This window comes from Burkholderia sp. SJZ089 (genome assembly GCF_007828315.1).
Classification (GTDB): domain Bacteria; phylum Pseudomonadota; class Gammaproteobacteria; order Burkholderiales; family Burkholderiaceae; genus Burkholderia; species Burkholderia gladioli.
On record NZ_VIUM01000004.1, the window covers coordinates 1 to 115,343 of the forward strand.

Annotated in this window: 90 protein-coding genes (1 of these 90 running past the window's edge); 53 read left to right on the forward strand and 37 right to left on the reverse strand. The window is 69.1% G+C overall.

Translation table 11 applies throughout. The features are described from left to right. Positions 1–95: 95 nt before the first annotated feature. The 6 genes from FB600_RS08390 to FB600_RS08415 all read right to left on the reverse strand — a co-directional run bounded on the left by FB600_RS08390 (position 96) and on the right by FB600_RS08415 (position 9,433). Positions 96–356, reverse strand: coding sequence for a PAAR domain-containing protein (locus FB600_RS08390; protein ID WP_025101980.1), 261 nt, complete (start codon positions 354–356; stop codon positions 96–98). Then, complete coding sequence (locus FB600_RS08395) at positions 353–1,441, reverse strand: DUF6708 domain-containing protein (RefSeq protein WP_098182725.1); 1,089 nt, start codon at positions 1,439–1,441, stop codon at positions 353–355. Before FB600_RS08395 ends, FB600_RS08390 begins: the two co-directional genes overlap by 4 nt. Before the next feature lie 2 nt (positions 1,442–1,443). Continuing rightward, positions 1,444–4,044, reverse strand: coding sequence for a T6SS effector BTH_I2691 family protein (locus tag FB600_RS08400; protein WP_261383355.1), 2,601 nt, complete (start codon positions 4,042–4,044; stop codon positions 1,444–1,446). A gap of 8 nt (positions 4,045–4,052) precedes the next feature. After that, entirely contained in the window at positions 4,053–4,796 is a 744-nt protein-coding gene (locus tag FB600_RS08405; RefSeq protein ID WP_160294831.1) for a DUF4123 domain-containing protein, read from the reverse strand. A 13-nt stretch (positions 4,797–4,809) separates the two neighbouring features. Then, a complete protein-coding gene (locus FB600_RS08410; RefSeq protein ID WP_145756533.1) occupies positions 4,810–7,266 on the reverse strand; it encodes a type VI secretion system Vgr family protein in 2,457 nt (818 codons plus the stop codon). Positions 7,267–7,561: 295 nt separating this feature from the next. Next, positions 7,562–9,433, reverse strand: coding sequence for a peptidoglycan D,D-transpeptidase FtsI family protein (locus FB600_RS08415; RefSeq protein ID WP_096750754.1), 1,872 nt, complete (start codon positions 9,431–9,433; stop codon positions 7,562–7,564). 161 nt (positions 9,434–9,594) lie between these two features. Between FB600_RS08415 and FB600_RS08420 the strand changes: the two genes are divergently transcribed. Further along, the gene (locus FB600_RS08420; protein WP_013689837.1) at positions 9,595–10,164 is read left to right on the forward strand and encodes a cysteine hydrolase family protein; all 570 of its coding nucleotides are present in this window, start codon (positions 9,595–9,597) and stop codon (positions 10,162–10,164) included. 46 nt (positions 10,165–10,210) lie between these two features. On the opposite strand, the gene FB600_RS08425 is transcribed toward FB600_RS08420, so the two are convergent. Then, entirely contained in the window at positions 10,211–11,503 is a 1,293-nt protein-coding gene (locus FB600_RS08425; RefSeq protein ID WP_096750755.1) for an aspartate carbamoyltransferase, read from the reverse strand. A gap of 250 nt (positions 11,504–11,753) precedes the next feature. Between FB600_RS08425 and FB600_RS08430 the strand changes: the two genes are divergently transcribed. Next, a complete protein-coding gene (locus FB600_RS08430; RefSeq protein ID WP_013689839.1) occupies positions 11,754–11,888 on the forward strand; it encodes an entericidin A/B family lipoprotein in 135 nt (44 codons plus the stop codon). A gap of 95 nt (positions 11,889–11,983) precedes the next feature. Here the strand turns inward: FB600_RS08430 and FB600_RS08435 are convergent, their stop codons facing one another. Together FB600_RS08435 and FB600_RS08440 are read right to left on the reverse strand one after the other, a co-directional pair. After that, positions 11,984–12,403 (reverse strand): cupin domain-containing protein, encoded by a 420-nt coding sequence (locus FB600_RS08435; protein WP_098182730.1) that lies wholly within the window; start codon positions 12,401–12,403, stop codon positions 11,984–11,986. Between the two features lie 93 nt (positions 12,404–12,496). Continuing rightward, positions 12,497–13,498, reverse strand: coding sequence for a LysR family transcriptional regulator (locus FB600_RS08440; RefSeq protein WP_096750757.1), 1,002 nt, complete (start codon positions 13,496–13,498; stop codon positions 12,497–12,499). A gap of 144 nt (positions 13,499–13,642) precedes the next feature. On the opposite strand from FB600_RS08440, the gene FB600_RS08445 reads away from it, so the two are divergent. After that, the gene (locus FB600_RS08445; protein ID WP_098151890.1) at positions 13,643–15,928 is read left to right on the forward strand and encodes an NADP-dependent malic enzyme; all 2,286 of its coding nucleotides are present in this window, start codon (positions 13,643–13,645) and stop codon (positions 15,926–15,928) included. A gap of 97 nt (positions 15,929–16,025) precedes the next feature. Here the strand turns inward: FB600_RS08445 and FB600_RS08450 are convergent, their stop codons facing one another. The 6 genes from FB600_RS08450 to FB600_RS08475 form a co-directional block, all read right to left on the reverse strand. After that, positions 16,026–17,366 carry a carotenoid oxygenase family protein gene (locus tag FB600_RS08450; RefSeq protein ID WP_145756534.1) on the reverse strand — a complete coding sequence of 447 codons (1,341 nt, stop codon included), beginning with the start codon at positions 17,364–17,366 and terminating at the stop codon, positions 16,026–16,028. Between the two features lie 226 nt (positions 17,367–17,592). Continuing rightward, positions 17,593–18,654: an alkene reductase gene (locus FB600_RS08455; protein WP_096750760.1), complete on the reverse strand. Its 1,062-nt coding sequence runs from the start codon at positions 18,652–18,654 to the stop codon at positions 17,593–17,595. Positions 18,655–18,725: 71 nt separating this feature from the next. Beyond that, complete coding sequence (locus FB600_RS08460) at positions 18,726–19,034, reverse strand: ArsR/SmtB family transcription factor (RefSeq protein ID WP_017919460.1); 309 nt, start codon at positions 19,032–19,034, stop codon at positions 18,726–18,728. Between the two features lie 208 nt (positions 19,035–19,242). Then, positions 19,243–22,506, reverse strand: coding sequence for an efflux RND transporter permease subunit (locus FB600_RS08465; RefSeq protein ID WP_145756535.1), 3,264 nt, complete (start codon positions 22,504–22,506; stop codon positions 19,243–19,245). A gap of 40 nt (positions 22,507–22,546) precedes the next feature. Then, positions 22,547–24,007, reverse strand: coding sequence for an efflux RND transporter periplasmic adaptor subunit (locus FB600_RS08470; RefSeq protein ID WP_145756536.1), 1,461 nt, complete (start codon positions 24,005–24,007; stop codon positions 22,547–22,549). 11 nt (positions 24,008–24,018) lie between these two features. After that, the gene (locus FB600_RS08475) at positions 24,019–25,290 is read right to left on the reverse strand and encodes a TolC family protein (protein ID WP_186135950.1); all 1,272 of its coding nucleotides are present in this window, start codon (positions 25,288–25,290) and stop codon (positions 24,019–24,021) included. Between the two features lie 220 nt (positions 25,291–25,510). Here FB600_RS08475 and irlR point away from each other — a divergent pair, with 220 nt between their 5' ends. Beyond that, positions 25,511–26,194, forward strand: coding sequence for a heavy metal response regulator transcription factor IrlR (irlR, locus tag FB600_RS08480; RefSeq protein WP_036035042.1), 684 nt, complete (start codon positions 25,511–25,513; stop codon positions 26,192–26,194). Further along, complete coding sequence (locus tag FB600_RS08485) at positions 26,191–27,615, forward strand: heavy metal sensor histidine kinase (protein WP_098151894.1); 1,425 nt, start codon at positions 26,191–26,193, stop codon at positions 27,613–27,615. The genes irlR and FB600_RS08485 overlap by 4 nt, the downstream gene beginning before the upstream one ends. A gap of 39 nt (positions 27,616–27,654) precedes the next feature. On the opposite strand, the gene FB600_RS08490 is transcribed toward FB600_RS08485, so the two are convergent. Further along, positions 27,655–27,927, reverse strand: a complete 273-nt coding sequence (locus tag FB600_RS08490; protein ID WP_025100856.1) for a DUF4148 domain-containing protein — start codon at positions 27,925–27,927, stop codon at positions 27,655–27,657. Between the two features lie 240 nt (positions 27,928–28,167). On the opposite strand from FB600_RS08490, the gene FB600_RS08495 reads away from it, so the two are divergent. From FB600_RS08495 to FB600_RS08520, 6 genes are all read left to right on the forward strand, one after another. Next, a complete protein-coding gene (locus FB600_RS08495; protein ID WP_096750765.1) occupies positions 28,168–28,389 on the forward strand; it encodes a hypothetical protein in 222 nt (73 codons plus the stop codon). A gap of 17 nt (positions 28,390–28,406) precedes the next feature. Beyond that, positions 28,407–28,781: a DUF4148 domain-containing protein gene (locus tag FB600_RS08500; RefSeq protein ID WP_145756538.1), complete on the forward strand. Its 375-nt coding sequence runs from the start codon at positions 28,407–28,409 to the stop codon at positions 28,779–28,781. 63 nt (positions 28,782–28,844) lie between these two features. After that, positions 28,845–29,108, forward strand: coding sequence for a hypothetical protein (locus FB600_RS08505; protein WP_145756539.1), 264 nt, complete (start codon positions 28,845–28,847; stop codon positions 29,106–29,108). 752 nt (positions 29,109–29,860) lie between these two features. Beyond that, positions 29,861–53,188, forward strand: coding sequence for a non-ribosomal peptide synthase/polyketide synthase (locus FB600_RS08510; protein WP_145756540.1), 23,328 nt, complete (start codon positions 29,861–29,863; stop codon positions 53,186–53,188). Positions 53,189–53,289: 101 nt separating this feature from the next. Then, the gene (locus FB600_RS08515; protein ID WP_013689847.1) at positions 53,290–53,565 is read left to right on the forward strand and encodes a DUF308 domain-containing protein; all 276 of its coding nucleotides are present in this window, start codon (positions 53,290–53,292) and stop codon (positions 53,563–53,565) included. Positions 53,566–53,618: 53 nt separating this feature from the next. Then, complete coding sequence (locus FB600_RS08520) at positions 53,619–53,960, forward strand: cupin domain-containing protein (RefSeq protein ID WP_013689848.1); 342 nt, start codon at positions 53,619–53,621, stop codon at positions 53,958–53,960. A 32-nt stretch (positions 53,961–53,992) separates the two neighbouring features. Here the strand turns inward: FB600_RS08520 and FB600_RS08525 are convergent, their stop codons facing one another. Then, positions 53,993–55,483 (reverse strand): HD domain-containing phosphohydrolase, encoded by a 1,491-nt coding sequence (locus tag FB600_RS08525; protein WP_145756541.1) that lies wholly within the window; start codon positions 55,481–55,483, stop codon positions 53,993–53,995. Between the two features lie 219 nt (positions 55,484–55,702). Between FB600_RS08525 and FB600_RS08530 the strand changes: the two genes are divergently transcribed. Further along, positions 55,703–56,281: a DUF308 domain-containing protein gene (locus FB600_RS08530; protein ID WP_096750770.1), complete on the forward strand. Its 579-nt coding sequence runs from the start codon at positions 55,703–55,705 to the stop codon at positions 56,279–56,281. Between the two features lie 129 nt (positions 56,282–56,410). Here FB600_RS08530 and FB600_RS08535 read toward each other — a convergent pair whose 3' ends face one another. Next, on the reverse strand, positions 56,411–56,932 hold the full coding sequence (locus FB600_RS08535; protein ID WP_098151898.1) for a nuclear transport factor 2 family protein: 522 nt from the start codon (positions 56,930–56,932) through the stop codon (positions 56,411–56,413). Positions 56,933–57,132: 200 nt separating this feature from the next. Beyond that, positions 57,133–60,309 (reverse strand): glycosyl hydrolase family 18 protein, encoded by a 3,177-nt coding sequence (locus FB600_RS38055; RefSeq protein WP_145756542.1) that lies wholly within the window; start codon positions 60,307–60,309, stop codon positions 57,133–57,135. A gap of 233 nt (positions 60,310–60,542) precedes the next feature. Between FB600_RS38055 and gspG the strand changes: the two genes are divergently transcribed. The 14 genes from gspG to FB600_RS08610 all read left to right on the forward strand — a co-directional run bounded on the left by gspG (position 60,543) and on the right by FB600_RS08610 (position 73,285). Beyond that, a complete protein-coding gene (gene gspG, locus FB600_RS08545) occupies positions 60,543–60,974 on the forward strand; it encodes a type II secretion system major pseudopilin GspG (RefSeq protein ID WP_036057366.1) in 432 nt (143 codons plus the stop codon). After that, positions 60,964–61,488 carry a transglycosylase SLT domain-containing protein gene (locus FB600_RS08550; protein WP_241163443.1) on the forward strand — a complete coding sequence of 175 codons (525 nt, stop codon included), beginning with the start codon at positions 60,964–60,966 and terminating at the stop codon, positions 61,486–61,488. The genes gspG and FB600_RS08550 overlap by 11 nt, the downstream gene beginning before the upstream one ends. A gap of 2 nt (positions 61,489–61,490) precedes the next feature. Continuing rightward, on the forward strand, positions 61,491–62,681 hold the full coding sequence (locus tag FB600_RS08555; protein WP_046517869.1) for a type II secretion system F family protein: 1,191 nt from the start codon (positions 61,491–61,493) through the stop codon (positions 62,679–62,681). A 34-nt stretch (positions 62,682–62,715) separates the two neighbouring features. Beyond that, on the forward strand, positions 62,716–64,362 hold the full coding sequence (locus tag FB600_RS08560; protein WP_145756543.1) for a GspE/PulE family protein: 1,647 nt from the start codon (positions 62,716–62,718) through the stop codon (positions 64,360–64,362). A 37-nt stretch (positions 64,363–64,399) separates the two neighbouring features. After that, on the forward strand, positions 64,400–65,095 hold the full coding sequence (locus tag FB600_RS08565) for a hypothetical protein (RefSeq protein ID WP_145756544.1): 696 nt from the start codon (positions 64,400–64,402) through the stop codon (positions 65,093–65,095). After that, positions 65,092–65,622 (forward strand): hypothetical protein, encoded by a 531-nt coding sequence (locus FB600_RS08570; RefSeq protein WP_096750776.1) that lies wholly within the window; start codon positions 65,092–65,094, stop codon positions 65,620–65,622. The genes FB600_RS08565 and FB600_RS08570 overlap by 4 nt, the downstream gene beginning before the upstream one ends. After that, positions 65,619–66,167 carry a hypothetical protein gene (locus FB600_RS08575; RefSeq protein ID WP_145756545.1) on the forward strand — a complete coding sequence of 183 codons (549 nt, stop codon included), beginning with the start codon at positions 65,619–65,621 and terminating at the stop codon, positions 66,165–66,167. The genes FB600_RS08570 and FB600_RS08575 overlap by 4 nt, the downstream gene beginning before the upstream one ends. Positions 66,168–66,226: 59 nt before the next feature. Next, positions 66,227–66,646: a hypothetical protein gene (locus FB600_RS08580; protein WP_098151905.1), complete on the forward strand. Its 420-nt coding sequence runs from the start codon at positions 66,227–66,229 to the stop codon at positions 66,644–66,646. An 18-nt stretch (positions 66,647–66,664) separates the two neighbouring features. Next, positions 66,665–68,758 (forward strand): secretin N-terminal domain-containing protein, encoded by a 2,094-nt coding sequence (locus tag FB600_RS08585; RefSeq protein WP_145756546.1) that lies wholly within the window; start codon positions 66,665–66,667, stop codon positions 68,756–68,758. Next, entirely contained in the window at positions 68,755–69,255 is a 501-nt protein-coding gene (locus tag FB600_RS08590) for a type II secretion system protein (protein WP_236669410.1), read from the forward strand. The genes FB600_RS08585 and FB600_RS08590 overlap by 4 nt, the downstream gene beginning before the upstream one ends. After that, positions 69,230–69,625: a type II secretion system protein gene (locus FB600_RS08595; protein WP_025100103.1), complete on the forward strand. Its 396-nt coding sequence runs from the start codon at positions 69,230–69,232 to the stop codon at positions 69,623–69,625. The genes FB600_RS08590 and FB600_RS08595 overlap by 26 nt, the downstream gene beginning before the upstream one ends. Next, the gene (locus tag FB600_RS08600; protein ID WP_025100104.1) at positions 69,612–70,133 is read left to right on the forward strand and encodes a hypothetical protein; all 522 of its coding nucleotides are present in this window, start codon (positions 69,612–69,614) and stop codon (positions 70,131–70,133) included. The genes FB600_RS08595 and FB600_RS08600 overlap by 14 nt, the downstream gene beginning before the upstream one ends. Then, entirely contained in the window at positions 70,130–70,813 is a 684-nt protein-coding gene (locus FB600_RS08605) for a response regulator transcription factor (RefSeq protein ID WP_145756547.1), read from the forward strand. The genes FB600_RS08600 and FB600_RS08605 overlap by 4 nt, the downstream gene beginning before the upstream one ends. A 144-nt stretch (positions 70,814–70,957) precedes the next feature. Continuing rightward, complete coding sequence (locus FB600_RS08610) at positions 70,958–73,285, forward strand: ATP-binding protein (RefSeq protein ID WP_098182747.1); 2,328 nt, start codon at positions 70,958–70,960, stop codon at positions 73,283–73,285. A 51-nt stretch (positions 73,286–73,336) separates the two neighbouring features. Here the strand turns inward: FB600_RS08610 and FB600_RS08615 are convergent, their stop codons facing one another. Next, a complete protein-coding gene (locus FB600_RS08615) occupies positions 73,337–73,936 on the reverse strand; it encodes a hypothetical protein (protein WP_227742755.1) in 600 nt (199 codons plus the stop codon). Between the two features lie 366 nt (positions 73,937–74,302). On the opposite strand from FB600_RS08615, the gene FB600_RS08620 reads away from it, so the two are divergent. Both FB600_RS08620 and FB600_RS08625 read left to right on the forward strand, forming a co-directional pair. Continuing rightward, positions 74,303–75,313 carry an SDR family oxidoreductase gene (locus FB600_RS08620; RefSeq protein ID WP_145756548.1) on the forward strand — a complete coding sequence of 337 codons (1,011 nt, stop codon included), beginning with the start codon at positions 74,303–74,305 and terminating at the stop codon, positions 75,311–75,313. A gap of 70 nt (positions 75,314–75,383) precedes the next feature. Continuing rightward, positions 75,384–76,313, forward strand: coding sequence for a LysR family transcriptional regulator (locus FB600_RS08625; protein WP_145756549.1), 930 nt, complete (start codon positions 75,384–75,386; stop codon positions 76,311–76,313). Positions 76,314–76,367: 54 nt separating this feature from the next. Here the strand turns inward: FB600_RS08625 and FB600_RS08630 are convergent, their stop codons facing one another. The 3 genes from FB600_RS08630 to FB600_RS08640 all read right to left on the reverse strand — a co-directional run bounded on the left by FB600_RS08630 (position 76,368) and on the right by FB600_RS08640 (position 81,526). Continuing rightward, a complete protein-coding gene (locus tag FB600_RS08630) occupies positions 76,368–78,728 on the reverse strand; it encodes a tetratricopeptide repeat protein (protein ID WP_105821166.1) in 2,361 nt (786 codons plus the stop codon). Positions 78,729–79,241: 513 nt separating this feature from the next. Beyond that, positions 79,242–80,675 carry an MFS transporter gene (locus FB600_RS08635; protein WP_145756550.1) on the reverse strand — a complete coding sequence of 478 codons (1,434 nt, stop codon included), beginning with the start codon at positions 80,673–80,675 and terminating at the stop codon, positions 79,242–79,244. A gap of 473 nt (positions 80,676–81,148) precedes the next feature. Continuing rightward, entirely contained in the window at positions 81,149–81,526 is a 378-nt protein-coding gene (locus tag FB600_RS08640; protein WP_036056710.1) for a YXWGXW repeat-containing protein, read from the reverse strand. A gap of 586 nt (positions 81,527–82,112) precedes the next feature. Between FB600_RS08640 and FB600_RS08645 the strand changes: the two genes are divergently transcribed. Then, positions 82,113–83,198, forward strand: coding sequence for a porin (locus FB600_RS08645; RefSeq protein ID WP_013689872.1), 1,086 nt, complete (start codon positions 82,113–82,115; stop codon positions 83,196–83,198). A gap of 135 nt (positions 83,199–83,333) precedes the next feature. On the opposite strand, the gene FB600_RS08650 is transcribed toward FB600_RS08645, so the two are convergent. Continuing rightward, positions 83,334–83,732, reverse strand: coding sequence for a GreA/GreB family elongation factor (locus FB600_RS08650; protein WP_013689873.1), 399 nt, complete (start codon positions 83,730–83,732; stop codon positions 83,334–83,336). A gap of 515 nt (positions 83,733–84,247) precedes the next feature. Between FB600_RS08650 and FB600_RS08655 the strand changes: the two genes are divergently transcribed. Continuing rightward, positions 84,248–84,574 (forward strand): DUF4148 domain-containing protein, encoded by a 327-nt coding sequence (locus tag FB600_RS08655; protein ID WP_013689874.1) that lies wholly within the window; start codon positions 84,248–84,250, stop codon positions 84,572–84,574. Between the two features lie 213 nt (positions 84,575–84,787). Here FB600_RS08655 and FB600_RS08660 read toward each other — a convergent pair whose 3' ends face one another. Together FB600_RS08660 and FB600_RS37495 are read right to left on the reverse strand one after the other, a co-directional pair. Further along, complete coding sequence (locus FB600_RS08660) at positions 84,788–85,249, reverse strand: CBS domain-containing protein (RefSeq protein WP_013689875.1); 462 nt, start codon at positions 85,247–85,249, stop codon at positions 84,788–84,790. Continuing rightward, positions 85,246–85,410: a hypothetical protein gene (locus tag FB600_RS37495; RefSeq protein ID WP_162184483.1), complete on the reverse strand. Its 165-nt coding sequence runs from the start codon at positions 85,408–85,410 to the stop codon at positions 85,246–85,248. Before FB600_RS37495 ends, FB600_RS08660 begins: the two co-directional genes overlap by 4 nt. Here FB600_RS37495 and ribA point away from each other — a divergent pair. Next, on the forward strand, positions 85,409–86,059 hold the full coding sequence (gene ribA / locus FB600_RS08665; protein WP_013689876.1) for a GTP cyclohydrolase II: 651 nt from the start codon (positions 85,409–85,411) through the stop codon (positions 86,057–86,059). The two genes, FB600_RS37495 and ribA, sit on opposite strands and share 2 nt — an antisense overlap. Positions 86,060–86,408: 349 nt before the next feature. Here ribA and FB600_RS08670 read toward each other — a convergent pair whose 3' ends face one another. Both FB600_RS08670 and FB600_RS37130 read right to left on the reverse strand, forming a co-directional pair. Continuing rightward, on the reverse strand, positions 86,409–86,984 hold the full coding sequence (locus tag FB600_RS08670; RefSeq protein ID WP_096752824.1) for a helix-turn-helix domain-containing protein: 576 nt from the start codon (positions 86,982–86,984) through the stop codon (positions 86,409–86,411). 42 nt (positions 86,985–87,026) lie between these two features. Then, positions 87,027–87,230: a hypothetical protein gene (locus FB600_RS37130; RefSeq protein ID WP_164467676.1), complete on the reverse strand. Its 204-nt coding sequence runs from the start codon at positions 87,228–87,230 to the stop codon at positions 87,027–87,029. A gap of 394 nt (positions 87,231–87,624) precedes the next feature. Between FB600_RS37130 and FB600_RS08675 the strand changes: the two genes are divergently transcribed. Further along, entirely contained in the window at positions 87,625–89,067 is a 1,443-nt protein-coding gene (locus FB600_RS08675) for a PLP-dependent aminotransferase family protein (protein WP_186182675.1), read from the forward strand. Positions 89,068–89,088: 21 nt separating this feature from the next. Here FB600_RS08675 and FB600_RS08680 read toward each other — a convergent pair whose 3' ends face one another. After that, positions 89,089–89,973 (reverse strand): LysR family transcriptional regulator, encoded by an 885-nt coding sequence (locus tag FB600_RS08680; protein WP_145756552.1) that lies wholly within the window; start codon positions 89,971–89,973, stop codon positions 89,089–89,091. A gap of 133 nt (positions 89,974–90,106) precedes the next feature. Between FB600_RS08680 and argC the strand changes: the two genes are divergently transcribed. Further along, positions 90,107–91,036 (forward strand): N-acetyl-gamma-glutamyl-phosphate reductase, encoded by a 930-nt coding sequence (gene argC, locus FB600_RS08685; protein ID WP_145756553.1) that lies wholly within the window; start codon positions 90,107–90,109, stop codon positions 91,034–91,036. A gap of 80 nt (positions 91,037–91,116) precedes the next feature. On the opposite strand, the gene FB600_RS08690 is transcribed toward argC, so the two are convergent. After that, the gene (locus FB600_RS08690; RefSeq protein ID WP_098151931.1) at positions 91,117–91,731 is read right to left on the reverse strand and encodes an acyl-homoserine-lactone synthase; all 615 of its coding nucleotides are present in this window, start codon (positions 91,729–91,731) and stop codon (positions 91,117–91,119) included. A 235-nt stretch (positions 91,732–91,966) separates the two neighbouring features. After that, positions 91,967–92,419, reverse strand: coding sequence for a DUF4902 domain-containing protein (locus FB600_RS08695; protein ID WP_096750794.1), 453 nt, complete (start codon positions 92,417–92,419; stop codon positions 91,967–91,969). A 75-nt stretch (positions 92,420–92,494) separates the two neighbouring features. Here FB600_RS08695 and FB600_RS08700 point away from each other — a divergent pair, with 75 nt between their 5' ends. Continuing rightward, entirely contained in the window at positions 92,495–93,214 is a 720-nt protein-coding gene (locus FB600_RS08700) for an autoinducer binding domain-containing protein (protein ID WP_098153181.1), read from the forward strand. A gap of 131 nt (positions 93,215–93,345) precedes the next feature. On the opposite strand, the gene FB600_RS08705 is transcribed toward FB600_RS08700, so the two are convergent. Continuing rightward, positions 93,346–94,059: an MgtC/SapB family protein gene (locus tag FB600_RS08705; RefSeq protein ID WP_098151933.1), complete on the reverse strand. Its 714-nt coding sequence runs from the start codon at positions 94,057–94,059 to the stop codon at positions 93,346–93,348. A 419-nt stretch (positions 94,060–94,478) separates the two neighbouring features. Here FB600_RS08705 and FB600_RS08710 point away from each other — a divergent pair, with 419 nt between their 5' ends. Further along, entirely contained in the window at positions 94,479–94,940 is a 462-nt protein-coding gene (locus tag FB600_RS08710; protein WP_036056707.1) for a cupin domain-containing protein, read from the forward strand. Positions 94,941–95,033: 93 nt separating this feature from the next. Here FB600_RS08710 and FB600_RS08715 read toward each other — a convergent pair whose 3' ends face one another. Beyond that, complete coding sequence (locus FB600_RS08715) at positions 95,034–95,573, reverse strand: RNA polymerase sigma factor (protein ID WP_098182753.1); 540 nt, start codon at positions 95,571–95,573, stop codon at positions 95,034–95,036. Between the two features lie 591 nt (positions 95,574–96,164). Between FB600_RS08715 and FB600_RS08720 the strand changes: the two genes are divergently transcribed. Continuing rightward, entirely contained in the window at positions 96,165–96,617 is a 453-nt protein-coding gene (locus FB600_RS08720; protein WP_017919090.1) for a cupin domain-containing protein, read from the forward strand. A 71-nt stretch (positions 96,618–96,688) separates the two neighbouring features. On the opposite strand, the gene FB600_RS08725 is transcribed toward FB600_RS08720, so the two are convergent. Then, the gene (locus FB600_RS08725; protein ID WP_145756554.1) at positions 96,689–97,432 is read right to left on the reverse strand and encodes a thioesterase II family protein; all 744 of its coding nucleotides are present in this window, start codon (positions 97,430–97,432) and stop codon (positions 96,689–96,691) included. 104 nt (positions 97,433–97,536) lie between these two features. On the opposite strand from FB600_RS08725, the gene FB600_RS08730 reads away from it, so the two are divergent. The 4 genes from FB600_RS08730 (at position 97,537) to FB600_RS08745 (ending at position 102,307) form a co-directional block, all read left to right on the forward strand. Beyond that, positions 97,537–98,475, forward strand: a complete 939-nt coding sequence (locus tag FB600_RS08730; RefSeq protein WP_017919092.1) for a LysR family transcriptional regulator — start codon at positions 97,537–97,539, stop codon at positions 98,473–98,475. Between the two features lie 157 nt (positions 98,476–98,632). Further along, positions 98,633–99,826, forward strand: coding sequence for a CaiB/BaiF CoA transferase family protein (locus tag FB600_RS08735; RefSeq protein WP_105821164.1), 1,194 nt, complete (start codon positions 98,633–98,635; stop codon positions 99,824–99,826). Positions 99,827–99,894: 68 nt separating this feature from the next. After that, positions 99,895–100,830: a hydroxymethylglutaryl-CoA lyase gene (locus FB600_RS08740; protein ID WP_145756741.1), complete on the forward strand. Its 936-nt coding sequence runs from the start codon at positions 99,895–99,897 to the stop codon at positions 100,828–100,830. Positions 100,831–100,969: 139 nt separating this feature from the next. Then, a complete protein-coding gene (locus FB600_RS08745; protein ID WP_098151942.1) occupies positions 100,970–102,307 on the forward strand; it encodes an MFS transporter in 1,338 nt (445 codons plus the stop codon). Positions 102,308–102,378: 71 nt separating this feature from the next. Here the strand turns inward: FB600_RS08745 and FB600_RS08750 are convergent, their stop codons facing one another. Together FB600_RS08750 and FB600_RS08755 are read right to left on the reverse strand one after the other, a co-directional pair. After that, the gene (locus FB600_RS08750; RefSeq protein WP_145756555.1) at positions 102,379–103,545 is read right to left on the reverse strand and encodes a metallophosphoesterase; all 1,167 of its coding nucleotides are present in this window, start codon (positions 103,543–103,545) and stop codon (positions 102,379–102,381) included. 339 nt (positions 103,546–103,884) lie between these two features. Then, positions 103,885–104,469: a malonic semialdehyde reductase gene (locus FB600_RS08755; protein ID WP_025097959.1), complete on the reverse strand. Its 585-nt coding sequence runs from the start codon at positions 104,467–104,469 to the stop codon at positions 103,885–103,887. Positions 104,470–104,586: 117 nt separating this feature from the next. Between FB600_RS08755 and FB600_RS08760 the strand changes: the two genes are divergently transcribed. The 3 genes from FB600_RS08760 (at position 104,587) to FB600_RS08770 (ending at position 107,048) form a co-directional block, all read left to right on the forward strand. Then, entirely contained in the window at positions 104,587–105,192 is a 606-nt protein-coding gene (locus FB600_RS08760) for an alpha-ketoglutarate-dependent dioxygenase AlkB family protein (protein ID WP_098182754.1), read from the forward strand. A 223-nt stretch (positions 105,193–105,415) separates the two neighbouring features. Beyond that, positions 105,416–106,027, forward strand: coding sequence for a thioredoxin fold domain-containing protein (locus FB600_RS08765; protein WP_127840920.1), 612 nt, complete (start codon positions 105,416–105,418; stop codon positions 106,025–106,027). A gap of 118 nt (positions 106,028–106,145) precedes the next feature. Beyond that, positions 106,146–107,048 (forward strand): IclR family transcriptional regulator, encoded by a 903-nt coding sequence (locus FB600_RS08770; protein WP_013689900.1) that lies wholly within the window; start codon positions 106,146–106,148, stop codon positions 107,046–107,048. Positions 107,049–107,177: 129 nt separating this feature from the next. Here the strand turns inward: FB600_RS08770 and FB600_RS08775 are convergent, their stop codons facing one another. Next, complete coding sequence (locus tag FB600_RS08775) at positions 107,178–108,257, reverse strand: porin (protein WP_017921239.1); 1,080 nt, start codon at positions 108,255–108,257, stop codon at positions 107,178–107,180. A gap of 109 nt (positions 108,258–108,366) precedes the next feature. On the opposite strand from FB600_RS08775, the gene FB600_RS37500 reads away from it, so the two are divergent. The 10 genes from FB600_RS37500 to FB600_RS08825 all read left to right on the forward strand — a co-directional run. Continuing rightward, positions 108,367–108,657, forward strand: coding sequence for a hypothetical protein (locus FB600_RS37500; protein ID WP_145756556.1), 291 nt, complete (start codon positions 108,367–108,369; stop codon positions 108,655–108,657). Between the two features lie 14 nt (positions 108,658–108,671). Continuing rightward, positions 108,672–108,989: a non-heme iron oxygenase ferredoxin subunit gene (locus tag FB600_RS08785; RefSeq protein WP_013689902.1), complete on the forward strand. Its 318-nt coding sequence runs from the start codon at positions 108,672–108,674 to the stop codon at positions 108,987–108,989. Between the two features lie 2 nt (positions 108,990–108,991). Beyond that, positions 108,992–109,303 carry a recombinase-like helix-turn-helix domain-containing protein gene (locus tag FB600_RS08790; RefSeq protein WP_013689903.1) on the forward strand — a complete coding sequence of 104 codons (312 nt, stop codon included), beginning with the start codon at positions 108,992–108,994 and terminating at the stop codon, positions 109,301–109,303. Between the two features lie 41 nt (positions 109,304–109,344). Further along, positions 109,345–110,454: an aromatic ring-hydroxylating oxygenase subunit alpha gene (locus FB600_RS08795; RefSeq protein ID WP_145756557.1), complete on the forward strand. Its 1,110-nt coding sequence runs from the start codon at positions 109,345–109,347 to the stop codon at positions 110,452–110,454. After that, complete coding sequence (locus FB600_RS08800) at positions 110,447–111,217, forward strand: SDR family oxidoreductase (RefSeq protein ID WP_036038834.1); 771 nt, start codon at positions 110,447–110,449, stop codon at positions 111,215–111,217. Before FB600_RS08795 ends, FB600_RS08800 begins: the two co-directional genes overlap by 8 nt. 98 nt (positions 111,218–111,315) lie before the next feature. Beyond that, positions 111,316–111,843 carry a cupin domain-containing protein gene (locus FB600_RS08805; protein ID WP_036038832.1) on the forward strand — a complete coding sequence of 176 codons (528 nt, stop codon included), beginning with the start codon at positions 111,316–111,318 and terminating at the stop codon, positions 111,841–111,843. A 26-nt stretch (positions 111,844–111,869) separates the two neighbouring features. Next, positions 111,870–112,835 (forward strand): alpha/beta fold hydrolase, encoded by a 966-nt coding sequence (locus tag FB600_RS08810; protein ID WP_145756742.1) that lies wholly within the window; start codon positions 111,870–111,872, stop codon positions 112,833–112,835. Further along, positions 112,832–113,713, forward strand: a complete 882-nt coding sequence (locus FB600_RS08815) for an IclR family transcriptional regulator (protein ID WP_013689908.1) — start codon at positions 112,832–112,834, stop codon at positions 113,711–113,713. The genes FB600_RS08810 and FB600_RS08815 overlap by 4 nt, the downstream gene beginning before the upstream one ends. Beyond that, positions 113,710–114,507 carry an SDR family oxidoreductase gene (locus FB600_RS08820; protein ID WP_096750801.1) on the forward strand — a complete coding sequence of 266 codons (798 nt, stop codon included), beginning with the start codon at positions 113,710–113,712 and terminating at the stop codon, positions 114,505–114,507. The genes FB600_RS08815 and FB600_RS08820 overlap by 4 nt, the downstream gene beginning before the upstream one ends. Beyond that, positions 114,500–115,343: the 5' portion of a thiamine pyrophosphate-binding protein gene (locus FB600_RS08825; RefSeq protein WP_036056697.1), read on the forward strand. The gene runs 830 nt beyond the window's last position; only the first 844 of its 1,674 coding nucleotides appear in the window; the start codon lies at positions 114,500–114,502; its stop codon lies off the right edge, out of view. Before FB600_RS08820 ends, FB600_RS08825 begins: the two co-directional genes overlap by 8 nt.

Sequence of the window (115,343 nt, forward strand, 5' to 3'; positions counted from 1 at the left end):
TTCGGCTCGATGAAACGCATCGCGAAGCCGTTGAGCGAATTCATGCCATCTGCGGGAAACGTCCGAGTCCAGTCGATGGGTATTTCAACGGCCTGCTAGGCGAGCGAGGAGATCAGGCGGGCACCGCATTCGGTCGGGTCGTTGTCGAACGCGACGGCGACGCCGTGATGCCGACGAGTGCTGTTTTCCGGCAGGATCCGGAACTGGCCGTGGCAGATCGGGCATTCGGTGAGATCGTTCGCCAGCGCGACGGGAAGGCCCAAGACGCGCAGGTCCCTGCTGGCGGTGATGACTTGGCCGCCGTGGGTGGTTCGGTCGTGCAGACGGATGACGCCTCGTCCGTTTTCGTCTTTCATGGTCGACCTCGTGCGGTTCGGCGGGCTGCGGCGGCGGGGTTTTCGAGCCAGGCCGCGGCGTTTTTTTGCTCGTCCATTTCGCCCTTCCAGTCCTTGACGGGGGCTTGGGGGTTGTCGGGGTATTCGCCGCGTTGTTGGGCGAGGATGGTGTCGCCCCAGCCGACGGGGGTGCCGGGGCGCGGTTCGGCATAAGGGTCGTCGGGGGCGATCTGCGAGATGCGTTCGATTGATTCGGGCCAGATGGGATCGCGGCAGGTCGCGTTGGCAAGCACGCGCATGACGGTGAAGACCAGGATGTGCGGCATCATCAGCAGCCGGACGATGGCCGGGGCGCGCAAGCCGAAGCTGTAGAGCGAGAACAGGAAGGCTTCGCGCAGTGTTTCTTGTTGGGTGTGGAACAACATGGGCTTCGGTAGATCGCCAGGGCCATCGTTCATGTAGGCGCACCAGTAGTTCCATTGAGCGAGAGCCATCCCGATTTGACCGTAGCCCGTCCACTCGCGGCCGATCGAGAATACGCGTGCGACGTTACCGTTGTCGTCGAGCGTGTAGTGTCGGATGTGGAAAATGGTGCCGAACGACGTGCGTTCCCGGTGTAGGCAAAAGATCGATTCGGTCGACCATGGGGCTTCCCAGACGATGTCGCCCTTGGTAGATTTTAAAAAATACCGTCTCGAGTGTATTGCGTAGAGTTTGCGGGTTTCACGATGAAAGCGAATGGGGCGGCGACAAACACCAAAGAACAGGCCTCGGCCAAGTTTCAACACAATTCGGCCGAATATGACGACGGCAGCTATAGCCAGACAATCCATGATGAAATCGCCTGAAGAGCCGTCGGCATGTGTAAAACTGTAAACATATGGACCAATTCCCATCGACAAAAATGCGACTGCAACACCGGTGATGAACCACTGCTTTTCAAGAAATGATGGCTCAGTAACGTCCATGAATCGTGAGTTAATTTGGAATACTGTTCCAAAATCCTGGGTGTTTGGCCCGAATGTCTGATTAATTTTAAGTCTGTGGGAGATGTCCCATTCTGGTATTGGTTTTCCAATTAATTTTCGCATCACTCGTTCGTCCATTGTCAATCTCCTATTGATAAATTGAATGCGTTTAATTCATTATCCAGTGTTGTGTAGTGATCGCCTTGGCTAAATTTGCATCGAGATAGCCAATTTTTTATCGCCGAGGAATTATGGTGTGAAATCGTAATTGCGATCAAGATTGATGTGATCAGGGCGGGCCAAAAATATAATGAGCTGAAAAACGGTGCGAGTGCAATGTAGCTGCTGAGGATGCCGCTTGTGACATATAGCGCGGCCAATGTGGTATTGCCTCTTTTTTTAGCGCTCGGCGCTTTTTTTAATACGTCGTAAGCGGCAAGTGCGAGTCCACCAAGGATGCCTAGTCCACGGCCAATACGAGTGCCTATTTCGGCCCACTCACTCGCCCCCGCCCACTGCTTCATAATGAACGTCGATAGCGGATGAGCAGGCGCTTTCACGATCGTTATCGAAGCCGTTTCGATAACCGTTCCAAGAATCGACACAACAGCGGCGGCAAGCTTCAATTCCGCTTCGTCGTGATTGAACTGATCACGCCCCTCCCACTCCTTGGCCGCGAATGTCAGCGTCACTACCTGGAAAATCATCGTCACGACGCCGAGATTGAAATCCGCGGACGACCCCAGCCACCTCTTTGTCGCATCCACCCCAGGCACCCTGATCGCCTTGATCGCGCCGGCCTCGAGTTTCCCGTTCTTCACCAACGTATCGACGTCCATCTCGTACGCGACGATATTCATATCCGTCGCAGGCGCCGCCCTCAGAACCTGCTTGCCGACCTGCGTGGCGGCTGCCCTTTGGCTGGTCCGATCGCCATCGAGCTTCACCCCCAGCGTCTTGACCTGTTCCAGCGTCCAATCACGTATCGCGAGCTTGCTGGCTGCCGATCGCTTGATCCGAACACCCGATTGCATCGCCAGGCGGATCGTGATGAAACCCACCGCGGAACTACGCGCCGCTTTCGTCAATACGTCCACGACCTGATTGGCCGTCGTGATCACGAGCCTGTCACGCAAGTTGTCGGCCTGGCTCAGATCCTTGATCTGATCGAAGGCCAGCTTGTAGATATTCAGGAAGTTTTCGTACGGAATATCCGAGGCATGGACATGCGCGTCCGCCGCCTTCATCAACTGCTCATGATTGAACATCAGGGCCCGCGCATACAGATTCCTGATATCCGAAGCCTGGCCGTTCAGCCAGTCGTCGAGCACCTTCTTGCAGGCTTCGGTACCTGCGGCGGCGCCGATCGCCTGCGCGCAGGATTCGCTGTAGGCATAACCGCTGCGCAAGTCCTTCATGTCATGGTTGCCTGCCATCCATTCGGCCAGCAGCAGCGATTTCAACCAATCGGCATGAGCCTGCACGAGGGCTTCCCATGTTGGCCTGAACGCGTCGAGCGCTTGCTGGTATTCCTGCGGGAAGCGCTTCAGCGCCTCCGTGTCGATCACGCTGACTCGCTTTCCGTCCGCACCAACCCTGGTCGAAGCCTCCTCCCAAGCCTCGTTGGCCGCATCCTCCTGGGTTGCGGGAATATCGCTCGCTTTCTTCGTTTCCTCTTTCACGGCCTTCTCGAGGCTTCCTGTCTTGATCCACCGGCGCAGCACATGAAAAGCTCCCATTGCATCCGCCGATACTGGGCGACCGATCTTCGTGTTGACGGCGTTGGCCTCCGCAATCGCTTTTGACACGCCATACGTCAAGCCGGCCGTAGCTCGCGCGTTGGCGCGAATGCCGGCTTCCGCGCGCTCCAGAAGCCGTGCCGAGATGGATTTCCAGTAGATCTGCTCGTCGAAGCCGTTATGCAGGCTGGGAACCGTCAATTCCGCGAGATCGTTGGTGATGCCCAGCGGATCATTGACCGCGACCACGAAACCTTTCTTGTTCGGCGATTCCGCCATCGCGTCGCCGATACGTTTGGCCACCTGGCTGCGGCGCGCGAGCGTCTCGTACTTGACAGGCTGATTGCTGAACGAGAAAGCCTCCGTCATCGCCTGGTCGTCCATCGCGAAATGCGCGATCTGCCGATGCGACGCTTGAAACTCTCCCGTGTCGCATGCATTGCCGGCGAGCATGGCCGGGATATCGATGCATTGCATGTGCTGCTTGCGCCACGCCTCGCTCTCGATCTTCTTGAAGACGAGCTCTCGCGTCCAACGCACGTTGGACCAGCCGATCCAGAGCTTGGTCGCCTCGTCGCTGCCCGGGGTATGCAGCACATCCACGCAGCGGCCATACGATTCATAAGCCGTGTCGCTCGCCGGGCAAGCCTGTTCAATGAAGCGCTCGGGAGCATCGCCGGCCGGCGGCGCGATGCCGGGAGGGAAACGCCAGAGCATGCCGTTTTCGATCACCATGTAGGCACGCAGGAGCTTGCGTTTCTCGTCGTAGGTGTAGAGATAGCCGGCGCGCAATGCGCGCAAGGTGTACTTGGCTGTGGAAACGGATTGCGGCGCGCGCTCGTCGATTCGGAAATGTCCGGTCAAGGCCGGCGCTTTGGAGGCGCCGCGCGGGCATGCGATTGCATAACGAACGGGGTAGATCAGAAGCGACTGTCGGTCGCACAGCGGGCAGCCGCTAAGCGTGGGCATGGAAAGGTCCTCTGGAGTGGTTTCGAAAGGCATGGCAGGGCTCAAGCGAGCTTGAAATCGTGTGGCAGGCGCTGAAGCGCGAACGTCACGAACTCGTGTGACGCGACGAGACCTTGATTCAGCGCTTCTTGAAAGAGCTCATCCACGATGGCAGGCAAGCGAGCGGCCTGAGCACTGCCCAGGCCGGCGAGCCGATAGCAGACTTCATCGGCCATTTCGCTGCGATCGATACGAGGCCACTGATCCGGCCGGGGCCAGCCGGCTGGGCTGTCGACGGATTCATGAACGAACTGGCCGGCCTCGACGCGCCAGCCATGGCCTGCCCATGGAAACGTCCACGATTTCACCGGCCCGAGTAGCGCCCGTCGTTGTGTTGGGTCGAGTATCGCGAGCGCCAGACTGAACACACGTGGATCGTGGAAGCGCCAGAAAACGGATTGGCCGCCGATGCCCGGCCCGACGAGGTGATGCGCGATATGCCGGGCGATCACGTCGACAGACGCTTCGCTGTCGAGCCACGCGCAGATTGCGGGCGGCTGGTCGGCATGGAGCCGCCCAAGCAGGTAGCGACCCGCCAGCATCCGGACGTCGTCGTTCAAGGTGGCGAGATCCACCAGCTTCGGCATCCACTCTTCGCGGTGAGCCAGGATGCGTGGCGTGCAGGCATGTCCGTCGAGTGCGGCGATGTCCGGCGCATGGCCGCAGGTGCTGGGGTCGATCAACAGAAACCCGCGCGTGAGCCCGTTCGTGAGATCGCTTACCGGCTGCATGAGAGGAGGGTTCATATCCATGCTCCCATCAAGTCAGCACGATCGAGGACGAGCCTGCGCGACCTGCGTCAACGGCGAGATGCGCGCACAGGTCCTTGCCGGGAAACCGCGTCGGGATGTTTTGCCCGGCGGCCGTATCGTGGCTGCTTGCGTGGATCAGGTTCTCGCCGGCCGTATAACCGACGATCCCCTTCGCGCTGACTTCCAGCTGGCTACCTCCCGCCGTCAAGCGAATGCCCTGCTTCGCGGTGAGGGTGATCCAGTCCGTCGTGCTGACGATCGCGACCACCTTCCTGGCCAGCAACTCAAGATCGTCGTTCTGCGCCTCGATCCGTACCTGGCCGCTGGCGGCGACCAGCCTCATGCCCATGCGATGGACGAACACCGAGAACCTGTCCGAAACACTCGCCAGGAGCGATTTGCCGGCGGCAACGGCCATCGTGTCGCCGGCCGTTATCGCCACGTGCCGACCCGCCGCGACATGAGTCGTTCCCGGCGTGGTGACGGCGATGCCGGCGGCGCCCGCCAGCAGCAACTGTGCGTCGTCCAGTTCGGGAAAGTCGCCGTTGCCGGGCGATCCCGCGCCACGAATGCCTTGCACCTGCGACTCGAGCGCATCGGCCACCTTCGCCTGATCGGCATCGCCGTCCTGCGCCTCGTGCTGCCTCGCAAGCCCGCCCAATTGACCCTGCAGCGTCCGCGCCTTCGTCAAGCGTGAAGCCGGCTCGCTGACGTCGGACAGGTGCCCTCGCCCTTGCGGCCGCATCTCCGTGCTGATCAGCATGCCCTTGCCGCTGCGGATCGCGCCCACTTCGTCGGTGCGCAGCTCGAACCCTTCGCCGCGGGCGTCCTGCCGCCCATGCCAGTCCTCGATCCGCGTGAGCTTGCCGAGCGACAACTGGCTGGCGGCATGGTCGGAGCGAAGCTGCGCCTGAAGTGCCTGGGCGGTATCGTCGAAAACCAGGTGATTGCTGCGGCCCATCGAGGCATTGCCGTCGGCGCCATCGAGTTCGCGGCTGCGAATACCCATCAGCGCCTGCTGTTCCGGCAGCTTCCAGGCGGGCGGATTGTGCGCATTCATCACGCGCCCGGTGACGATCGGGTGATCCGGGTTGCCGTCCAGCCATTGCACGACCACCTCGGAGCCGATGCGCGGCAGCGCCGCGAGCCCCTGGGCACCGCCCGCCCAGGCGCTGGCCACGCGCACCCAGGCCGTGTATTTGCCATCGCGATCCCAATGAAAGCGGATCAGCACGCGAGCGTGCTCGTCCGTATGAATGCTGGTGCCCGATGGACCGACGACGGTGGCGGTCTGCGGCGCGAGGATCCGGGTATCGACGCTGTTGAAGCCGCGCCCCGGCCGCCACGGCGTGGTCTTGCTCACGCAGGTGAATTCGTTGCGGTATTCCGCGGGCTGGCCGGTGCCTTGCAGGTAGTTGTTGGTCGCGAGGTGGCGCACCGACACGATCAGGTATTCGTCATCCCGAGGATCTCGGCTCAATGCCAGGCCATGGTGATCGGTGAGCCTGAACCATCGGCCGGGCATCACGAAGCGGTTGTTGCCGCTAGCCTCGACGCGCTGGATCGTCGTGCCGATTTCTTCGATCCGACGATTCACGAGCTGATAGCCGTGCTCCATGTTGCGATAGCCATGCGCGCCCGCGTATTCGTTCCATTCGAGAATGGGCAGGGTGGCATCCGTTTGCAGGCTGCTCCGGACGTGGGTGGGAAGCGGGGATTTGAAGTCGAAACGAGAAAGTTCCGCGTGCGTGGAGGTGGTTTGCTGGAATGGCGACCAGCTCAGGATGCTGTCCGCTTCCTGCGCGCCGATGCCGCTGTGAAAGCGGATCTCGTGGGTATCGCCGTCGATCGGCGGCGCGGGACGGCCTGGATCGGTGACGATCAGCCGATGCCCGTTCTCGCGATGCTCGTACCCGTAGCGCAACCCCGCCTGTTCCCAGCGCCGATGCACATAGTTGTGATCGTGTTCGCCGAACTGGCAGGCCATCTTCACCGGCGGATCGTCCTCGCCGACATGCCAGGCCCAATCGGGCAGGATGCCGTAATCCTCGAACACGGCTTCGGTCTGGCGCCGCAGGTTGCGGTCGAGGAACAGGCGGTTGTGCCGGCCGTATCTCAGGTAGCGCAGCCACGGCCCGATCACCGCTTCGTAGAAGGCACAGGCGCCGTCGCTGCCGAGCTGCCGGAACGAAAAGATATGGCCGTTGAAATAACGCTGGCTGCCGTCGCCGCGCAGCAGGCCGAGCGTGACCTTCCTGCCGATGAAATCCCGGGCAGGCAGTGCGGCATGATCGGAAAGGATTTCGATCGTGAATTGAAAATCGCGCGACAACGATTCCGTGCCGTCGATGCGATTCGCCAGCAGAAGCGGATAAGGCGCCTCGCCGTCGAATTCGAATCGCAACAGACGATTATGCTGGAAATCGAGCGCCAGTCTTGTCAGGTCGTGCTTGGAATTCGACATAAGGATAATGGCCTGTCCCTCGAGCCGGCGCTTCGATAAACGCTACGGCAGCGTCATGAGCTTGATGTGCGAGGGAATATAGCCATGGCGGGCAGGCAATGCCATGCGGCCGATCGTATCGATCGGATATCGAAATATCAGAAAATGCCCGGCTTTATCAGGAAGCGAGAATCGCCGATATATGAAGAATCAGAATGCGGATTCCGATTGCGCGATCAATGCCGGGTTGATTTTATTTTGGATAGGCAATCGAGGCATGCAATCGACCGGGTATGAATGAACCCGGTTCAGGCTTTCAGGATCGCGGCGCGGCTGTTTTTTCCTGGCTGGCCACGGAGTCGATCACGCGTTGCGTCACCATGGCCGGCGCGGGACGCACCGCGGGCCGTGCCGCCGGCTTGCCCGGCGCGGCCGGCCGCGCGCCGCTGGCTTGCTTCACCGCGTCCGGCTTGACCGGCGCATCCGGCGGCACCCCGAGCAACTGCAGCGTGCCGCCCATCACGGAAGAGAACACCGGCCCGGCCACGGTGCCGCCGTAATACCCCTTGCCGCTCGGCTCGTCGATCATCACGGCGACGATCACGCGCGGGTCGCTCATCGGCGCCATGCCGGCGAACAGCGCGCGGTACTTGCCCTGCGCATAGGAGGCGCCGACCTGCTTGCGCGCGGTGCCGGTCTTGCCGCCGACGCGATAACCGTCGACGCGCGCCGCGCGCCCGGTGCCGCCTTCGCCCACCGCCATCTCCAGCATCGAGCGGATCGCGGCGGCCGTTTCCGGCCGCGTCACGCGATGCCCCTGCAGGGCGGGAGCCTGGTCGTCGCGCAGCAGGCGCACCGGGTGGAGCGTGCCGTCGCCGGCGTAGGCGGTGTACATCTGCGCGATCTGCAGCAGCGACATCGACAGCCCGTAGCCATAGGCCATGGTGGCCTGCTCGATCGGGCGCCAGCGCTGGTAGGGGCGCAGCCGCCCCGAGGCGACGCCGGGGAAGGTCAGGTCCGGCGCATGGCCGATGCCGTATTCCTGGTACTTGTCCCAGATGGTTTGCGCGGACAGGTTCAGCGACAGCTTGGCGAGCGCGACGTTGCTCGACTTCTGCAGCGCCTGGGCAACCGTCAGCGTGCCGTGGTTCGAGGTGTCGTGGATCACGGCGGGGCCGATCTTCCAGGTGCCGGGCGACGTGTTGACGAGGCTTTGCGGGCGCACCTTGCCTTCGTCGATCGACAGCGCCACCACCAGCGGCTTGACCGTCGAGCCCGGCTCGAAGGTGTCGATCACGGCGCGGTTGCGCAACTGCGCGCCGGTCAGGCGGCTGCGGTCGTTGGGATCGAAGGTGGGGTAGTTGGCGAGCGCGAGGATCTCGCCCGAGCGCGCGTCGAGCACCACCACGCTGCCGGCCTGCGCGTGATTGGCGAGCACCGCCGCCTTCAGTTGCGCATTGGCGAGCTGCTGCACGCGGCGGTCGATGGTCAGCTCGACGGTGGCGCCGTGGCGCGCCGGCACCTGCGGACGCGTGTCGGAGATGATCCGGCCGAGCCGGTCGCGGATCACCTCGCGCTGGCCGGCGGTGCCCAGCAGCAGGCCGTTGGCGGCCAGCTCCACGCCTTCCTGGCCGCGATCCTCGATATTCGTGAAGCCCACCACGTGGGCGGCCGATTCGCCTTCCGGGTAGAAGCGCTTGGAATCGGCGATCTGGGTAATGCCGGCGAGGTCGAGCTTGTCGAGGCGCGCGGCGGTTTCGGGATCGATCTGCCGCTTGAGCAGCACGAACTGCTTGTCGACCGACAAGCGCCTTTTGACCTCGGCCGCCGGCATCTCGAGCAGCTTGGCGAGCGGGCCGTAGGCGGCCGAATCGACCTGCTTGGGATTGGCCCAGATTTCGTAGGTGTTGAGGCTGACGGCCAGCATCGCGCCGTTGCGGTCGACGATCCGGCCGCGCATCGCGTCGAGCTCGATGGTGCGCTGGTAGCGCTTCTCGCCCTGGCCGAGATAGAAGTCCTGGTTCGCCACCTGCACCCAGAAGGCCCGCGCGATCAGCGCGGCGAACGCGAGAAAGATCAGGATCACGACGAATTTCGATCGCCACATCGGCAGGCTCGACCCGAGCATCGGGCTGCGCGCGACGGCGAGATAGGGATCGGCGTGCTTCGACTGGTTTTTCTGCGTCATGGGCGGCGCGGCGGCGATTTCGAAATTGAAAGAAATGATAGGCGAATTGTAATGAATATCGAGGTGGGGCGTGAGAAAAGCGGGGCAAGCGTGGTTTTTTTGGTGCGGGGGAGGAGGGGGGCGAGGCTAGAATCGAAGCCCGTTCCATCGTCGGAGGTTCCGTGCAGGCCGTCGTTCGACTCGAGCCCAATGCGGCGCTGCTGCTGATCGACCTGCAGCAGGGTATCCGCGAGCCGCGGCTGGGCCGCCGCAATCATCCCGAGGCGGAGGCGCGCATCGCCGGCTTGCTCGCGCGTTGGCGCGAGACCGGCCGCACCGTGGTTCACGTGCGGCACCTCTCGCGCGAGGCCGATTCGGTGTTTCGGCCCGGCCAGCCGGGCGTGGAATTCCAGCCGGCCTTCCTGCCGCGGGCGGGTGAGCAGGTGCTCGACAAGCAGGTGCCCGACGCCTTCACGTCCGGCGAACTGGCGCCATGGCTGCACCGCCAGGCGATCGGGCAATTGGTGGTGGTGGGCGGCATTACCAACAATTCGGTCGAATCGACCGCGCGCACGGCCGGCAATCTCGGTTTCTCGACCATCGTGGTGGCCGACGCCACCTATACCTTCGACCGCCACGACCTGGACGGGCGCCTCTGGCGCGCCGAGGAGATCCAGGCGCTGTCGCTGGCCAATCTGGCGATGGACTACGCGTGCATCCTGGACACCGCCGCGCTGCTCGCGCTGAGCTGAGCCCGCGAGCCGGCGCCTCGATCGAGGTGCCGCCCACCGTTTCCCCTCAATCGATGCCGTGGAACACCGCATCCTCCGGCCCGAGATAGACCGGCGGCCGCCAGGTCGCGTCGCGCATCGAGTGCTGCACCAGGTGATCGACGCCGAGCAGCACGGCGAAGATCGCCATGCGCACCGGGATCCCGTTGTCGGTCTGGCGGAAGATCGCCAGCCGCGGATCGCGGTTCAGGTCGATCGACAGGTCGTTCGCGCCGGGCCGGCTGTCGCGCGGCAGCGGGTGCATGATCAGCGTGTCGCGCCCGCAGACGGTATCCATCAGCGCCTGGTTGATCTGGAAGTCGGGCGTGTAGCCCTCGAAGGATTCGTCGGTGAAGCGCTCCTTCTGGATCCGCGTGGCATACACCACGTCGGCGCCGGCCAGCCCCTTGGCGAGCTCGGAGGTTTCCTCGATCACATGGCCGTTGCGCGAGATCTGCTCGACGATGTAGCGCGGCATCTCCAGCGTGGGCGGCGCCACCAGGGTGAAGCGGATGCCGCGATAGAGCGCCAGCAGCTTGACCAGCGAATGTACCGTGCGGCCGTACTTGAGATCGCCGACGAAGGCGATGTGCGAGCCGTCGACGATCTTGCCGAGCCGCGAGAACTCGCGCTGGATCGTGTAGAGGTCGAGCAGGGCCTGGCTGGGGTGCTCGCCGGGGCCGTCGCCGCCGTTGATCACCGGCAGGTTGATGGCGCGCGCGAACTCGGCCACCGAGCCCTGCTCGGGATGGCGGATCACCAGCGCGTCCACGTAGCCGGCCATCACGCGGCTGGTGTCGTGGATCGATTCGCCCTTGGCCATCGAGGAGAAGGTGAAGCCGGTGGTGTCGCAGACCGAGCCGCCGAGCCGGCAGAAGGCCGCGCCGAACGACACGCGGGTGCGCGTGCTGGCCTCGAAGAACAGGTTGCCGAGCACGGCGCCTTCCAGCACCCGCGAGATCTTGCGGCGGCGCGCGATCGGCTGCATCACGTCGGCCACCCGGAACAGCGCCTCGACCGAATCGCGCGAGAACTGGTCGACCGACAGCAACTGCGGGCGGCCCTCGAACAGGATCTGGCTGCTCAAGGAGTTCTTATCTACGCTCTGCGTATGGTTGGCCTCGCCCCCGGTCCGTTCGACGATCTCGCTCACATAGCGCTCGACGATCTCCGGCATCGAGCGCGATTCCTGCGAATCGTCGGGCAGCAGCCAGGTATCCAGCGCCCGGCGGCTCACGCCGATGCGGTTCGCGAAGGCTTCGCGGGTCATGTTGAGGCGGCGCATGGCGTCGCGCAGGAAGGCTTGCTGGGGAACGGTCATGGCGGGCTCGGTCTTGAAATATACGCGATGCGTATAATAGTTCGCCGCCTGTCAAAGTCAAGCGCCGCCGCGCCCGATTTCGGGCTAGCATCGGCTGTGCCTCGGCCGCCACGCCTCTCAATCATTTGCTGGCGGCGTTTCGCGGCATTTGTATAATCGGGACCAGTCCCCGCCCCGTCAGGGGTGGCGGCCGTTCGACAAGGTTCGATGTGCCCGCTACGCTCGGGCCCGACTTCCAAGGAGAATCACCATGACTCGTTCGATTGCCGCAGTTCTGCTGATCCTGACCGCTGCGCTCGCCGGCTGCAACACGATCGCCGGCGCTGGCCAGGATATTTCGAGTGGCGGCCAGGCCATCTCGAACACGGCCGAAAAGGCCAAATAAGCATCGCACGCCGCCAGGCGCGCATCGCGATCATCGACGGGCTGCCTGCGGGCAGCCCGTTTTACTTGGGGCGCCGCCGCGTGTCCGGAGCGGGCTCAGATCCAGACGTCGTTCGGCGCGGTGCGCGCGAGCTTGTCGCCGTCGCCGGTATTGACCACGCCGCGCGGCTCGATCAGCAGCACCCGCACCTCGGCGGCCGCATACGGCTTGTGCTCGACGCCGCGCGGCACCACCGCCATCTCGCCGGCGCGCAGCACGATCTCGCCGTCGCGCAGGGCGATGCGCAACTCGCCCTCGAGCACCAGGAAGGTCTCGTCGGTATCGGCGTGGCTGTGCCAGACGAAGTCGCCGAGCAGCTTCGCCACCTTGAACTGATAGTCGTTCATTTCCGCGATCACGCGCGGCTGCCAGTGGCCGTCGACGCGGCCGGCCTTGTCGAGCAGCGGGATCGTGACGGATTGGCCGCGCGTGGCGGCGGGAGGGTTGGGGCTGTCGCCGGTGGCATACGAGCTCATGCCGGGTTCCTGTGGTTGGGATGGGGAAACCCAGCTTAAGCCCGGATGGCGCGCGCCGCTTGTAAATAATTGAAGCGCGCGGCGGCCGCGGCTTCAGTCGTCCTCGCGGCGCGCCAGCGCCTCGGCCGCCGCCGGCTTGCCGGCCTCGGGCTCCTGGTAGAGCGCGCGCAGGGCGCGGGCGAGCAGCGTGTCCACCTCGCGCGGCGCGCCGTCGCGCGTCAGGATCGCGACCGGCGGCAGGGTCCAGTCGAGCGTGTAGGGGACGATCGCCACGCCGGCGATATGCACCAGTTCCTCGGCGATATCGGCCGGCACGATCGAGACGGCGTTCTCGTTGGAGGCGAGGATCTCGCCGATCAGGCGTGACGAATAGCTTTCGACGATCGGCACCGGCGGCGCCACGCCGGCGCGCAGGAACAGGTCGGAGATCTGCTCGCGGATCGGCGTGTGCGGCGCGCCGAGGATCCAGTCCAGCTCCACCAGCTTCTGCCAGTTGAGCTTGTTGCGCGCGAGCCGGGCGGCCAGCCGGCGGCTGGCGATGAGGCGCGGCTTCTGCTGGTGGACCACCTCGAAGTGCAGCTCGGCCAGGTCGACGGTGGAGGTGGCGCGCGCGATCACCACGTCGAGCTGGTGCTCGCGCAACTGCGCGATCAACTGCTCGCTGGTGCCTTCGTGGATCGTCATGGTCAGGCGCTGCGGCACCTCGGCCTGGGTCTGGCGGATCGCCGCGGCCAGGGTCCTGCCCGAGATGAAGGGAATCACGCCGATATGGATGCGGGTGGCATGCCCGGCCACCACCGCCTCGATATCGCGCGTCAGATGGTCGAGGTCGTGCAGCATGGCCTGGGCGCGCGCCAGCACCACCTTGCCGAGCGCGGTGGGCGTCATGCCGCGCGAGCTGCGCTCGAACAGCGGGCCGCCGAACATGCCCTCCAGCTCGGCCAGCGCATTGGTGACGGCCGGCTGGCTGCTGGCCATCTGCTCGGCCACGCGCGTGAGCGAGCCGTGCTGGCGGATCTGCAGCAGCAGGATCAGATGGCGGATCTTCAGGCGGCTGCTGAGCCGCCGGATCACCTCTTCCGTATCGAAGGCCACGGTGCCGGCTTCCTGGTCATTATGAAAACGTGATGCGCCCATACTAATTCAAAATAGGGCGCCGATTGCGGCTGCCTAGAATCGCTTCCTCGATATGCCCAAGCCGCCGGGACAGGCCCGGCGCCAACACCGCGAGTGGAGACGATGAACAAGACCGACCGCCAGGCCGCCCTGGAATACCACCAGTTCCCGACCCCGGGGAAGATTTCCGTGACCGCGAGCAAGCCGCTGGTCACGCAGCGCGACCTGGCGCTGGCCTACACGCCGGGCGTGGCGGCGGCCTGCGAGGAGATCGCGGCCGATCCCGCCAACGCCTTCAGCTACACCAGCCGCGGCAACCTGGTGGGCGTGATCACCAACGGCAGCGCGGTGCTGGGTCTGGGCAACATCGGCGCGCTGGCCTCCAAGCCGGTGATGGAAGGCAAGGCGGTGCTGTTCAAGAAGTTCGCCGGGATCGACGTGTTCGACATCGAGATCACCGAATCCGACCCGGACAAGCTGGTCGACATCATCGCCAGCCTGGAAGCCACCTTCGGCGGCATCAACCTCGAGGACATCAAGGCGCCCGAGTGCTTCACGGTGGAGCGCAAGCTGCGCGAGCGCATGAAGATCCCGGTCTTCCACGACGACCAGCACGGCACCGCGATCACGGTGAGCGCGGCCTTCATCAACGGCCTGAAGGTGGTCGGCAAGGATATCAAGCAGGTCAAGGTGGTCACCTCGGGCGCGGGCGCCGCGGCACTGGCCTGCCTGGACCTGATGGTCGACCTGGGCCTGCCGATCGAGAACGTCTGGGCCACCGACATCGAGGGCGTGGTCTACCAGGGCCGCGCCACGCTGATGGATCCGGACAAGGCGCGCTTCGCGCAGGACACCTCGGCGCGCACGCTCGACGAGGTGATCGAGGGCGCCGACGTGTTCCTCGGCCTGTCGGCCGGCGGCGTGCTGAGCGCCGCGATGCTCAGGAAGATGGCTGCCAATCCGCTGATCCTGGCGCTCGCGAACCCGACGCCGGAAATCTTCCCCGAGCTCGCTCACGCCACGCGCGAGGACGTGGTGATCGCCACCGGCCGTTCGGACTTCCCGAACCAGGTCAACAACGTGCTGTGCTTCCCGTATATCTTCCGCGGCGCGCTCGACGTGGGCGCCACCACCATCACGCGGCGCATGGAGATCGCGGCGGTGCACGCGATCGCCGGCCTCGCCCAGGAAGAGGCGAACGACGCGGTGGCGGCCGCCTACGGCGCCTACGACCTGTCGTTCGGGCCGAAGTACCTGATTCCCAAGCCCTTCGATTCGCGCCTGATCCTGCGCATCGCGCCGGCGGTGGCCCGCGCGGCCATCGAGGACGGCGTGGCCACGCGCCCGATCACGGATTTCGCGGCCTACACGGACCAGCTCCAGCAGTTCGTCTATCACTCGGGCGCCTTCATGAAGCCGCTGTTCGCGGCGGCCAAGCAGTTCGTGCGCGACGGCGCGAAGACCCGCATCGTGTTCGCCGAAGGCGAGGAGGAGCGCGTGCTGCGCGCCGTGCAGGTGATCGTCGACGAGAAGCTGGCGCGGCCGATCCTGATCGGCCGGCCCGAGGTGCTGCTGGCGCGCATCGAGAAGTTCGGCCTGCGCCTGCGCCTGGGCGAGGACGTGGAAGTCACCAATCCCGAGTACGACGAACGCTTCCATCAATACTGGACCACCTACTGGGAGCTGCGCTGCCGCGACGGCATCACCAAGGAGATGGCGCGCGTCGAGATGCGCCGCCGCCTGACCCTGATCGGCGCGATGATGGTGCGGCTCGGCGATGCGGACGGGATGATCTGCGGCACGGTGGGCGCCTATCACGACCACCTGCGCTTCGTCGACGAGGCGATCGGCAAGCAGCGCGGCGCGCGCACCTACGCGGCGATGAACATCCTGCTGCTCGACAAGCGCACCGTGGCCCTGGTCGACACCCACGTCAACGACAACCCGAACGCCGAGCAGATCGCCGAATTCACGGTCTCGGCCGCCTCGCAGATGGCCTGGCTGAACCTGCAGCCGAAGGTGGCGCTGCTGTCGCGCTCGAACTTCGGCTCGGGCAGCTCGGCCTCGGGGGCGAAGATGCGCGAGGTGCTGGAACTGGTGCGCGAGCGCGCGCCCGATCTCGAGATCGAGGGCGAGATGCACGGCGACTGCGCGCTCGACGAGGCGCTGCGCCAGCGCATCCTGCCGCATTCGCGGCTCAAGGGCGAGGCCAACCTGCTGGTCTGCCCGAACGTGGACGCCGGCAACATCGCCTACAACCTGCTGAAGACCAGCGCGGGCAGCAACGTGGCGGTCGGGCCGTTCCTGCTCGGCGTCAACGCGCCGGTCAACGTGCTGACCTCCAGCTCGACCGTGCGCCGGATCGTCAACATGACGGCCCTCACGGTGCTGCAGGCGAATCGGGACTGAACCCCTGCCGGCTGAATGGCCGGATGACAGGCACCTCGGGCGATGTGTGCAAGCACGCCGCCCGAGGTGCCTTTTTTGCTTGCGCGGCGCCGCGGCTTCAGTCGCGCGGCAGCCAGGCGCCGTGAAAGCCCGCCGGGATCCGCACCGGCAGATGCACGGTCGCCACCGGCTCGGCATCGAGCCGGCGCGCGTCGAGCACCACCACGTCGCTGGTGTCGGTGGCCGCGCGGTACACGCAGGCGAGCACCCAGCCGTCGTCGTCCTCGCTCGATCCCGCGCGCGGCACGAACACCGGTTCGCTGTTCTGGTCGCCGGGCGGCACCGCGTGGCGCATCACCTCGCCGGTGAGGACATCGAGGCGAACGATGCCGCGCATCTCGTCCAGGCTCGGCTGCTCGACCGCGTAGCAATGGCGATAGGCGCGGCCGGTGCGTCGCTCGTCGATGCGCGGCAGCTCCAGCGCCAGGTCCGACAGCGCTCCTTCCTCGACCGTGCCGGCCTCGAGATCGAAGCGGTAGCGCCAAGGCGTGCCGACCGGGTTCGGCTCGAAGGCCTGGCCGTCCGGCGACAGGCGCAGGAACCAGGGATAGCGGATCACGTCGAGCACGATGGTCGAGGCATCCGCGTCCCAGGCGTTGATCACGTGCTGGATGAAGCAGGGCGCGATCTCGAACCAGCGCAGGGCATCGGCGTCGCCGGCATGGCGCGGCAGCACGCCGATGCGGGCCGGCCGGTCCGCCTCCCAGCGCAGCGGCATGCGATGGCCGCGCTTGAGCATCGAGAAATCGTAGATCACGTTCAGGTCCGGCAGCAGGCTGTGGCTGGCCGTGATCGCGAGGTCGTGGATCATCGACGGACGCGGCAGCTCGATCGGCAGGTCCACGCGCGTGGTGCCGTCGGGCGCGGCCACCATGTAGCGCAGGTAGGGCGGCATCCAGTGCGCGCGAAACCCGACCAGCTCCGCCGTTTCCGGATCGACCTTCGGATGTCCGCCCATGCCCTGCGCGAAGGCGGGCAGGTGGTGTGCCGGGCCGAGCGTGTCGAGGCCGGGCGAGATTTCCAGCGGCATGCCGCCCTCGGCCAGCGCCAGCGTGCTGCCCGCATGGCGGATCACGTTGATGTTGGGATTGGTGTCCGGCATCGCCTCGAACTGTTCGGGCGCGTGGTGCTCGGCCCAGCGGCGCGTGCGCAGCCAGCGGTTGCGATAGCCGCTCGCGCGGCCGTCGACGAAGCCGACCGCATGCAGCATCGCGGCCTCGGGCCACCAGGACAGCAGGTCCTGGCCGGCGAAGCGGCCAGTCACCGGATTCGGGCCATTGCGCACCAGCCAGCCGTCCAGCTCCGGCGGCAAGGTGCCGCTCACGGGCAAGGCGCCCAGGTCGGATTCGCGGGCTACCGGGGCGAGCGCGCCGGCATTGAGGTCGATGGCGAAAGACATGATTCGGGGCAGGCAAGGGGACCGTTGTGGACAAGGAGCGAATTTATACCCGGATATAAATAGATCGTCAATATCATCCGGGTATAAATAGGGCGGCCGGTTCCCCGGCGCGTGTTGTCGCGAATCGATCCGATCCCGTTTTCGGGCGCCCGAAAGCAAAACGGCCGCCGCTCACGCATCGGGCGTGAGCGGCGGCCGCGAGGACGGGCAAGCGCCCGCCCGGCCGTCAGGCGACGTTTTCGAGCGACGGATAGTCGGTGTAGCCCGTCTCGCCGTCGGCGTAGAAGGTCGACGGCACCGGCGCGTTCAGCTCGCTGTTGAGCTGGAAGCGGCGCGGCAGGTCCGGATTGGCGATGAACAGCTTGCCCCACGCGACCGCATCGGCCTCGCCCTTGGCCAGCACGGCTTGCGCGCTGTCGAGCGTGAACGCTTCGTTGGCGATGTAGGGGCCGCCGAAGGCTGCCTTCAACTGCGGGCCGAGGCGGTTATCGCCCACGCTTTCGCGCGCGAAGATGAAGGCGATCTTGCGGCGGCCGAGTTCGCGCGCGACATAGCCGAAGGTGGCCGCCGGGTTCGAATCGCCCATCGTGTGCGCATCGCCGCGCGGGGCCAGGTGCACGCCGACGCGCTCGGCGCCCCACACCTCGATGGCCGCATCCACGGCCTCGAGCAGGAAGCGCGCGCGGTTCTCGATCGAGCCGCCGTAGGCGTCGGTGCGATGGTTGGTGCTGTCCTGCAGGAACTGGTCGGGCAGGTAGCCGTTCGCGCCATGGATTTCCACGCCGTCGAAGCCGGCCAGCTTGGCGTTCTCGGCGCCCTTGCGATAGGCCGCGATGATGCCGGGGATCTCGTCGAGTTCGAGCGCGCGCGGCGTGACGAACGGACGTTCCGGGCGCACCAGGCTGACATGGCCGCCGGCCGCGATCGCGCTCGGCGCCACCGGCAGTTGGCCGTCCAGGAAGATCGGGTCCGAGATGCGGCCCACGTGCCAGAGCTGCATGAAGATCTTGCCGCCCGCCTCGTGCACGGCCTGGGTCACCAGCTTCCAGCCCTCGACCTGCTCGTCGGACCAGATGCCCGGCGTCTTGGCGTAACCCACGCCCTGCGGCGTGACCGAGGTGGCCTCGGTCAGGATCAGGCCGGCGGAAGCGCGCTCGGCGTAGTAGCGCGCCATCAGCGCGTTCGGCACGCGCTCGTCGCCCGAGCGGGCACGCGTGAGCGGGGCCATCACGATACGGTTCGGCAGCGTCAGGTCGCCGACGACCAGCGGATCGAACAGGGTTGGCATGGCAGGAACTCCTTATCGAATGAGTTGGGCCGGGCACGGACCCGGCAAGCCTCGCGGCGGCGATATCGACGCTACAGGCTGGTTTGCAATTGATCGACGAAGGCCCGGATCACCGTTTCGTTGCGCCGAAAGAACACCCACTGGCCGACCCGCGAGCTCTGCACCAGCCCCGCGCGCTGCAGGGTGGCGAGGTGGGCCGACACGGTCGACTGCGACAGGCCGCAACGCGAGTCGATCTGGCCGGCGCACACGCCTTCCTGGAACGAGGCGTGCAGGGCCTGGTCCGGGAAGTGGTGCTCGGGCTCCTTGAGCCAGGCGAGGATCTCGCGCCGGACAGGGTTGGCCAGGGCCTTGTGAATCGCGTCGATGTCGAGCGTCATGGGTGATGAATCGGTGGAACGGCGGGACCCGATTGTAACGTCGTCGGACGAAGCATATATCGGAATATCGCGATATATAGAATTAACCTTGTGGGAAGGCGGGTTAATAACGATGCGGTAATAAAGGGTGCCATGACGCGACGATTGCCGGCGCGGTTTTCGCGCCGGCAATCGTCGGAGGTTTGGGGTTCGGGAGGGGCGGCGAAGATCAGCCCGGCCCGCGCCGGAAGGGCAGCCGGTCGAGCAGCCGGCTCGCCGCGCCTGCCAGGTCTGCCGGCGTCGTGCGCGGCGACCCGCTGTAGACGAGCCGGTACAGCACCGGCAGCACCAGCAGGGTCAGCATCGTCGAGGACAGGATGCCGCCGATCACCACCGTCGCCAGCGGGCGCTGGACCTCCGCGCCGGTGCCGGTGGCGATCGCCATCGGCACGAAGCCGAGCGAGGCGACCAGCGCCGTCATCAGCACCGGGCGCAGCCGGGTCAGCGCGCCCTCGCGCACCGCCTCGGCCAGCGGGCGGCCGGCCTCGCGCAGGTTGCGGATGAAGGAGATCATCACCAGCCCGTTGAGCACCGCCACGCCGGACAGCGCGATGAAGCCCACCGCCGCCGAGATCGACAGCGGAATGCCGCGCAGCCACAGGAACAGGATGCCGCCCGACAGCGCGAACGGGATGCCGGTGAACACCAGCAGGCCGTCCTTGGCATTGTTGAACATCATGAACAGCAGCACGAACACCAGCAGCAGCGCCAGCGGCACGACCAGCTTCAGGCGCGCCGTCGCGCTCTGCAACTGCTCGAACTGACCGCCCCAGGTGAGCCAGTAGCCGGGCGGGATGGCGACCTCGGCCTGCAGTTTCGCCTGCGCATCGGCGACGAAGGAGCCGACGTCGCGCCCGCGCACGTTCGCGCTGACCACGATGCGGCGCTTGCCGTCCTCGCGGCTGATCTGGTTCGGCCCCGGCGCCAGTTCGATGTTCGCCAGCTCGGAAAGCGGCACGAAGGCGGCGCCCGCCGGGTTCGCGCCCCTGGCAGCCGGCGAAGGCGTTGCCGCGGCAGCGGGGGCGAGGGCACCTGGAGCCGCCGTGACGGGCAGCGCGATCGGCAGGCGCCGGATCGCATCGATGTCCGAGCGCAGCGTCTCGGGCAGGCGCACCACGATGTCGAAGCGGCGATCGCCCTGGAACAGCGTGCTGGCGGTTTTCCCGCCGAGCGCCGCGGCCACCGGGGCCTGCACGTCGGCGATATTGATGCCGTAGCGGGCCAGCTTCTCGCGGTCGGGATCGATGCTCAGCACGGGCAGGCCGGCGGTCTGCTCGACCTTGACCTCGATCGCGCCCGGCACCTGCTGCAACGCGTCGGCGATCCGCCTGGCGGTGGCCTCGAGCGTGCCCATGTCGTCGCCGAACAGCTTGACCGCCACGTCGCTGCGCACGCCGGAGATCAGTTCGTTGAAGCGCAACTGGATCGGCTGCGAGAACTCGTAGACGCTGCCCGGTATCGCGGCGAGCACCGCCTCGATCTCGTCGCGCAACTGCTCGCGCGGCTTGGTCGGCTCGGGCCAGTCCCTGGCCGGCTTCAGCATGATGTAGGCATCGGACTGGTTCGGCGGCATCAGGTCGGTGGCCACCTCGGCCGTGCCGGTGCGCGCGAACACGCGCTCGATCTCGGGGACGCGCGCCTTGAGCGTGGCCTCGATCTGCCGCTGCATCTCGAGCGATTGCGTGAGGCTGGTGCCCGGGATACGCAGCGCGGAGATCGAGAAATCGCCCTCGTTGAGGCTGGGGATGAATTCGCTGCCGAGCCGGGTGGCGATCAGCAGGGTGGCCGCCACCGCCAGCGTGGCGCCGGCCAGCACGGGGCCGGGGCGGCGCAGGCAGCGGTCGAGCAGCACCGCGTAGAGCGAGCGCGCCCACGACATCAGGCGGTTCTCCTTCTCCTCGACCTTCTTGCCGATGAACAGCGCCACCGCGGCGGGGATGAAGGTGACGGTGAGGACCATCGCCGCGGCGAGCGCGAGCACCACCGTGATCGCCATCGGATGGAACATCTTGCCCTCCACGCCCGAGAGCGCCAGGATCGGCAAATACACCACCATGATGATCACCTGCCCGAAGATCAGCGCGCGCCGCGCTTCCTGGGACGCCTGGTAGACCTCGGCATGGCGCTCCTCGCGCGTGAGCGGGCGGCCCGCCGCGGCCTGCGCATGCGCCAGGCGCCGCACGCAGTTCTCGACGATCACCACCGCGCCGTCGATGATGATGCCGAAATCGAGCGCGCCCAGGCTCATCAGGTTGGCGCTGACCTTCAGGTTCACCATGCCGGTGAAGGTCATCAGCATCGCCAGCGGGATCACCAGCGCGGTGATCAGGGCCGCGCGCAGGTTGCCGAGGAACAGGAACAGGATCGCGATGACGAACAGCGCGCCTTCCAGCAGGTTCTTCTTGACCGTCGCGATGGCCTTCTCGACCAGCACCGTTCGATCGTAGACCGGCACCGCGCGCACGCCCGGCGGCAGCGAGCGGTTGACGTCCTTCATCCTGGCGGCCACCGCCTCGGCCACCGTGCGGCTGTTCTCGCCGATCAGCATGAAGACGGTGCCCAGCACCACCTCGCGGCCGTTCTCGGTGGCCGCGCCGGTGCGCAGCTCGCGGCCGATCTGCACCTGGCCGATGTCCTGCATGCGCACCGGCACGCCGCCCGCGTTGGCGAGCACGATGTTGGCCAGGTCGTCGAGCGAGCGCGCCTGCCCCGGCACGCGCACCAGGTACTGCTCGCCGCGCTTCTCGATGTAGCCCGCGCCGACGTTGTCGTTGTTCGACTGCACCGCGCGCACCACGTCCGCCAGCGACAGCCCGTAGGACATCAGCTTGGCCGGATCGGGCGCGATCTGATACTCCTTCACGTAGCCGCCGATCGAGTTCACCTCGGTCACGCCCGGCACGTTGCGCAATTGCGTGCGGATCACCCAGTCCTGCAGCTCGCGCAGGTCGGTCGGCGTGTAGGCGCCGCCGTCGGGCTTGCGCGCGCCGGCATCGGCCTCGACCGTCCACATGTAGATCTCGCCGAGCCCGGTCGAGGTCGGCCCCATGATCGGCGCCACGCCTTCGGGCAGCCGATCCCTGGCCTGCTGCAGGCGCTCGTTGACGAGCTGGCGCGCGAAGTAGATGTCGGTGCCGTCCTTGAAGATCACCGTGATCTGCGAGATGCCGTAGCGCGAGGTCGAGCGCGTCTGCTCCAGGTGCGGCAGGCCGGCCATCGCGGTCTCCAGCGGATAGGTGACGCGCTGCTCGACCTCGAGCGGCGAGTAGCCCGGCGCGGGCGTGTTGATCTGCACCTGCACGTTGGTGATGTCGGGCACGGCATCGATCGGCAGCCGCTGGTAGCTGTAGATGCCGAGCGCGGCCAGCGCGAGGATCGCGAGCAGGACGAGCCAGCGATGGGCAATGGAGGAGCGGATCAGGCGATCGAACATGGAGGCGTCCAGATTGAGCGGCGAGCGGGCACGGGTGGGATCAATCGCTGTCGGCCGCGCTGTTTTCCAGCTGCGACTTCAGCACGAAGCTGTTGCTCGCCGCGTATCGCTGGCCGGGCTTCAGCCCGTCCAGCACCTCGGTGAACCGGGCATCGCGAATGCCGGTCTTGAGGGGTTGCGCGACGAACCCCCATTTCGATGCCACGAACACCGCCGGCGCGCCGTCGACGGTCTGCAGCGCGTCGGTCCTGACCGCGAGCGGCACGGTGTGCGCGCTGGTATCGACCGTGACGTTGACGAACATGCCCGGCCGCCAGGTGCCGCCCGGATTGGGCAGCACGATGCGCGCGGGTGCCGTGCGGGTCTGCGCGCCGAGCAGGGCGCCGACATAGGCGACCTGCCCGCGCGCCTGCGAGTCGAATGCCGTCGCGGAGACGCGGGCCTGCTTGCCGACATACACCTCCTTGAGGCGCTGGGCGGGCACGGCCATTTCGGCCCACACGCTCGACAGGTCGGACAGCACGAAGATGCTCGTGTCGGCCGCCACGGCCTCGCCCGGCGTGACGCGCTTCTCGACGATCGAGCCGTCGAACGGCGCGCGCAGTTCGTAGCGATTGAGCGCGCCGCCGGCGGACGCATCGATGGCGGACAGCTTCTGCCGCGCGTTCTGCACGGCGATTTCCGCCTCGCGCAGTTGCACCTGGGCGGCCTGGTAATCCTGTTGCGCGGAGATGCGCTCCTGCCACAGCCTGCGCTCGCGCTCGTACACCTGGCGCGCGCCGACCAGCCTGCGCTGCGCGGTCAGCAGCTCGCTGCGCCGGTCGGACAGCTCCGGGCTGGCCAGCACGGCGAGCAGCTCGCCGCGTTTCACCTGCTGGCCGAGCGACACGGCGACCTTCTCCACCACGCCGGCCACGCGCGGCACGACCTGCGCGGTGCGATCGGCGTTGAAGCGGATCTCGCCGGGAAGCTGGAACGAATCGGCGATCGCCGCCGGCCCGGCCGGATCGACGCCGATCCTCGCCTCGGCCAGTTGCTGGTCGTTCAGGGGCACGGCGTGCTGGTTCTGGCGATAGTCGAAGGTCCGCGTCGCGCCTTCGGCCTGCCAGTCGAGCTTCACCTCGAAGACATGCGGTTTCGGGATCGCGGCGGCGCTGCGGTAGCCGTCCGCGCCGGGCAGCAGGGCCAGCGGGCCGCGCGTGCCGTCGTAGCGCTCGATGGTGGCCGTTAGCGTGTTGCCGGCCGGTTTGACCGGCTTGCCTCGCAGCGAGGGATAGAAGGCCAGCGTGGCCTGGCCGTCGCGCTCGCCCTGTACGATTTCCAGCGCGTAGGCGCCGTCGGTCAGCACGGTGCCGCCGCGTACCGCGGCGGGCGCCGACGTGGCGGCATCGGCTGGCGTGCTCGCGGTGGTGCGCAGCGCGGCGAAGGCAAGCGCCGCGGCGACGGCAAGCCCGCAGGCCAGCGCGATCGCCAGGGCGACGCGCTTCGGTTGGCTCGGCATAAGGGGGTTCCTCAGGGTTGGACGGTCGGGGCCGCGGCGTCGAGCGGGGTGCCGAGCAGGCGGCCGAGATCCGCATCGGCGAGATGCGCGTCGGTCAGCGCGCGGATGTAGCGGGTCTGGTTGTCGAACAGCGTGCGTTGCGCGTCCAGCACGTCCAGGAACTGGAACTTGCCGAGCGCATAACCGCGCGACATGGCCTCCAGCGCCGAGCGGGCCGCCGGCAGCACGTCGCGCTTCAGGCGCTCGGCCTCCAGCGCCGAGCTGCGATAGTCCGCGTAGCGCTGCGCCAGCGCCTGCCGCTGCGCCAGGCGCGTGCCGTCGAGATCGGCGCTGGCCTGTTCCGACGAGTGGGTGGCTTCGTCGATGGCGCCGCGATTGGTGTCGAAGATCGGCAGCGGGATCGAGATGCCGACCACCGCCTGGTTGTCGGCGATGCCGCCTGTCGTCACGCGCTTGTAGCCGGCGCTGATCGTGACGTCGGGGATGCGCCGCGCGCGCTCCAGCGAGATGCGGGCATTCGATTGCCTGACCCGGGCCATCGCCTCGCGCGTGAGCGGCGCGTCCTCCAGGCGGGCGTCGAGCGCCGGCAGCGCGGGTATCTCCGGCAGGCTTTCGAAGCCGTCCTCGCTGGCGCTGCCGCCCGGCCAGTCGCCGCCCAGCGCGCCGGCAAGCCGGGCGCGCGCGGCGCTCAGGTCCGCCGCGGCGCGCGTGAGCGCGATCTGGGTGGCCACCAGCGCGACGCGCGCCTTGGTCTCCTCGACCGGCGACACCTTGCCGGCACTGACGCGCTTGGCGACCAGCTCGGTCGAGCGCTCGGCGATCGCGGCCGATTCCTCGCTGACGGCGAGCGTGCGCTGGGCGGACAGGAGTCCGTAGAATGCCTGGACGACGCTGCCGCGCACGGCGGCGGACTGGGCGTCCATCGCCGCCAGCGAGGCCTCGCGGCCGTAGGCGGCGACGTCGACGCGATAGCCGCGCTTGCCGGCCGTCTCGATGCGCTGGCTGATCATCGCGGTGCTGGTGCGGTCATAGCGCTTGAAGCTTTCCTGCAGGAACGACAAGTCGGGATTGGGGCGCATGCCGGCCTGCAACTGGGCACCGGCGGCGGCATTGGCCGATGCGCGGGCGCTGCTCAGCAGCGGGCTGTTCGCATTGGCGATGCGCAGTGCCTCGCCCAGCGACAGCGGCGGGGCGGGCGGCGGTGCCGTGTCGTTCGCCTGCGCGCCGGCGAGAGTGGGAAGCAGCAGGGCGACGGCGAGGATGGCCAGGGGTTCGAGACGCATGAGTGAAAGAGGCATCGAGTAGCTTGGCCACCATGCTAGATGCCTGTTGCAGCGCAAACATGCGCGAAACATGAGAATTCCGTCATCTTGCCGCCAGGGGGCGTTTCTCGTGCGATGCTTGGCGCAATCCCGATCGCGCCGGGCGCGATCATCCGGGCCGGATCGACTGCGCCGACGCTGGCCGGCGCGTATCCACCCGAACCTTGCAAGGAAAGGAATCATGCGTATTCTCATCGTCGAGGACGAGCCCAAGACCGGCGCCTATCTGCGCAAGGGGCTGACGGAGGCGGGCTATGTGGTCGACTGGGTGCAGGACGGAACCACCGGCCAGCACCAGGCCGAAACCGAGGATTACGACCTGCTGGTGCTCGACGTGATGCTGCCCGGGCAGGACGGCTGGACCCTGCTGCAGAACCTGCGGCGCAGCAAGTCGACCCCGGTGCTGTTTCTCACCGCGCGCGACGACGTGGGGGACCGCGTGAAGGGGCTCGAGCTGGGCGCCGACGACTACCTGGCGAAGCCCTTCGATTTCGTCGAGCTGACCGCGCGCATCAAGTCGATCCTGCGACGCGGCCAGGCGCGCGAGACGAATACCCTGAAGGTCGCCGATCTCGAACTCGACCTGACGCGCCGGAAGGCGACACGACACGCGGATACGATCCTGCTCACCGCCAAGGAGTTCGCGCTGTTGTGGCTGCTGATGCGCCGCGAGGGAGAGATCCTGCCGCGCGCCACCATCGCCTCGCAGGTCTGGGACATGAACTTCAACAGCGATACCAACGTGGTGGATTCGGCAATCCGGCGCCTGCGCTCCAAGATCGACGACGCCTACCAACCGAAGCTGATCCACACCGTGCGCGGCATGGGTTACGTGCTCGAAGTGCGCAACCCGGTTTCGCGATGATGCAGCGCGTCGTCCCTCACACCCTGCGCGGGCGCCTGACGGTCCTCATCATCCTGTCGACCTCGGTGATCCTGGCCTTGAGCGGCCTCGCGCTCTACGAGGCCCTGCGCAGCCGCATCGAATCCTCGGCCGCCGAGCAGATCGACGGCATCACGGCGGCCTTGCGCCAGCACCTGGCCAAGGTCGGAACCCTCACCGATGTGCGGCTGAACCGGGACCTCTGGATCGACCAGCTTCACGGGCATTCGGACATGGATCTCGCCATCCTCGATTCGACCGGCAACGTGCTGGTCGGCACGAGAGGCTTGCGCTTCGACGCCTCACTGCTTTCCGCGGCCGCTGCCTCGGCGGCCGTCGGCGTCGAACCGGCTCGCTCCAGCCTGCGTTATTCGATTTCCACGGTCCGCCTGGCCGGCCCCGGCGCGCCGGTGGTTCGCGTCGTGGTGCAATACGATCGTGCCGAGGACCTGTCGACCCTGCGCGCGCATGCCTACACGATCGTCGTGATCGAGGTGTGCGGCGTGGTGCTGGCCGCCGTGCTCGCCTACGGCATCGCCGGCCTCGGCCTGAACCCCCTGCGCCGCTTCGCCGTGCGCGCCGAGCAGATGTCGACCAGCCGGCTCGCGCATCCCGTGCAGGAGCTGCATGTGTCGGGCGAGCTTCGGGAACTGGAACATGCCTTCAACGGCATGCTGGCGCGGCTCGACGAGTCGTTCACGCGGCTGGGCCAGTTCTCGTCGAACCTGGCGCACGACATGCGCACGCCCCTCACCAACCTGCAGGCCGCCGCGCAGGTGGCGCTCTCGCAGCCGCGCAGCGCGGACGAATACCAGGCCGTGATCGAGTCGAGCATCGACGAATACCAGCGCCTGTCGCACATGATCGAGGACATGCTGTTCATCGCGCGCGCCGAGCAGGCCGGGCAGTCGCTCGATATCCGCCGGCTCGATGCGGCGGACGAGGCCGAACGCGTGGCCGGCTATTACGAGGCGCTCGCGGAGGATGCGGGGGTGTCGATCGTGGTACGGGGCCGGGCAAGCGTCGAGGCTGACCTGAGCCTGTATCAGCGCGCGCTCAGCAACCTGCTGTCGAACGCCTTGAAATACGCGCCGCGCGGCAGCGCGATCACGATCGAATGCCGGCAGCAAGGCGAGGTGGCGCTGATCGAGGTTTCGGACGTGGGGGAGGGCATTCATCCGCGGCATCTCGCGCGGATCTTCGAGCGCTTCTACCGCGTCGATCCCTCGCGGCAGAATTCCGCATCGGGCACGGGGCTGGGGCTGGCGATCGTGAAATCGATCATGGATAACCACGGCGGCGAATGCGGCGTGGACAGCCTGCCGGGAACACTCACCACCTTCTGGCTTCGTTTTCCCGGCGCGACGGGCGAGGCCGCCTCGGACCCGGGCCGCCCGGCCTGAGGCCGGGCGATGTCGCGAGCGTTCCCCGCGGGGCGGCGCTCAACGCGAGCCGAGCTTGTCGTGCGCGTCCACCTTCGGATCGGATTCGCGGGGATGCACGGTCATGCCGTGCAGGTCCTTGTTGCGCTCGACCATGTCCGTGCTCGGCGGATATTGCGTCTTGCCCGCCGGCACGGCGCCCTCGTGTTGCGCGACCTTCAGCTCGTCGACGACATCCGTGCGCGATTTGCCTTGTGCCTGCGCGGCTTGGCTGGCCGCGCCGATCGACATGGCGGCGGTGACGAACAGGACTGCATAACGAATCGACTTCATGACTGGCTCCTTGGGATGGGCTCGCCGGGTGGCGAGTCGTGTGGCCAGTATGGAAAGGCAGCCGTGCGTGATCGTGATTCGAACATGAGAAATGCGTCATGAAGCGGCGATGAGGAAAATCTCATGCCGGGCTCATGTCCATGCCGGAGCGGGCGTCGACAATCCAGCCTCATGCCGTGTGGCGGAGCGCCTGCTCGCGAATCCACGCGACCCGAATCGCCCATCTCCCGGATACGGATCATGTCCCGAATCGATTTTCGCTGCTTTGTCCTGCTTGTCCCGATTGCCCTGCTCTCGATGGCCGGATGCGTGTGGAGCACCGGCGGGCCGGCGCAGGGAAACGGCGGGGAGCACCGCGAGCGACAGGGGATGCCGAACCAGCAGGTGGACTACGCCGGGCATCGCTGCGGCAGCCCTTATGCCTACGTCAAGATCCACCCTTGTGTCTTCCCGCGTCCCTAGCCTGGATCGAGGCCGACATGACGGAATTCTCATGTTCGGATCACGCCCGCGCAGCAGCGCGCGGCCAGAATCAAGCCATCGATACCGAACCGGAAACACGAGGAATGAAGAATGCATTGCGCCTTTCGCTTGGCATGGGCATTGCGCTGGGCGGCCTGTGCCTGGGCGGGCAGGCGACGGCCCAAGCGAAGACTCGCGCCGAAGTCCGGCAGGAACTCCTGCATGCCCGGCACGACGGCTACCTTCCCAATCGACGCACGAATTTCCCGCCCGATGCGTCGATGGTGGCGCGAAGCCGGCAACTGCATCGGCTCACGATCCATCGCGGCGAAAGCTCGCCGCGGTTCGACGAGCACGATACGCGCGATCCGGCGGCTCGGCCCGCGCAATGAACGATGCAAGCGCGAATGGACCCGCGATGGTGGGCGACGTACCGAATCACCGAGGAGTCGAGCATGCGCATGTCGAAGTGGATGAGCCTGTCGATGCTGGCCGTGTCGATGAGCGCGATGGCGGGAGGCTGGCCGGAGCGCTGGATCGATCACGAGCCGACGCATTGGCGAAACCTGGATGCCGAGGCGGGCGACCAGACCGAGCCGGAGCGGCAAGCGAAGCGGCAGGCGAAGCGGGAACCGGTTCCGGTCCCCGGCGATTCGTTGATCACCATCACGCAGAGCCTGTCGCGATCCGGCGCGCCGACGAGCCCGTCGCTTCCGTGATGTACGCGTCGAAGCTTCTTCCCGGTGCGTGCCGGGAAGGCTCCCGCGCCGACCGGCTTGCGTCGTGACCGCGCCTGCCCGATACTTTCCCACTATGTGATTCGATGCCTGCATGGCATGCAATAATCGGCCCTGCATCATTGCCACGAATCCACGCATCCCGTCCCGCCGCCTCGCTTTTTTGACCGATCCCGCCCGCCACGCCGGCGTATTTCTTACTCGCCGCGCAGGCTCGTTCGACACGATTACGAATTCATGTTCGACGGCGCGAGTTTCGCGATCCCCATCTTTATTTTTTTATTGCCACGCTGAAGCGGCCTGACTACGCTCGGGCGGACTGGGCCTGCTGAATTCGACTCATCTGTCGTTGCGGCGGCCATACCAGAACAAGCCGCCGGCCTGGCCGCAACGCCCGGGCCGGCGACGCCAAAGCGAGAGAAACGTGCTGAGACCAGCGCATCCGAGACACGCCGCTGCGCGAGGGCCATGCCGATTCCGCCACATTCCGCCGCCTCGCGCGGCGATGGGCGAGGGCGGCTCGTGCCGGGCGCAAACCCTCCGTCCTTTATCGACCGCCGTCGCCTGCTCCCCCGAGCCTGACCGGGCATCCGGCGCCTGACCCTCCAGGCGCCGCGACGGGCATCGCGCGTGCGCGGGCCGCCGCCGGCACCTGGCTCACCCATTCCATGTCGAATCGCGCGACGGGATGTCCCGACGAGAGCGCCCGGCCGTTCGATTCGCTGCCCAAAGCCATGAACAATCCCACTTCGCATCAAGAGCACCACGGCCTGACGAGTTCGCAGCGCGAGATCTGGTTCGACCAGGAAATGCATGGCGAGGCGCCGGTCTACAACATCGGCGGTTATGTGCGGATCTCGGGCCGCGTCGACGCGGCGCTGCTGGCACGCGCGCTCGAACTGCTGATCCGCCGGCACGACGGCTTGCGCATCGTGCTGTCGCGGGAGCAGGACGAGGAAGGCGTGCCGCGGCAGGAAATCGGGCCGGCCGAGCCCTTCGCGCTGCCGTTGCACGATCTTTCCGCGAGCGAGGACCCCGAAGCCGCGGCCCTCGCGCATGTCGATCGCCAACTCGAAACGCCCTTCGTGCTGCGCGGCGCTCCCCTCTATCGCTTCGAGCTGCTGAAGCTGGGCGAGGCCTGTTTCGACCTGGTGCTGGTCCTGCATCACCTGATCGTCGACGGCTGGGCGATCGGCCTGATGCTCGAATCGCTGGGCAGGATCTATGGGCAGCTCGAAGCCGGGCAGGCGCCCGGGCTCGATGCGCCTTCCTACCTCGACTTCGTCGAGCAGGATCGCCTGTATCGCCAGTCGCCGAAGTTCGAGCAGCATCGCGCCTACTGGCTCGACAAGTTCCGCGAGGTGCCGGAGCCGCTGTTCAGCCCGCGTTTCAAGGCGCGTTTCGGCGATGCCGTGGTGCCGAGCCGCAATCACCAGTTCAGCCTGCCGCGCAGCCATTACGAGCGTATCGTCGCGCTTGCCGGCGCCTGCGATGCCACGCCGTTCCACGTGATCCTCGCGATCCTCTACGTCTACTTCGCGAGGACGGCCCAGCGCGAGGACCTGAGCATCGGCCTGCCGATCCTGAACCGCGCCAATGCCGGGTTCAAGGCCACGCTCGGCATGTTCGCCGGCGTCAGCGCGATGCGCCTGCGCTTCGACCAGGAACTGCCGTTCGACGAACTGGTGAAGGCCCTGGGCGCGATGCTCAAGCAGGACTATCGCTACCAGCGCTTCCCCATCAGCGAGCTCAATCGCGAGCTGGGCCTGTGGCGCGCGCAGCGTGCCCAGGTGTTCGACATCTCGCTGTCCTACGAGCGCAACGACAACAACCTGCGCTTCGGCAACTGGCCGGCGCGCGCGGTCAAGCGCTCCAACAACCACGAGCAGACGCCGCTGGCCATCTACGTGCGCGAGAACCGCTACGACGAGCAGGTCTGGATCCACTTCATCCACAACCAGGCCTATTTCGACGGCGCGGAGATCGAGGCGCTGGAGCAGCGCTTCCGGCACTTGCTGGACCAGGTGCTCGACGCGGTGCACACGCCCGTGCATCGCCTGGCGATCGCCACGCCCGAGGAAAGCGCGCGAATCGCCCGCTGGGGCGCGGCCGGCGTCGAGACGGCGCGTGAGCGCACGATCCACGGGCTATTCGAGGCGCAGGCCGCGCGCGTGCCCGATGCGATCGCGGTGCTGCATGAGGATCGGCAACTGAGCTACGGCGAACTGAATGCGCGCGCCAACCAGCTCGCGCATCGCCTGATCGGCATGGGCGTGCAGCCCGACCAGCGCGTGGCGATCTGCGCCGAGCGCGGGCTGGAGATGCTGGTTGCCGTGCTCGCGGTGCTGAAGGCGGGCGCGGGTTACGTGCCGATGGACCCGGCCTATCCGGCCGAGCGGCTCCATCACATGCTGGGCGACAGCGCGCCGGTGGCGATCCTCGTTCAAGGCGCCGGCCGTGAGGCGGCGGCGAGCGCCCGGTCGGTCCCTGTGATCGAACTCGACGAGAGCGCCTGGGCCGGGCAGCCGACCGGCAACCCCGCGCGCGCCGATCTGCAGCCGCATCATCTCGCCTACGTGATCTACACCTCGGGCTCGACCGGCCAGCCCAAGGGCGTGATGGTCGAGCATCGCAACGTGCCGCGCCTGTTCGAGGCCACCGCGCCCTGGTTCGGCTTCGACGAACGCGATGTGTGGACGCTGTTCCATTCCTTCGCCTTCGACTTCTCGGTCTGGGAGATCTGGGGCGCGCTGCTGCACGGCGGCCGCCTGGTGGTGGTGCCGGCGCCGGTCAGCCGCTCGCCGCGAGCCTTCTACGCGCTGCTGCGCGAGCAGGGCGTGACGATCCTGAACCAGACGCCGAGCGCGTTCCAGCAACTGATCGCGGCGCAGGGCGACGATGCCGGCGCGCATCGCCTGCGGCAGGTGATCTTCGGCGGCGAGGCGCTGGAGCCGAGCATGCTGCAGCCCTGGTATGCGCGCGCCGGCAATGCGCACACGCGGCTCGTCAACATGTACGGCATCACCGAAACCACGGTGCATGTCACCTATCGCGCGCTGAGCGCGGAGGATGCGCGGCATGGCGGCCGAAGCCCGATCGGCGTGCCGATCCCGGACCTGCGAGTGCATGTGCTCGACCGTTGGGGCCAGCCGGTGCCGGCCGGGGTGACCGGCGAGATGTACGTCGGCGGCGCGGGCGTGGCGCGTGGCTACCTGAACCGCCCCGAGCTGAGCGCCGAGCGCTTCGTGCGCGATCCGTTCAGCGACGATCCTCACGCGCGGCTGTACCGCACCGGCGACCTCGGGCGCTGGCAGCCCGACGGCACGCTCGACTACCTGGGCCGCAACGACGACCAGGTGAAGATCCGCGGCTTCCGTATCGAGCTGGGGGAAATCGAGGCGCGGCTGGCGGCGATCGAGGGCATCGAGGCCGCGGCCGTGCTGGCGCGCGAGGACGCGCCCGGCGACAAGCGCCTCGCGGCCTACTACACGGGCGAGGAGCAGGCGGCGGAAGCCTTGCGCGCCGCGTTGCAGGCGCGGCTGCCGGACTACATGGTGCCGGCCGCCTTCGTGCACCTGGACGCGCTGCCCCTGACCGCCAACGGCAAGCTCGACCGCCGCGCGCTGCCGGCGCCGCAGGCGCAGGCCTATGCGAGCCGCGCCTACGCGGCGCCGCAAGGCGAGGTGGAGCAGACCCTCGCGCGGCTCTGGCAGGCGCTGCTCGGCATCGAGCGCGTCGGCCGCCACGATCATTTCTTCGAGCTGGGCGGCCATTCGCTGCTGGCCGTGAAGCTGGTCGAGCAGATGCGCGAGGCGGGGCTGCACGCGGACGTGCGGGTGCTGTTCGGCCAGCCGACCTTGTCGGCCCTGGCGCTGGCGGCGCAGGGCGGCGAGGGCGAGTCCTTCACGGTGCCGCCCAACCGGATTCCGGCCGATTGCGGGCGGATCACGCCCGACATGCTGCCGCTGGCGACGCTGAGCCAGGCGCAGATCGAGACGATCGCGGCCGGCGTGCCGGGCGGCATGCGCAACATCCAGGACATCTATCCGCTCGCCACGCTGCAGGAAGGGATCCTCTATCACCATCTGTCGGCGAGCCGGGGCGATCCCTATGTGCTGCAGGCGCTGTTCAGCCTGCCCGACCGGGCACGGCTCGAGGCCTTCGCGGCCGCGCTGCAGGGCGTGGTGGATCGCCATGACATCCTGCGCACCGCGGTGAGATGGGAAGGGCTCGACGAGCCGATGCAGGTGGTGTGGCGCGAGGCCCGGCTGCCGGTCGAGGAAGTCGGTCTCGACGCCGCGCAAGGCGATATCTCCGCCCAACTGCGCGAGCGTCACGATTTCCGCGGCGCCCGGCTCGATCTCGGGCGCGCGCCGATGATGCGCCTGGTCCACGCCGAGGACCCGGCCAACCAGCGCCATGTCGCGCTGCTGCTGTTCCATCACCTGATCGACGATGCCACCTCGCTGCGCTACATGGGCATCGAGGTGGACGCGCTGCTGCGTGGGCAGGCGCAGGCGCTGCCCGAGCAGGTGCCGTACCGCAACTACGTGGCCCGCACGCGCCTGGGCGCGGATCGCGCGGCGCAGGAAGCCTTCTTCCGCGAGATGCTGCAAGGTGTCGACGAGCCGACGCTGCCGTTCGGGCTGGTGGACGTGCTGAGCAGCGAGGCCGAGCTGCGCGAGGCGCGCCTGGGCGTGGCGCCGGCCGTGTCGGCGCGGCTTCGCGCGCAGGCGCGGCGCCTCGGCGTGAGCACCGCGAGCCTGCATCACCTGGCCTGGGCGCAGGTGGTGGGCGCCGTCTCGGGCCGCGAGGACGTGGTGTTCGGCACGGTGCTGATGGGGCGCCTGCAAGGCAGCGCCGGCGCGGCGCGCTCGCTGGGCATGTTCATCAACACCTTGCCGCTGCGCGCCGAACTGGGCGCGACCGGCGCGCGTGCCGCGGTGGCGCGGATGCACGAGCGCCTGAGCGCGCTGCTCGAGCACGAGCATGCGTCGCTGTCGCTGGCGCAACGCTGCAGCGGCGTGGCGGCGCCCGCGCCGCTGTTCAGCGCGCTGCTGAACTACCGGCACGATGCCGTGCAGGCTGGCGCCGAGCAGGCCAGCGCCGATGCCTGGCGCGAGGTGACGGTGCTGGGCGGCGAGGAACGCAGCAACTATCCGCTGATGCTGTCGGTCGACGATCGCGGCGAGGATTTCGGCCTGGCGGTGCAGGCCGTCGAGCAGGTGGACGCGGCGCGGATCTGCGCCTACATGCACACGGCGCTCGAGCAACTGGTGGAAGCCTTGGAGCAGCGGCCCGAGGCGCCGCTGCAAAGCCTCACGATCCTGCCGCCGCAGGAGCGCTCGCGCCTGCTCGACGGCTTCAACGCGACCCAGGCCGACTGGCCGAACGAGGCCACGGTCCACGCCCTGTTCGAGGCGCAGGCGCGGCGCACGCCCGAGGCGGTGGCGGCGGTGTTCGAGGGCAGGCAGCTCAGCTACCGCGAGCTCGACCAGCGCGCCGAGCGCCTGGCCCGGCTACTGGCGCGGCGCGGCGCGGGCCGCGATGCGCGCGTGGCGATCTGCGTGGGCCGCAGCCTGGAGATGGTGGTCGGCCTGCTCGGCATCCTGAAGTCGGGCGCGGCCTATGTGCCGCTCGACCCGGGCTACCCGGCCGATCGCCTGGCCTGGATGCTGGCCGACAGCGCGCCGCTGGCGGTGCTCACGCACGCGCCGACGGCCGGCGTGGCCGGCGACACCGGCGTGCCCGAGATCGCCATCGACATCGAGACGGCTCCGGACGATGCCGAGGACCAGGCGCCGCCGCCGCGAGCCGAGGCGGCCGATGTTGAGGCGGCCGATGCCGCGTCGCTGGCCTATGTGATCTACACCTCCGGTTCCACCGGCCGGCCCAAGGGCGTGGCCATGCCGCATCGGGCGCTGGTCAACCTGCTGCACTGGCAGGCGAGCGACAGCCAGCGCCAGGGCTATCGCGGCGGCCGGACCCTGCAATTCGCGGCGCTCGGCTTCGACGTGGCGTTCCAGGAAATCTTCAGCACGCTCTGCACGGGCGCCACGCTGGAGCTGATCCCCGAATCGCTGCGCTTCGATTTCGCGCGCCTGTTCGAGCACATCCGCGCGCGCGGCATCGAGCGCATCTACCTGCCGTACATCGCCTTGCAGGGGCTGGCGGAAGCGGTGGTCGGCAGCGGGGCGGCGCTGTCGGGCTGCAACCTGCGCGAGGTGATCACGGCCGGCGAGCAGTTGCGCATCACCGACGAGATCCGCGGCTTCTTCGCTCGCCTGAAGCCGGCGCGTCTCTACAACCATTACGGGCCTTCCGAGACCCATGTGACGATCGCCTTCTCGCTGCCCGAGCCGGTCGAGGCCTGGAGCACGCTGCCACCGATCGGCCGGCCGATCGCCAACACGCGGGTGTATCTGGTGGACGAGCAAGGCCGCCCGGTGCCGCAAGGCGTGGCCGGCGAGATCTGGATCGGCGGCGCGGGCGTGGCGCGCGCCTACCTGAACCGGCCGGAACTGACGGCCGAGCGCTTCCTCGACGATCCGTTCGGCGGCGAGCCGCGGGCGAGCGTCTATCGCACCGGCGACCTGGGCCGCTGGCTGGCCGACGGCAGCATCGAATACCTCGGCCGCAACGACCAGCAGATCAAGATCCGCGGCTTCCGCGTCGAGCCGGGCGAGATCGAGGCGAAGCTCGAGCAGCTTGACGGCGTGAAGGACGCGGCCGTGGTGGCGCGCGAGGACGCGGCGGGCGGGCGGCGGCTGGTGGCTTACTACACGGGCGAGGTGATCGCGGCCGACGCGCTGCACGCGGCGCTGCAAGCGAGCCTGCCCGACTACATGGTGCCGGGGCGCTACATGCACCTGGCGGCGCTGCCGCTCACGCCGAACGGCAAGCTGGACCGCCGCGCGCTGCCCGAGCCCGATGCGCAGGCGCTGGTGAGCCGGCGCTACGAGGCGCCGGTCGGCGAGGCCGAGCAGGCCCTGGCGGCGATCTGGCAGGACCTGCTGGGCGTGGCACGGGTGGGCCGCCAGGATCATTTCTTCGAGCTGGGCGGCCATTCGCTGCTGGCCATGAAGCTGGTGGAGCGGATGCGCCGGGCCGGGCTCGATGCCGATATCCGCGTGCTGTTCGGCCAGCCGACGCTGGCCGCGCTGGCAGCCGCCGCGAGCGGCCGGGCCGAGGTGGCGGCGCCGGCCAACGCGATCCCGGCCGATTGCGAGCGGATCACGCCCTCGATGCTGCCGCTCGTGACGCTCACGCAGGAGCAGATCGACGCGGCCGTGGCCGGCGTGCCGGGCGGCGCGCGCAACGTGCAGGACATCTATCCGCTCGCGCCGCTGCAGGAAGGCATCCTCTATCACCACGTGTCGACCAGCGAGGGCGATCCCTACCTGCTGCAGGCGCTGTTCAGCCTGCCGAGCCGCGAGCGCGTGGCGCGCTTCCTCGATGCGTTCCAGCAGGTGATCGACCGGCACGACATCCTGCGTACGCGCATCGTCTGGACCGGCCTCGACGAAGCCCTGCAGGTGGTCTGCCGGCAGGCGCCGCTGGCGGCGAGCGAACTCGTGCTGGATGCGCGGCAGGGCGATATCGGCCGGCAGTTGCAGGCGCGCTTCGATCCGCGCCATTACCGGCTCGACCTGCGGCAGGCGCCCTTGATGCGGGTCGCCTACGCGCGCGACGAGGCGAACGATCGCTGGGTGCTGGTGCTGCTGATCCACCACATGACGCTCGATCACACCGCGCTCGACGTGATGCAGCAGGAGATGCTGGCCTGCCTGGAGGGCGGCGAGGCCAGCGCGAGCCTGCCCGCGCCGCAGCCGTATCGCAACTATGTCGCCCAGACGCGCCTGGGGGTGAGCCAGGCGGCGCACGAAGCCTTCTTCCGCGAGATGCTGGCGACGGTGGACCAGCCTTGCCTGCCGTTCGGGCTGGTGGACGTGCAGGGCGACGGCCACGGCATCGAGGAAGCGCGGCGCGATGTCGATGCCGCGCTGGCCGGCCGGATCCGCGCGCAGGCGCGCCTGCTCGGCGTGAGCGCCGCGAGCCTCGCGCACCTGGCCTGGGCGCGGGTGGTCGGCGAGCTTGCCGGGCGCGAGGACGTGGTGTTCGGCACGGTGCTGCTGGGGCGCCTGCAAGGCGGCACGGGCGCGGATCGCGCGCTGGGGATGTTCATCAATACGCTGCCGCTGCGCGTCGACATGGGCGGGCAGGGCGTGAAGGACGGCGTGAAGGCCACGCATGCCAGGCTGGCCGCGCTGCTCGGCCACGAGCATGCCTCGCTGGCGCTGGCCCAGCGTTGCAGCGGCGTGGCCGCGCCGGCGCCCTTGTTCAGCGCGCTGCTGAATTATCGTCACAGCAGCGCCGAATCGATGCAGGGGGATCGGGCAAGCGCCTCCTGGAGCGGGATCGAGGTGCTGGAGGTCCTGGAGCGCACCAACTATCCGCTGTGCCTGAGCGTCGACGATCTCGGCGAAGGCTTCGTGCTGACGGTGCAGGCGGTGTCGAGCGTCGACGCGCGGCGCGTCGCGGCTTACGCGCATACGGCGCTGGAGCAGCTCGTCGAGGCGCTCGAACACCGGCCCGACGCTCCCTTGCATGAGCTGTCGATCCTGCCGTCGAGCGAGCGCGCGCAACTGCTCGAACGCTTCAACGCGACGGCGGCGAGCCATGCGCGGGAGGAGGCGACGCTGCATGCGTGGTTCGAGGCGCAGGTGCGTAGCACGCCGCATGCGACGGCGGTGTGCCACGAAGCGCAAACGCTGAGCTACGCCGAGCTGAACGCGCGCGCCAACCGGCTCGCGCATCGCCTGATCGAGCAGGGCATCCGGCCCGACGATCGCGTGGCGATCTGTGTCGAGCGCAGCCTCGACATGGTGGTGGGCCTGCTGGCGATCCTCAAGTCGGGTGCCGCCTACGTGCCGGTCGATCCCGGCTATCCGGCGCAGCGGATCGCCTACATGCTGGAGGACAGCGCCCCGGCGGTGATCCTCGTCCAGGCGGCAACGCAGGGCCTGGTGGGGCAGGCTCCCGCTCCCGTCGTGAGCATCGATGCGGAGGGTCTCGACGCTTATCCCGATGCGGATCCACGGGTTGCCGGGCTCGACGCGCGCAGCCTGGCCTACGTGATCTACACCTCGGGCTCGACCGGCCAGCCCAAGGGGGTGATGGTCGAGCATCGGCAACTGGTCAATCACATGGCCTGGATGCAGGCCGCGTTCCCGCTCCAGGCGGGCGACGCGGTGGCGCAGAAAACACCGTTCAGCTTCGACGCCTCGGTATGGGAGTTTCACGCGCCGCTGCTGGCGGGCGGCCGGCTGGTGCTGGCCAGGCCCGATGGCCATCGCGACGTCGAATACCTGGCGACATGGTTGCGCACGCAATCGATCCACACGTTGCAGGTGGTGCCGACGCTGCTGGCGGCCCTGCTCGAGGCGAACGCGCTGGCCGGCTGCCCGGCGCTGCAGCGCGTGTTCTGCGGCGGCGAGGCGCTGCCGCCCCGGCTGGTCGAGGCCTTCCACGCCCAGGCGCCCGGGGTCACGCTGGTGAACCTCTACGGCCCGACCGAAACGACCATCGACGCGACCAGCCATGTCCACACGCGCGGCGAGGTGCGGGCCGGCTCGATCATCGGCCGGCCGATCGCGAATACGCGGATCTACATCCTGGATGCCCGGGGCCGGCCGGCGCCGATCGGCGTGGCCGGCGAACTGGCGATCGGCGGCGCCGGCGTGGCGCGCGGCTACTTGCATCGTGCCGAACTGACGGCCGAGCGCTTCGTGACGGACCCGTTCAGCGAGGATTCTCGGGCGCGCATGTACCGCAGCGGCGACCTGGGCCGCTGGCTCGAGGACGGCAGCATCGAATACCTCGGCCGCAACGACGATCAGGTCAAGATCCGAGGCTTCCGCATCGAGCTGGGCGAAATCGAGGCCCGGCTGGGCGCGGTGGACGGCATCAAGGAAGCCGTCGTGCTGGCTCGCGAGGACGCACCGGGCGATGCCCGCCTGGTCGGCTACTACACCGGCACGGCCCTGCCGGTCGAGACGCTGCGCGCGAGCCTGCAGGCGCAGTTGCCGGAACACATGATCCCGGCCGCCTACCTGCACCTGGCGGCGCTGCCGCTCACGCCGAACGGCAAGCTGGATCGCAAGGCGCTGCCGGCGCCGGACGCGCAGGCCTATCGGGTTCGCGCCTACGAGGCGCCCGCCAACGACGCGGAGCGCATCATCGCCGACATCTGGCAGAACCTGCTGGGCATCCCGCGCGTCGGCCGCCACGACAACTTCTTCGAGCTGGGCGGCCATTCGCTGCTGGCCGTCAGGCTGATCGAGCGCATGCGCCAGGCGGGATTGCAAGCGAACGTGCGCACCTTGTTCGGCCAGCCGAGCGTGGCATCCCTGGCGGAAACCGCCGGCGCGCGCGCCGAGATCGAGGTGCCGCCCAACGGCATCCCGGCCGATTGCGAGCGGATCACGCCGGCGATGCTGCCGCTGGCGACGCTCACGCAGGCGCAGATCGATGCCGCCGTGGCCGGCGTGCCGGGCGGCGCGCGCAACGTGCAGGACATCTATCCGCTCGCGCCGCTGCAGCAGGGCATTCTGTACCACCACCTGATGGCCAAGGCCGGGGACCCGTACCTGCTGCACGCCTTGTTCGGCTTCGCCAGCCGCGAACGGCTCGACGCCTTCGTGGCCGCGCTGCAGGGCGTGATCGATCGCCACGACATCCTGCGCACCGCGATCGTTCGCGACGGCCTGGAGGAACCGCTGCAGGTGGTCCTGCGCCACGCGCGGCTGAGTCAGGAGCATGTCGTCCCGGAAGCCGGCGATGTCGCCGCGCAGTTGCAGGCCCGCTTCGATCCGCGCCGGTTCCGCATCGATCTCGGCCAGGCGCCGCTGATGCGCGTGGCCTTCGCGCACGACGCGGCCAACCGGCGCTGGCTGGCGATGCTGCTGTTCCATCACATCGCCCTGGACCACATGGCGCTGGAGATCGTGCAGCAGGAAATGCAGGCGCATCTGCTGGGCGAGCAGGCGGCCTTGCCCGCGGCGCTGCCTTACCGCAACTACGTGGCCCAGGCGCGGCTCGGCGGCAACGACGCCGCGCACGAGCATTTCTTCCAGGCGATGCTGCACGACATCGACGAGCCGACGCTGCCCTTCGGCCTGGCCGACGTGCAGGGCGACGGACGCGGCGTGGCCGAATGCAGCCGGTCGGTCGAGGGCGAGCTGGTTCGGCGCTTGCGCGGCCACGCGCGCCGGCTCGGCGTGAGCACCGCGAGCCTGTGCCACCTGGCCTGGGCGCGCGTGGTGGGGCAGTTGTCGGGGCGCGACGAGGTGGTATTCGGCACCGTCCTGCTCGGGCGCATGCAGGGCGGTGCGGGCGCCGAGCGCACGCTGGGCATGTTCATCAACACCCTGCCGCTGCGGGTCGGCGTCGGCGCGCAGGCGGTGGAGGACGGCATCGCGCAGACCCACGCGCGGCTCGCGGCCCTGCTGGAGCACGAACACGCCTCGCTGGCGCTGGCGCAGCGCTGCAGCGGCGTGGCGGCACCGGCGCCGCTGTTCAGCGCGCTGCTGAACTATCGCCACATGGGCCCGCGAGGGCCGCTCGCGGCCGGCCACGAAGCCTGGCAAGGCATCGAGGCGCTGGGCGGCGAGGAGCGCACCAACTATCCGCTGATGCTCTCGGTCGACGATTACGGCACGGACCTGGGGCTGACGGTCCAGGCCGTCGCGAGCATCGACGCGGCACGTATCTGCGGCTACATGCAGGCCGCGCTCGAAAGCCTGGCCGACGCCATCGAGCAGGCGCCGCGAACGCCGCTCCACGCGCTCGACATCCTGCCCGCTGACGAACGCCGGCAGCTTCTGGACGGCTTCAACGACACGCACGCGCCCTATCCGCACGACCAGACCCTGCACCAGTTGTTCGAGGCGCAGGCCGCGCGCGACCCGAACGCCGTCGCGGTCGAGCACGAAGGCCGGCAACTGAGTTACGGCGAGCTGAATGCGCGCGCCAACCGCGTGGCGCACCGCCTGATCGCGCTCGGCGTGCAGCCGGACCAGCGCGTGGCGATCTGCGTCGAGCGCGGCATCGAGATGGTGGTCGGCCTGCTCGGCATCCTGAAGTCGGGCGCGGGCTACGTGCCGCTCGACCCGGCCTATCCGGCGCAGCGGCTGCACTACATGCTGGCCGACAGCGCGCCGGTGGCCGTGCTGGCCCAGCCGGCCACGCGCGCCCTGCTGGTCGGCGAGATGCCGATGCTGGACCTGTCGTCGACGGATGTCGCGCACGTGCCGGTCGACAACCCGGTGGTGGCCGGGCTGGACGCGCGAAGCCTGGCCTACGTGATCTACACCTCGGGCTCGACCGGCCAGCCCAAGGGCGTGATGATCGAGCATCGCAACGCGGTCAATTTCCTCCACTGGGCCCATGAGGCCTTCGACGCGCGGGAGCAGGCGCGCACGCTGTTCTCGACCTCGCTGAACTTCGACCTGGCCGTCTACGAATGCTTCGCGCCGCTCACGCGCGGCGGCCGCATCGAGGTGGTGTCGAACATCCTCGCCCTGCGCGAGCGCGAGTATGAAGTCGACCTCGTCAATACCGTGCCCTCGGCCTTGTCGAGCCTGCTCGACAGCGGCGCCCTGAGCGCATCCGTGCGTACCGTGAACGTGGCCGGCGAGGCGCTGCGGCGCGAACTGGTGGAGAAGCTGTTCGCCGAAACCGCTGTGGCGCGGCTCTGCAATCTCTACGGCCCCTCGGAGACGACCACCTATTCGACCTGGGTATCGATGCCGCGCGAGCAGGGGTTCGCCGCGCATATCGGCCGCCCGGTGGCGAACACGCAAATCCATCTGCTCGACGCGCGCGGCGCGCTCGTGCCCGTCGGCGTGGCGGGCGAGATCTGCATCGGCGGCGCCGGCGTGGCGCGCGGCTACCTGAACCGCCCCGAGCTGACGGCCGAGCGCTTCGTCGAGGATCCGTTCAGCGCGGATCCGCAGGCACGCATGTATCGCACCGGCGACCTCGGACGCTGGCTGCCCGATGGCCAGCTCGAATACCTGGGCCGCAACGATCACCAGGTGAAGATCCGTGGCTTCCGCATCGAGCCGGGCGAGATCGAGGCGCGGCTGGCCGCCTTGCCGGGCCTGCGCGAGGCGGTGGTGCTGGCACGCGAGGACGCGCCCGGCGAAAAGCGCCTGGTGGCCTACTACACGGGCGAGCCGCGCGAAGCCGAGGTGCTGCGCGGCGCCTTGCGCGAGACCCTGCCCGAGCACATGGTGCCGGGCGCCTTCGTGCATCTCGAGGCGCTGCCGCTGACGCAGAACGGCAAGCTGGATCGCAGGGCCTTGCCCGCGCCGCTGGCCGAGGCCTTGGCGAGCGGTGCCTACGCGGCACCGGCCAACGACATCGAACGGGCGCTGGCGGGGATCTGGCAGACGCTGCTCGGTGTCGAGCAGGTCGGCCGTCACGATCACTTCTTCGAACTCGGCGGCCATTCGCTGCTGGCGATCCGGCTGATCGCGCAGGTGCGCGAGCGGCTCGGCGTGGAGCTGCCGCTGTCGGTGCTGTTCACGCATGCCTCGCTCGATGCGCTGGCCGCCGCCGTCGCGAGCGCCGCGCGCAGCAGCCTGCCGGCGATCGTGCCGGCCGCGCGCGGGGAGCACGGCGCGCTGCCGCTGTCCTTCGCGCAGCAGCGGCTGTGGTTCCTGGCCCAGCTCGCCGGCGGCAGCGATACCTATCACATCGCGGCCGGCCTGCGCCTGCGAGGCGCGCTCGACGTGCCGGCCTTGCAAGGCGCGCTGGACGGCATCGTCGCGCGTCACGAGGCCTTGCGGACCCGCTTCGTCGAGCAGGGCGGCCAGGCGGTGCTGCATATCGACGACGAACATGCCGGGTTCCCGCTGCGTGTCGAGGACCTCTCGACGCTGCCCGATCCGGCCGCGCGCGAGGCGGCGCTGGCCCGGCAGGTGGAGGACGAAGCCCGCGCGCCGTTCAGCCTGGAGGCGGGGCCGCTCGCGCGCGGCCGGCTGCTCAGGCTCGGCGAGGACGATCACGCGCTGCTGGTGACGATGCACCATATCGTCTCGGACGGCTGGTCGATGGGCGTGTTCACGCGCGAGCTGGCGGCGCTGTACCGCGCCGGCCGTCGCGGCGAGGCGGCGTGCCTGCCGGCGCTGCCGGTGCAGTACGCCGACTACGCGCGCTGGCAGCGCGACCGGGTCGACGAGGCGATGCTGCAGAGGCAGGGCGCCTACTGGCGGGACGCGCTGTCGGGCGCGCCGGCCCTGCTGGCCCTGCCGACCGACCGGCCGCGCCCGGCGCGGCAGGATCACGCCGGCGCGGCGGTGCCGGTGCACCTCGACGCGCAACTGACGGCCGCGCTGAAGGCGCTGGGCCAGCAACACGGCGCCACGCTGTTCATGGTCCTGCTGGCCGGCTGGGCGACCGTGCTGGGCCGCCTGGCCGGGCAGGACGAGCTGGTGATCGGCGCGCCGGTCGCCAATCGGCAGCGCGCCGAGGTGGAAGGCCTGATCGGCCTGTTCGTGAACACGCTGGCGCTGCGCGTGGACCTGGCCGGCGAGCCCGATGCGAATGCCTTGCTGGCGCGCATCAAGACGCGCGTGCTGGACGCGCAGGCGCACCAGGACCTGCCCTTCGAGCAGGTGATCGAGGCGGTGCGCCCCGAGCGCAGCCTGTCGTACAGCCCGCTGTTCCAGGCCCTGCTGGCCTGGAGCAACGTCGATACCCGCGGCCTGGCGCTCGATGGCCTGGCGCTCGCGCCGCTGGCCGCCGCGCATCGCGCCGCGAAGTTCGACGTCTCGCTGGTGCTCGACGAGCGCGACGGCTGCATCGCCGGCGAGCTCGAATACGCGAGCGCCTTGTTCGATCGCGCCACCGTGCAGCGTTATGTCGGCTACCTCGAACGCGTGCTGCGCGCGATGGTGGCGCAGCCGTCCGGGGCGCTGTCGCGCATCGCGCTGCTGGGCGCCGCCGAGCAGCACCGGCTGCTCGACACCTGGAACCGGACCGGCGCCACTTATCCGGCGAGCCAGGGCGTGCATCGGTTGTTCGAGGCACAGGCCCGCCACACGCCCGAGGCGATCGCGGTGATCGACGGCGAGACCGTGCTCGACTACGCGGCACTGGACGCGAAAGCGAACCGCCTCGCGCGGCGCCTGATCGCCGCCGGGGTGCAGCCGGGCCAGCGCGTGGTGACGCTGCTCGACCGCTCCGCCGCCCTGGTGATCGCGCAACTGGCCATCCTCAAGGCCGGCGCGGCCTATGTGCCGATCGACCCGCGCGCGCCGGCCGAACGCCAGGCCTGGGTGATGCGCGATTGCGGCGCGCCGGTCGCGGTGGTCGACACCGCCGCGGGGCTGCCCGGAGAGATCGCGGCGCGGGCGCTGCCGATCGACGACGGCAGCGGGACCGACGAACCCTCGGCCGACCCCGGCCTGCCGTTCGACGAGGCGGCCGTCGCCTACGTGATGTACACCTCGGGCTCGACCGGCACGCCGAAGGGCGTGCTGGTCCCGCATCGCGGCGTGAACCGCCTGGTCGTCAACAACGGCTACGCGAGTTTCCACGCCGAGGACCGCGTGGCCTGGGTCGGCAATCCGGCCTTCGACATCAGCACGCTCGAAGTCTGGGCGCCGCTGCTGCATGGCGGCTGCCTGGTGGTGGTGCCGCATGCCGCCGTGCTGCAGCCCCAGCAGTTGCGCGCGCTGGTGGAGCGGCACCGCATCAGCGTGCTGCACCTGACCTCGGGCCTGTTCAGCCAGATCGCCGAGCTGCTCGGCGACGTGCTCGGCACGCTGCGCCTGCTGCTGGTGGGCGGCGACGCGGTCGACCCGGCCGTGGTCGCGCGCGTGTTGGCGCGCCATGCGCCGCGGCACCTGCTGCATTGCTACGGACCGACCGAGAACACCACCTTCTCGACCACCTGCGAGCTGACGGCCGCCGATGCGCGGCTGCCGCGCCTGCCGATCGGCCGACCGATCGCGAACACGCGTGCCTACCTGCTGGATGCGCATGGACAGCCGGTGCCGACCGGCGCGATCGGCGAGTTGTACGTGGGCGGCGACGGCGTGGCGCATGGCTATCTCGACCGTCCCGAACTGACGGCCGAGCGCTTCCTGGCCGATCCGTTCGCGGCCGAGCCGGGCGCTCGCATGTACCGCACCGGCGACCTGGCGCGCTACCTGCCCGACGGCCGGCTGGAGTTCCTCGGCCGCAACGACCAGCAGGTCAAGATCCGCGGCTTCCGCGTCGAGCCGGGCGAGATCGAGGCGACGCTGGCGCGCTGCCCGGGCGTGAAGGACGCCGCCGTGATCGCGCGCCAGGACACGCCGGGGCGCCCCGACGAGAAGCGGCTGGTGGCCTACCTGGTGCCGCAGGACGGCGCCGAGCTGTCCGCCGCGGACTTGCGTGCCCGGCTCGCGGCCGAGCTGGCCGACTACATGGTGCCCAGCGCCTTCGTGATGCTGGCGGCGCTGCCGCTCACGCCGAACGGCAAGCTCGATCGCCGGGCGCTGCCGGCGCCGGACATCGGGGCGCATGCCACGCGCGCCTACGAGGCGCCGCTCGGCGAGACCGAAACGCTGCTGGCGGGCATCTGGGCCGAACTGCTGCATGTCGAGCGGGTCGGCCGCCAGGACCATTTCTTCGAGCTGGGCGGCCATTCGCTGCTGGCGGTCGGCCTGATCGCGCGGATGCGCGAGGCGGGCCTGCAGGCCGACGTGCGCGTGCTGTTCGGCCAGCCCACGCTGGCGGCGCTGGCCGCCGCGGTGGGCGGCGCGGCGCCGGCGGTGCCGGTGCCGGCGAACCGCATCGGCGAGGGCTGCGCGCGCATCACGCCCGAACTGCTGCCGCTGGCGACGCTGACCCAGCCCGCCATCGACCGGATCGTGGCCGGCGTGCCGGGCGGGGTGGCCAACGTGCAGGATATCTATGCATTGGCGCCCCTGCAGGAAGGCATCCTCTATCACCATCTGTCGGCCGGCGAGCAGGACCCGTATGTCCTGCAGGCCTTGTTCGCGGTGGACGGCCGAGCGCGCATCGACGCCTTCGCGGCGGCCCTCCAGGCGGTGATCGATCGTCACGACATCCTGCGCACGGCGATCGTCTGGGACGGGCTCGACGAGCCGGTGCAGGTGGTCTGGCGCCGCGCGACGATGCTCGTCGAGCAGGCGCGGGTCGATCCGGCCGACGGCGAGGTGGCCGACGCGCTGCGCGCGCAATGCCGCCGCCTGGACCTGAGCCGCGCGCCGCTGATGCGGATGCGCTTCGCCCATGACCCGGCGAAGCGTCGCTGGGTGGCGATGCTGGCCTTCCACCACGTGGTGCTCGACCACGCGGCGCTGGAGATCGTCGAGCACGAGATCCGCGCGCATTTCGAGGGGCGGGGCGGGCAGTTGCCCGCGCCGGTGCCGTATCGCAACCATCTCGCGCAGGTGCGTGGCGGCGTGAGCCGCGAGGCGCACGAGGCCTTCTTCCGCGACATGCTGGGCACGCTCGACACGCCCACGCTGCCGTTCGGACTGGCCGACGTGAACCTGCCGGGCGCCTCGATCGAGCAGGCGCGGCGCGCGGTGGACGGCGCGCTGTCCCGGCGCCTGCGCGCGCAGGCGCGCCGGCTCGGCGTGAGCGCGGCCAGCCTGCATCACCTGGCCTGGGCACGACTGCTGGGCCGCGCCTCGGGCAGCGAGGATGTCGTGTTCGGCACCGTGCTGCTGGGCCGCCTGCAGGGCGGCGCCGGCTCGGAGCGCGCGCTCGGCATGTTCATCAACACCTTGCCGCTGCGCGTGGCGCTGGGCGGGCAGGGCGTGCGCGACGGCGTGCTGGCCACCCATGCGCGGCTCACGGCCCTGCTCGGCCACGAGCATGCGCCGCTGGCGCTGGCCCAGCGCTGCAGCGGCGTGGCCGCGCCCGCGCCGCTGTTCAGCGCCTTGCTGAACTACCGCCACAGCGCGCCCGTGCAGGACGCGCAAGCCGCCGTGTGGGACGGCATCGTCGCGCTGGAGAGCAGCGAGCGGACCAACTATCCGCTGAGCCTGTCGGTCGACGACCTGGGCGAGGACTTCGCCTTGACCGTGCAGGCGGTGCCGGCGGCGGGCGCCGCGCGCCTCTGCGAGGCCATGCATTGCGCGCTGGAGAGCCTCGCGCAGGCGCTGGAGACGGCGCCTGACACGCCCATGCACGACATCGAGGTGCTGCCGCCCGAGGCGCGGCGGCAGTTGCTGGTCGATTTCAATGCCACCGAGGCGCCGTTCGACGCCGAGGCCACCGCGCACGGGCTGTTCGAGGCCCAGGTGCGGCGCGCGCCCGAGGCGCTCGCGCTGCTGCACGGCACGCAGGCGCTGTCGTATCGCGAGCTGAACCTGCGCGCCAACCGGCTCGCGCATCATCTGCGCGGGCTCGGCGTGAAGCCGGAGGATCGCGTGGCGATCTGCGTCGAGCGCGGCCCGGAGATGATCGTCGCCGTGCTGGCGGCCTGGAAGGCCGGCGCGGCCTATGTGCCGCTCGACCCGGCCTACCCGGCCGCGCGGCTCGCCTACATGCTGGAGGACAGCGCGCCGGCGGTGGTGCTGCTGCAGGCCGCCACCGAGGCGCGGCTCGATACCGGCGCGCTGCGCTGCCTGCGGCTCGACCAGCCCTCGCCCTGGGCCGAGGCGCCCGCGCATGATCCCGAACCGCTCGACGCGATCGATCCAGCCGCCTCGCCGCTGGCCTACGTGATCTACACCTCGGGCTCGACCGGCCAGCCGAAGGGCGTGATGGTCGAGCATCGCGGCCTGGCCAACCTGGCCGCGATGCAGGCGCGCAGCTTCGAGGTGGGCCCCGGCAGCCGCGTGCTGCAGTTCGCCTCGTTCAGCTTCGACGCCTGCGTGTTCGAGATGGTGATGGCGCTCTGCCAGGGCGCCGCGCTGGTGCTGCCGCCGGCGGGCGTGGTGCTGGCCGGCACGGCCCTGCGCGAGGCGATCGAGGCGGGCGGCGTGACCCATGCCACGCTGCCGCCGGCGGTGCTGGCGGCCCTGCCCGACGAGGTCGACTTCCCCGGCGTGCGCACCCTGGTGCTGGCCGGCGAGGCGCTCGGCGAGCGGCTGGCGCGGCGCTGGTCGCGCGCTCGGCGCCTGGTCAACGCCTATGGCCCGACCGAAACCACCATCTGGGCCAGTTGGCACGTCTGCGCGCCCGATCACGAGGGCCTGCCGCCGATCGGCCGGCCGATCGACAACACCGCGATCTATATCCTCGACGCGCGCGGGCGCCCGGTGCCGCTGGGCGCGGTCGGCGAGATCCACATCGGCGGGGTGGGCGTGGCGCGCGGCTACCTGAATCGCCCGGCCCTGAGCGCCGAGCGCTTCCTCGACGATCCGTTCCGCCCCGGCGGCCGGATGTACGCCTCGGGCGACCTGGGACGCTGGCGCGCCGACGGCGGCATCGACTATCTCGGCCGCAACGACTTCCAGGTCAAGATCCGCGGCTTTCGCGTCGAGCTGGAGGAAATCGCCGCGCAACTGGTGCGGGCCGGCGCGGCCGAGGCGGCCGTGATCGCGCATCGACCGGGACGCGAGGAGGCGCGGCTGGTGGCCTACTGCACCGGCGCGCCGATCGAGGCCGAGCCGCTGCGCTCGCGCCTGCAGGCCAGCCTGCCGGCGCACATGGTGCCGGCCGCCTTCGTCTGGCTGGCGGCGCTGCCGCTCACGCCGAACGGCAAGCTCGACCGCCGCGCCTTGCCGCTGCCCGACGCGCAGGCCTATGCGAGCCGCGCCTACGCGGCGCCGCGCGGTGAGATCGAAACGCTGCTGGCCGCGCTGTGGCGGGACCTGCTCGAGGTGGAGCAGGTCGGCCGCCACGACCACTTCTTCGAGCTCGGCGGCCATTCGCTGCTGGCGGTGCGGCTGATCTCGCAACTGCGCCAGCGCCTGGGCGTGGAGCTGCCGCTGGGCGAGCTGTTCGCGCATCCCGAGCTGGCCGGGCTGGCCGACGCGGTGGCGCGCGCCGCGCGCAGCGACTTGCCGGCGATCGTGCCGGCCGATCGCGACGGCCCGCTGCCCTTGTCGTTCGCCCAGCAGCGCCTGTGGTTCCTCGCGCAGGTGGAAGGCGCCAGCGCGGCCTATCACGTGCCGGGCGGGCTGCGGCTGCACGGCCGGCTCGACGTCGCCGCGCTGCGGCGCGCGCTGGACCGGATCGTGGCGCGGCACGAGGTGCTGCGAACCCGCTTCGTGCCGCTGAACGGGCAGGCGGTGCAGCGCGTGGACGCGGCCGGTATCGGCTTCGCGCTGCGCCTGCGCGACCTGTCCGGGCAGCCCGCGGCGGCGCGCGAGCAAGCGCTGGCGCGGCTGGTGCGCGAGGAGGCGCTGGCGCCCTTCGACCTGGCGCACGGCCCGCTGATCCGCGGGCAGTTGATCACGCTGGCGGAGGACGACCACGCGCTGCTGCTGACCATGCATCACATCGTCTCCGACGGCTGGTCGATGGGCGTGCTCACGCGCGAGCTGGCGGCGTTCTACGAGGCCGGCCGGCTCGGCGCGGAGGCCGGCCCGGCACCGCTGGCGCCGCTGCCGCTGCAATACGCCGACTACGCGCGCTGGCAGCGCGAGCTGGTCGGCGGCGAGCGGCTGCGGGCCCAGGAGGCCTACTGGCGCGACGCGCTGGACGGCATGCCGGCGCTGCTGGCCCTGCCGACCGACCGGCCGCGCCCGGCGCGCCAGGACTTCGCCGGCGCGGCCGTGGCGCTGCGCCTGGACGCCTCGCTGGGCGAGGCCGTGAAGGCCCTGAGCCTGCGCCACGGCGTGACGCCCTACATGACGCTGCTGGCGGCCTGGGCGCTGGTGCTGTCGCGCCTGTCGGGCCAGGAGCAGGTGGTGATCGGCTCGCCCAGCGCGAACCGCGCGCGCGGCGAGACCGAGGACCTGATCGGCTTCTTCGTCAACACGCTGGCGCTGCCGATCGACCTGTCGGGCCAGCCCTCGGTGGCGGCGCTGCTGGAGCGGGTGCGCGAGCGCACGCTGTCGGCGCAGGCGCACCAGGACCTGCCGTTCGAGCAGGTGGTGGAGCGGCTCAAGCCGGTCCGCAGCCTGTCCCACAGCCCGCTGTTCCAGGTCATGTTCGCCTGGCAGAACCTGGACGGCGCCGCGCTGCGGCTGCCGGGCCTGACGCTGGCGCCGCTGGCCGCCACGCGCACCAGCGCGAAGTTCGACCTGACGCTGGAGCTGGGCGAGTCCGAGGAGGGCATCGTCGGCACGCTGGAATACGCCACCTCGCTGTTCGACCGCGCCACCGCCGAGCGTCATGCCGCCTATCTCGAGCGCGTGTTGCGCGAGATGGTGGCGCAAGACGGCGCGTCCCGGCCGGCCGCCGCCTTGCCGATGCTGGGCGAGGCCGAGCTGCGGCGCGTGCTGGTCGAGCACAACCGCAGCGAGGCGGCCTATCCGGCGGCCGGATCGACGGTGGCCGAGCTGGTGGAGGCGCAGGCCGCGCGCACGCCCGATGCGGTGGCGCTCGCGCAGCGCTCGCCGCTGGACGGCACCGAGCGCAGGCTGAGCTACGCGCAACTGGAGCAGCGCGCCAACGCGCTCGCGCACGAGCTGATCGCTCAGGGCGTTCGCCCGGACGACCGGGTGGCGATCTGCGCCGAACGCAGCCCGGCGATGGTGGTGGGGCTGCTGGCGATCCTCAAGGCCGGCGCGGCCTATGTGCCGCTCGATCCCTCGTATCCGGCCGAGCGGCTGGCCGCCATGCTGGCCGACAGCGCGCCGGCCGCGGTGCTGCAGCAGAGCGCGACGGCGTCGCTGCTCGATGCCGCCACGGCGCCGCGCATCATGCTCGATGTCGAGGCGGGCTGGGCCGAAGGCAGGCGCGAGCGGCCGGCGCTGGCGGGCGACGGCGCGAACCGGCTGGCCTACCTGATCTACACCTCCGGTTCCACCGGCCAGCCCAAGGGCGTGGCGATGGCCAACGCGCCGCTGGTCAACCTGCTGCAATGGCAGGGCGGCGCGGTGACGGCGGGGCGCACCCTGCAGTTCGCGGCGCTCGGTTTCGACGTGGCGTTCCAGGAGATCTTCGGCACGCTGGCCGCCGGCGCGACGCTGGAGCTGGTCGACAGCGAGCTGCGGCTCGATTTCGGCCGGCTGTGGGCGCATATCCGCGCGCGCGGCATCGAGCGGCTGTATCTGCCGTACATCGCGCTGCAGGCGCTGGCCGAAACGGCCATGGCCGCGGGCGACGCGTTCGCGCCGGCCCTGCGCGAAGTGATCACGGCCGGCGAGCAGTTGCGCATCACCCCGCAGATCGCGGCCTTCTTCGCGCGCCACCCTGGCTGCCGCCTGCACAACCACTACGGCCCGACCGAATCGCACGTGGTGGTGGCGCACACGCTGGCGGGCGAGCCGGCCGCGTGGCCGGTGCTGCCGCCGATCGGGCGGCCGGTCGGCAACGTGCGGATCTACCTGCTCGATGCCCATGGCGCGCCGGTGGCCGAGGGCGTGGCGGGCGAGATCCATATCGGCGGCGCGCAGCTCGCGCGCGGCTACCGCAATCTCGATGCCTTAAGCGAGGCGCGCTTCCTGGCCGATCCGTTCGCGGACCGGCCCGGCGCCCGCATGTACCGCACCGGCGACCTGGGGCGCTGGCGGCCCGACGGCACGCTCGACTACCTGGGCCGCAACGACGACCAGGTCAAGATTCGCGGCTTCCGCGTCGAGCCGGGCGAGATCGAGGCGCGCCTGGCGAGTTGCCCGGGCGTGCGCGAGGCGGCGGTGGTGGTGCAGGACGGCGAGGCGGGCGAGCGCCGGCTGCTGGCCTACTGGACCGGCGAGGCGCTGCGCGCCGAGGATCTGCGCCGCAGCCTGCAGGCCAGCCTGCCCGAGTACATGGTGCCGGCCGCCTATGTGCGGCTCGATGCCTTGCCGCTGACGCCGAACGGCAAGCTCGACCGTCGCGCGCTGCCGGAGCCGGACGCGCTCGCTTATGCCAGCACGCATTACGAGGCGCCGCTGGGCGACACCGAGCAGGCGCTGGCGGTGGTGTGGGCCGAGGTGCTGAAGCTGGAGCGGGTCGGCCGCCGCGACAATTTCTTCGCGCTCGGCGGCCATTCGCTGCTGGCGATGAGCCTGCTCGATCGCGTCCACCAGCGTTTCGGCGTGCGGCTGTCGATCAGCACGCTGTTCGCCTTCCCCGAGCTGGCCAGCCAGGCCCGGCAGATCGATTTCCCGCTGGAAGTCGCCTCGCCGGTGGAGCGGCTGCTGCCCGTCAAGCTGCGCGAGCAAGGCGGCCCGGTGCTGTTCTGCGTGCATCCGGCCAGCGGGCTGAGCTGGTCCTACGTCGGCCTGTCGCGTCATGCGCGGGGCGGCTTCCAGGTCTATGGCCTGCAGGCCGACGGGATCGCCGAAGGCACCACGCCGGCCGCCTCGGTCGAGGCCATGAGCCGCGGCTACATCGAGGCGATGCGCAGCGTGCAGCCGGAAGGGCCGTATCGGGTGCTGGGCTGGTCGATGGGCGGGCTGGTGGCCTTCGAGATCGCCTGCCAGTTGCAGGCGATGGGCGAGGAGGTCGATTTTCTCGGCATGCTCGACAGCTACCTGCTCTACACCACCGAGGAGGTACCCGTCGACGACCAGTACACGCTGGCCAACGTGCTGCGCACGGCCGGCTACCCGATGGAGACGATCGAGCCGGGGCACCTGCTGAGCGTGGCGGAGGTGACGGCGATCGTGCGCCGCGAAGGGCATATCTTCGCGGATCTCACCGAGGCGCATATCCAGGGGCTGGTGGAGGTCCGGCGCAACAACCTGCGCATCTCGCAGCGCTACCTGCCCGGGCAGGTGTTCAAGGGCACCCTGACGCATTTCACCGCCACCGAGGAGGCGGTCAGGATGGAGTCGCCGCTGCTGCACTGGCGCGCGCACGTGGACGGCGAGATCCGCTCGACGCCGGTGGCCTGCTCGCACGACGACATCGGCACGCCGCCCTACCTGGCCGAGATCGCGGTGTGGATCGACGCGATGCTGGAAGGCAAGGGGGTGTCGAGCGAAGTGTGAGCGGCGCGCCGCGCGCCGACATCGGTCAAATGACCGATGTCGGCGGGTTCCGGGCGCTGCCATGATCGTCGGCAGGATCGAATACGGGAAGGAGCCATGCCATGTCGGTTCGTCACCTGATCATCATCGCGGCCGGCAGCTGGCTGCCTCGCGCCCTGGGCGCCTGGGCCGTGTTGTCCGGGCTGTTGCAGCTGGCTCGCGCGGCTCGGCGCGGCAGGCGCGCCGAGCCGCCGTGGAACGCGCTGGCGGGCGGCGCGCGTTCGGTGCTGGCCGGCGTGCTGCTGTCGAGCGAGGCGGTGGGCGCGATCTATTTCCTGATCGCCGGCTGGTGGTGGGCGGTGGAGGGCTTGCGGCGCCGGCGTGCCGGTACTTCGTGAGTCGCGGCCGGAACGGCGCGGCACGGGCAGGATCGAGACAGACGGAGAACGAGATGGACGACAAGGATATCGCGCTGGCCAACCCGAAGGTGCAGTACCGCAGCCTGCTGCGCGAGGATGGCTGCACGGTGCTGCAGACCACCATCCAGCCCGGCGGCGAGACGCAATGGCATCACCACACGCATGTCAGCGACCAGTTCGTGGTGGTGCGCGGGGTGCTGACGGTGGAGTACCGGATCGCCGGCCGCATCGAGCGCACCGAGGTGCGCGGCTTCCATTCGGTCGATCCCGGCGTGGTCCACCACGTCAGGAACGACACCGACGAGCCGCTCGTCTACATCATGGTGCAGGCCGGCGGCGTGCCGGACATCGTGCTGGCCGGGCCGTCGGCCTGAGCCGGGCCGCCAGGCGCCTTCGCGTCGTGCCGCTAGATCAGGCCCAGCGACGAGGCCTTGAGCGTGGCCGCCGCGCGCGTCGAGCAATCGAGCTTGCGGAACACGTTCTCGACGTGGGTGCGCACCGTGCTCGGGCTCATGGTCAGTTCCTGCGCGGCTTCCTTGTTGCTGGCGCCGCGCGAGATCACGCGCAGCACCTCGGTCTCGCGTGCCGACAGGTGCGGGCCGGCGGTGCCGCGCCGGGCCGTGCGCCGCGCCACCGGCGCGCCTTGCGCCACCAGCGCGCCCACCGCTTCGCCGCACAGGCGGCCACGTTCGACCTCCTCGCGCAGGCAGCGCGCGGCCTCGTCCTCGTCGAGCGCGGCGCGCCACGGGCGCGGCGAACGCAGGGCGACCCAGGCCAGCGAGGCGGCCAGCACGCGCGCTTCCAGGCTCAGCATGTCGCCGCGCACGCCGCGAAAGTAGCCGGAGCCGTCCTGCCGCTCGTAGGCTTGCGAGGCCAGCGCGGCGGCCTCGCCAAGGCTGCCGGTCTGCCGGCCGGCGCGTTCCGTCCAGTAAGGCACCAGCCGCACTTTTTCCCAGGCGCTGGCGGGCAGGGTGCTGGGCAGGTTCCATACGTCGTTGGGTACGGCGGCCCGGCCGATGCCGTGTATCAGGCCGGCCCGGTAGACCAGCGCGCGCGCCGCGGCGTTGCTCGCGAGACGCGCATGGCATTCGGCGGCGGTGGCCGCGACCGCGCGCGAAAACCCCGTCATCCACGGCAGCTTCAGGTCGATCACGTCGGCGATCAGCTCCGCCGAGCTGGTTCGCTGCATGTCGGCGGTGGCGAGTGCCAGCTCGAAGTCGGCCGGCGCCGCGCGGCCCAGCTCGGCGAGCCATGGCTCGGCGTGCCGCGCGGTGGTCTCGACCAGATGGGCGGGATAGCGTTGCCCGGCGCGTTGCGCGATCAGCGCCAGCGCCGCCTCGATGCCGTGGGCGCGGCTGAGCACCTCCAGGTCGCCGGCCAGCGCCACCACCAGCACGGCGATCGGCACGTCCTCGCGCGCCAGTTGCCCAGGCACGCCGCTGCCGTCCCAGGTTTCGAAGATGGAACGCAGCGCCGTCTCGGTCTGCGTCGACAGGCCGAGGATGCGGGCGACCTCGCCCGACACCTCGCAATGAATCTGCGCGAGCGGCACCAGGGCGGTACCGGCGCCGGCCCGCACGATCGCCTCGACCGTCTCGGGCCTGCCTTCGAGCATGCCGTTGCGGATCGCGATGTCGTCGCCGAACACTTCGGCGAAACCCGCCGCGTTCGCCGTGCAGCCCGACCAGCGCAGCAGCGACACCTCGCGAACCGTGTCGCCGACCGAGGCCGTGAGGCCGGCCGCGTGCGCGAGCCGCGCCGCCAGCCAGGCGGTGCGCAGCGAGTGATCGGTCGGCTGTCCCATGCTCAGGTCGCCGATGAAGGCCAGCGCCCGTACGGAATCGAAGATGCGCAACGCGGCGTGGCCGGCGTCGAGGTCGAATATCGGGTCGGACATGAAAAGTGATCGGGATGGCAAAGGATCCGGCACGCGGCCCGCGAGCGGGCGCGGCCGGATTGCCGATGATATCGGACATTCGGGTTCCGCCTCGGCGCCTCGCGGCGCGCGGCGCCGAAACATCGGTCAATCGACCGATGTTTCGGCAGCGCAGCGCTGGCGATACTGACAAGCATGCGGGTCATCCGGCTCGCGAACCGGCTTTGCCAAGGAGCATGTATGTCCCAACCTCGTCTCGATGCCAGCAGCACCCAGCAGGAGCACTGGCTCAAACGCTACTACTTTTCCCGCGCGCTGTTCTCGGTGATCTGGGTGGCGCTGGCCTTCGCGGTCGGCCGCCAGAGCCCGGCCGCGGCGGCGATCCTGCTGGTCATCTACCCGGCCTGGGATGCGCTGGCCAACTTCGTCGACCTCTCGCGCAGCGGCGGCGGCATGCGCGGCAATCCCACCCAGGCCAGCAACGTGGTGGTCAGCGTGATCACCACCGTCGCGGTGCTGCTGGCGCTCGGCTCGGGCCTGTCGGCGGTGCTGACGGTGTTCGGCGTGTGGGCGATCCTTTCCGGCCTGATGCAGCTGGGTACCGCGATTCGCCGCTGGCGGGTCTTCGGCGCGCAATGGGCGATGGTCCTGAGCGGCGCCCAGTCGGCCCTGGCGGGTATCTTGTTCATCGTGCAGAGCCATACCGTGGCGGTGCCGGCGATCGTCAAGATCGCGGGTTATGCGGGGGTGGGCGCGGTCTACTTCCTGATTTCCGCGGTCTGGCTGCAAGTGAAGCAGGCGCGGCGCCGGGCGGCTTGAGGGAGCACGCACCTCGTGCGTGTGGCGGGACGGGTTGGGGCGACGCGATCGTTGCGTGTGCATGCGCCGGGCCGCGCGACCGTCGCACCGGCGCCTTCCCCTGTACAGCGGGACGGCGCCGGTCGTCTTTCACTCCGGCAGCGCCTCGTGCAGCAGCCCGCGCGCCGGCGCGCTGCCGTCCATCGGGAACAGCTTGCGCGTCTTGACGCGCCATCCCTCGGCGGTGCGCACCACGGTCCAGCGGTTCGCCAGCACGCGGAAGATCCGGTGGCCGCGCGAGAGCCCGTGATTGGGCAGCTCCGCTTCCGGGCTGTCGCGGTCGAATCGCACCAGCATCAGGTAGGACGTCACGAAGGCCGTGTCGCCGTTCAGCTCGATGCGCGGCAGGTTGCCGAAATGCGCCAGGCCGCCGTCGAGCGCCTGCTTGTGCGCCTCGCTCTCCACCAGCGCGACCAGCGCGTCGCGGCCCACCGCGCCCGGCGCGGCCGTGCCGCGATCGAACACGGCATCCTCGGTGTAGACATGCGGGAAGAAGGGGCCGTGCCCGGTGTCGGCGCTCAGCGGATGGGAGGCGATCAGCTCGTAGATCGCGAGCTTGTCTTCGATGATGGCCAGGCGCCGTTCCAGCGCCGAGGTGGAGGTGGGTTCCAAGTGGGAGCTCCTGTCGAGATGAAGTGGAGGCGGAAACGTCGTTTTATTCTATGTGGAATCGCGTCGAGAAATCATTAGCCAAACTAAGTTTGTCGGCATCGGCGAGGCAATGAGCAAGCCGCTGTCGCACGCATGATGCGAGCGACAGCGGTTACTTCCCGTGGCTGGAATCTCCAGCCTCGATCAGTTGGGCTCAGGCCTTACTTGCCGCATTCGCCCAGGTCCTTCCATACCTTGCCGCTGAAGTCGGGGCCGGTGGTGTCGGGGCTGCCCGGTTCGTTGCTGGTCCACCAGCGCGCCTCGTAGAGACGGCCCTGGTGCTGGACCCGGCTGCCGCCCGTGTAGGGCTTGCCGCCCTGCCAGGCCGCGGCGCACTGGCCGCCTTCGCCGCCGCTTGCCTGCTTGCCCTTGACCAGCACGGTGTGACGGGCGCTCGACGAGAGCTTGCCGTCGCTGGCGCTCACCGAGAAGTCGAACTTGGTGTCGCGCGGCAGTTCGGGGGCATCGAAGCGCAGCGTCGCGCCGTCCTGGCTGGCCCGGATGCCGGCCGGCACGTTCCACTTGAAGCTCAGCGGGTCGCCGTCCGCATCGCTCGATCCGGCCGCCGACAAGGTGACGGCCTGCCCGGCCCGGGTGCTGTCCGGCCCGCTCAGTTTCGCGACCGGCGCGTGGTTTTCGCCGGGCTGCGCCGGCTTGCCCGGTTCGGCGTCGCCGTGCAGGTCCCAGGCCTGTTGCCAGGCGCTGCCGGTGCCGGGCGCATAGGCCCAGGCCGCGCCGGCGCACCAGCCGGTGGCCGGATGCGGCTTGCATCGGTAGAGCTTGCCGCCGTTCGACACGATGTCGCCGGCCTTGTAGGGCGTGCCTTGCTGGTAGGCGGGATATTGGCCGGCGTTGCCGCCATTGCCATTGCCGCCGCCGCCGCCGTTGCCCCTGCTGCCGCCATTGCCGCCGCCCGGTTTCTGCTGCCGCGCCTTGACCAGCACCGTATGAGTCGCGCGCGACGAGAGCTTGCCGTCGCTGACCTCCACCGTGAAGCTCAGACGCGTGTCGCTCGCCAGTTCGGGCGCCTCGACGGTAAGCGTCGATTGATTCTTCGCGGCCGGGAAGCCGGCCGGCATGAGCCACCGGTAGCCGAGCTTGTCGCCGTCGGCATCGCTCGATCGGGCGGCCGACAGCTTGATCGACTCGCCGGCCTGCACCGTGTCCGGGCCGCTCAGATGCGCGACGGGCGGGTGGTTCTTGCCGGGCTGGGACGGCTCTTGCGGCTCGCCGTTGCCGCCCGAGGCGCTCGCCTTGGCGAGCACGCTGGTGCGCGCCTTGGCATCGAGGCCGCCCGCGTCGGTGACGGTGACCTCGAACACGAAGCGCGTATCGGTCTTGACGGCCGGGATCTCGACGCTCGCCTTCGCGCTGCCCGCGTTCGCGATCGACAGGGCCGGGCCGCTCGCCTGCTTCCAGGCGAAGCGCAGCTTGCCGCCTTCCGGGTCGCTCGACGTCGAGGCGTCGAGCGTGACGCGCCCCGCCTGATCGACCGTGAGGTCGCCGCCGGTGCGCGCGAGCGGTGCCCGGTTGGGTGCCGAACCCTCCCTGGCCTCGTGGCCGAGGCCGCTGTGCATCGCGTTAAGGATGTCGCCGTTGTCGGCGTCGATCTCCCAGGAGAACAGGCCGCCGAGCCCGAGCTTGCGCACATACTCGCCCTTGGCGGCCACCGAGCGGGTGTCGTCGAAGCTGACCAGGTCGCCGTTCGCCTTGTTGAAGACATAGGGCGCCTCGGCGGTCTGGTCGTAATGGTATTCGTAGCCGTTGATGCCGTGGCCGCCGGGCCCGACCATCTTCGCGGCGATGCTCTTGTAGTCGAGGATGCCGTTTTCCCAATCGCCCTTGACCGGGCCGCGCGCGGTGCCGGTGAAAGGGTTGTCGCCCTGGTAGCCGGACACGCCGGTCCAGCCTCGCCCGTACATGGCCGCGCCCACCACGATCTTGCCCGGCTTCACGCCCTGGGCGAGCAGCGCCTTCACCGAATTGGCCGTGGTGTAGGCCGTGTCCGGGCGCCAGGCCGGGGCGTTGAGCGCCGTCTGGTGGCCGAGGTCGTTCATGCTCCAGGCGCCGTAAAAGTCGTAGCTCATGTCGAAGATGTAGTCCATGTACTTCGACGCCTCCCGATAGTCGACCACGGCGATCTTGTCGTCGCCGGAGCCGATCGCTGAGGTCAGCTGGTAGGTCTTGCCGGTGTCGCGGGACAGCCGGTCGAGCATCTGGCGCAGCTCCTTCATCAGCGTCACGTAGAGCGGGCCGTCCTTGACCGGATCGCCGAGCGAGGCATTCGCGCCCTTGCCGCCGGGGAATTCCCAGTCGATGTCGACGCCGTCGAAGAACTTCCAGGTGCGCAGGAACTGTTCGACCGAGTCGACGAACACCCGGCGCTTGCTCGCGTCGTGCAGGTGATGGAAGGGGTCGGACAGGGTCCAGCCGCCGATCGAGGGCAGAATCTTCAGCTCGGGGTTGCGCTTCTTGGCGGCCATCATCTGGCCGAGCACGCCCTTGAGCTTCGAGCTGGCCGACTGGCCCGGCAACGTCGCGCCGATCTCGCCCCAGCCGTCGTGGATCGCGACGCTGAAGTCGGGCAGGCCGCGGCACGACAACTGCAGCGCGTTGTAGGAGGTGCCGCCCATCGCGGCGAGCGAATCGTTGATGCCGGCGCCGCCGCAGATCGGCACGAAGCCGTACAGCATGTGGGTCAGGTTCTCCACCGGCACCTGGTCGACGCTGAACTTGCGGCCATAGATCGACCAGGTCGCGAAGTAGCTGCCCACCACCGAGCCCGAGGTGTTGCGGAATGCGCGATTGGCCTTGTCGGCGTTGTTCGGCAGGTCGTCGGCCAGATCCGGCGTGGTGTCGAACACCATCACCTCGAGCGGCGCGCTGTCGGTGAAGGCGCCCTTGTCGTCGAACACGCGCACCTGCATCTGCTTTTTCCCGGGGCGCGTGACGTGGGCGACCACGCTGCCCTTTTGCGTGCCGCCGGTGCCCGTCATGCTGATCGCCGAAGCCTCGTCGGCGACGCCGTCGACCACGGCCAGCGCCTTCACGGCGGTGCCGTTGTAGTAGATGTCGAACGGCAGCGGCACGTCGACGGCCTTGTTGATCCTTACCAGCTCCTTGTAGGGCACGGCGCCGGCCTTGTCGAGCTCGATCTGCACGAAGCCGTGCGGCTTGGAGGTGATCTCCCAGGCCTTCAGCGCGGGGGCGCCGGGCGCGGCGAACGCGGCGTTCGCGAAGCAGAGCGCGCTGGCCATGGCGATGGCCAGGCGGGCGTTGCGGTTCACCGGGGAGAGCTTGCTATGGATGCCTGAGCGTCCAGGCTGAGTGTTCTTCATGTTGCCAAGTCGTTCCTGAGGAAGAGTTCGAGGGTCCTTGTCGACACCGGGTCGCAGGGACGGAGCGGATTCTTCTTTGGAACCGGATGCGGCTGCAACGATTCTCAAGGCATTCTCAAAGCACGAAGGCGCGGTGGCGGGATTCTTGATGAATCGTTGAGGAATCTTGATGGCCTGTTGCATCGAACCAATACTCGGCGCTCCGATTTTCGATGCGAATTCCCGCCGTGATGATGAAACCTCATGAATTGACGCCGCGACGGCAGCAGGGCTTCACCCTGCTCGAGCTGCTGGTGGTGCTGCTGATCATCGCCTTGCTGGCCGCCTATGTCGGCCCGAAGCTGTTTTCCCAGGTCGACAAGGCCAAGGTCAAGGCAACGCAGGCGCAGATGACGACGCTGGCCGATGCCCTGACGCAGTTCCGCCTCGACACCGGCCGTTATCCGACGCAGGAGGAAGGGCTCGGCGTGCTGGTGGCGCCGGCGCGGAACCTGGACGGCTGGAGCGGCCCCTACCTGGCCAAGGCGGTGCCGAACGACGGCTGGGGGCGCCCCTATCGATGGAACGTGCCGGGCCGCGACGGCGAGGCCGAAATCGTCTCGCTCGGGCGCGACGCACGCGAAGGCGGGGAGGGCGTGGATGGCGACCTGGTCTATGGCCTCTGAGCCTTGCCGGCCCTATCGACTTCTCCGCCCGTGGCGGGCGGCCCTGGCAGCCGGGGTGCTGTGCCTGGCGCAGCCGGGCGGCGCGCTCGCGCAGGATTGCTGGACCCGCGCCGGCGACAAGTACGGCATCGATCCGCTGCTGCTGGCGGCGATCGCCCGGGTGGAGTCGGCGATGAATCCGGCCGCCGTCAACCGCAATCGCAATGGCACGACCGACATCGGGCTCATGCAGATCAACAGCACGCACCTGCCGCGGCTGCACAAGGCCGGCATCACGCGCAAGCGGCTGCTGGCCGAGCCCTGCACCTCGATCGATACCGGCGCCGCGATCCTGGCCGGCTTCATCGAGCGGCTCGGCCCTACCTGGAACGCGGTGGGCGCCTACAACGCCGGCGCCTCGCCGGCCAGGGCGCGTGCCCGGCAAGCCTATGTCGACAAGGTCTGGCGGGCCTACCGGCAACTGACGCGCGACCGCGCGGCCAGCCTGGCCGGGCTGGTCGACTGGAGGCGATGAGCATGCCGATGTTCAGGGTGCGCCTGCTGCGCGACGGCCAGCTCGCGACGCAGGCGATTGAGGCTGCGGACGAGGCCGAGCTGCGGGCGCGGCTGCGCGCCTCGGCGGCGCCGGCGGTGGTGCTCGACGTGCGCAGGCAGCGCCGGCTCGGCGGCGCGCGGCGGCAGCCGAGATTCGCGCTTGCGCTGTTCCTGCAGGAACTCTCGAGCCTGCTCGATGCCGGCCTGGTGCTGATCGAGGCGCTCGAGGCCCTGCACGGCAAGCGCGATGGCGGCCGGCAGGCGCAGCAGGTGATTGGGCGCGTGCTGGCGGTGATGGTCGAGGGCCAGCCGTTCTCGGCGGCGCTGGCCAGGCAGCCCGGGATCTTTCCGGCCCTGCTGGTGGCCACGATCGAATCGGCGGAAGGCAATGGCCAGTTGCCCGAGGTATTGCGGCGCTACCAGCAGTACGAGCATCGCATCGAGCAGATCAGGAAGCGTGTCACGGGGGCGATGGTGTATCCGGGCGTGGTGATCGGCGTTGGGTTCTGCATCCTGCTGTTCATGGCCTTCTTCGTGATCCCGCGCTTTTCCGCCGTGTTCGAGGCCTTGAGCACGCTGCCGCCGACCGCCCGGTTGATGCTGGCCTGGTCGGGCCTGCTGGCGCGGCACGGCGCGCTGGTGTGGGCGGCGCTGGCGGGCTCGATCGCGGCGATCGGGCTGGCGCTGCGCACGCAGGCGGCGCAGCGCGCCGCGCGGCAGCTCATCTGGCGCCTGCCGAAGCTGCGCGAAGCCGGCCGGCTGTTCGCGCTGACGCGTTTCTATCGCACGGTCGGCCTGCTGATCCACGGCGGCACGCCGGCCATCGCGGCGCTGGAGATGGCCGGCAGGCTGCTGCCCGAGCCCTATCGGGCCGGCCTGGCGGCGGCGCTGGTGGACCTGCGCGCGGGGCTGCCCGTCTCCGCCGTGCTGGCCAGCCGGCAGTTGACGACCTCGGTGGCCGAGCGCCTGCTGCGCGTCGGCGAGCAGAGCGGAGACCTGGGCGGCATGTGCGAGCAGATCGCGCATTTCCACGACGCCGCGCTCGACCGCTCGGTGGAGTTGCTGAGCAAGGTATTCGAGCCGGTGCTGATGCTGGCCGTCGGGGCGACCGTGGGCACCGTCGTGATCCTGCTCTACCTGCCGATCTTCGAACTCGCCTCCAGCCTCGGCTGAGGCTCGGGATCACCTCGAACAAGGAAACATGCCGATGAATCAAGACATGGCTGATCAGGACTGCTGGCAATCACAGGCCGGCGCGGCCGGTATCGAGTTGGCCGACTATGTCGAGCGCTTGCTGCTCGCCGAGCCGCGCGCGCTTGGCCGCGTGGCGGCCCGGCTGGCGCTGGCGGCGCTCGATCCGCAAGCGCTGCGTGACGCGAAGCCCCGTTTCGACCTGCTGGCGCTGCACGACGCGCTGGCGCTGCGGGTCCTGCCGGTCGAGATCGGCGGGGCGGCCAGCCTGGTGCTCGCCGATCCGCTGGCGCGCGCGACGCGCGAGGCCTTGCAGGCGCGATTCCCGGCGGGCCCGATCGACCTGGCGATGAGCATGCCGGGCGAGGTGGACCGCCTGCTGGGCGAGTTCGAGTCGAGCGAGCGGGTGATGGACGACGCGGCCGTCGACACGCAGGGCGATTCGCTGGCGCAGGCGGTGGAATCGATCACGCTGGCGAGCATCGCGAACGACCAGAGCCCCATCATCCGTCTCGTCAACATGACGCTCTACGACGCGCTGCAGGGCCGCGCCAGCGATATTCACCTGGAGGCTTCGCAGGACGGCCTGCATATCCGCTATCGCATCGACGGGGTCCTGCAGTCGATCCGCCGGGTGCCCGGCATCGAGGTCGCGGTACAGGCGATGTCGCGGCTGAAGGTGCTGGCCACCCTCGATATCGCCGAAAAACGCGTGCCGCAGGATGGGCGCTTCAAGGCGGTCCTGCAAGGGCGCGAAATCGATTTCCGGGTGTCGATCATGCCGGGCACGCATGGCGAGAACGCCGTGCTGCGGATTCTCGACCGGTCGCAGCGGGGCGGCGAGATCCGCCTCGACGGGCTCGGCTTCGATGCCGGCACGGCGCAGCGCATCCGCGCGCTCGCGCAACGGCCTTACGGCTTGCTGCTGGTGACGGGCCCGACCGGCAGCGGCAAGTCGACCACGCTCTACGCGGTGCTCTCGGCGGTCAGGACCGGCGAGGAGAAGATCATCACCATCGAGGATCCGGTCGAATACGAGCTGGAGGGCGTGCTGCAGATTCCCGTCAACGAGCGCAAGGGGCTGGGTTTCGCGCGCGGCCTGCGCTCGATCCTGCGCCACGATCCCGACACGGTGATGGTGGGCGAGATCCGCGACGCGGAAACCGCCTCGATCGCGGTCCAGTCGGCGCTGACCGGTCATCGCGTGTTCTCCACCGTGCACGCGAACGACGGCTTCAGCGTGATCGATCGCTTCATCTACATGGGCGTGGAGCCGTCCACCTTCCTCGAGGCGCTCAACGGCGTGGTGTCGCAACGCCTGGTGCGGCGCATCTGTCCCGCCTGCGGCCACGGCGCCGATACGGCGGCCAGGCGCGGCGCCTTCGCCCGCTTGTCGGTGGAGGCGCTGGCGCATGCGGTCGAGGCCGGCCCCGGTTGCGAGAGCTGTCGCGGCGCCGGCTATCTCGGGCGGCTCGCTCTGGCCGAGGTCCTGCCGCTGGACGGGCCGCTCAAGGCGGCCTTGCTGGCGCGCTCGATCGACAAGCGGGTACGCGCGCTGGCGGCCAATCCGCATTACCTGTCGATGCGCGAGGCGGGGCTGGCGGCGATCCGCCAGGGGCTGACGACGTTCCAGGAGGTGCAGCGTGCGATCGCCCTGGCATGAGGTGCATGTGATGGTCGACGGGGCGGCGCTGCGCCTGTTGTCCGGCGCGGCGCCGATCACGATCGATCACGAGGGCGACCCGGCCGCGGCGCTGGCCGCTTGTCTCGATCGCTTGCCGAGGCGACGGCTGGCCGCGCTGAACCGCCTGCACCTGGTGCTCGCGCATCCATGGGCGCATGCCGTCGTGCTGCCCTGGCAGGACGGCATGCTGACCGAATCGGCGTGGCAGGCCTATGCCCGGGCGCTGCTGGCCGAGCGCGCGATACACGATGCCCGGCGAGTGCGGATCGAGGCGAGCCCGCATGGCCGGTCGCGGCTTGCCGTGGCCGCGCCCGAGGCCCTGATCGAGACGGCGGCCGGTGCGTGCCGTGACGCCGGCTGGACGCTGGCCGGCTGCCGGGACCTGCTTTCGGCGGCGCTGCATCGGCATGCCGGTGCGCTCGCTGCGGTCGACGATGCCCGTCTCGCGCTGTTGCAGGCCGGTGCGCTCACCTGCGTGTTTCGTCGCGACGGGCAGTGGCGCGACGTGATCACGCTGGCATGGCGAGGCGGGAGGCTGCGCGACGTGCTCGATGCCGCCGCCTTGATGGCGCGGCAGCCGGCGTCGACCCGCAGCTTTCTTTGCGCGGTCGAGCCGGTTGCCGCGAGCCTCCTGGATGACGACGAGCGAGACGGCGGTGGAACGATCCGGCTCGCTGCGCCGCTGGCCTGTCTCGACGGAGCATCGGCATGAGCGGGTCGAGCGAGATGGCCTTCGTCGCGCCGCGCGGCCTGGCCAGGCGCCGCACCGCATTGGCGCTCGTCGTCGCGGTGGCGGCAGCGGGGTTGCTGCTGGGCGAGCAGGCGCGGCTCGACACGCTGCGCGGCGAAGTCGAGCGGATCGAGGCGCGTGTCGACCAGCGCCGGCAGGCCGCCGAGCGCGCGGCCCGCGAAGGGCAGCGGGTTTCCGCCGAGGCACATCGCATCGAACGGCTGCTCGACGAGCAGTCGATCAGCGACGGGAACACCGGGCTGCCGGTGCTCGACTGGATCGAGCGGGCCTGGACGCCGCGCATCGCGCTGCGCTCGCTATCGATCGACAAGGCCGGCAAGGAAGCCCGGATCGAAGGCGGCGCGGCCGACCTCGAACATATCTACCGCTTCTCGAATCGCCTGCGGGACGCGCACCCGGAACGCCGGATCGGCCTGTTGCGGCATCAGGTGCGGGACATCGCGGGCAGTCGAACCTACACATTCAGCCTGAACGTCACCCATCCATGAAATGTTCCGCATCGATCGACTGGAGGGCGCCGCTGGCGCGCCTGAGATGGCGTGCCTACCGCCTGGCACGTCAGCTTGGATGGATCGAGGCGCTGGCCTGCCTGGTCGTGCTCGCCTTGCCGGTTCATCACGTCGCGCTGGCCGTCCCGGAGCGCGAGCGGCTCGCGCAACGCGGCGCCGAGCTCAAGCAGGCGCTGGCCGCCGATGCGCCGGCGCCGCGATCCGGGGGCAGGATCAGCCTCGAGGACCTGCGCAAGACGAATACCGACGAGCAGGCCTATTTCGTGTTCGACACCCTGGCCAGGCACGGCCTGCACCGCAAGTCCGCCACCTACCGGCGCGACAGCGAGGTGAAGGGGGCCCTGGAGCGCCTGAGCATCGGCATCGCCCTGACGGGCAGCTATGAGGGCCTGCGCGGGGCCTTGCGCGTGATCGCCGAGCAGCCGCTGCTGCGCATCGAGCAGTTGACGGTCGAGCGCAAGGATATCGACGACACCCGTCTCGAGATCGGCCTGGGTATCAGCCTGCTGGGGCCCGACACATGAGATACGGGGTCCTGTCATGGCGGCTGGCGGCGCTCGGGCTGGCCTTGTCGACGAGCTGCATGTCGGCGGCGCAATCCGGCGAGGAAGCCGTCGATCTGTTTCCCGAGCAGCACTGGGCGAGGCTCGGCCGGGCAGCGGAAACCGTGTCGCCGACGGCCGATGCGCGCGAGGCGGCGAGCGCCGATGTCGCCTCGGCAGCGGCCGGGGATTCGCCGCCGGACTCGATGGATGCCCCGTTCGAACTTGCCGGTGAATGGCGCGAGAACGGCCGGCGCATCCTCGTGCTGGATGGCATGGGGCAGAGCTTCGTGCTGTGCGCGACGCGCTGCGAGGTACCCGGCGCGATCCTGCCGGGCGAAGCAATCACCGGCGCTTACCGGTTCGGGGCGGTGCATCGAGGCAAGGTGGTGATCCACGCCGATGACGACACCGTGTTCGAGCTGACGGCGCCCGGCATGGAGGTATCTGGCTCCGAGTGAGGAGCCGCGGAATTCATCATGAAACCCATCACGCTTATTTTTCCATTGATCGCCGCGATGGCCGGAGGTGGTTGCGCTGGCACCTATCATCGGGCCGACGATGCCGCGGGCACGAGCCCCGCGCAGGGGATCGAGGCGCTGCAGCGCCGGCAAGCCGAATCGCCTCGCGACATCGAGGCCGCGCAAGCGGCGGCGACCGGTTTGCAGGACTATGTCCGGGGCGAAACGAGGCAGGCCGAGACGCGAGCCGCGCTCGGCGATTACCCGGCCGCCGCCGAGCACCTGTCGAACGCGCTGGCGCATGATCCAGGCAACCTGCAGGCGGAACAGTTGCGCGGGCAACTGGTGCGCCGCCAGCAGGCAGACGCCGATCTAGCGCGTGCCCGGCAACTGAGCCGGAGCCGGCCGCGGCAAGCGCTGGACCTGGTGCGCGGCGTGCTCGGCGAGCAGCCCGCGCATCGCGAGGCCCGGCGCCTGCGCGATGCGCTGCTGCGCGACACGAAGGCGAGCCGCGCCGCGCGCCCGCAACTGGCCGATGCCTTGCGCAAGCCGGTGTCGCTCAATTTCCGCTCGCAGCCGATCGGCCGGATCTTCGAGGCGATCTCGCGCGTATCGGGCGTGAACTTCGTGTTCGACAGCGAGGTGCAGACCGACATGCCGGCCTCGCTGTTCGCGAGGCGGACCACGGCCGAGAACGCCATCGAGCTGCTGCTCAGGACCAGCCAGCTCGAAAAGCGCGTGCTCGACCGCCATACCTTGCTGGTCTATCCGGCGCGCCCGGAAAAGGCGCGCGACTACCGGGAGTTCGCGATTCGCACCTTCTTCCTCTCGCATGCCGAGGCGAAATCGGTGATGGCCGCCTTGCGCCAGATGGTCAAGCCCAAGGACATCTACGTGGACGAGCGCGTCAATGCCATCGTGCTGCGCGATACGCCCGAGACGATCCAGGTGGCGGAGCGCGTGGTGATCGGGCTCGACATCCCGCAATCCGAGGTGACGCTGGACGTGCAGGTGCTCGAGGTCAACGTGAACGACAGCGTCGACCTGGGCCTGCAATACCCGGGGAAGATCCAGTTCAGCGCGCTCGGCGCCGGCGAGGAGGTGGGCCTGACGCTCGGCGACCTGCTGCGCCTGAATCGCGACCGGATCGGCGTCGCGAGCGAATCGGGCGCGCTCTCGATGGCGATCGACATGCTGCAGAAGCAGGGCAAGACGCGCACGCTGGCCAATCCCAAGATCCGCGTGCGCAACCTGGAGAAGGCCAATATCCGGATCGGCGAGCGCGTGCCGATCGTGACCACCACCAACGGCAACGGCGTGGTGACCGAATCGGTCAGCTACCAGGACGTGGGCCTGATGCTGAAGGTCGAGCCGCGCGTCAGCCTGGACGACGAGGTCAGCGTCAAGGTGAGCCTGGAGGTCAGCAATATCCTGTCCGAGCAGCGGACCCGCAGCGGCCTGGTCGCCTATTCGCTCGGCACGCGCAATGCCGACACGCTGATGACGGCGCGCAACGGCCAGACGCAGGTGCTGGCGGGCCTGATCAAGCGCAGCGAGATCGAGAGCCGCGCCGGCTTGCCGTGGCTGTCTTCCTTGCCGGTGCTCGGCCGGCTGTTCGGTTCGGACCGGACCCGCAACGAGGAAACCGAGATCGTGCTGCTGATCACGCCGCATATCGAGCGCCGGCTCGACCTGCCCGAGGCAGCGGTGACGACGTTTCTCTCTGGTACCGAAACGCGCGTGACCACCGAGGCACTGAGCCTGGCGCCGGCCGGCGCCGGGCGGGAGCCTTCCCCGCCGAAGCTGCACGAGCCGATCCTTGCCGCTGATGTGATGGATGCCGAAGCGCGCGAGGTGGATGAGGACAGCGAGCCGGGCCTTGTCGACCGGGTGCAGGCAAGCGAGGCGGGCGATGAGGGAAAACGCGAGGCGCAGGACCGGAAGCCGGCCGCGGGCAGCGATCCGTCGCCGACGACAGGGCCGGGGCCTGCCGCCGGCGAAGCCGTCGAGCATCACGGCGTGGGCGGCATGATGCGCACGAGCAACACGAACGATACGCGGCGCGACGGCGCCCGATTGCCGGCACCGTTTCGCGACGGGAGGCAATCGTGATCGGCCGCCGTCGCCATCCCCATCGCGCCGCGCAACGCGGCTTCACGCTGATCGAATTGCTCGCGTCGCTGACGCTGCTGGCCTTGCTGCTCAGCGTGGCGATGCCGCTGGCCGACGTCGTCAAGCGTCGCACCGGCGAGACCGAGCTGCGGCGCGCCCTGGTCAGCATCCGCGGCGCGCTCGATGCCTACAAGCGCGCCTCCGACGAAGGGCGTATCGAACGGAGCATCGACGACAGCGGTTATCCGCCGGACCTGCGCACGCTGGTCGACGGCGTGCGCGACCGCAAGAGCCCGACCGGCAACCGGCTCTATTTCCTGCGGCGCATTCCGCCCGACCCGATGTGCGAATGCGAGGGCACGGCGCCCGAGCAGATGTGGGAAACCCGCAGCTACGACAGCGACGCGGAGCGCTTTTCGGCCGGCGCCGACGTGTTCGACGTGCGCTCGCGCAACCGACAGGAGGGTCTCGATGGCATCCCGTATCACCAATGGTAGCGGCCGGGGTCGCGCGCGCGGCTTCACGCTCGTCGAACTGCTGGTGGTGATGGCGATCATCGCCGCCTTGACGGCCTTCGTCGCGCCCAACTACCTGAAGCAGGGCGACCGCGCCAAGGAAACCGTGCTGCGCCACAACCTGCATGCGCTGCGCGAGTCGATCGACGACTACCGCGCCGATCACGGCCGCGATCCCGATTCGCTGCAGTCGCTCGTCGATGGACGCTACCTGCGCGAGTTGCCGCTCGATCCGCTGACCGGCAGACGCGGCAGCTGGGTGCCGATGCAGGGCGAACTCGGCGGCGTGCACGACGTGCGCAGCGGCGCCAGAGGGCAGGGCCTGGACGGGAGCGCCTATGAAACCTGGTAGGGCGGCCGAGCGCGGGATCGCCTATCTCGGCGTGCTGATGCTGGTGGGCGCGATCGCCCTGGGCGCGGCGCAGGCGGCGCGGGTCTGGCAGACGCTCCAGTTGCGCGAGCGCGAGGCGCAGTTGCTGTTCGTCGGCGACCAGATCCGGCAGGCGATCGACAGCTACTATCGCTCGGGCCCCGGCAGCCGTTATCCGCGCTCGCTGGAGATGCTGGTCGAGGACCGGCGCGGGCCGCGCACGCTCCGGCACCTGCGGCGCGTGTATCGCGATCCGCTGACGGGCACTCGCGAATGGGGTATCGTCGAGGCGCCGGACGGCGGCGTGATGGGCGTGTTCAGCCGGGCAGCGGGCCGGCCCGTCAAGCGCCGCGGTTTCCCGGAAGCCTGTGCCGACTTCGAGGACAAGCCGGGCTACGCCGACTGGCGCTTCGTCCACGCGCCGGCGCATGGCGAAACCGTGCCGCCGATGAGCGGCTTCGAGCCGGGCCGAACGGGAGGTGAGGGATGATCGTCGCGATTCTGGAAGATGTCGTGGCGCAGGCGAACTTCGTGGCCGCCTGGCTGGAGAAGGCCGGCCACCAGCCCCTGGTGCGGCATGACGGCGACAGCTTCGTCGAGCTGGTGAGCCGCGAGCGCGTGGACCTGCTGCTGCTCGACTGGGACGTGCCGGGCAAGTCGGGCATCGAGGTGATGCGCTGGGTGCGCGAGCGATTCGGCGCGCAACTGCCGATCGTGATGATGACGCAGCACGACGGCGAGGACGACATCGTGCACGGCCTGGACAACGGCGCCGACGACTACCTGGTCAAGCCGCTGCGCGAGCGCGAGCTGGTCGCGCGCGTCAACGCGCAGATGCGCAAGTATTATCCGCAGGCGGGGCAGGGCCGGCGCATCGAGATCGGCCGTTTCGTGATCGACGCGGCCGAGCATGTCGCGCGCATCGACGGCCGCGCCGTGGAACTCTCGCAACGCGAGTTCGAACTGGCGCTGATGCTGTTCGAGAACGTCGGCCGGATCGTGTCGAAGGATGCGCTGATCAAGCGGATCTGGGGCGGCGTCGATCGCAGGTACGACGCCACGCTCGCCACCTATGTGAGCAAGCTGCGCTCGGCTCTGGAACTGCGTTCGCGCAACGGCCTGGTCATCTCCACCATCTACAACCACGGCTATCGGCTCGAACGGGTTTGAGCCGCCGGCGGCGGTCGAGTCGTCCATGAAAAACTGACTAGTCTGGTCGACTGCGGGGTTCGCTATCTTGAAAATGGGCGCAGCTTTTTCCCTTCCCGTTTTGACCCTTCCCGATGGCGCCCCGCATGACAAGGAACGACGTTCGTGCTTGACCGGTTCATTCGCGGAAAACGCGAAGCGAAGCGCGCATGGACGTCGAGCTGGACCGTCGCCGTGGCGCTGCTCGCGTGCTCCGCCCTGAGTTACACGCCCGACGGCGAATCGCTGTTCGCGCCGTTCGACCTGCTGCACTGGCAGCTCGTGGCGCATCACGAGCATGGCGAGAATACCGACGCGGGCCGCGTGGTGACGGTGGTCATCGATGCGCGTACGGTCGAGGCGCTCGGGCCTGCCGTCGTCTATGCCCGGGAAACCCATGCGCGCCTGCTCGATCGCCTGCGCATGGCGGCCAGTGTCAGTCTCGACTTCCCGATGGTGAACCGCCAGCCCGGCGACACCAAGCTCGCGCGTGCCATCGCGCGCCACGGGCGCGTGGTGCTGACCGCCCAGTCGAACGGCCTGGCGGGGCACGTCGACCTGCTGGTCGCGCCGCCGCCCGCGCTGGCGAATGCCGCCGCGGCGGTCGGGCAGCGCAAGCTGGTGTTCGGCAGCGGCCATACCGTGCAGGGCATCGTGCCGTTCCTGGCGGTGGGGCCCGCGGGTTTCGAGGAGGCGCATGTCTCGCGCCTGGCCTTGCAGGTTGCCGAGGCGGTGCCGGCGCTGCGCAACCTGCGCGGCCTGGTCCAGGCCCATGTCTCGTCGATGGGGCGGGTGGTGCCGGGGGCGCTCGCCTTGTCGTTCCCGAACGATTTCGACCTGCGCCAGTATTCCTATCTCGACGTGCTCGAAGGCCGCGTGCCGGAAGCCGCGTTCGACGGGCGCGTGGTGTTCGTGGGCGACACCGCGACGGGCCTGTCGGGCGGCCCCTATCACCTGTCGGCGCGCGGCGCGCCCCTGACCCGGGTGCAGATCGACGCCCAGGCCGCCGACGAACTGCTCGACGGTAACGTGGTGCTGCGCGTGCCGTTCGTGCTGCAGATCCTGTTCGGTCTTGCCGCCGCGTCCGGCATGATCCTGATCTGCGCGCGCGCATCGGGGCGGCGCTCGAATGCGATGGCGCTGGCCTGGATGCTGGCGATCGCGGCCGCGTTGACGGCGCTGCCGATGCTCAGCCGCTACTGGATACCGCTGGGGCCGGCGCTCGCGAGCTGCGTGGCGGTCTACGCCGTTTATGGCTGGCGCCGGGCCGCCGGCGTGCGGCGGATGCTGCGGCATGAACTGGATGGATTGCACGCAGCAGGCTTGCCGCTGGCTGCCGATGGGCACGTGCGTGAAGCGTCGCCCGATGACGAGCTCGACGCGCTGGTGCAAGGCATGCGCGCCTCGCGCACGGCCTATGTCGGCCTGATCCGGTCGCTGCCTTATCCGGTGTTCGTCGAGCAGGGCGCGAAGCTGGTGCTGAGCAACGAGCGCGGGCGCGAGCTTGTCGAGCGACTGGCGGCGGCGCGGGAGCCGGCGATCATGATGCTGGCGCGCGAGCAGATCCGCCTCGCGAAAGCGGCGGGCGAGATCCGCACGCTGGAGCTGAACCTCGGCGGCCGCGCGCAGATGATGATGGTGACGCCGTTCGGCGAGGGCGGTGAAGGCGGTGGAATGGGCGGGGCCGCCGACGAAAGCGACATGGGCAGCATGATCTGCCTGGTCGACGTGCACGACATCAAGGCGGCCGCCGAGCACGATCGCATGACCTTGCGCCACATGGCGCACGACCTGCGCAATCCGCTTTCGACCATGCTGAGCCTGCTGGAGGCGCGCGGCATGGGCGGCGGCGACGGCAAGGGCGAGGCGCCCGATCTGATCGCGGACCTGCACCAGTTGGTCGACTACAGCCTGCGCGTCGCGCAGGACTTCACGCAGCTCTCGCGCGCCGAGCATCTCGACGCACGCAGCTACGTGCCCGTGTCGGCGGCGGACCTCGCGGCCGAGGCGATCGACCAGGTCTGGCACGGCGCCGCCGCGAAGCGGATCGCCATCGACGGGCCCCGGCTCGACGGCGGGGATGCCTGGGTGCTCGGCAGCCCCGACATGCTGCTGCGCGCGCTGGTGAACCTGCTCGACAATGCCATCAAGTATTCGGCGCCTGATACGCGCATCGAGGTGAGGCTCGCGCTGCGCGCCGACGACGTGGCGATCGGCATCGAGGACCAGGGATGCGGGATCGCCGCCGAGGCGATGCCGCATCTGTTCGAGCCGTTCTTCCAGGTCGGCGGCACGCGCGGCGACCCCGCGCTCGGGGTGGGGCTCGGCCTGCCGTTCGTGCGGGCCGTGGTGGCGCGCCATGGCGGGGCGGTCGAGGCGAGCTCGACGCCGGGCGTGGGCAGCCGCTTCACGATCGCGCTGCCGCGTATGGAGGCGGTGCTGCTCGACGCGTGATGGCCGCGCAAGGCCCGCTTTCCGCGCGAGCCTTTGCCGTTGTTCCGGCGTTCAGGGCGCGACTTTCGGATTCGAGCTGAACCAGCCGCGATGATCCTGCCAGTTGCCGTATTCGTCGACGATCGCGCCTTGCGGCGAGGCCATCATGAAATGCCAGCTTTCGAGTTGCTTGAGCTGCCGGACCTCGCCTTCGTGCTGGACCACGACATTCTGGCTGCGGACCGGCCCGAAACTCTTCGGGATGGCGGGAATCTCCGCGGACTTCGGCCCGATTTCCGAGAAATCGTAGACCCAGCCATGCAGCACGCGCCATGACTCGTGCTTCGCGGGCCGCGCGGGCGGCGAGGCGATCGGCATGTGCCGATGCTCGGGCAGCATCTGGTTCGGCAGCAGGTACATCGTCATCGCGTAATAGCCGTATTGCTGCTGGTTCACCCAGATCATCTCGGTCAGCCCGACGTGCTCGAAGTCATGCAGCCCGAAGTCGCTGATCCAGAGCTGCGCGCGCATCTCGGGCGTGATGCGCTGGCCGTAGGATTCGGCCAGTTGCGCGATCGCATCCTTGGCGACTTCCTTCTGGAATACACCGTCCACGTAGAAGTCGGCGTTCGTGTAGACACGATGCGCGGTGGGGCTCGCGGGCTCGGCCATGGCGGCCGTCGTGCCGCCGCCGAGCAGCAGGGTGAATAACAGGGGGAAGGAAATCCTGAATCGAGAATTCGCCATGATCGAGAAAATATGAATAAACGGAGCTCGATGTTTTCACGCGAAAACACGCTGATGAAATTCATTGTATCGATGGCTTTATCTATCGTTTCGATATGAGGCCGCCATCGGTCAATACGCGCCGAACCGCCTGTGGATGAGGCTTCCCGCCTCGATGGAGACTTATCTGCCCGGTAGATGGAGTCATCGATTATTTAAATCTAATGGGTTTCGGTGCCGTGTTAGATTTTTGGCCAGACGGATAAACCATGATTGATTTTCCGTCTGTTCCTTTATTGCTGGAGAGCGACAATGTCCGAAACCAATTCGCGACGTGATTTCCTTCGTCACGCGGCAGCCGGCACGGCCGGCGTGGCGGTGGCCGCCGTACCCGGTATCGCGGCGGCCGCCGATGGCGTGCCGGATGCGATGCCTCCCCTGGCCCGCATGCGCAATCCCCACGACCTGTATCCGCGCGCGCCGTTCGCGCGCCAGGTCCAGCCGGTGCCCGGCCTGGCCTCGAAGATGGTGCCGCGCCCCGATCACGGGGAAACCAGCTATCGCGGCTCGAACCGGCTGGCGGGACGCAAGGCCCTCGTCACTGGCGGCGACAGCGGCATCGGCCGCGCCGCGGCGATCGCCTTCGCGCGCGAGGGCGCCGACGTGGCGATCAACTACCTGCCGGTCGAGGAAAGCGACGCGCGCGAAGTGGTCGCCCTGATCCGCAAGGAAGGGCGCAAGTGCGTGGCGATCCCCGGTGACATCCGCACCGAGGCGTTCTGCCGGCAACTGGTGGAGCGGGCCGTCACCGAGCTCGGCGGCCTCGACGTGCTGGTCAGCAACGCCGGCCACCAGCAGGCCAGGGACGATATCCAGGACATCAGCTCGGAGCAGTTCGAGCAGACCATGAAGACCAATGTCTATGCGCCGTTCTGGATCGCCAAGGCCGCGCTGCCCCATATGCCGGCCGGATCGTCGGTGATCCTGACGACTTCGGAGCAGGCCTTCCTGCCGTCGGCCAACCTGCTCGACTACGCGCCCACCAAGGCGGCGAACATCGCCTTCGTGAAGGCGCTGGCCAAGCAGCAGGCGCCCAGGGGCATTCGCGTCAATGCGGTGGCGCCGGGCGCGACCTGGACGCCGCTGCAGACGAGCGGCGGCCAGCCGCCCGAGGTGATCGACCGCTTCGGCCAGGACAATCCCACCGGGCGGCCGGCGCAACCGGTCGAACTGGCGCCGCTCTACGTGACGCTCGCGTCCGCGGAATCGAGCTTCTCCAGCGGCCAGGTGTTCGGCGCGAACGGCGCGACGGGCGCCGCCTGACCGGCGCCGCCGCGCGACTTCATCCGTCAACGGCGGGCGAATTCGCCCGCCACGATCATCGCAGGGCGCAGTGGAACTGAGACAGTTACGACATTTTGTTGCCGTCGCCGAGGAGGCGAACTTCACGCGCGCGGCCGAGCGATGCCATATCGTCCAGTCGGCCCTGTCGACCTCGATCCGGCTGCTCGAGGAGGAACTGGGCACCCGGCTGCTGGTGCGCACCACGCGCCATGTCAGCCTGTCCGAGGCGGGCGTGGCCTTTCTCGAGAGCGCGAGGAGCGCGCTCGGGATTCTCGATCGCGCCGTCGCCGGGGTCGTCAGGATGCGTTCGGCGCGGCGCCGCACGCTGTCGATCGGCATCGTGCAGAGTTTGCCGCCGTTCCTGGCCTTGCCGGCCTTGCTGTCGCGTTTCGATCGCGCGCATCCGCAGGTCGAGGTGCGGCTGGTACAGGACACCGCGGACGTGCTCAACGCCAGGGTGGAGGATCGGCAGCTCGATCTCGCGATCCTGCCGATCGACGAGTGCAACGAGCGGCTGGTTTCGCGCATCGTCGCCTGCGATCGGATGGTGCTCGCCTGCGATCGCGGCCATCCGCTGGCCCGCGCCGCCTCGGTGACGCTGGATCAGCTCACGGGCGAGGCCTTCGTCGATTTCGTGCCCGGCCAGGGCACGCGCGGCAGTGTCGATCGCGGTTTCGCGGCGGCCGGCCTGCAGCGCGGCGTGGCGTTCGAGGTCGGCGATCTCGATACCTTGCTGGACCTGGTCTCGCAGGGCCTGGGTGTCGCGGTGCTGCCGGAGGATATCGTCGCGAGCCGCGCAGGTCGGTTCGCCTGCGTGGGGATCGAGGCCGAGAATCTGTGTTGGGAGCTGGTGGTCACGCACCTGGCCGCGGCCGGTTATCCCGACGACACGCTGGATCCGGCGCCGGCCGCGTTCCTGGCGATGCTGCTGGCGGGGGCGGCGGAGGAAATCCGCCTCGATGGACAGGCCGTGTCATGAGGCCGGCAGGGCCGGGCGTCGAGCGCCGGTGTGTCGACCCGAGCGGATCGGCCTTCAGGCAGCCGCGCACCAGTTTTGCCACGCCCCGCGATACGCCGCCTCGACATGCCGCGCGAAACGCGCTCCGTCCATCAGCGGCGAGGCGGCGAGCCGCGCGCGCAGGCCCGCACGCATCGCGGCCAGGCGCGGCAGGTCGCGCGCCAGCCCGGTGGCGATCTCGACGAAGCGCGCGTCGCTGTCGGCGACGACCTCGCTCAAGCCCAGGTTGGCGGCTTGGCTCAAACCGGCGCGGCCCACCACCGTGTCGGTGATGCGCGTCACCACCGGCACGCCCATCCAGTAGGAATCGAGGCTGGTGGTATGACCGTTGTAGGGCAGGGTATCGAGCCCGATGTCGATCTCGTGGTAGGTCCGCAGGTACTCCGCGCGCGGGCGGAAGGCGGTGAAGGCGACGCGCTCGTCGTGGATGCCGTGACCCCGCAAGCGGTCGAGCAGAAGCCTGCGCGCCGAGCCTTCCGGCGCCATCAGGATCAGCCGCGCCTCGTCGAACCCGCGCATCACCTCGGCCCACAGACGGAACGAGGCATCGCCGAGCTTGCAGGGATTGTTCAGGCATCCGAAGGTGGGATGGCCGTTCGCGAGCGCGGGCAGGGCATTGACCTCGGGCGTGTCGGTCAGCGGGTCGTAGCACCAGAAGGTCTCGGGCAGGCGCAGCGAGCGCTCGCTGTACCAGCCGTCGGCGCCGGCGGGATCGAGCCAGGGATCGGTCAGGCGGTAGTCGATCGCCTCGATGCCGGTGGTGCCCGGGTAGGCCAGCCAGGCGATCTGCACCGGCGCGGGCTTGCGCGCGAACAGCAGCGGCCGGCTGTCGGCCATGTGCATCGAGAGGTCGACCAGGATGTCGATGCCGTCCTCGCGGATCAGCCGCGCCAGCCGCTCGTCGTCGAGCTGCCTGACCTCGCGCCAGAGATCGGCGTGGCCGGCGATGCGCCGGGTCAGCGCGTCCGGGCGCGTCACGCTCGAATAGCAGACGATCTCGAAGCGCGCGTGATCGTGATGCGAGAGCAGCGGGATCGTGAACAGCGCCTGGCAATGGTTGCGGAAGTCCGGCGACACATAGCCGATGCGCAGGCGGCGCGACGGCTCGGCCGGCCGCGCATGCGGCTCGCGATGCGCGCGCAGGGGCGCCTCGTGTCGCGCCGACCAGCGGCGCGCCTCGTCGAGGATCGCCTCGGGATGCATGGCCTGGAAGCTCAGTGCATAGAGCAGGTTGCCATGCGCCACCACGTTGGCCGGGTCGCATGCGAGCGCATGGCGATAGCAGTCGATGCCCTCGTCGAGACGGCCCTGGTCCTTCAGCACGTTGCCGAGATTGTTGTGGCTGGCCGAGTGGCGCGGATCGGCGGCGAGCGCGTCGCGCAGGCGCGCCTCGGCCTCGTCCATCGCGCCGAGCATGCGCATCGTCACGGCCAGGTTGTTGAGCGCGGCCAGGAAGGCGGGGCGCAGGCGAATCGCGGTATCGAAGGCGTCGGCCGCGTCGTGCAGCGAGCCGGCTTCCTGGTAGACCACGCCCAGGTTGTTGTACGCATCGGCATGCCCGGGTGCCTGTTCGATCGCGCGCTGGTAGTGGTCCAGCGCCTCGCGACGCCGGCCGAGCGCGTGCAGCGCGTTGGCGAGGTTGTAGGCGGCTTCGGGGAAGACGGGATCCAGCGCCAGGGTGCGCGTCAGCAGGGCGGCGCTGCGGGCGAATTCGCCGTGCCGATGCAGGGCGACGCCGAGGTTGGCCAGCACCACCGGCGAGTCGGGTGCGACCTGCCGGGCCATCTCGAGCAGGGCCACCGAGTCGTCGAACTGGCCGGTCGCCAGCGCCAGCGTGCCGAGGTTGGTCAGCGCATCGGCGTCGCCGGGCTGCAGTTCGAGCGCGCGCAGGTAGGCGGCTTGCGCGGCCTGGTGCTCGCCGAGCTGGCGGTGGCAGTTGCCGAGGTTGTTGAGCGCGTCCACGCGGGCGGGGTCGCGCTCCAGCAGCGCGGTATAGGCCTCGATGGCGGACGCGGCCTGGCCGGCCGATTGCAGCGCCGAGGCCAGCGCGAAATGCGTGTCGATGGAATCGGCGTCGAGGGCGAGGGCCTGGCGGTAGGCACCGATCGCCTCCGCGAAGCATTGCGCGGCCGCGAACACGTGGCCGCGCGCGAGGTGGTAGCGGGCATTGCCTGGGGCGCGTGCCAGCGCGGCGTCGAGCCAGTCGAGCGCGGCGTCGTAGGCGCCGCTCTGCAGGTCCAGCATGCCGAGGCGGAACATCAGGTTCGCCTCGCCGGGCTCGAGCGTGAGCGCGCGCTGGTACAGCTCGCGCGCCTCGGCCAGCCGGCCCGCGAGATGATGCGTGGTCGCGAGTTCGAGTATCTGCCTGTTTTCCATGCTGGGCCCGCCCTGGATGAAGTCGCCGGATCGGCTCCGTCGCGACGCTGGCCAGGGCTCGCATCGCGTGCTCGCGGTGGAACTGGCGAGCGGCGAGCGACGATTTGCGTGGCCGGCGGGAAGCCTCAGCGGGAACGATAGCAAGGCCGGCGGCGCCGGTGTTTACAGGCGTTTACGCACGGGGCTTGCCGCGGCGCCGCATCGGCGACAGGTCTTTCAACAAGATGACCGCTCGTTTCGCAAAGCGATGCAAATGCGCTGCGAAAGGCTGACAAGGCTTTCGGAAGGTCGACGACGGCAGGCGGTCCGTGGTGCCGGTTTTGCTCAGGAATGCAAAGCGCATCGGGCGGGAGGAATGCCAAGTCGGTCGACAATCTTCCCGGCTGCGCGATGTCGGTCTCGCCCTGGGCGATTCGAGCAGGCTGGGCCGGGCAAGTGGTTCGCCGGGCAGGATTCGACGTATGACTGGCAGCCCGGCCAGCCGGAGCGGCTGGCCGGGCGACGCGGGCGGAATCAGCGAGCCGTCGCTTGCGCGGCCTCGTCGTCGACGTCCTGCCGGGTCGGCTCGAAGCGCACCGCCGCCAGGAAGCCGATCGGGATCAGCGCGGCGATCGACACGATCCAGAACATGTCGGTGCCATAGCGCGCCTTCAGGATCGGCAGCACGAACAGCGCGAGCGCGCTGCCCAGGCCGGCCAGCGCGCGGCCGAAGCCGACCCCGGTGCCGCGGATCGCGGTGGGGTACGACAGCGCCGGGTAGACCATCATCTGCGCGCCGGGGCCGAAGCCTTCCGCGAACAGCCAGGCGCCCAGCATCGCCAGCGCGAGGCCGATGCCGAGCGCGCCTTGCGGATGACCGAGCAGGGCCAGCGCGACCAGCGACACGAATTGCAGCGCGAAACCCGCGATCGCGACCTGCCGCGACGGCCGCCGATAGGCGAGGCGCATGCCCAGCAGGCCGCCCGTCAGCGCGAACAGCAGGTTCAGCGCGAGCGAGGCCGAGATCGTCTCGAACACGCCGGCGCCGAGGAACTGCGACAGGATCGAGGGCAGGAAGAAGGCGATCGCCGTGTATTCGAAGGGGATGCAGAGATTCATCGCGCTGGCCACCAGCGTGCGCGCCAGGTAGGGGCGCCGGAACAGCACCCGGAAGCCGACCGGCGCCTGGGCCGGCGGCGCGCCGGCATCCTCGGCGCGGTGCGCGCGGATCCCGTAGGACTCGCGCAGGATGCGCGCGGCGTCCTCCAGCTTGCCCTGGTTGGCGGCCCACAGCGGGGACTCGTTCATGAAGCGGCTGCGCACCGCGATGATCACCAGCGCCGGCACCGCGCCGAAGATCAGCGAGGCGCGCCAGAGCCAGCCCGCATGCTCGGCCGGCAGCGCGAAGTAGAGACAGAACACGATCAGGAAGCAGACCGAGGAGGCGGCGTACCACATCGGGCACCAGGCGGCGAGCCGCGAGGCCTTGTTGCCGCGGCCCTGGAATTTCGAGAACTCGGACAGGAAGGCCATCGCGACAGGCAGGTCGATGCCCACCCCGAGCCCCATCACGAAGCGCGCGGCGATCAGCACCCAGACGTTCGGCGCGAGCCCGGCCACGATCGCCGCGACCACGAAGAACAGCATGTCGGCCATGAACACCTGGTAGCGGCCGATGCGATCGGTGAACCAGCCGCCGAGCAGGCTGCCCAGGATCGTGCCGATCACGATCGAGGAGGTGACCAGGCCGGTCAGCGCGGGCGTGAGGCCGAATTCGCGAACCACGTCCTGGATGCCGTAGGACAGCGTGGTCAGGTCGTAGGCGTCGAGGAACACGCCGCCCAGCGCCAGCAGCACGATCACGCGCGCGTGGCTGTCGCGGCTGGTGCTGGTGTTGATCAGGCGCGAGACGTCGCTCGCGGAACGGATCGGCGAGGAACTCGCCGCATCGAGGTCGAGGGTGCTCAAGGGGTTCTCCACGGTTGGCGATCGGCGCGGTGGGCGGGAAGCAGGGAAATGCGGGCGCGATCGCGGCGGCGGCGCGGTGCTGGCGGCACGGCGGCGGTCGCGAAGGGCGATGCTAGGCAAGGGCGGCGTGCTCACGAACGGCCGATTTGCGATTAGCAAATCACGCGCGAGCGATCGGGAGGGGCGTGGCAGGCAGGGGCAGTCAAAACGATGCGGCGGCGGAGGCGGCGCTCGCGCGGGCCGGCTCGGTCTTGCCGTGGCGGCGGAGCAACGCGTGCCACGGCATATGCTTGGGCGAAATCGATCGAAGCGAGGAACTGGACGCCGGCCGATGACAGCCTGGCCGGCGTGCCGAAACGGGAGGCGTGGCAACTTGCGGGGAGGCCGCTTCGACAGCCGACGGGGGCGTCAGTTCCACACACGCTATATATATAGTGTGTTGCGCATCGCGCAAGGGGCGGTGCCCTGGCGACTCAGTGCCAGCCGCCCGGCACGAACACCCAGTTCGGGCCCTGCCGGCGCCATTGTCCCGAGCTCCAGCGGCGTCCTCGCCGCGCCGCGATCCAGCGCCCCGGCACCCACACATAGCGGCCACCGCGCCAATCCCAGTAACCATCTGCCCAGACATAGCCGCGAGCGCGCGGCGGCGGCGGGCGGCGATCGCGCCGCAGCGGCGGCGGCGCGCGGTCGGGGCGCTCGCCGACCGGCGGCGGGGGCGGCGGCGGCCGGCCGCCAGGCGCCGGATAACCGCCGGGCGGGGCAGGTTGCGCGTTCGCGCCGAGGGCCGAGCCGCCGGCCAGGATGGCTGCGCCGCCGAGGGCGAGGGTTCGAAGGAAGTCGCGACGTTGCATCGAAAGGCTCCCGGATGGAGAACGGGCCGCCCGGGATGGGCGGCGGCACGGCATCAAGGTAGCGCCTGGCTAGCCGACCAACATTACAGGCGTTGTAACGGCTGTTACGAGCCATGCCTTTCGTCGCGCTGTCACCTCGGGGAAACCGCAGGGAAACGTTTTACGCGGGTTTTACATGGATGGCGCATCGGAAAATGCACCGGATTGAGGATGTTTTGAGTAATTTTTGCCGAATTGGCGGGGTCGGCCGGGAGGTGGTTGTTGTTTCTTTGCAACCGTCAAGCCGGTGACACAATCAAATGCCTGTTGCGGATACGCCAAAAACAGGCCGTCAAGTGGTCAAAAAAACAAGTTAAAACAAAGAGTTATCAAAGACTACCATTTCTATTATTTCTGGTTTCGGAAAAAGTTATTTCTTTATTCGCGTGTGGCGGCCCTAGGGTCCACCCCTAAACTCACGGTTCCCAGAGCGGCCAACCATCCGGGCGCGGCCATGTGAAGTCGACGTGGCGCTTCCGGGCGGTTGCAGACCGTTATGAAACAAGGTCGACAGACCTGCCTTTTTTAGATGAAGGGAGCTCCACGAATGAAGAAGACTCTGATCGTTGCAGCCGCTGCAGCATCGTTCGCAACCGTCGCCCATGCGCAAAGCAGCGTCACGCTGTACGGCGTGCTCGACGCGGGCATCACGTACCAAAGCAATGTCGCCGGCAAGTCGCGCTGGTCGGAAGGCACGGGCATCGACCAAAGCCTGTTCGGTCTGCGTGGTTCGGAAGACCTGGGTGGCGGCCTGAAGGCAATCTTCACGTTGGAAAGCGGTTTCAACCTCGGTAACGGCCGCTTCTCGAACGACGGTGGCATGTTCAACCGTCAAGCCTTCGTCGGCCTGTCGAGCCAGTACGGCACGGTCACGCTGGGCCGCCAGTACGATGCAGTCCAGGACTACCTGGCTCCGCTGACGGCGACCGGCTCGTGGGGCGGCACGTACTTCGCTCACGTCGGCAACTTCGACAACCTGAGCACGAACGGCGGCTACGCAACCAACAACTCGATCAAGTTCACGAGCGCGAACTACGCCGGCCTGCAATTCGGCGGCACGTACGCTTTCTCGAACAACACGAACTTCGGCAACAACCGTGCATACAGCGGCGGCGTGTCGTACCAGTTCCAGGGCCTGAAGCTGGCTGGCGCGTACTCGCAACTGAACAACCCGAACGCAGCTGGCACGAGCGGCGCGGTTGACCAGAACGCATTCGGCGCACAAGGCCGCGTCCGTACGTACGGCGCAGCAGCTGGCTACGCATTCGGCCCGGCACAAGTCGGCGCCGCATGGACGCAAGCTCGTCTGGACAACACGGTTGCAGGCGCGAACGTTCGCATCGACAACTACGAAGTCAACGGCAAGTACAACCTGACGCCGGCACTGGGTCTGGGCATCGCCTACACGTACTCGAACGGCCGCCTGGGCACGAACAACGCCCACTGGAACCAAGTTGGCCTGCAAGCCGACTACTCGCTGTCGAAGCGCACCGACGTGTACGCTCAAGCCGTGTACCAGCGCGCAAGCAACGGCGTGGCTGCTTCGATCTACAACGGCGACATCGCTGCGACGAACACCTCGTCGGGCATCAACCAGACCGCCGCTACGGTTGGCCTGCGTCACCGCTTCTAAGCTCGACGACCGCTTCGGCGGTCTACGGCAAAAAGGCGCCTTCGGGCGCCTTTTTTTCGTTTACGGCACGGAATATCGTGCTTCGCGAATCGGGGAGCCGACCCGCTGCCGGGTCGGGTCCCTATTCGGCAAGGCTCAGCGCGTGTAGTCGCCGCTGGCCTCGGGCTGGTAGACGATCGCCGAGACCGTCATGCGGCCCGCCACGCCGTTGGGCAGGGTGATGTTCACATGCTCGCCCTGGCGGGCACCGAGCAGGGCCATGCCGACGGGCGAGAACACGTTCAGCCGGCCGGCGTCGGAGCGCGCCTGGTCGGGATAGACGAGGGTCCAGGTGATGGCTTCGTGCGTCGCCTCGTCGGTCAGCGTGAACTGCGAATTCATGGTCACCACGTTTGCCTTCATGGCATCGGCATTCACGATATCGGCGCGTTCGAGCAGGGTGTCGAGCATGGCCTGCAGGCGCGTGTCGCGTTCGGCATGTTTCTCGAGGCGCGCGACATCGAGTTCGGTGAGTTGCAGCAGTCGATTCTTCATCGGTGTTGTCCTTGTGTATGGGCGTGAGGCGCCGCGGCCGGCGGCGCGATGAGCCTGAATCGGGGAATCGCCCGGAGCCCGGCTGGCGCTCCGGTGGAGCGGGTCAGCGCGGGCGCCGGGCGGCAGCCTGCGGAACGGTGGCGTGAGCGCCTCGCGAGCCGGCCAGGCGCGCGCCGACGCCGATCTGGCGGCGTCGAAGGGCATGGGGGCGAGCAGGAGGGCGGCGCATCACGGATGGGCGGGAAAGTATGACGAAACGCTTTCCATTATAAGCACGACCACAGGGCGGCACGGTGGCGGCGGTTAGCCAATTATCAGTAATTGTTGTGAAAATATGCAAACTGATCGATTTCCGGGGTCGATTCGAGCCGTGATATTTGCTATCCGTGCAACGGTCTATGTCTAAACTAGGGGTTTTCCCTTGGTGATCCGAAGCCTAGACTTGAGTCGTTCGCTTCAGGCAGGAATCAACGCCGGGAGCGACGCAAAACCACAAACATCTCGGAGGTAACATCATGAAATCGCTCGTCTATGCAGCAGTCGTCGCTTCGGTCCTTGCCGCTCCGGTCGCATCGTTCGCCCAGTCGAACCAGCCCGTGACGCGCGCCGAAGTCCGTGCGCAACTGGTCCAGCTCGAACAGGCCGGCTACAACCCGGTCGCCAGCGACGCCCAATATCCGCGTGACATCCAGGCCGCCGAAGCGCGTGTCCAGCAATCGCAGCAGACGCTGACGCATGCCGACACCAGCGGCTACGGCGTGCAGCCGGTGGCCGGCGCGCAATCGGGCCGTCGTAACGACACCGCGCCGAATCCGGTCGACAGCGTCTACTTCGGTCATTGAGCGGCAGGGTGACGGCGGGCCGCGCCAGGCGCGGCCGCGCGATTGAGACGTGACGAGGCGGCGCCTCGTCACGCATTGAACAGATCAGGTCTGATGCCCGCGCGAGATCCGCGGGGCAGGGTTCGACCGAACAGGACCTCCGTCGCCGCAACCCGGCGGCTTTGCCCAGACGCTCGAGCGTTTGGGCATTTTTTGCGCCTGTCGGGCCGGGGCTTATTCCGAGTCGATCGGGGTGCCGTGGATGTAGTGCTCGAGCTGCTTGATGGTGTCCTGCTGCTCGGCAATCACGCTCTTGACCAAATCGCCGATCGAGATCACGCCGATCAGCTTGCGGTTCTTGTCGAGTACCGGCAGGTGGCGCATGCGATGCTCGGTCATCAGCGCCATGCACTGGTCGCTGGTTTCCGACGGTTCGACGTAACGCACCTTGACGGTCATGATTTCCTCGATGCGCGTGTCCTTGGACGAGCGCTCGAGCAGCACGACCTTGCGCGCGTAGTCGCGCTCGGTGACGATGCCGACGATGTCCTCGCCTTCCTTCACCACCAGGGCGCCGATGCCCTTGATGGCCATCAGCTTCAAGGCGTCGTAGACGGAATCATTCTTGCCGATCGTGTGCACCGTTTGGCCGGCATCGGGCTTTGATTTGAGAATATTCGCGACGGTTGTGCTCATACGATCTCCGGAAACCGGGCGCAAGCCATGCCCGGGGGAAGCGGCGTGGAAGTGCCCGCGCGGGCGGACACGGTGAAGAACGCATTGCGTAGATTAGCGGTAAACTCCGGCTGCGCGCCACTCAGAACATTCCTTAACTCCGATTTTTCGATGCTTTCCATGTCTTCGCAACCTTCCTCGCCGTCCGCGGACGAGCCACAAGCCGACGAATGCGTGACCCTCGTCGCGTCGGCCTCGCTCCCGACCCGCTACGGCACCTTCATGTCCCATGCGTTTCGCGTGGCCGGCAGCGAGGCCGAACACCTGGCGCTCGTGGTCGGCGATGTCGCAGGGCAGCAATCGGTGCTCACGCGCCTGCATTCGGAGTGTCTGACGGGCGATGTGTTCGGATCCTACCGCTGCGACTGCGGCGAGCAACTGGACCTCGCTCTGCGGTATATCGCCGCAGAGGGCTGCGGCGTCCTGCTGTATCTGCGTGGTCACGAGGGGCGCGGCATCGGCCTGAGCAACAAGATCCGCGCCTACGCGCTGCAGGAACAAGGGCGCGACACGGTCGAGGCGAATCGTGACCTCGGCCTGCCCGATGACGCACGCGAGTACGATTCGGCGGCCGCGATCCTGCGCATCCTGCAGGTCAACTCGGTGCGACTGATGAGCAACAACCCGAAGAAGTTCGACACGCTCGTCGCGCACGGCATTCCCGTGTGCGAACGCGTCGCGCTGGCGGTGCCCGTGCGCGACGAGAACGAACGCTACATCCGGACCAAGCAGGTCAAGTTCGGTCATTATGTTTTCGACGAGAACGAGTGAATCGCCGAACCCGCGAGAACGGCCGGTGCTGAAGCAGCCCGGCCGTTTTTTCGTTTACCGCCCGGGTTCGATGTGCGCCGCAGCATATATTTCGCGGGGTGGCGATGCCTGATCCGAGTCGTCGTGAACGCGATGGGCGCGCTGTCGCGTCGGTGGACGATCGCTTGGATGTGCAGGAACCTGTATCGATCAAGGCAGGGAATGCCGGCGAACCGCTACGCGTCATGCCTTGCTGCGGCATCCGTGATGCGTCGCGATCAGGTACGCGAGATAGACACGGGCGTTAGCGTTCTTTCTCCGCCAGCCTCGGAGATGGTGGCGCGTCGCCCGTGTCGTTTGCGTCTTGCGCTCAAGGCAGCCGGGGTGTGCCGACCCACAGCACCACGGCTTCCCGCCGATGCGGATTGGTCCAGCCGCGCGACCAGGCGGATTTGTAGTGGGCGCTGTCGCCGGCCCGCAGCAGCACGGTGCCGGAAGCCAGCGCGAGACTCAATTCGCCGGACAGGACGTGCAGGAACTCCTCTCCGGCGCGACCGGGCGTGTCGCCCGGCCCCGGCTGGCCGGGCGGCAGCCTGAGCAGTCGTGCCTCGAGCTCCTGGTGGGGCGAGCCGCGCGTGAGGGCCGCGAAGCGGGTCGCGGAATCGGGCAAGGGCTGGAAACTCAACTGCTCGCGACGATGGATCTGGTGCTGTTCCTCGGGCGCGTCCAGCAGATAGCTGACCTCCACGCCGAGCGCGCCGGCGATGCTGTTCAGCGAGGCCGCCGAGACGCCCGCCAGGCCGCGCTCGACCTGCGAGAGAAACGGCTTGGAAAGATGGGCGCAGGCTGCCAGGCGGTCCAGCGTGTAGTTGAGCCGCTGCCGCAAGGCGCGGATTTTCGCGCCGAGCCGGATGGCCGGCGTGAGTGGGTCGGATGAGGCGTTCATGATCGGGGCGCCAAGGCCGTGCCGGCCCGGCATCGCAAGTCCTCAGGTATGCCAAAGATGTCGGACCTGGCGCCAGATGCGATCGTCGGGTTCGAATTGCTCGCCGGCGGCCGGGACAGACTCTTCGGTATCGGTGCTCGCGGCGCGGATCGAACGGCACGGCAGCGCTCTGCCGGGGCGGGTTGCCTGGCGAAGGTGGGCGGCGCCCGGGCAGGGCGGATGGGTGGTGGAGGGCAGCGGCGTCATGAAGGCATGTCCGAGTAAAACACGGTTGACCGTGGAAGAGGGCAGGCAGGACGATTCTGCGCGGCGGCCCGGCGCGCCGGTAGCCTCAGACGGCGACGGCGCGACGGACTCACGGCCGTTGCATGCGCATCTGTATTCCTGTTTCGATCACGACAGCGGCAGCCGGCCGGGCGCGAGCCGCCCGGCATCCGCGGGGCACCGGGGCTGTCTCTATCGCAACAGGGAGACAGATGCGGCAAGCTCGGCGTTGCGACGGTGCAAATGGCCCAGCCTGAGGCTGGTGCCCGGCAGGGACGGGGCGCAAAATGACCGGCCCGGCGCAGCGCGACCGGGGCAGGGAGCCGGCGCAGGCGCGCTCGGCGGCAGCGATCAAGGCAATCAGGTGGACCGGTACATGTGGGATCGATCGACTCGCTACGGCGAGCTGGCTTTTCAATTGCAGGAGGAAATCTGCTCGGGACCGCTGAGCCCCGGCGACAAGCTGCCCTCGATTCGCGCCCTGTGCGCGCGTTTCCAGGCCAGCAGCGCGACGGTCACGCACGCGCTGTATCTGCTGGAGGATGCCGGCATGATCTCGGTGCGCCCGCGCAGCGGTTTCTACGTGCGCGAGCGCTTCCATGCCGTCGAGCGCCGGCTGCCGGCTCGTGTGCCCGAGCCCTGCCTGCAGCCGGCGCTGCCGGCCCAGCGCGCCCTGCTGCGCTCGCTCGAGGTGCTGGCCGCGGCGGACCAGCCGATGCTGTTCGCGCGGATCAATCCCGAGCTTTATCCGGCGGTCGCGCTGCAGCGGATCATGACCGAGCAGGCACGCCGCAATCCGGCCTTCCTGACCGGCTGCCTGATCGGTCCGGACTCGCCGCTGCATCGGCAGCTCGCGCGCCGCGGACGGATCATGGGCTGCGACTGGCATGCCGAGGACATCACCATCACGCTCGCCAACTACGAGGTCTACCGGACCCTGTTCCGCTCGCTGACCCAGCCCGGCCAGACGGTGGCGATCGCCTCGCCCGCGCCCATGAGGCTGCTGGAGGAACTGGACGAGCACGGTCTCAAGGTGCTGGAGATCCCCTCGCATCCCGAGCATGGCCTGTCGATCGACACGCTCGAATTCGCCCTGCGGCGCGAGAAGGTGGCCGCGTGCGCGTTTTCCGCCAACTTCCCGCATCCGACCGGCGGCCAGATGAGCGACGCGGGCAAGCGTCGCGTGGTCGAGCTGCTGGCCGAGCACGGCGTGCCGCTGATCGAGGACGACCGCAACGGCGATCTCCATTTCGGCGAGAAGCGCCCCTTGCCCTTCAAGGCCTTCGACCGGACCGGACTGGTCCATTACTTCTCCGATGTCAGCGGCCTGGTCGGGCACGGCCTGTCGATCGGCTTCGCCGTCACCAACCTGCGCCACGAGTTCGAGCGGATCGCCCAGCCGCCCGAGTTGTTCCAGTACACGCTGTCGAGCTTCATGGCCAGCGGCCTGTTCGAGCCGCATCTGCGTCGCCTGCGCCAGGCCCTGGCCAGTTATTCCAGCCAGTACCAGGCGGCTGTGCGCGCGCATTTCCCCCGCGAGGCGCGCAGCTTCGCCGTGTCGGGCGGCCACTGGATGTGGATCGAGCTGCCGCGCGGATTCGATACCACGGCCCTGCTGCGGCGCGCCCTGCAGGACGACATCGCGTTTTCGCCGGGCCAGTTGTTCTGCACCGACGGCAGCCTGAACCATTGCCTGCGGCTCAACACCGGCATGCCGGTGACCGAGGCAGTGGAACGCGATATCGCCGCGCTCGGCGCGATGATCGCCGAACAGCTCACGCTGATGCGCGGTGCCCCGCGCGAGGCCGACCGGGCCTGACGGCGGCACGAGCGGTGCCGCTCAATTCGCGCGCAAGGCCCACAGCGTGTCCAGCACGTGCCGGGTGGCGCGCTCGACCGAGTCCGCGCGATGGGCGATCCCCAACTCGCGCCACAGCGCGGGCCGCAGCGGCCGCATCGCCACGCGCGGATCGGGTGCCGGCGCGCCGGCCTCGTGCGGCAGCACGGTGGCGCCGTAACCGGCAGCCACCAGGCTCTTGATCGCCTCGTTGTAGTTCAGCTCGATGCGCGGCTGCGGGCGATGCCCGTCCGCCGCGAACCATTCGTAGGTCTGCCGCGCCAGCCGCGTGCTCACGTCATTGAGGATCAGCGGCCGGGTGGCGAGCCAGGCCGGCGAGACCTGGGCCGGCGCGCTCCAGTGCTCCGGCAGGAAGGCCAGCATCGGGTCGCGTCGCCACGGCTCGATCGCCAGGCCCGCCACGGCCGCTTGCGGCAGGGCCACCAGGCCGACGTCGAGCGAGCCCGCCGAGAGCTGCGCGAGGGTATCGCGCGAGGTCAGCACGGCGATCTGCACGTCGATGTCGGGATGGAGCTCGCGCAGGCGCGCCAGCACCTTCGGCAGCAGATGCGCGAAGGCGCCGGTCGACGCGCCCAACCGCACCCGCCCGGCCAGCCCCTGAACCTGCCGCTCGACGTCGTCGAGGGTGGCCTCCATTTCGGCCAGCAGCCGCCGCGCACGCTCGATCAGCAGCTCGCCGATCGCCGAAGGGCGGATCCTGCCGCGCGTGCGCGACAGCAACGGTGCGCCGATCCGGGCCTCGAGCTCGGCGACGTGCAGGCTCACGGTGGGCGGGGCCAGGTGCAGCGATTGTGCGGCTGCGGCGAACGAACCCTGGTCCGCGATGGCGATTAGGGTGCGCAGGCGGTCGAGACTGATTTCTCGCATCGGGGAAATTTCAACGTTCAGAAAATATGAATTTCGTGTTGATGAAATTCAACTTTTCCAAGTTTATCGCGCGGCGCAAGATCCGGGCATGGCGTCCAGACGCGACGCCGCGAGAACCAGGGAAACCCAGCACATGAGCGCACCCATCGTATTCATCGACGGCGACCAGGGCACCACCGGCCTGCAGATCCACCAACGGCTGCAAGGGCGGACCGACCTGCGGCTCGCCACCTTGCCGGCGCACGAGCGCAAGGATCCGGCGCGCCGCGCCGAGGCCATCAATGCCTGCGATATCGCGATCCTGTGCCTGCCGGACGCCGCCGCGCGCGAGGCGGCCGGCTTCGTGCGCAATCCGGCGGTACGCGTGATCGACGCCAGCTCGGCGCATCGCAGCGACCCGGACTGGGTTTACGGCTTTCCCGAGATGACGGCCGGGCAGGCGGGGCGGATCGCCGGCGCGCGGCGCGTGACCAATCCCGGCTGCTATCCGACCGGCGCGATCGGCCTGCTGCGGCCCTTGATCGAACAGGGCCTGCTGCCGGCCGACTACCCGGTCGCGATCCATGCCGTGTCGGGTTATTCGGGCGGCGGCCGGGCGGCCGTCGACGCCTACGAGGCCGAGGACGGCGAGGCGCCGGCGCTGCGCGTCTACGGGCTGGGGCTCGCGCACAAGCACCCGCCCGAGATCCGCCTGCATGCGGGCCTGGCGCACCGGCCGCTGTTCGTGCCGGCCTATGGCGCCTACCGGCAGGGCATCGTGCTGACCATCCCGCTGGCGCTGCGGCTGCTGCCGGCCGGCGTCGACGGCGCGCGCCTGCATGCGGGCCTGGCGCGTCACTACGAGGGGGCGCGCCATGCCCGCGTGCTGCCCTTGGCGGCGGTGCGCGAGCTGAACCAGCTCGATCCGGAAGCGCTCAACGGCAGCAACGACATCGAGTTCGGCGTGTTCGTCAACGACGAACACGGCCACGTGCTGCTGAGCGCGGTATTCGACAACCTCGGCAAGGGCGCCTCGGGCGCCGCGGTGCAGAACCTCGACCTGATGCTCGCGGCGCTGCGCTGAAGGGACCGGCGCCGGCAGGGGCGGCACCGGACAGGCGGGAAGGGTTGGTGCGGCGCGGGTGGTGCCGACGACTCGCCGGGTCAGGCGGCTTCGGCAGGCTCCGCGTGGCAGAGGGCGGGATCGAGGCCGAGCGCGGCCAGCGTCTGCGCGTCGATGTCGATCCAGCAGGCCACCACCATGCGGCCGTCGATCGAGACCGGCGGCCCGGCCCGGTGGGCGTGCACGCCGATCCGGCGGAACAGCCGCTCGATACTGCAGAAGGTCACGCCGATCAGTTGCCGGGCGCCGCGGCGGGCCGCGCATTCGACCGCCGCGGCCAGCATCGGCCGCACCGACCAGGCCAGGCTGCCGGCATCGGCGCCATCCTCGGGGGTGGCCGCGAAACGCGACAATTCCCACACTTCGGGAGAGCGGGGCGCCGCGATGTCGGCCGACAGCAGGTGCGGGAACACCTCGTGCAGCAGGTACGGTCGCGTGGTCGGCAATAGTCGCGCGCAGCCGCAGATTTCTCCGCTCGCATCGCGCCCGACGACATAGACGGTATCGTCGCGATCGAACTGATCCCGCTCGTATTTATCGTCTTCAGACGGCAACTGCCAGCCGAGCTGCTCGACGAAAACCCGATAGCGGTACGACCCCAGATCGGCGGCGAGCTGGGGGGAAAGGCGGCCGGCCTCGTGAACGTAAGTCTGCATGGTGTCCTCGTAGTTATTCCGTTTGGAATGGGCGCATTACAGCGCGCGCCCCGAGGACAAGTAACTGTTATTCCTGACAGGAGGTCGGGCCACTTTCCAGGCAATCTTGACAGGTCGAAATTGGCGCGCAAAGGTTTGCGCGCCACCTGTGGTTCAATTTCGAGATTGCGTTGTCGGCCGGGTCGGACCGACAATGCGAGGGCATTCGTTTGAAATGCGAAGCTGGCCGCGGGTTTCAGTGCGACCAGTGAGTGGCGCCGCGGATTGGCCGGGTGGGCGGCCCGCCGGTGAGGGCCTGGTTGACCGCCATTGCCCAGTCGAGCGAAGCGAGCCGGCAGCTCAGGGCGCTGGCGGTGGCGTGCATGCCGATGTCGGTGCCGAAGCGGTCGACGCCCATCAGGTTGCTGCGCACGTCGTCCCAGGCGATCACCAGGCGGCCGGAGCCGGGATCGACATACCAGTCCCAGCCGACAGTCAGGTGTGCGAAACCTGGCGAGGACGGACGCTGCCACTCGGTGTAGCCGGCCGCGTCGAAGGCGAGGCCGTCGGCGCGCAGTTCGTCGGCGAGCCCGGGGTCGAGCCCCGAGGCGATGTGCACGAGTTCGAGCCCCGCGAAGGCATGCAGCGGGAGGCGGACGTAACCGTCCTTGGACGGCGCGCAGTAAGGATGAAGCAGGGGCAGTGTCATGCGCGGCAATGTAGCAAGCCCGTGACCGTGATGTAACCTAGCAAGAATGACAGCGTGGAAGCTGTTGGAGAGATGATGGAACTACGCTGGCAGGATGCCTACCACCAGTTCAACGCGGCTGCGAACGAGCAACAGCTCTTTCAGCAGATCTCGGCCTATTCGAAGCGGCTCGGTTTCGAGTACTGCTGCTACGGCATCCGCGTGCCGCAGCCGGGCACGCAGCCGGTGGTCGAGATCTTCGACACCTACCCGGCCGGCTGGATGGCCCATTACCAGGCGCGCAACTACATCGAGGTCGATCCGACCGTGCGCGACGGCGCGATGAGCCCGAACATGATCATCTGGCCGGATGTCGATACGGCGGAGGATCCGTCGCTATGGCGCGACGCGCGCGACTTCGGCATGTCGGTCGGCGTGGCGCAATCGGCCTGGGCCGCGCGCGGCGTGTTCGGACTGCTGACCATCGCGCGCCGCTCGGACCGCCTCACGCCCGCCGAGATCAACAGCCTCACGCTGCAGGCCAACTGGCTGGCGAATCTCTCGCACTCGCTGATGGGCAAGTTCCTGGTGCCCAAGCTCTCGCCGGCGGCCAGCGTGACGCTCACCAGGCGCGAACGCGAGGTGCTGAGCTGGACCAGCGAGGGCCGCACCGCCAGCGAGATCGGCGAGCAGCTCAACATCTCCGAGCGCACCGTCACCTTCCACATCAACAACATCCTCGCCAAGCTCGGCGCGACCAACAAGGTGCAGGCCGTCGTCAAGGCGATCGGCATGGGCCTGATCGAGACGCCCTGAGGACCTGATGCCCTGATCCGGCAGGCGCGGCGCCCGGAGCGCGCGCAAGCCCTCACGCCATTGCCGACGCGCCGGCCCGGATTCGTTCCGGCCGGCGCGTCGTCCATTCGGGGCCCGCATCGCGCGCCCTGTCACTCCATCATCGGCTCGGCTTCCCTGGCGGTCCAGCTCACGCTCGAGATGCTCTTCTCCATGCTCATGCGGCTCGCGATCTGCTCGAGCTTGGCCTGGTCCTTGGGATGCAGCTTCAGCGTGGCGGTCACCTTGATGCGCTCGGCCGCGCCTTCCTGTTCCACGTCCTCGCTGGTCAGGCTCTGGAACGACAGCGGTTTCGCGTACATCGAGTTCGACAGCAGGGTCCGCACGTGGATCTCGTCGACGGCCAGGCAGATCACGGTGATCTGGTATTCGCGGATCAGGTCGGCGTTCGACACCGGGGTGGCGTTGATCGCGTGGCTGAGCGAGCGCAGCACGGTATTGACCAGCAGCACCACCACCGTGCCGGCCAGCGCGGGCAGGTAGTGGCCGCTGCCCGAGAGCACGCCGACGGCGGCCGAGCACCACAGCGTGGCGGCGGTATTGATGCCCTGGATCGCGCCTTTCTCGCGCATGATCACGCCGCCGCCGAGGAAGCCGACGCCCGACACCACGTAGGCGGCGATCTGGGTGACGCCGGCCACGCCGTTGCCGGTCAGCACGCCGAGCGTGACGAACAGGCAGGCGCCGCAGGTCACCAGGGTGATGGTGCGCAGGCCGGCGGTGCGCTGGCGCAACTGGCGCTCGATGCCGATCGCGACGCCGCAACTGAAGGCGGTGAGAAGACGGAGGATGAATTCGACGGTCATATTGGCTTGCCTGGCATGGGGCGCCGTGCGGCACGGCGTCGAGTCCGGCCGCGCGCAAGGCGCAGCCCGACACGATAGCCTGCAACGGCAACCGGAATGTGAAACGGGGATGACACGCGCCGCGCGACCGACGCGGCGGCAGCCAGGCAGGCTGCGGACGTTCAGGCGCGGGGCTGTGCGATGCGTTCGCGACAACTGTCCACGGAGGTTCCTTCTGGAAGCGGATGGCGGCGATTCTAGCAGGCCGCGCGGCGTGCCGGGCGGGCGGCGCGAGCGGATGCAAGGCGCCGTGGTTTTCGCGCATCGTTGCATGCGCAACGGGCGAACCGCGCGCCGCCACGGCGAAGCGGGCCCGGCACGGCCGCCGCGGGCGCTTCTACAATACGCGGCTTCCGATCCTTTACTTCCCGGGACTCGCCATGATCCGACGCTATCCGGCAGCGCTGCTGCTCGCCTCCACCCTGTTGTGCGCCGGCGCGCATGCCCAGACGCTGCACCCGGTCAAGCTGTCGAAGGCCGAACTCGCCGGGCCGGTGTTCCAGCGGCCCGGCGTGGTGAAGGAGAGCAAGGACGGCAACCACACCAGCGACTTCACCAGCTATACCTCGCCGGACAAGGTGTTCCAGACCGGCGTCTACCAGTCCGGGCCGGTGCGCGAGGAGATTCGCGAGGCGCCGGGCACGCCGTACACGGAGTTTCTCTACTTCCTGTCGGGCAGCGTGAAGCTGACCTCGTCCGACGGCACGGTGATGCAGGTGCATGCGGGCGAGGCGGTGACGCTGCCCAAGGGATGGACCGGCGTGTATGAGTCGAGCGGCTATACCAAGCTCTATGCCTTGTACGACCCCAGCGCGGCCGCGCCGGCGAAGCCGGAGCAATGAACCACGATCGGGAGTGAAGACGGCCGGCTGACGGGCAGCCTTTCGCGGCCCGGGCGGTTGGGAGGAGAGCGGCGCGGGCCGTGCCCCTCGAATTCAGTGCGTGGCCGGCGTGCCGGCTCGCGCATCCTTGCACAGGCGCGCGCCGATCATCATGCGGGCCTGCACCACGTTGCTCGCCACGCTGCCGGCCGAGATGCCGAGGATCTGCGCGGCTTCCTCGTAGGAGAAGCCCTCGATCGCCACCAGCACCATCGAGATGCGCGGCGTGTCGGCCAGGTGCGATACCGCGTCGATCACCTCGTCGTGGCTCGGCGCGCCGGCGCGGGCCTGCATGGCGGCGGCGCCCGGCAGTGCGGCGGCGTCCGGCATGTCGTCGAGACCCGTGGCGTCGGGCTGTTCGCCGGCCGCGCCGTCGTAGCGCATGTCGTCGAGCCAGACGTGATAGATCACCGAATACATCCAGCCCGGCACCGACAAGGTCGGGCCCGGCCCCTGGGCCAGCCCGAATACCCGCAGGCAGGCGCGCCGCAGCAGCACCTCGGCATCGCGCGGGTTGCCCGCCACGCGCAGCGCAAAGATCCAGAGCCGCGGCAAGAGATCCCGCAGTGCATGTGAAAGTTGTTCACGGCTCATCAGTCGTTCCGTTTTCCGCGCATGATTCATCAATACCGGACCGCACCGGCGTGCCTCGCGCCAATCGGTGAGAAGGTGCGCGAATTCATCGCCGGCATCGGCAATTGCTTTGGATGACTACGTTTCAGTGATTGACGTACCGATCGACGATGATCGGGCATGGTGTCTGGCCTGGCCGGTGTGGTGCGCCAGGAATGCTCGCCGGGCGGGAATGCTTGCCGGATCGATGGCGGCGCAGGGACAAGCGCGCCGGACATGTGGCCGAATCCGACGCAGCGGATTGCGCGGTGCCGACGGAACGGATGGCTCGGCACGGCGGTCGGGCAGCGTGGATCTCACGCCAGGCCCCGCGAAACATGTGGTGGACATTGTGTCCAAGCGCAGATTTGCTGTCAACAACGAAACAGGCGGGGCATCCGCTAAACAGCCGGGATTGTGTTGCCAGTTGTATCCAAGTCTCACGAATGCGCGTTCGTGACGGCAGGCGCCTCGCAATGGAATATTCGACGCGCCCGGACGTTCTGCGAAGCAGGGCACGCGTCGATCATGAGCCGCGTGCCGCCCACATCGCATCGTGCCAGGAGATTCCGCATGGAAACCCGTTCCCCTTCCACCGACGCCCCGACCTGCCGCGTGGTCCGGCCCGGCGATCGTCACGCCGGCAAGCAGGCACTGCTCTACGAGGTCGGCGTGTCGGCCGCCACCTGCGGCGCGCAAGGCATCCACCTGCAACTGGCGACGATTCCGCCGCGCGCCAGCGCCGTGGCCCACAAGCACGCGACCCACGAGACCGCCATCTACATCCTCAGCGGCAGCTCGGGCATGTGGTACGGCGAAGGCCTGGCGCAGCACCTGGTGGTGAATGCCGGCGAGTTTCTCTACATTCCCGCGGACACGCCGCATCTGCCCTACAACGCGAGCGAGAGCGAGAACTGCGTGGCCGTGATCGCGCGCACCGATCCGAACGAGCAGGAGAGCGTGACGCTGCTGCCGCAACTCGACACGGTGCGCCCCGGCTCGCCGGTGGACTGGCCGCACGACTGATCCGGCGCGCGCGACGGCGGTGCGTTGGAGGCGATGCGTCGTGCGCATCGCTTCGCGCGAGACGCCTCGCGTCAGGCCGGCTGGCAGGCCTTCAGCTCCCGGTCGAGCCGCTCGAGCACGGCCGCCTCGTTCGAATGGATGAAGAAGTGATCGCCCTCGAACAGGTGCTGGCGGCAGGGCAGGCGCGTCTCGCGCTGCCATTCACCCAGGTGCTCGATCTCGGCATCGCCGCGCCCGTTGAGCACGACGATCGGGATATCGAGCGGCGGGCCCGGCTCGTAGCGGTAATGCGTGGCCATCGCGAAGTCGGCGCGGATGGTGGGCGCCATCAGCTCCATCAGTTCGCGGTGCGCCAGCAGTTCGGGCGGCGCGCCGTTGTAGCGGGCCAGCGCGGCCACCAGCGCATCTCCGTGCAGCTGGTGGATGTCGCCGCCGCGGTTGCCGAACTGCGGCGCATCGCAGCCCGAGGCGATCAGCGCGAGCGGCACGGGCTTGCCGTGACGGCTCGCGTGGCGCGCCAGCTCGAAGGCCAGCAGCGCGCCGAGACTGTGGCCGAACAACACGAAGGGCAGCGGATCGTCGAACGGAAACACCTCGGCGATGCGTGCCACCGCCGTCGGCACGTCGGTGAGCAGCGGCTCGCGCAGTCGCGCGCCGCGCCCCGGCAACTGCACGCCGACCACCTCGACCGAGGCATCGAGCCGGCCCTGCCAGGGCATGTAGCTGGCGGCGTTGCCGCCGGCGTGGCTGAAGCAGAACATCCGCAGACGGACCGGGCCGCGCGGGCGCGACAGGAACCAGGGGGATTTCGACATGGAATCTGGGGACCTTGGAAGACAAGCGCAGCCGCCATTCTACGGCGAGGGGGCCGGAACGAAATGACGGCACAATACGCGCATCCTCACCGCGCGAACCGGCCATGCTGCTCAAGACCCTCCTGCGACGCCTCGACCTGACCACCCTGCAACTGTTCCTCGCGGTCCACGAGGAAGGCACGCTCACGCGCGCGGCCGAGCGCGAGGCGATCGCGGTATCGGCGGCCAGCAAGCGCCTGCTGGAACTCGAGCAGGTGGTGGGCGCCGCGCTGTTCCAGCGCAATGCGCGCGGCATGACGCTGACGCCGGCCGGCGAGACCTTGCTGCACCACGCGCGGCGCGTGATGCGCGACATCGAGAACATCGGCGCCGAGCTGGCCGGCTACGCCAGCGGCGTGCGAGGTTACGTGCGCATGTCCTCGAACCTGTCGGGCATCGTCGAATTCCTGCCCGAGGACCTGCGCGCCTTCCAGGCCGAGCACGAGCGCGTCAAGCTCGACCTCGAGGAGCGTCCCAGCGGCGGCGTGGTGGAGGCCGTCGACGACAGCCTGGTCGATATCGGCATCTGCTCGGAAGACGCGGACACGCGCGAGCTGCATGTCGAGCATTATCGCCACGACACGCTGGTGATCGTCGCGCGCCACGATCATCCACTGGCCGCCTATCCGAACCTGCCGTTCGCCGCCACGCTCGACAGCGACCATGTCGGGCTGCACGTCTCCAGCTCGATCAACGTGCGCACGCACCTGGCCGCGCGTCATGCCGGCCGGCCGCTGCGCCTGCGCATCCACGTGCCCGGCTTCGACGCCGTGTGCCGGATGGTGCAGGCCGGCATGGGCGTGGGCGTACTGCCGAGGAAGGTCTACGAACTGATGGGGCGCCCGCTGGGGCTGGCCTCGATTGCGCTCGACGACGACTGGGCCGCGCGCCGGCTGGTGCTGGTGGTGCGCGAGGTGGCGGCGCTCTCGCCGGTCAGCCGGCTGCTGTTCGAGCACCTGCGTACCGTCGAGGCGCGCGACGGCGGGGCGCCGGCCGACAACTGATCCGCGGCCCACGACGGGCTGCTGCAACCCAAAAAAAGAAAGGAAATCGAAAGTATTTTCGCGATTCGCGAACGCTGCTTGGCGAATCACGGTTGGACCTTCGCCGCCCGGCAACCCTAGGCTGTGCTCCATAGGCATTCAACCCGGAGACAGCAAGATGAGTGGCCCGCTCCAAGGGATCCGCGTGATCGAAATCGGCACGCTGATCGCCGCGCCCTTCGCCGCCCGCCTGATGGCGGAATTCGGCGCCGAGGTGATCAAGATCGAAGCGCCCGAGACGGGCGACCCGCTTCGCAAATGGCGCAAGCTGCACGAGGGCACCTCGCTCTGGTGGTACCTGCAGTCGCGCAACAAGAAATCCGTCTGCGTCAACCTGAAGTCGCCCGAGGGCGTCGAGATCGTGCGCAAGCTCGCCTCGGAAGCCGACCTGGTGATCGAGAACCTGCGCCCCGGCGCGCTCGAGAAGCTCGGCCTCGGCTGGGACGCGCTGCACGCGCTGAACCCGAAGCTGACCATGGTCCGCATCTCGGGCTACGGCCAGACCGGCCCCTATCGCGATCGCCCCGGCTTCGGCGCGATCGGCGAGGCCATGGGCGGGATCCGCTACACCACCGGCGAGGTCGACGGCGCCCCGGCGCGCGTCGGCGTGAGCCTGGGCGATTCGCTGGCCTCGCTGCACGGCGTGATCGGCGCACTGATGTCGCTGCTGCGCGTGAAGACCGGGCAGGGCGAGGGCCAGGTGGTCGACGTCTCGCTGGTCGAGAGCGTGTTCAACCTGATGGAAAGCCTGGTGCCCGAGTACGACCTGCTCGGCCATGTGCGCGAGCGCAGCGGCGGCGCGCTGCCCGGCATCGCGCCCTCGAACACCTATCGCACCGAGGACGGCGCCTTCGTGGTGATCGCCGGCAACAGCGACCCGATCTTCCGCCGCCTGATGCAGGTGATCGGCCGCCCCGAGCTGGCCGAGGATCCCGCGCTTGCCCACAACGACGGGCGCGTCAGGCAGAACGCGATGCTCGATGCCGCGATCGGCGCCTGGACCTCGCATCATTCGATCGACGAGGTGCTGGCCGCGCTCGAGCGCGCCGAGGTGCCGGCCGGCCGGATCTACTCGGTGGCCGACATCGTCGGCGATCCTCATTACCAGGCGCGCGAGATGCTGATCCCGGCCACCCTGCCGGGCGGCGCCGCCGTCACCATGCCCGGCATCGTGCCGAAGTTGTCGGATACGCCCGGCGCGGTGAACTGGCAGGGCCCGGCGCTCGGCGAGCACACCGCCGACGTGCTGGCGGGCCTGGGCTTCGGCGAGGCCGAGATCGCGCGGCTGCGTGAACAGGGGGCGGTGCAGTGAGCGCGAATCTCAACCCGAACCTCAACCCGAACCTCGACGCCAACGACCTGCATCCGGTGAGCCTGCGCATGGCGGCCGATACCCTGGTGGTGCAGGAAGTGTCGCCGCGCGACGGCCTGCAGATCGAACCGAAATGGGTCGAGACGGCCGACAAGATCGCGCTGATCGATTCCCTCTCGCAGCTCGGCTTCACGCGCATCGAGGCCGGCTCCTTCGTGTCGCCCAAGGCGATCCCGGCGCTGCGCGACGGCGACGAGGTGTTTCGCGGCATCCGCCGCGTGCCCGGCGTGACCTACGTGGCGCTGATCCCGAACGCGAAGGGCGCCGAGCGCGCGCTGGCCGCGCGCGCCGACGAGCTGAACCTGGTGATGTCGGCCAGCCAGACCCACAACCGCGCCAACATGCGCATGAGCTGCGAGAACTCGCTGGCCGGCTTCGGCGACATCGTCGGCCTGGTGCAGGGCGCGCGCGTCTCGCTCAACGGCACGGTGGCGACCGCCTTCGGCTGCCCCTTCGAGGGGCGCATCGACGAGAACCGCGTGCTGCATCTGGTCGACGCCTATCGCGAGCTGGGCATCGGCGGCATCACGCTGGCCGATACCACCGGCATGGCCAACCCGCGGCAGGTCACGCGGCTGGTGGCGCGGGTGCTGGACCTGGTGCCGGCCTCGGCGCTGACCCTGCATTTCCACGACACGCGCGGGCTCGGCCTGGCCAACGTGCTGGCCGCCTACGAGGCCGGCGCGCGCCGCTTCGACGCCTCGCTGGGCGGCCTCGGCGGCTGCCCGTTCGCGCCCGGCGCGTCCGGCAACATCTGCACCGAGGATCTCGTGAACCTGTGCGACGAGATGGAGATCCCCAACACCATCGACCTGGCGCGGCTGCTGCCGCTGTCGCGCACGCTGCCGGCCCTGGTCGGCCACGAGGTGCCGGGGCAGGTGGCGAAGGCGGGCCGCAACACCGAGCTGCATCCCGCGCCGGCCTACGTGGCGGAAATCGCCTGAGGGCTGCCGGCGCCGGCGCCGGCAGCGGGCCGATCGTTTCAGATGGTCTGAAGTCCTGACGTTTCACCGTATCAATGAGCTACGGCATCCCAACCAAATCGACCGGACGGCCCTGCGCCAGTCCGGCCTGGAGACAAACATGGCAAGCAGCAGCGCAATCGCATCGGACGGCCGCGAGGCCGGCAGCGAAACCGGCATCGCGGTGATCCGCAAGGTAGCCTGGCGGCTCATGCCGCTGATCATGATCTGCTACCTGTTCGCGTTCTTCGACCGCATCAACATCAGCTTCGCGAAGTTCCAGCTGCAGGGCGACCTCGGCCTGTCCGACACCGCCTACGGGCTCGGCGCGAGCCTGTTCGTGATCGGCTACGTGCTGTTCGAGGTGCCGAGCAACATGCTGCTCTATCGCGTCGGCGCGCGGCGCTGGATCGCGCGGATCATGATTTCCTGGGGCATCGCCACCGCGGCGATGGTGTTCGTCCATACCGAATGGCAGTTCTACGGGCTGCGCTTCGTGATCGGCGCGATGGAGGCCGGCTTCGCGCCGGGCGTGCTCTATTACCTGACGCTGTGGTTCCCGCCCAGCCATCGCGGCCGCATCACCTCGCTGCTGTTCCTGGCCTCGGCCTTCTCGGGCCTGGTGGGCGCGCCGGCCGCCGGGCTCGTGCTCGGCCACCTGAACGGCGCGCTGGGCATGCCGGGCTGGCACTGGCTGTTCCTGCTCGGCGGCGTGCCCTGCGTGCTGCTCGGCGTGCTGGTGATGGTCCAGCTCAAGGACCGCATCGAGGACGCGTCCTGGCTGTCGGGCAACGAGAAGGCCTGGCTCGCCGGGCAGATCGCGCAGCAGAGCCGTCATCCGCAGGGCGGCCATTCGCTGCTCGGCGCGCTCAGGACGCCCGGTTTCCTGATGCTGGGCCTGGTCTACTTCCTGATCCAGATCGCGTCCTACGGGCTCAACTTCTGGGCGCCGCACCTGATCCGCACCGCCGGCACGCAGAATCCCACCCTGATCGGCCTGCTGACCTCGGTGCCCTATATCGCCGGCGCGATCGCGATGGTGACGGTGGGGCGCCTGTCGGATGCGAGCGGCGAGCGGCGCAAGTACGTGGTGGCCTTGCTGTTGATGGCGAGCGTCGGCTTCTTCGCGGCCGGCTACTTCGACCGCCAGACCACCTTGCTGCTGGTCGCGCTGGCGGTGATCGGCGCCGGCGTGGTGGCCTCGATCCCGGCCTTCTGGGCGCTGCCGCCCAAGCTCGTGACCGGCGCCGGCGCGGCCGGCGGCATCGCGGTGATCAACACGCTCGGGCAGTTGGGCGGGATCGTCAGCCCGGTGATGGTTGGCCGGGTGCGCGACCTGACCGGCTCCACTACCCCGGCGCTCTACGTGATCGCGTTGCTGAGCCTGATCTGCGCGCTGCTGGTGGCCTATGCGCTGCCGGCCTCGCTGCGCGAGCGAGATGCGCGCATCGAGCGCTGAGGCGATATCGATCGATGGTCGAAAAAGGCCGCCCCTTCGAGGGCGGCCTTTTCGCATGTCGAGTCAGTGCCTCATTGCACGGGTCGGCCGGCCACCAACCTCACGCGCGTGATTTCCGAGGGCGCGCCGAAGCGCTTGGGCGGGCCCCAGTAGCCGGTGCCGCGGCTGGTATAGACCCACAGTCCGTTCAGGCGGGCCAGCCCCGAGACGAAGGGCTGCTGCAGCGGCACGAAGAAATTCCAGGGGAAGAACTGCCCGCCGTGGGTGTGGCCCGAGAGCTGCAGCGTGAAGCCGGCATCGGCCGCCGCGTTGGCGCTGCGCGGCTGGTGCGCGAGCAGCACGCGCAGCCGCACGTCGGCGGGCGCGCCCGCCAGCGCCGCGCTCGGGTCGCTGCGATGGGCGGGATCGAAGCTGCCGGCGGAGTAGTCGGTCACGCCGGCCAGCACCAGTCGCCCGTCGCCGTGCTCGATGGTGCGATGCTCGTTCATCAGCACGTCCAGGCCGATGCGGCGGAATTCGGCCACCCAGGCATCGGCGCCCGAGTAGTACTCGTGGTTGCCGGTCACCACGAAGGCGCCGTGCCGCGCGCGCAGCGCGCCCAGCGGCGCGGCATGGCCCGCCAGGCGCGCCACGCTGCCGTCCACCACGTCGCCGGTGACGGCGATCAGATCCGGCTGCAGGCGGTTCACCGCGTTGACGATCGCCTCGACGTAGCCGCGCTTGATGGTCGGCCCGACGTGGATGTCGCTGATCTGCACGATCGTGAAGCCGTCCAGCGAGGCCGGCAGGTCGTCGATCGGCACCTCGACCTCGACCACGCGCGCCAGGCGCCGCGCGTTGAAGAAGCCGATCGCGCTGGCCGCGAAGGCCAGCAGCGGCACGGCGTCGGCGGTGAGGGCGCGCCAGTGCGCGAGCGAGACGGTATGTGGCGCCAGTGCGTCGAGCGTCAGCAGCGAGGCGAGCAGCAGGTCGCGCGCCAGGGTGAGCACCAGCAGCGAGGAGAAGAGTCCCATCTCGAGCAGGCCGATCCAGGCCACGCGGTCGCCGAGCGGCTGCCGCTCGAAGGTGCGCGAGAGCATGCCGAGGGGGATCACGAGGCAGGAGGCGACCAGCCAGAGCACGGCGGGAATGCGCGCGGCGCTCGAACTGAAATCGGGAATCAGGCGGAAGCCGACATAGACGTGGAACAGCACGCCGAAAGTAATCAGCCGCAGCAGGAAGGCGGAGATGCGTCGCATGGTGGCAGCAGCGGAAGTGAGGCGGGGAACGGGGCGGCGCCGCAGCGGGAGCGTCGGCGCCGGGGGCGAAGCAGGAAAACGGGCGCCTCGCGCGAGGGCGCGGCGCCTGGGTGGGCGAGCCGGTCGAGCGGGGCGGGCGGCGTGGCTCGGGCGGGCGAGGGCGCGTGGCGCATGCGCGGGCGAGGACGGCCGCCAGGCGGCGCGTCGATGCCCGCGCCCGGCGTCGTGCCAGCGCTTGCGCCGCGGATCCCGAAGCCGGTTCCGCGGCGGCCGATGCCGAATCTCGTGCCGCTCGTCATGGTGTGCCGCCCGCCGCCGCCTGCCGGCGGCGGCGCGCGCTTACTCGATCCGCGCGGCTTCGTCGAAGGCGAAACGCGGGCTGCGCGGGAACAGGCCCTTCTCGTCGCCGTAGCCGAGGTTGACCAGGAAGTTGGCCTTGATCCGCGTGCCGGCGAAGAAGGCCTCCTCGACCTTGGCGGCATCGAAGCCCGACATCGCGCCGGTGTCGAGGCCCAAGGCGCGCGCGGCGAGGATCAGGTAGGCGCCCTGCAGCGAGGAATTGCGGAACGCGGTGGCCTCGATCAGCGCGTCGTTGCCGGCGAACCAGCTGCGCGCGTCGGCGTGCGGGAACAGCTTGGGCAACTGCTCGTGGAAGTCCATGTCCATGCCGACGATCACCGTGACCGGCGCGCTCATGGTCTTGTCGATATTGCCCTCGGCGAGCGCGGGCTTGAGCTTGGCCTTCGCTTCCGGCGACTTCACGAACACGAAGCGCGCCGGGCTGGAGTTGGCCGAGGTGGGGGCCCACAGCGTCAGTTCGACGAGCTGCCTGAGCAGGGCGTCGTCGACCGGCTTCGGCAGCCAGGCGTTGTGGGTGCGGGCGGTGCGGAACAACTGGTCGAATGCGGAATCGGAAAGCATCATCGATCGATCTTGAAAGGGATGGGCTCGATGCCCGGTTGACGGGATGCCGGGGCCGCGCGGCAGCTTGCGGCCCGGGCGCCATCCCGCGATGATAGCCGGATGCGAGGATTCTCACCGATGGACGATCTGTTCGACACGCCGCCCGAGCCCGAACTCGACTGGCATCCCGACTGGCTGCCGCGCGAGCGCGCCGACGCGTTTTTCGCGCGCCTGCTCGCCGAGGTGGACTGGCGGCAGCAGTCGATCCGCACGCCGCGCGGGCCGGTGCCGATGCCGCGGCTCACCGCCTGGCAGGGCGAGCCGGAGGCGGTCTATGTGTATTCCGGCATCCGCAACGTGCCGGCGCCGTGGACCGAGGCGGTGGCCGAGCTGCGCCGGCTCGCCGAGGCCACCTGCGGGGCACGCTTCAACAGCGTGCTGCTGAACCGCTACCGCTCGGGCAGCGACAGCATGAGCTGGCACAGCGACAACGAGCCCGAGCTCGGCGAGGCGCCCGTGATCGCCTCGCTGAGCCTGGGCGCCACGCGCGTGTTCGACCTGCGCCACGACGCCAGCCGCGCGCTGCGCGCCTACCGGCTCACGCACGGCAGCCTGCTGGTGATGCGCGGCGCCACCCAGCGCGACTGGCGCCACCGCGTCGCCAAGGCGCCGGCGGTGCAGGGCGAGCGCCTCAATCTCACCTTCCGCCTGGTCGGGCCGCGCCGCGCGCTGGCGGCTAGCTGACGGCGCCGTCAGCGAAACGTCAGTCGCGCGACCCGCGCCGGCCGGTATGGTGGCCCGATCCGGCCCGAAGGCTCGTCCAGGAACGGCTGGGAACGGCCAGCGGCCGGCCCGCCGATGGCCGAACGCGCAAGGATGCGCGCAACGCGCGAGAATGCAGGCTGCGCTGCTGCGGCGAGAACGAACCCGGCGCGCGAGCGCCACCGAATCACCACCCGAGGATTTCATGAAGACACGGATCAGCATCGCCCTGGCCATCGCCGGCCTGACGATCGCCCTGACGAGCCGGGCGGACGAGCCGCCTCCGCCCACCCTGGACGCCGCGCAGCTCGCGCGGGTGCAGGCCGCGCCCGCGATCGTCGAGGGCGCGAGCGGGGCCAAGGTCAAGTCGACGCTGTACGTGTTCATGGACCCGAACTGCATCTACTGCCACCTGATGTGGCGCGCGCTGCGGCCCTACGAGGCCGCCGGGCTGCAGGTCCACTGGATTCCGCTGGCCTTCCTGAAGCCCGATTCGGCCGGCAAGGCCGCCGCGCTGCTCAAGGCGCCGGACGGCCCGGCCCTGCTCAACACGCTCGAGACCAAGTATTCGGAGAAGGACGAATCGGGCGGCATCGCGCCGCTGATGGTGGTCCCCGCCGACGCCAAGGCCAAGCTCGACGCCAACGCGGCGATGTTCCAGCAGCTCGGCTTCACCGGCACGCCCACCGTGGTGTTCCGCACCAAGGAAGGCAAGTGGCTGGGCCTGAACGGGCTGCCGCGCCTGAGCGCGCTGCCCGGCATCCTCAACATGGCCGAGCAGCCGATCACCGATCCGGAACTGCAGCGTTATCGCTGACAGGCGGCTGTCCCGGGCAGGCCCGCCGGCCAGGCGGGCCGTATCGTCGCGCGTTCGAGGCATAATTCGGGGAAATCGTTTCCGCCTTCCCTGAATCCTTTCGTCTGCGTTGTCGACCATGGCCAAATCCACGACCGATCCGGCATCCCCAGCGAGCGCGCCTGCCGAGGCGCCCGGCGACGACGACGCGGGCAACCCGTCGTCCTACCTGGTGCCCGGGCTCGAACGCGGGCTGCGCATCCTCGCCGAGTTCTCGGCGCGCGAGCCGGTGCTCGGCGCGCCCGAGCTGTCGAAGCGGATCGGCATTCCGCGCACCACCACCTTCCGGCTGCTGCAGACCCTCGAGGCGCTCGGCTTCCTGGAGCGCGTGCAGGGCGAGAAGAGCTTCCGGCTCGGCGTCGGCGTGTTGCGGCTGGGCTTCGAGTACCTGAGCTCGCTGGAGCTGACCGACCTCGGCGCGCCGGTGCTGGAGCGGCTGCGCGACGCCACCGGCCTGACCACCCATTTGCTGATCCGCGACCTGCAGGACGTGGTGTTCGTGGCGAAATCGCAGAGCCACGCCACCCTGTTCGGCTCGGTGAAGGTGCATGTGGGCACGCGCCTGCCCGCGCACGCCACCGTGCACGGCCACGTGCTGATGGGCGACCTCACGCGCGACGCGATGCGCCAGCTCTATGCCGGCGGCAAGCTCGAACGCTTCACCGAGCACACGCCCGGCGGTATCGACGAGCTCTACGAGCGCGTGCGCCAGTACGCGCGCGCCGGCTATGCGATCAGCGAGGGCGCCTTCGAGTCGGGCATCTCGGCCGTCACCGCGCCGGTGCGCGATCATTCGGGCGCGATCGTGGCAGCCATCACCGCCACCGTGCCGCGTTCCGAGATCGGCGACGCGGCCGAGAAGGAGCGGCTGGTGGAGCAGGTCTGCGGCGCGGCCGTCGACCTGTCCTCGCGGCTCAACTACCGGCCGCTGGAGAACGATCCCACCGTCGCGCACGCGCGCCATCGCGTGGCGATGGTCTGAACGGCGGCGGCGCGGCTCGCCCGAAGGGGACGCCGCGCCGCGCCGCGATGCATGCCGAGTTCCATTTCCGATGCTTTGCATTCCTCAGGATAATGGCGGCGCGCCGGCCGCCACGAAGCCTGTCGTCCCTCAGAACGAGTGATGGATGCCGGCCAGCACCACCAGCTGGTTGGCGCCGCTCGACACGCCGGCCGTGAAGAACGCCGCCTGCGCGCCGCCGTTGGCGTGCTCGTAGAGCAGGTTCGCATAGAGCTGGGTGCGTGCCGACAGCGCGTAGATGTCGCCGAATTCGAGCTGGGTCCAGCGCCGCCCCGACAAGGTGGTGGTGGCCACCCCGCCGGCCAGCGTGTTGGCCGGCGTGATCCGGTAGTTGGCGCCCGCGTCGTAGCTCTGGAACGTGTCCGAATAGCCGTTGGACTCCATCTTCACGCGCGTGTAGAGCGCGTGCACCAGCCAGTCGCCGAACGCGTAGGAGGCGCCCGCGCCGAAGTTCTCCACCTTGCTGGCGGTATAGCCGTTGGCGGTGTTTTGCCCCTGGAAGCTGGCGATGCCGGCCTGGCTGACCAGCAGCGAGCGGTCGTGCTCGTTCGAGTAGACGGCCGCGGCCTTGAACGAGCCGTTCGCGTAGTTGAGCCCGAAGCCGGTCGAGCGGCCCGTGCCGAAATTGGTGGTGTTGCCCAGCGCCAGCGTCGCGGCGGCCGTGAAGCCGCCCCAGCTCGGCGACTTCAGCTTGATCGCGTTGTTGTAGGGCACGTTGCCGGTGGCCGCCAGCCCGTCGATGTTGCCGGGGTGGAAGGCGTACCAGCTCATCGCCAGGTAGGCGGTGCTGAGCGGGTCGAGCCAGTCGAACTGCAGCGGCGTCTGGCGGCCCAGCGTGATGGTGCCGTAGCGGTTCGAGGCCAGCCCGACATAGGCCGCCCGATTCCACAGCGTGTTGGCGGTCGCGAACGCGCCCGTGTTGGTATAGAAACCGTTCTCCAGCTGGAAGATCGCCGCCAGGCCGCCGCCGAGGTCCTCGCGCCCGCGCAGGCCCCAGCGGTCCGGCTGGGTATTGCCCTGGATCATCAATACCTTGGTGCTGCCGGCCACGTTGCTGACGTAACCGACCCCCGCATCGAGGCTCCCATACAGCACCACGCTGCTCTGCGCATGAGCGGCCGTGACCGCGCCCGCCGCCATGCATGCCGCTGCTACCGCTCGCTTGACCATCTGATCTCCTGAAACTCCGTGCGGACGAGCCGTGCCGCCCGCGTGCCGGTGAGACGGCGGAACGGGCGCCGTCTTACATTTCCATGTTGTTTGTTCCATATAAGGAACAATGTACCGTTCATGGAATGAGTATAGGAGCGCTCGCCAAGCGGAAAAAAATAAATCTGAGCGTGAGACGGAACGGTCCACGCGAGGCCCGGCGATTCGCGTTCCTTCGGACAAATTTGGAAATCACCGTGAAATACAGGTGCTGAACGGCAATCGAGCCGAACCGGAGCGGGGCGGCTCGGTGTTTTCCCTAGCTCGCGCGGTTTTTTATTTTTTCCTGGCGCGGCTCGATCCTATAATCACCATCCATAAACCAACGTTCCTTGTATGGAACAAAACGCAACTGATCTGAAGGAAGGCCAGCAGATGTCTGAACAATGGGTTTGCGCCGGACATGCCGGCGCGCTGTCCGAGGATGCGCCGCTCGAGTTCAAGCGGACCGATGGCGTCGAGATCGGCATCTACCGGGTGGGCGACGCGCTCTACGCACTCGAGAACGTCTGCCCGCACGCCTATGCGCTGCTCACCCAGGGCTTCGTCGACGAGGGCACGGTGGAGTGCCCGCTGCACGAGGCGGTATTCGACATTCGTACCGGGCAATGCCTGAAGGGGCCCGGCGGCCGCGCGCTGAAGCAGTACGCGGTGCGGCTCGCCGGCGAGGAAATCCAGTTGAAGGTGGAGTGAAGATGGAAACCAAGGTGGTGAGCTTCAATCCGGATCTGCAGCCGTGGCGCGCGCCGGAACCGAACCAGGTGGCCGGCAAGGGGCGCATCGAGATCCCCGGGCAGGTGCCGAACCTGGTGTGGCAGACCCGCAAGGCCGAGCCGACGCCGTACGAGAACGATCTCGGCGATGCGCTCGAGCGCGTGTTCGAGAGCGGCGCGGTCGAACTCGACGAGGTGGTGGCGGAGTTGAACCGCGTGGGTTCGCGCGCCCCCGACGGTTCGGCCTGGACCCTCGAACGCTTCCGCGCGGAGATGGCCGCGCTGGCCGAATAAGGCATGACGGCCCTGTCTTCCCCGCATTCCGGAGCATAACCATGACGTCCCCCACCCAGTCTTCCCAGGCCGCGCCCGCCGCGGATCCGATCCGCGCCTATCTGGACCGTGGCATCCGCAACTATTGGTACCCCGTGGCGCCGAGCTGGCAGGTGTCGAGCGCGCCGGTCGGCCTCACGCGCCTGTCCGAGCAGATCGTGCTGTGGCGCGATCGCGAGGGCCGCGTGCATGCGCTGGAGGATCGCTGCCCGCATCGCGGCGCGCGCCTCTCGCTCGGCTGGAACCTCGGCGACCACGTCGCCTGCTGGTATCACGGCATCGAGGTGGACGGCAGCGGCACCGTCGCGCGCGTGCCGGCCGTCGCCAACTGCCCGCTGGAAGGGCAGGCCTGCGTGAAGTCCTACCCGGTCGAGGAACGGGCCGGCGCGATCTTCCTCTGGTTCGGCGACGAGGCGCATCGCGAGCCCGCGCCGCTGGTGCTGCCCGAGGAATTGAGCAGCGACGCGTACGCGCATTTCGTCTGCGTCTCGAACTGGACCTGCAACTACCAGTACGCGATCGACAACGTGATGGACCCGATGCACGGCGCCTACCTGCATGCGAGCTCGCATTCGATGGCCGAGGGCGACAAGCAGGCCGACATGCGCGTGCGCAAGACCGAAACCGGCCTGATGTTCGAGAAGGTCGGCCAGCGCGACGTCAATTTCGACTGGGTCGAGCTGGGCGAGACCGGCTGCCTGTGGCTGCGCCTGGCGATTCCCTACAAGCAGAAGTTCGGCCCGGGCGGCAGCTTCGGCATCGTCGGCTTCGCCACGCCGGTGGACGAGGATCACTGCCAGGTCTATTTCTGGCGCACCCGCAAGGTCGACGGCTGGCAGCGCGACGTCTGGCGCTTCCTCTATCGCAATCGCCTCGAGGGCCTGCACTGGGCCGTGCTCGAACAGGATCGCTACGTGCTGGAAAGCCTGGCGCCGAACGCGCGCGATCACGAATACCTCTATCAGCACGATATCGGCATCACGCGCGTGCGGCGCCTGCTGCGCCAGCGCGCGCAGGAACATGCCGCCGCGCTCGACGCGCATCGCGCCGCGCAGGCCGCGGCGCAATCCACCCAGGCGACCCAGCCCGCCACGGAGCACGCGCATGGCTGAGCTTCCGGTTTCGGTTCCGCTCGACGGGCGGCGCGTGATCGTCACGGGCGGCGCGCGCGGGCTCGGCGCGGCCTTCGTCGACGCGCTCGCGGCGGCCGGTGCCAGCGTCGCCTTCGGCGACGTGCTGGTCGAGGCGGGGCAGGCGCTGGCCGCGCGTCATGCCGAGGCGGGCCGCGCGGTGTCCTTCTTCCCGCTCGACCTGGCCGATCCGGCCAGCGTGGCGCGCTTCGTCGCCGAGGCGGCCGGCGCGCTGGGCGGTGTCGACGGGCTGGTCAACAACGCGGCCATCACCAACTCGGGCGGCCGCGACGCGGCCGAGCTCGAGATCGGCACCTGGGACGCGGTGATGGACGTGAACGTGCGCGGCGTGTGGTTGGCCTCGAACGCGGCCTATCCGCACCTGGCGCGCTCGGGACGCGGCGCGATCGTCAACATCGCCTCGGACACGGCCCTGTGGGGCGCGCCCCGGCTGCTCGCCTACGTGGCCAGCAAAGGCGCCGTGATCGCCATGACGCATGCGCTGGCGCGCGAATACGGCGCCGCCTCGGTGACGGTCAATGCGATCGCGCCAGGGCTGACCGAGGTCGAGGCGACTCGCTACGTGCCGGCCGAACGCCATGCCTATTACCTGCAGGGCCGCGCGCTGCCGCGTGCGCAAGGGCCCGAGGACGTGACGGGTCCGGTGCTGTTCCTGCTGTCGGACGCCGCGCGTTTCGTGACCGGGCAGTTGCTGCCGGTGAACGGCGGTTTCGTGATGCATTGACGCTTCAATCATCAGCATGCCGAATCGACGAATACGGTCGATCCGGCGCTTTGGAAAATTGCGGACCCGAGGGTCCCTGAAGTCTCTAGGAGAACACCATGGAGCAGCTCGATATCGAACGCAAGTCGTGGGACCAGCCCGCCGACGCGAGCTTCGCGGACTGGATGGAAGGGCGCGTCGCGCGCCTGTCCACGCGCCGCTACGACTGGGACGCGCTGAAGTTCCAGGCCGACTACGACCCGCAGTACCGCCGCGCGCAGATGCGCTACGTCGGCACCGGCGGCACCGGCGTGTCCAAGGACATGAACACCGTGCCGGCCGGCGGCTTCACCTTCTCGACCATGGTGATCCCGGCCGGCAATATCGGCCCGAGCCATATCCACGTCGACGTCGAGGAAATCTTCTTCGTGCTGCGCGGGCGCATCAAGGTGATCTGCGAGCGCGACGGCGAGCGCTGGGAAGCCGTGCTCGGCGAGCGCGACCTGATCTCGGTGCCGCCGGGCGTCTATCGCACCGAGATCAACATCGGCGAGGAGGACGCGCTGATGTGCGTGATGCTCGGCGCGGCCAAGCCGATCACGCCCACCTATCCGCCCGATTCGCCGCTCGCGAACCTGAAGCGTTGAGCGAGCACCGAACCAGCATGAGCAGCATGAGCGAAATCGATCCGCGCGGGGCCGAGGCAGAGGCCGGGCCCGACGCGGCCCTGGCCGCCCGGCTCGGGCAGTTTCCGGCGCGGCGCATCGCCATTCGCGAAGCCGGGCTGATCGGCTGGCGCGAATCGGGTCCAGCGGAAGGGGCCGGCGATTCGACGGCACGCGCGGCGGCCGGCGAGCGGGCATTGCCGGTGGTGCTGCTGCACGGCATCGGCTCGGGCGCGGCCTCGTGGCTGGCCCAGCTCGACACGCTCGGCGCCTCGCGTCGCGTGCTGGCCTGGGACGCGCCCGGTTACGGCGAATCGACGCCGGTCGCGCCGGCCTCGCCGCTGGCGGCCGATTACGCGGCGTCGCTGGCCGGCTGGCTCGACGCGCTCGCCATCGAGCGCTGCGTGCTGGTGGGGCACTCGCTCGGCGCGATCGTGGCCGGCGCCTTCGCGCGCCGGCATGCCGGGCGGCTGGCCGGCTTGCTGCTGGTTTCGCCGGCCGCCGGCTACGGCGCGGCGCCGGCGGCCACGCGCGACGAACGGCGCGACGCGCGGCTCGCGATGCTGGCCGCGCTCGGGCCCGCGGGCCTGGCCGAACAACGCAGCGCCAACATGCTGTCGGCGCACGCCGGCGAGGCCGCGCGCGCCTGGGTGCGCCGCGTGATGGCGCAGGTGAAGCCGGCCGGCTACACGCAGGCCACCCACCTGCTCGCGAACGCCGACCTGGCCGCCGATCTCTCCGCCTGGCGGGCGATGACCGACGCCGCCGGTGCCGCGCGCGTGGAGGTGATGGTGGGCGCCGAGGACGGCATCACGCCGCCGAACGCCTGCGAGCGGATCGCGGCGGCGGCCGGCGTGGCGCTGCGCATCGTGCCGAGCGCCGGCCATGCCGGCTACGTGGAGGCACCCGAGCGCTACTCGGCGCTGATCGGCGCGTTCTGCGCGCGCTGCGACGAATCATGGAGACAGGCATGAACCCGACCCAACTCGCCCTGCGAAGCGAGCCGGCCGACAGCGGCGCGCCCGAGGCGGATGCCGCGAACGGCGCCTACGTGGTACCGGGCCTCGAACGCGGGCTGCGGATCCTCGCGGAATTCTCGCCGCGCGAGCCGGTGCTGGGCGCGCCGGAATTGTCGAAGCGGCTCGGCATTCCGCGCACCACGGTGTTCCGGCTGCTGCAGACGCTCGAATCGCTGGGCTTCCTGGAGCGCGCCGACAAGGACCGCAATTACCGGCTCGGCGTGGCGGTGCTGCGCCTGGGCTTCGAATACTTGAGCTCGCTGGAGCTGACCGACCTGGGCCTGCCGGTGATCGAGGGCCTGCGCGAGGCGACCGGCTTCACCACCCATATCGTGATCCGCGACGGCCGCGACGTGGTGTTCGTCGCCAAGGCGCAGAGCGCGGCGCCGGCCTTCAGCTCGATTCGCGTCAACGTCGGCACGCGGCTGCCCGCGCATGCCACCACCCACGGCCACGTGCTGATGGGCGACCTGAGCGAGGCCGAGCTGCGCGCGCTGTACCCCGAGCGCCAGCTCGAACGCGCCACGCGCGCCACGCCCGACAGCCTGGAGGCGCTGCTCGCGCTGGTCCGCGAGGATGCCGCGCGCGGCTACGGCATCAGCAACTCGTCGTTCGAGCGCGGCATCTCGGTGGTCACCGCGCCGGTGCGCAACGACACGCAGCGCATCGTGGCGGCCGTCACGGTGACGGTGCCGAAACCCGAGATCGACGCGGCGCTGATCGCCGACGGCCTGGTCGAGAAGGTCGTGAGGGCGGCCAATGAACTGTCGCGGCGGCTCAATTACCGCTCCGATGATGAGAACTCCTATCTGAAGGCATTGGGATTGCGATGATCGAAATCGATCTGACCGGGCAGGTGGCGGTGGTGACGGGCGGCTCGTCCGGCATCGGCCTGGCCACCGCCGACTTGTTCCTGCAGGCAGGCGCCTCGGTGGCGATCTGCGGGCGCGACGCCGAGCGGCTCGCGCAGGCCGAGGCCGGGCTGCGCGAGCGCCATCCGGGCGCGCCGCTGCTGGCCGCGCGTTGCGACGTGCTCGACGCGGGCCAGGTCGAGGCCTTCGCCGGCGCGGTGGCGGCCCGTTTCGGCCGCGCCGACATGCTGGTCAACAACGCGGGGCAGGGGCGCGTGTCGAGCTTCGCCGACACCAGCGACGAGGCCTGGCGCGAGGAGCTCGACCTCAAGTATTTCAGCATCATCCGGCCCACGCGCGCCTTCCTGCCGATGCTGCGCGAGGCGCCGGCGGCCTCGATCAGCTGCGTGAACTCGCTGCTCGCGCTGCAGCCCGAGCCGCACATGGTGGCCACCTCCTCGGCGCGCGCCGGCGTGCTCAGCCTGGTCAAGTCGCTCGCCACCGAACTCGCGCCGCAGGGGATTCGCGTCAACTCGATCCTGATCGGCATCGTCGAGTCGGGGCAGTGGCGCCGCCGTCACCAGCGCGAGGCGCAGCCGGGCCAGGACTGGGCCGCCTGGACCCAGGGCATCGCGCGCGCCAAGCGCATTCCGCTCGACCGGTTCGGGCGGCCCGAGGAGGCCGCGCGAGCCCTGTTCCATCTAGCCACTTACCTGTCCTCCTATACGACGGGCAGCCATATCGACGTTTCCGGAGGCTTTGCACGCCATGTCTGACATCCAACGCACCACGGTCGGCGAACTGATCGCGGCCTTTCTCGAACACTGCGGCGTGAAGACCGCCTTCGGCGTGATCTCGATCCACAACATGCCGATCCTCGACGCGATCCACCGGCGCGAGCGGATCCGCTACGTCGGCGCGCGCGGCGAGGCCGGCGCGGTCAACATGGCCGACGGCCTGGCGCGCGTCTCGGGCGGCCTGGGGGTGGCCTTCACCAGCACCGGCACGGCCGCCGGCAACGCGGCCGGCGCGATGGTCGAGGCCCTCACGGCCGGCACCGCGCTGCTGCACATCACCGGGCAGATCGAGACGCCCTACCTGGACCAGGACCTCGCCTACATCCACGAGGCGCCGGACCAGTTGACCATGCTCGGCGCGATTTCCAAGGCGGCCTACCGCGTGCGTACCGTCGAATCGGTGCTGCCCACGCTGCGCGAGGCGGTGCGCGTGGCGCAGACCGCCCCGAGCGGCCCGGTCTCGGTCGAGATCCCGATCGACATCCAGGCCGCCGAGATCGAGTGGCCCGCCGATCTCGCCCCCGCCCACGTGGCGCCGCGCGAACACGACAGCGCGCGCGTCGCGCAACTGGCCGAGCAATTGGCCGCCGCGCGCCGGCCGCTGCTGTGGCTCGGCGGCGGGGCGCGGCACGCGCGCGCCGAGGTGGAGCGGCTGGTGGCGCTCGGCTTCGGCGTGGTGACCAGCGTGCAGGGGCGCGGCGTGCTGCCCGAGGATCATCCGGCCACGCTGGGCGCCTTCAACGTGCACGGCGCGGTGGAGCAGTTCTATCGCGGCTGCGATGCGCTGGTGGTGGTCGGCTCGCGGCTGCGCGGCA

Bases quoted from the DNA above. Each gene is read 5' to 3' on its own strand.
- FB600_RS08390 (WP_025101980.1), bottom strand. From the start codon at position 356: ATGAAAGACGAAAACGGACGAGGCGTCATCCGTCTGCACGACCGAACC.
- FB600_RS08395 (WP_098182725.1), bottom strand. From the start codon at position 1,441: ATGGACGAACGAGTGATGCGAAAATTAATTGGAAAACCAATACCAGAA.
- FB600_RS08400 (WP_261383355.1), bottom strand. From the start codon at position 4,044: ATGCCTTTCGAAACCACTCCAGAGGACCTTTCCATGCCCACGCTTAGC.
- FB600_RS08405 (WP_160294831.1), bottom strand. From the start codon at position 4,796: ATGAACCCTCCTCTCATGCAGCCGGTAAGCGATCTCACGAACGGGCTC.
- FB600_RS08410 (WP_145756533.1), bottom strand. From the start codon at position 7,266: ATGTCGAATTCCAAGCACGACCTGACAAGACTGGCGCTCGATTTCCAG.
- FB600_RS08415 (WP_096750754.1), bottom strand. From the start codon at position 9,433: ATGACGCAGAAAAACCAGTCGAAGCACGCCGATCCCTATCTCGCCGTC.
- FB600_RS08425 (WP_096750755.1), bottom strand. From the start codon at position 11,503: ATGACCGTTCCCCAGCAAGCCTTCCTGCGCGACGCCATGCGCCGCCTC.
- FB600_RS08430 (WP_013689839.1), top strand. From the start codon at position 11,754: ATGACTCGTTCGATTGCCGCAGTTCTGCTGATCCTGACCGCTGCGCTC.
- FB600_RS08435 (WP_098182730.1), bottom strand. From the start codon at position 12,403: ATGAGCTCGTATGCCACCGGCGACAGCCCCAACCCTCCCGCCGCCACG.
- FB600_RS08445 (WP_098151890.1), top strand. From the start codon at position 13,643: ATGAACAAGACCGACCGCCAGGCCGCCCTGGAATACCACCAGTTCCCG.
- FB600_RS08450 (WP_145756534.1), bottom strand. From the start codon at position 17,366: ATGTCTTTCGCCATCGACCTCAATGCCGGCGCGCTCGCCCCGGTAGCC.
- FB600_RS08455 (WP_096750760.1), bottom strand. From the start codon at position 18,654: ATGCCAACCCTGTTCGATCCGCTGGTCGTCGGCGACCTGACGCTGCCG.
- FB600_RS08460 (WP_017919460.1), bottom strand. From the start codon at position 19,034: ATGACGCTCGACATCGACGCGATTCACAAGGCCCTGGCCAACCCTGTC.
- FB600_RS08465 (WP_145756535.1), bottom strand. From the start codon at position 22,506: ATGTTCGATCGCCTGATCCGCTCCTCCATTGCCCATCGCTGGCTCGTC.
- FB600_RS08470 (WP_145756536.1), bottom strand. From the start codon at position 24,007: ATGCCGAGCCAACCGAAGCGCGTCGCCCTGGCGATCGCGCTGGCCTGC.
- FB600_RS08475 (WP_186135950.1), bottom strand. From the start codon at position 25,290: ATGCGTCTCGAACCCCTGGCCATCCTCGCCGTCGCCCTGCTGCTTCCC.
- irlR (WP_036035042.1), top strand. From the start codon at position 25,511: ATGCGTATTCTCATCGTCGAGGACGAGCCCAAGACCGGCGCCTATCTG.
- FB600_RS08485 (WP_098151894.1), top strand. From the start codon at position 26,191: ATGATGCAGCGCGTCGTCCCTCACACCCTGCGCGGGCGCCTGACGGTC.
- FB600_RS08490 (WP_025100856.1), bottom strand. From the start codon at position 27,927: ATGAAGTCGATTCGTTATGCAGTCCTGTTCGTCACCGCCGCCATGTCG.
- FB600_RS08495 (WP_096750765.1), top strand. From the start codon at position 28,168: ATGTCCCGAATCGATTTTCGCTGCTTTGTCCTGCTTGTCCCGATTGCC.
- FB600_RS08500 (WP_145756538.1), top strand. From the start codon at position 28,407: ATGACGGAATTCTCATGTTCGGATCACGCCCGCGCAGCAGCGCGCGGC.
- FB600_RS08505 (WP_145756539.1), top strand. From the start codon at position 28,845: ATGCGCATGTCGAAGTGGATGAGCCTGTCGATGCTGGCCGTGTCGATG.
- FB600_RS08510 (WP_145756540.1), top strand. From the start codon at position 29,861: ATGAACAATCCCACTTCGCATCAAGAGCACCACGGCCTGACGAGTTCG.
- FB600_RS08515 (WP_013689847.1), top strand. From the start codon at position 53,290: ATGTCGGTTCGTCACCTGATCATCATCGCGGCCGGCAGCTGGCTGCCT.
- FB600_RS08520 (WP_013689848.1), top strand. From the start codon at position 53,619: ATGGACGACAAGGATATCGCGCTGGCCAACCCGAAGGTGCAGTACCGC.
- FB600_RS08525 (WP_145756541.1), bottom strand. From the start codon at position 55,483: ATGTCCGACCCGATATTCGACCTCGACGCCGGCCACGCCGCGTTGCGC.
- FB600_RS08530 (WP_096750770.1), top strand. From the start codon at position 55,703: ATGTCCCAACCTCGTCTCGATGCCAGCAGCACCCAGCAGGAGCACTGG.
- FB600_RS38055 (WP_145756542.1), bottom strand. From the start codon at position 60,309: ATGAAGAACACTCAGCCTGGACGCTCAGGCATCCATAGCAAGCTCTCC.
- gspG (WP_036057366.1), top strand. From the start codon at position 60,543: ATGAAACCTCATGAATTGACGCCGCGACGGCAGCAGGGCTTCACCCTG.
- FB600_RS08550 (WP_241163443.1), top strand. From the start codon at position 60,964: ATGGCCTCTGAGCCTTGCCGGCCCTATCGACTTCTCCGCCCGTGGCGG.
- FB600_RS08555 (WP_046517869.1), top strand. From the start codon at position 61,491: ATGCCGATGTTCAGGGTGCGCCTGCTGCGCGACGGCCAGCTCGCGACG.
- FB600_RS08560 (WP_145756543.1), top strand. From the start codon at position 62,716: ATGAATCAAGACATGGCTGATCAGGACTGCTGGCAATCACAGGCCGGC.
- FB600_RS08570 (WP_096750776.1), top strand. From the start codon at position 65,092: ATGAGCGGGTCGAGCGAGATGGCCTTCGTCGCGCCGCGCGGCCTGGCC.
- FB600_RS08575 (WP_145756545.1), top strand. From the start codon at position 65,619: ATGAAATGTTCCGCATCGATCGACTGGAGGGCGCCGCTGGCGCGCCTG.
- FB600_RS08580 (WP_098151905.1), top strand. From the start codon at position 66,227: ATGTCGGCGGCGCAATCCGGCGAGGAAGCCGTCGATCTGTTTCCCGAG.
- FB600_RS08585 (WP_145756546.1), top strand. From the start codon at position 66,665: ATGAAACCCATCACGCTTATTTTTCCATTGATCGCCGCGATGGCCGGA.
- FB600_RS08595 (WP_025100103.1), top strand. From the start codon at position 69,230: ATGGCATCCCGTATCACCAATGGTAGCGGCCGGGGTCGCGCGCGCGGC.
- FB600_RS08600 (WP_025100104.1), top strand. From the start codon at position 69,612: ATGAAACCTGGTAGGGCGGCCGAGCGCGGGATCGCCTATCTCGGCGTG.
- FB600_RS08605 (WP_145756547.1), top strand. From the start codon at position 70,130: ATGATCGTCGCGATTCTGGAAGATGTCGTGGCGCAGGCGAACTTCGTG.
- FB600_RS08615 (WP_227742755.1), bottom strand. From the start codon at position 73,936: ATGGCCGAGCCCGCGAGCCCCACCGCGCATCGTGTCTACACGAACGCC.
- FB600_RS08620 (WP_145756548.1), top strand. From the start codon at position 74,303: ATGTCCGAAACCAATTCGCGACGTGATTTCCTTCGTCACGCGGCAGCC.
- FB600_RS08630 (WP_105821166.1), bottom strand. From the start codon at position 78,728: ATGGAAAACAGGCAGATACTCGAACTCGCGACCACGCATCATCTCGCG.
- FB600_RS08640 (WP_036056710.1), bottom strand. From the start codon at position 81,526: ATGCAACGTCGCGACTTCCTTCGAACCCTCGCCCTCGGCGGCGCAGCC.
- FB600_RS08645 (WP_013689872.1), top strand. From the start codon at position 82,113: ATGAAGAAGACTCTGATCGTTGCAGCCGCTGCAGCATCGTTCGCAACC.
- FB600_RS08650 (WP_013689873.1), bottom strand. From the start codon at position 83,732: ATGAAGAATCGACTGCTGCAACTCACCGAACTCGATGTCGCGCGCCTC.
- FB600_RS08655 (WP_013689874.1), top strand. From the start codon at position 84,248: ATGAAATCGCTCGTCTATGCAGCAGTCGTCGCTTCGGTCCTTGCCGCT.
- FB600_RS08660 (WP_013689875.1), bottom strand. From the start codon at position 85,249: ATGAGCACAACCGTCGCGAATATTCTCAAATCAAAGCCCGATGCCGGC.
- ribA (WP_013689876.1), top strand. From the start codon at position 85,409: ATGTCTTCGCAACCTTCCTCGCCGTCCGCGGACGAGCCACAAGCCGAC.
- FB600_RS37495 (WP_162184483.1), bottom strand. From the start codon at position 85,410: ATGGAAAGCATCGAAAAATCGGAGTTAAGGAATGTTCTGAGTGGCGCG.
- FB600_RS08670 (WP_096752824.1), bottom strand. From the start codon at position 86,984: ATGAACGCCTCATCCGACCCACTCACGCCGGCCATCCGGCTCGGCGCG.
- FB600_RS37130 (WP_164467676.1), bottom strand. From the start codon at position 87,230: ATGACGCCGCTGCCCTCCACCACCCATCCGCCCTGCCCGGGCGCCGCC.
- FB600_RS08675 (WP_186182675.1), top strand. From the start codon at position 87,625: ATGTGGGATCGATCGACTCGCTACGGCGAGCTGGCTTTTCAATTGCAG.
- FB600_RS08680 (WP_145756552.1), bottom strand. From the start codon at position 89,973: ATGCGAGAAATCAGTCTCGACCGCCTGCGCACCCTAATCGCCATCGCG.
- argC (WP_145756553.1), top strand. From the start codon at position 90,107: ATGAGCGCACCCATCGTATTCATCGACGGCGACCAGGGCACCACCGGC.
- FB600_RS08690 (WP_098151931.1), bottom strand. From the start codon at position 91,731: ATGCAGACTTACGTTCACGAGGCCGGCCGCCTTTCCCCCCAGCTCGCC.
- FB600_RS08695 (WP_096750794.1), bottom strand. From the start codon at position 92,419: ATGACACTGCCCCTGCTTCATCCTTACTGCGCGCCGTCCAAGGACGGT.
- FB600_RS08700 (WP_098153181.1), top strand. From the start codon at position 92,495: ATGGAACTACGCTGGCAGGATGCCTACCACCAGTTCAACGCGGCTGCG.
- FB600_RS08705 (WP_098151933.1), bottom strand. From the start codon at position 94,059: ATGACCGTCGAATTCATCCTCCGTCTTCTCACCGCCTTCAGTTGCGGC.
- FB600_RS08710 (WP_036056707.1), top strand. From the start codon at position 94,479: ATGATCCGACGCTATCCGGCAGCGCTGCTGCTCGCCTCCACCCTGTTG.
- FB600_RS08715 (WP_098182753.1), bottom strand. From the start codon at position 95,573: ATGAGCCGTGAACAACTTTCACATGCACTGCGGGATCTCTTGCCGCGG.
- FB600_RS08720 (WP_017919090.1), top strand. From the start codon at position 96,165: ATGGAAACCCGTTCCCCTTCCACCGACGCCCCGACCTGCCGCGTGGTC.
- FB600_RS08725 (WP_145756554.1), bottom strand. From the start codon at position 97,432: ATGTCGAAATCCCCCTGGTTCCTGTCGCGCCCGCGCGGCCCGGTCCGT.
- FB600_RS08730 (WP_017919092.1), top strand. From the start codon at position 97,537: ATGCTGCTCAAGACCCTCCTGCGACGCCTCGACCTGACCACCCTGCAA.
- FB600_RS08735 (WP_105821164.1), top strand. From the start codon at position 98,633: ATGAGTGGCCCGCTCCAAGGGATCCGCGTGATCGAAATCGGCACGCTG.
- FB600_RS08740 (WP_145756741.1), top strand. From the start codon at position 99,895: ATGGCGGCCGATACCCTGGTGGTGCAGGAAGTGTCGCCGCGCGACGGC.
- FB600_RS08745 (WP_098151942.1), top strand. From the start codon at position 100,970: ATGGCAAGCAGCAGCGCAATCGCATCGGACGGCCGCGAGGCCGGCAGC.
- FB600_RS08750 (WP_145756555.1), bottom strand. From the start codon at position 103,545: ATGCGACGCATCTCCGCCTTCCTGCTGCGGCTGATTACTTTCGGCGTG.
- FB600_RS08755 (WP_025097959.1), bottom strand. From the start codon at position 104,469: ATGATGCTTTCCGATTCCGCATTCGACCAGTTGTTCCGCACCGCCCGC.
- FB600_RS08760 (WP_098182754.1), top strand. From the start codon at position 104,587: ATGGACGATCTGTTCGACACGCCGCCCGAGCCCGAACTCGACTGGCAT.
- FB600_RS08765 (WP_127840920.1), top strand. From the start codon at position 105,416: ATGAAGACACGGATCAGCATCGCCCTGGCCATCGCCGGCCTGACGATC.
- FB600_RS08770 (WP_013689900.1), top strand. From the start codon at position 106,146: ATGGCCAAATCCACGACCGATCCGGCATCCCCAGCGAGCGCGCCTGCC.
- FB600_RS08775 (WP_017921239.1), bottom strand. From the start codon at position 108,257: ATGGTCAAGCGAGCGGTAGCAGCGGCATGCATGGCGGCGGGCGCGGTC.
- FB600_RS37500 (WP_145756556.1), top strand. From the start codon at position 108,367: ATGTACCGTTCATGGAATGAGTATAGGAGCGCTCGCCAAGCGGAAAAA.
- FB600_RS08785 (WP_013689902.1), top strand. From the start codon at position 108,672: ATGTCTGAACAATGGGTTTGCGCCGGACATGCCGGCGCGCTGTCCGAG.
- FB600_RS08790 (WP_013689903.1), top strand. From the start codon at position 108,992: ATGGAAACCAAGGTGGTGAGCTTCAATCCGGATCTGCAGCCGTGGCGC.
- FB600_RS08795 (WP_145756557.1), top strand. From the start codon at position 109,345: ATGACGTCCCCCACCCAGTCTTCCCAGGCCGCGCCCGCCGCGGATCCG.
- FB600_RS08800 (WP_036038834.1), top strand. From the start codon at position 110,447: ATGGCTGAGCTTCCGGTTTCGGTTCCGCTCGACGGGCGGCGCGTGATC.
- FB600_RS08805 (WP_036038832.1), top strand. From the start codon at position 111,316: ATGGAGCAGCTCGATATCGAACGCAAGTCGTGGGACCAGCCCGCCGAC.
- FB600_RS08810 (WP_145756742.1), top strand. From the start codon at position 111,870: ATGAGCGAAATCGATCCGCGCGGGGCCGAGGCAGAGGCCGGGCCCGAC.
- FB600_RS08815 (WP_013689908.1), top strand. From the start codon at position 112,832: ATGAACCCGACCCAACTCGCCCTGCGAAGCGAGCCGGCCGACAGCGGC.
- FB600_RS08820 (WP_096750801.1), top strand. From the start codon at position 113,710: ATGATCGAAATCGATCTGACCGGGCAGGTGGCGGTGGTGACGGGCGGC.